This window comes from Acutalibacter intestini, from assembly GCF_034334985.1.
Classification (GTDB): domain Bacteria; phylum Bacillota; class Clostridia; order Oscillospirales; family Acutalibacteraceae; genus Acutalibacter; species Acutalibacter intestini.
Map to the genome: position 1 here is coordinate 1 of NZ_JAWXXL010000015.1, position 83,898 is coordinate 83,898.

Below are 83,898 nucleotides of genomic sequence, written 5' to 3' on the forward strand. Positions count from 1 at the left end.
CGTCTGGCGCCCCGCCACAACGTAGGTGCAGATTCCCTGTTCCGTACCCAGGATTATCTGGACCATTTTGGAGACCTTGTGCAGAACAGGCTGCTGATGGCGGGAATCGCCCTGGCGCTCATCCTACTCACAATTTTAATCTATGAAGCAAAGAGAAAGGGGAAATTTGGTGGAAATGCATTCTTCAAAAAAGCGGTTTCCAGTATTAGAGATCGCAAAAATCAATCTCAGGCATAACGCGCTTTTGTCCATTGCGGTGGCTGTCCTCTTGTGCCTTGTCACTCCGTTATTTATCGGCACAGCCAATCTGGATGGAAATTCCGCTGCCATGCCACTGGAGATGTTTGTCTCCCTGATTGGCATTGTGCTTCTGACGCCGGTATTTCAGCCGGAGCAGAACGAGGAAATTGACGACCTGGTATCTTCCAAGTATTGCAGCACAGCAAAGGTTCATCTGATACGAACGGTGTATTCGGTAGGGGTTGCCGCCCTGCTGATCTGTGCATTTACCGTATTTATGAAACAGCAAAGCTGCGATGTCACGCCGGTTCTGGCGCTTGGAACCATAGCAGACGCCCTGTTCTTAGGTTCCATGGGGATGCTGACCTCAGCAGTTACAGGAAACACAGTCATCGGATATATGCCGCCGCTGCTGTACTATGCGCTTAATATCGGTATGGGGCCAAAGCTGGGAAGCTTTTACCTGTTTTCTATGGTCACAGGCAGCTACACAGCAAAGCTGTGGCTGTTCCTGGTGGGAATTCTGATGATGGTAGCAGCTTTATTCTATCAAAGGCTCCGTAAACGGATGGCTTAATAACAAGGACATCAATACACAGTGTTCGCTGTGTGTTGGTGTCCTTTTGCTATATGTACTAATATTGAGATTGGACGGCAATTTGGCGAAAGTGGCGCTTTCCGGCAGGAGACCATAGAGGCATTCTCCATACCGGAATATCTTTCGGAGAGGCAGATTCGTATGTCGAATGGTCCGCTCCGGTATGTGCAGAGGTTTGTAATGCGGTATTTTGCCAAACGGCTAGGGTGCAGGACGAAGTTGGATGCAAAGCCGTTTTGTGAGAAAGAATTACAAGAAACGCAGGAGGAAACGATATGATACAAGTTCATGAGGTAATCAAAACCTTTGATGGAAAAGAAATATTACGGAATCTGAATTTGAACGTGGAACGTGGTACGATTTATGGGCTCCTCGGAGCCAACGGCGCCGGAAAGACCACCACATTTAAATTGATTTCCGGTTTGCTGCTGCCAACTGCCGGAAGCATTCATTTTAGCGGAGAAGTCATCCAGACCCAGAATAAAGAGTTCCTGAAAGAGATGGGCGTCTTAATTGAAACACCGGTATTTTATGAGCATTTATCAGCGGGAGAAAATCTGGAGATTCATTTAGCTTATATGGGTTGTGATACCGCAGACATTGATAACAGTTTGCAGGTGGTGGGACTTGCTGATACCGGGAAAAAGGCTGTTTCCAAGTTTTCTCTTGGTATGAAGCAGCGCTTGGCCATTGCAAGGGCAATCAGCCATACACCGAAGCTTTTGGTGCTGGATGAGCCGGTCAACGGTCTGGATCCTATTGGAATCCGGCAAATGCGGGAACTGTTCTTGTCGCTGGTCAAAGATCAAGACATGAAATCGGTTATGATAAAATTACATTGAAATTGCTCGCTGAACACTTAAACGTTCAGCCTCCGTCCCTTTATAATCATATTAAAGGGATAGAGGAACTGCAAAAGGAAATCATGCTCTTTGGCTGGAGGCAAATGGATCAAGCTATGACGGATGCGGCTGTATGTGTCAGCGGGTATGATGCGTTGGAGGCAATCTGCCGCGCGTTTTATAAGTACGCAACTGAAAATCCTGGCGTTTTCAATGCGATGCTTTGGTACAACAAATTTGAAAGTGAGGAAACGCAGAATGCCACGAAAGAGATGTTTTCCATAATATATAAAGCTTTCACCATGCTTAATATATCAAAGGAAAACAGCGAACACCTGATACGCACATATCGTGGATTCTTGGAAGGCTTCGCATTACTGGTAAATAACAATGCGTTTGGGAATCCGGTATCTATTGAGAAAAGTTTTGAAATTTCACTGCGGATTTTGATAGCAGGAACAAAGGCGCTGGAGGGACAAAAATAGGGGACGCAGAGAATAAATACAACATGGATTCTAAAATATTTGACAGACTTAAATGAGCATAACAACCGGGAATGGTTTAACGCGCATAAAGCGGAAACGAAAGCGGTAACGGAACAATTTGAAGAACTGGTTCAGGCGCTGATTCTGCGTATCGGAGAGTTTGACAGCAGCGTTTTACATATTCAACCCAAGGACACTGCCTTTACGTTGATTCGCTACCCCCGGTTCGGACAGGACAGGACCCCATATAATCCGGTATTTCGCGCCCATATTGCCTCTAAAGGGAAGCAGCCTGTTCCGGTGGGATATTATCTGATAATCAAGCCGGGGAACCAGTCCTATCTCGGTGGTGGCCTGTTTGCCAATTCATTTCGGAATGCAGCCAAAATGATCCGTGACTATATCACAGAGTTCGGTGAAGAATTTGACGAGATCATCCATACGCCGGAGTTTGAAAAATACTTTACGGTACAGGGGACATCGCTTTTGCGTATTCCCTCCGGATATGACAGGGAGCATCCCCAGGCGGAATACTTAAAGTTTAAAAGCTGGTATTTGAAGTATTCGGTAGCAGACGAAGTTATCGCTGATGCGGAGCAATTTGTGGAAGAGGTCGCAAAGCTGTTCCGCATTATGAAACCATTCAATGACTATCTGAACAAAGCCCTTGAAGGATTTCAGATGCCAACAAGATAAAGCATTAGTTTGGAATTTATTTATGAATATCTCTGTGAAGCAATGCCGGACCGGACAGCCGATTTGACAAACTCACACAGAAATAGTATAATAATTAAAAAGCAGGGGGACTACTGCGTAGTTGAGAAGGTAAAACCTGACCCTTTGAACCTGTTGGCCAATACCAACGTAGGGAGCTGAATGAATACGACGATTGTATTTTCAGGATGCTCCATGTGGGCGTCCTTTTGTTTTTCAATTTAATACTGATAATCTGTGTTTGCGAGGGAACTGAACAAGTTGAAAAAGGTTAAGACCTGACCTCTGGACCTGTCGGCTAATACCGGCGTAGGGAAGCAATTTCTTACGCCCGTACTGCGTCTGAAAGAGCTTCCGATTGATTTGGAAGCTCTCTTTTTTTACCCTCTGGGGCATGGAGAATCGGAACAGTCATAGGAGGAAACAAATTATGTCATTTATGAAAGAGGTACTGGAAAAGAATATCCCCATCTGGGACAAATGCATGGCTACGCCGTTTGTGCAGGAGATGAAAGAAGGAACGTTGCCCTTTGAATGCTTTAAAGATTATATGATTCAGGACAGCATTTACCTGAAGCATTATGCACGAGTTTACGGGAAAGAGATCTATCATGCCAAATCACTGCGGGAGATCCAGCTTTATTATTCCGTGTTGAGTTTCGTTAAGGATACGGAATCTGCGGTACGGCTGAAGTATCTGGAACGGTTCGGTATGACGGACGATGATATCGAGTCTATTGCTCCTCTGCCGGAAAATCAACGGTATATTGATTTTTTACTGGAAACTGCGGAACAGGGGGATGATAAGGAAATGCTGATGGCAGTCCTTCCCTGCATGATGAGTTACAGTTACATTTTCCGAAAGCTGGCGGGGGACCCTGCAAGCCGAAACTCAAGATACTGGGATTTTATTGAGGATTATGCGGACGATATCTATGCCAGGAGCTGTGAGGAATGGTCGCAGTTTGCAGATGAGAAATGCGAAGGTGTTTCCGATACCGAAAAAGAAAAGCTGAGCAAAATTTTTGAAACGGCAAGCATCCTGGAACTTGACTTTTGGAAAATGCCATACCGGAGGTAGAGATTTGAAGAAAGGGATTTGTTATATAGTCGGTGCGGGAGACTGGTTTGAGATGGATTTTCGACCGGCGGAAAATGATTTTGTGATAGCTGCAGACGCAGGGCTTCGGTATCTGGAACAGGTTGGAATCTCGGCAGATCTCGTTATTGGAGATTTTGATACCCTGGAAGAAATCCCAACAGGCGCAAATGTTGTCCGGCTGAACTGTGAGAAAGATGATACGGATATGCTTGCAGCAGTCCGCGAGGGGATAAAGGCCGGATATAAGGAGTTTCATATCTATGGCGGAACCGGCGGGAGAATCGATCATACATTGGCAAACCTGCAGGTGCTGGCATATCTTGCCGGGAACGGGATGCAAGGGTTTCTGCATTGCCCTCAGAATGAATTATTGCGTCCGGTAGATAAAAAGTTGAAAAATTGCGGGTATAATAAAATGCCCGAGAATACCCCAAAGCAGGAGAGCGTGATTACAGCAATTACGGATGGAGAATTATCCTTTTTACCGGTTCCTTACGGCTACATATCCGTATTCTCCTATTCCGAAAAAGCGGAAGGAGTTTATCTGCAAGGTTTAAAATATCCGCTGGAGAATGCAGTGCTTACCAATACCTTTCCTATTGGTACAAGCAATGAGTTTATCGGGAAGAAAAGCAGGATTGCCGTTAAAAGCGGCACACTGATGGTTGTCTTCCCCAAAGAAGCAAAGGAGAAAATGATATGTTGAAAAAAGTATTAACGATTGCTGGGTCCGATTGCAGCGGCGGCGCAGGTATACAAGCGGATCTAAAGACATTTACCGCCCATGGTGTATTCGGTATGAGCGTCATTGTTTCCGTTGTGGCAGAGAACACGAGCAGGGTAATCGACATTCAGGATATTACGCCGGATATGATTGGAAAACAGATTGACGCGGTATTTGAGGATATCGAAGTAGATGCAGTTAAGGTAGGAATGCTGTCAACACCGGAATGTATGGGAGCAGTTGCCGAAAAGCTGCGTCAGTATCAGCCAAAGCATGTGGTAATAGATCCGGTTATGTATGCGAAGAACGGATGCCCTCTCATGGAACCGTCTGCTGTGGATGCCTTGATTAAAACAATCCTGCCGCTGGCTGATGTGCTGACACCGAACATTCCGGAGGCTGAACGGATTACTGGATTACAGATTCAGTCTGTGAAGGATATGGAGAGAGCAGCTGAAAGGATTTACGCTATGGGAAGTAAGGCGGTAGTTATAAAAGGCGGTCATGCTGTTGGAAACGCATTGGATGTCCTTTTTGACGGAAATCAGATGTACCATTTTGAAACGGAGCGGATTGATACCAAGAACACACATGGCACAGGCTGCACTTTTTCCTCCGCTATTGCCTCACAATTGGCAAAAGGAGCAGATATTTATAAAGCAGTGGAGAGCGCAAAGGCTTATGTAACTACGGCGATTGCCCATTCCCTTGCTATCGGAAAAGGCTGCGGACCGACGCATCATTTTTATGACCTTTACAGGCACGGCTTACCGAAGCAGGAAAGTGAGGACATAGGATGAAAGTGGATTATACCTTATATCTTGTGACAGACCGGAGATTGATGCGTACCCAGACCTTGACCGAAGCAGTGAAACAGGCCATCCTCGGCGGCTGTACGATGGTACAGCTTCGGGAAAAAGACAGCTCTTCTAAGGTGTTTTTACAGCAGGCACAGGAAGTAAAGAGAATTACGGATCAGTATCAGGTGCCGCTGATCATTAACGACCGGCTGGATATTGCCTTGGCGGTCGGAGCTTTTGGCATACATATCGGGCAGAACGACCTGCCTGTTCCGGTTGTCAGGCAGATTATCGGTAAAGATATGCTTCTGGGTGTCTCCGTATCCTCGGTTGAGGAAGCAGGTCAGGCTATGGAAGACGGAGCCGACTATCTGGGAGTTGGTGCTATGTTTACGACTGGCACGAAAACGGATGCAGGTATGGTTTCAATGGAAGAACTCATCAGAATCCGGCGTATAACGAATCTGCCAATCGTTGTGATCGGCGGCATAAACAGAGAGAACGCAGGTGCGTTCCGCCCTATGGGAATTGACGGTCTGGCAGTGGTTTCCTCTATTATAGGTCAGTCGGATATCCGAAAGGCAGCAGGAGAAATAAAAAAGGCATTTTATTGGGAGGCAGACGATGAAGTTTAAAGCGGCGATATTTGATTTAGATGGTACACTTCTAAACTCCATGGATGTCTGGAAGCAGATAGATATCTCGTTTTTGCAGAAGAGGGGACTGCCGGTTCCCGCTGATTATGTGACGGAGATTTGTTCACGCAGCTTTGCAGAGGCGGCCCAGTATACGCTAGACCTATTTAAGCTTTCTGAAAAAGTGGAAGATATGGTCAAGGAGTGGGAAGAGATGGCTGTGTACGAGTACGCACACAATGTAGAACTGATGCCGCACACATTGGAATATATCCTGAAGCTCAAGGATATGGGTGTTAAGCTGGCAGTTGCTACTGGTCTTCCGGAGAAGCTATATCTTCCCTGTCTGGAAAATAACGGTGTACTGGAACTGTTTGATGTCTGCTGTTCCACGGATGAAGTAAAACGGGGCAAAGAGTATCCGGATATATTTGCATTTGCAGCACAAAAATTAGACGTCTGCCCGGAACAATGTCTGGTCTTTGATGATGTTCTTCCGGCAGTCAGAAGCGCAAAGCAGTCTGGTATGCTTGTCTGTGGCGTATATGATAAATACTCTGCGCACCACCGTACTGAGATGGAGCAGATTGCCGACGGATACCTGATAGACTTCAAGGATGCTCCCTTGCCGGATTGCGCGGGCTAACGATGCAGGAAATATGGGATTTGTATGATAGGGATGGAAAGAGAACCGAAAAAACAGTGCTGCGTGGTATGCCAATCCCGGAAGGCCTCTATCATCTTTCTGTGAGTGCATGGATATTGAACAGCAACGGACAGTATCTGCTCTCACAGCGCCATCCGGATAAACAGTACCCGTTGCGGTGGGAATGTACGGGCGGATGCGTTCTCGCCGGCGAAGACAGTCTCCAAGGGGTGCTCCGGGAAGTCAACGAAGAACTGGGAATATTATTAGAGCCTGATGGTGCGCAACTTCTTAGCCATACCAGACGGGACGAAACACAGGACTTCTATGATGTGTGGCAGTTTCAAACAGATATTGAACTATCGGAAATAAGGATGCAGGAGACCGAAATTGTGGCTGTCAAATTGGTAAACCGTGAGGAATTGCTTGCTATGTACCATCATGGAGAGTTACATCCGCTGCTCAAAATTGATTAAGTTGACAAAAAAAGTCGAGACAGTCTCTAAGCAGAAATATACAATGTAAAGTAAGTAATTTGTTCTTGCATCTCACATGATGTGAGGTACTATACGAACCTTACCTATGAAAAAGAACAAAGCATGTAAAAATTGAAAAGACTTTCGTATGGAATCTCTGAATCATTCTCAGGTGGTTCCTGCGAAAGAATATTTGCGCACGTAGGCTATCAATTTGTATAGCCTGAATGCGAGGAAACTTGTGAAAGGATAAGCTATAATGAAATGATAAAATAGCGGCAGATATATTATGGAATGGATGCAACGATTCAATCAGTCAATCGAATATATAGAAGAACATATCACGGAGGAACTGGATTATGAGAAGGTAGCGGAAGTGGCCGCCTGCCCACCCTACTATTTTCAGCAGATGTTCCTTTATATGACCAATATGACGCTGCGGGAATATATACGGAGGCGCCGGCTGTCTCTTGCGGCTGTCGAGCTGCAAAAGGATAGTGGGAGAGTGATTGATATTGCCGTAAAGTACCGCTATGAATCCCCAACAGCTTTTACCAGAGCATTTAAAGGCTTTCATGGTATCGTGCCTTCTGCTCTGAAGACAGAGAACAGTCCCATACAGGCATTTCCGCCAATTCGGTTTCATGTATCTGTGGATGGCGGGCAGCCATTGAAATTCAGAGTGGAGGAAAAAGCGGCTTTCCGTGTAGTGGGGATTTCCTGTCCGCTGGATAAGGAGCTTAATAAAAATTTTGAGGTGATTCCAACAGTATGGGATACGGCTCTTGCCGACGGGACACTTACAAAACTGAACGCCTTGCAGGAAAGTATACCACAGGGATTATTGGGCATCAGTATTCATCATACAGAGGATTGGAAGTATCTGATTGCAGTTCGCTCTGACAAGAAAGATGATACTTTTGAAGAATATTGGATTCCGGCATGTAAATGGGCGATTTTCAAGGGACATGGCACGAACCATTCCCTGCAGCAATTGGAAAAGCGTATCATTACGGAGTGGCTCCCTACATCTGGCTTTACATATGCGAATTCTCCGGATATAGAGGTATATATCAAAGCCGATCCACAGGAGGCGGTTTATGAATATTGGATTCCAATCATATAACTGGTCGTCTGGACTGATCTGCAGGAATAAGGATTAGCTTAGGCAGAACGGAGGATTATATGAATGAGATACTGAAAACTGAAAGGCTTACAAAGACTTACGGAAAGAGCATTGCTGTCAGTGTAGCCAGTTTGACGGTGAGGCAGGTGAATAGTGCGCAGCACTTTTATGAGAAAGAACGGCTTTGTGAGAAAAGGGATCTCAAGGAGTTTCTATTTGGAGAATGACTGAAGTGGCTAGGAGGAAAACATGAATTGTTCAGAGGTAATAGCAGAATTAAAGATACGGGCGTCTGAGAAATATAAAGCGAACGTGGTGCGTATGGGGATTCCGGAGCAATATAGTCTTGGTGTATCAACGGCAGAGATCAGAAGCCTTGCCAAAAAGATGCAGAAGTCAAATGAGCTGGCTCTTGGGCTGTGGGTAACGGGATATCATGAGGCGCGGCTGTTGGCTGTATTATTGATGGATCCGAAAGGAATGACAAAAGACGGTGTAGAACAACTGATAGGAGATGTTATATCCTGGGATTTGTGCGACCATTTGTGCAAAAATCTTTTGATTAAGATGGATTGCCGGAGCGCCCTGATAGAAGGGTGGGTCACTTCATCGCAGACGTACAGGAAACGGGCAGCATTTACCTTGATTGCATCGTCTGTAATCCATGACAAAAAGCTTACAGATGATATGTTGGACTATTATCTTGGATTGATAGCCAAGTATTCAGATGACGAGCGGGAGCATGTAAAAAAGGCAGCATCTTGGGCGTTACGTGAAATCGGAAAGAGAGATTTCAATTATAATGAAAAGGCGCTGCTGTTGGCGCATGAATTTGCGGAGAGTGACAGCAAGGCATTGAAGTGGATTGGAAAGGATGCCATTAGGGAATTGGAGACATTGGTCAAGGCAGAAGGACGCGGACGTTTGATTTCGTCGAAATCTCAAATGGGAAAAGAGGCTGCCGCGAGCGAAGCATAATAAGGGGGATGGATTTCATGCATAAAGATACAAAATGGGCAAATGGAGGAAATGGCATGACACCAAACGATATTCTTTCCTACTGCCAGTCTTATTTGAAAGATGTTGTATTAGTAGAAAGTTGGGGAGAACGAGGGATTTTTTATAATCCAAACGGAGTTTTGAAACGGGGAGTATATGTTTTAACTGTTAAAGAAAAAGACGGTGATAATGATAAAGGCTCTATGTTGAACCGTGATAATGTATATCGTGTGAATGTCGGATTAAGGAAACAGACCTTTATTAAAAAATTTGGGTATATTCCAGAGCGTCCGCCTGCTGGAAAAATCGTAACAATGGATTATGATTTTACCGTTTTAGATACCATTATTCCCCACCCTGTCTACGCATGGATGAGCTGGGTATGTGTTTTAAATCCCTCTGATAAGACCTTTGAGGATTTCAAGGCAATGATACAAGAATCCTATGATTTTGCAAAAGAAAAATTCAACAAAAGAAAAAAGTAAATAATGCAACAGAAGCGGCGACAGTTAATTGCTGCCGCCCCTCTGAATTATAAATGCAACCGTAAACCATGCACCACCCTATAGCTGCGCGAATTCGGAAAGAGAGATTTCAACTATAATGAAAAGGCGCTGTTACTGGCACATGAGTTTGCGGAGAGTGACAGCAAGGCATTGAATTGGATTGGGAAGGACACCATTAAGGAATTTGAGACATTGGTCAAGGCAGAAGGGTGCGGACGTTTGATTTCGTCGAAGTCTCAAATGGGAAAGGATATTGCCGGTTAAGAAAACATTCAATGAACTCAAAGTCCAGAGAATTCAAGTTTTTATATGGGTGAAAATATGGTTTGGAGGCGCGAGCTATGCAAAGGTCGATGATGCAAGTATTTGTTAAGGGGAGTATCGAGGCAGTAAAACTTTACAAAACAGCTTTTGATGCAGATATTCTGTGTACATATGCGGCTGAAAATGGCGGTTATATGCATTCTGAGTTAAATGCACATGGACAGATTATAGCGGTTTCGGAGATTGCGGAGGATATAATTGTTGGGAATACCATGATGTTTTGTTTTCAATTTGGCCCGGGTGGTGAAAGGAACGTCCGAAAGGCTTATGAGGTTCTGAAAGAGGGAGCGAGCAGTTGTACTCCTATAGGGCCGTGTGATTATAGCACCTGTCAATTTACGCTCACGGATAAGTTTGGTGTCTGCTGGTGCGTTTATGTCTGAAAAGTTTTTTGGAAAGGAAGCCGTCATACATAAAGAAACAAAATGGGCAAAGCAAATCATTTCTATGCAGAGGAGAGATGGCGCATGGGGCGATTTCCATACGCTTTCCGGCTCATCCAATTCCCCACTTACGACGGAGCGGGCGCTTCAGCGTCTGGAACGTCTGGGCTTTACAATCAAAGATGAATGTATAGAAAGAGCCATTTTCTATATGAGCGATTGTCTTTCCGGCAAAAGAGAAATCCCGGACCGGCGGGAAAAACTTGTAGACTGGGATGTGTTTACTTCTCTGATGCTGTCTACATGGATCAGACGGTTTACAAAAGATGTCCCGATAGCCAATCAGGTTGCTGATCAGTGGGCCGATGTGATTTCTCAAGCCTTTCATCACGGTGCATATGCTCATGAGGACTATATTGCCGCTTATCAGGAGGTTTTTGGAGGAAAGGCCAGAGGCACCAGACTGATAAAGTTTGTGAGCTTTTACACAGTATCGCTTATGCAGGGGTGCCTGGATAAAGGGACAGAGGAAGCCCTGACGGATTATGTGTTGAATAAAGATGACGGTATCTATTACATATATGAGGAGCGGCTTACAGTATTACCGCCGGTTTTCGCAAGTAAACAGACCAGCCACTACCTTGCGGCCATTGAACTGCTTACCAAATACAGACACGCAGCGTATAAACTTCAGTTTGTCGTGGACTGGTTAAACGGGCTGAAAAATGAAAACGGAAAGTGGGATATGGGAAAATCTGCGAATGATAAAGTGTATTTCCCGCTTTCTGATAATTGGAGAAAACAGGAAACTCGTGAGGCAGATTGTACGGAGCGGATCATGTACTTGCTTTCCGAATTATCCAGAGACGGATCAGCGTTAGAGAAGTACTATGGTAAAAGGAGAAGGACACCGTGAAAATAGAATGGATCCATTGCCCAGTTTGAGGAAACAAAACACGTACTAAGTTAAGGAAAGACACAATACTGAAAAGTTTTCCATTGTTTTGCCCGAAGTGTAAAAAGGAAAGTTTAATTGACGCAAGGGATTTGAAAATTGAAATAATTAAAGAGCCAGACGCATAGACGCAGAGCCGACAATCTTGTGAGATATTTCACAGACTGTCGGCTCGCGTTTTATTTAGAGGAAAGGAGGGGAGTGTAGGTAATGTTTTGACTCTGAAATACGATTGAAAATGGAGGGATGCTTATAGCAGAAATTTGAAAATCCTCTTCTCCTTATTGCATATCTGGACATCCCAAGTATGCAGTTTTTACAACTGAATAATTGGCAGCCTGTTCAGAAAGCTTGAATAATCATAAGCCGACGCTTGGTATCAAAATACCAAGCGTCGGCACCGTTCGTCATAATGCAGTTTCAAAAGAGAATGCCAGCCATTTGGAACCATAAGTATCCAGATAGAACCGATTGCCATACTCGTTCTGAACAAATCGGTCTTTTACCTGATACCATCCCCGCAGTTCCCTTCTTAAATCTGAGTCTGGGGAAATTGGCTCCAGCCAGATTTCTTTTTGCCTGCTGATTTCAGAACGGGACAGCGGCGGTTCTTTCGGTGGTTCTGCTTCGGAAAACGGAGGAGCGAATATAAACAATCCACCAATAATATCGGAAAACGGCAAGGTATGGCCGTCAGGAAAAGTCAGCAGTTTATCTGCGGCATTCACCAGCAGCCATCCATATGTGGCAGACCATACCGGTCTGCCATGAAAAGCCGGCAATGCCTGTAGTGAAATTGGTTGTTTAAAATCCTGAGTTTGTGTATCAGAGCGTCCCAACAAAAAATCAGTTGTGACACCATATAGGTCAGCCATATTTTCAAGCCCATCTATCGAGGGAGATTTCCGTTCGCCCTCCCATGCACTGAGTGTCGGTTGGGAAACGCCAAGTTTTTCAGCAGCCTCGATTACTTTTAATTTATTGATTTGTCTTGCTGTTTTGAATTGCCTTGGCATCCGTTGGCCTCCTTTACTTCCCATTTTTGATTTGCCAATGCCCTTTCGTATCAGATCCGACCCGTTGGAGGACACCTTAATCTTTAAGGGATTTAATTCTTGAAGAGATTGTTTTTCGGCTCACGCCCAGTTTTTCAGCCAGGACAGCATAGGTGTAGGCAGGATCTTCGAGCAGCAGCGATAAAAGCTTCTGTTCTGCCTCAGTCACCTTCTCGGTCACCTTATCAGTCACCCCTTCAGTCACCTTGTCGAGTGAAGTGCGCACAATTCGCTCCTCGGCGGCAATGAATTGTATCATAATATCGCCAGGATGAATTGTGTATTCCGGTAGTGGGGAGCCGTCTTCTTCACAAGCCTGACAAATTTTTTCGATACCGCGTCCCCAGCTTTCAATGAGGCCGGCCAAATAATATACATTAGCAATGGAAGGGTTATATGGACGGGACGCATGATTGATATTGGGCTGCCGTATCTTTCCCTGAACAGGGAGTCCGCAACCTTGTCCGGCGGCGAGGCACAGCGCCTCAAGCTGGTGCGTCATATGGGCAGCGCCCTGACCGGCATGACATATATCTTTGACGAACCAAGCACCGGGATGCATCCCCGCGACGTCCACCGCATGACCAAGCTGCTTTGCAGTCTGCGGGATAAAGGAAACACGGTTTTGGTGGTGGAACATGACAAGGACGTGATCTCCATTGCCGATGAAGTGATTGACATTGGACCGCTGGCACGCAGAAACGGCGGAGAGGTTCTTTACCAGGGCAGCTATGAAGGACTTTTGGGGTCCGGTACACTGGCCGGGAATGCCATGCAGCAGAAAACGCCGGTAAAAGCTGTGCCAAGAAAACCGAAAGAGTTCCTGCCGTTACGGAATGCAGCCATTCACAACCTGAAAAACATTACCGTTGACATTCCGCTGCATGTGCTGACCGCCGTGACCGGTGTGGCCGGTTCCGGGAAAAGCTCGTTAATCCGGGATGTTTTCGCTGAGAAGTACGCGGAACAGGTGATTTTAGTAGACCAGTCTCCGGTTACGGCTACAGGACGTTCCACACCGGCAACCTTTTTGGGATTCTTTGACGAGATACGCAAGCGGATGGGCAAGGAAAACGACGTCGGTGCGGCGTTATTCTCCTTTAACAGCAAAGGCGCTTGCCCGAATTGTAAAGGAAAGGGCATTATCACCACAGAGCTGGTCTTTATGGATCCGGTGACAACTACCTGTGAAGCCTGCGGCGGCAGCCGTTAAAGCGACGAAGCCTTGTCCTACACCTATCATGGAAAAAATATCGTAGAAATCCTGGATATGAACGCAGGGGAGGCGGAAACATTCTTCTCCGATTGCCCGAAGATCCGCAAGGCGCTTCATGCCATGGTGGAAGTAGGTTTATCCTATCTTTCTTTGGGACAACCCCTGTCTACCTTATCCGGCGGAGAGCGCCAGCGTGTGAAGCTGGCGAAATATCTGGATCAGAAGGGTAACATTTATGTGCTGGATGAGCCGACGACAGGCCTACATGCTTCCGATATTAAGAAAGTCATGGAGCTGCTGGACGGCTTTGTAAAGCGCGGCAATACCGTAATTGTAATCGAACACAATATGGATGTGGTAAAGCTTGCGGATTACGTGATTGATATCGGGCCGGACGGCGGCAGTATGGGCGGTGAAATTGTATTTACGGGTACACCGCAGGAAATGGCGGATCATGCAGATACCATTACCGCAAAATATCTGCGTAAGTCACTGGAAGGCTGAGACAGCAAAAAAAGTCGAGAGGCGTTCCAGTGTTCATGGTAAAATAAGAGATACGGATGGAGGTGAATGAAGTGCAGGAGCAGATGAAAGCGGTACAGCGGATGCAGGAATATATAGAAGAACATCTGGAAGAGGAGATTACACTGGCGAATCTTTCTGAAGTCTCGCTTTTTTCAAGTTGGCATTCCTACCGTGATTTGTACAGGTGTTGCAGTCAAATGCTTTAAGTGGGAATAGCAAAAAATAAAGAATGAATTTTACCGGAAAAAAGTAAATCATCCATATGTCTTGCATTTCAGTGACAAATCTGCTATACTATACATGTTAGTTTCAGTAATTGCTTTAAAGCGATTATAGTTTTCCGGTTACACAGCGTCTGAGAGTTTCTGCTTTCAGGCGCTTTTTTTGTTTCTTATGCTTCTTTATTAAGAGGCACAGATCTGGGAACGCAGGGGGAACACTTCCCTGCCATTCCATTCTGACAATTTCATATTGGCCCTTGGGCAACAAAAGCACTCAGAGAATTAATTGATTCTTTGGGTGCTTTTTTTATATAGATTCGGAGCCGAATGGTTCCCTTACTTTTTGTTCCGGGGGCCATTGGCTTAACCCGTATATATAAATATTTTACGCAGATATGCAGAAAGGAAATGATAGTATGATTCTTTATTTGAGTGCCAGTACCGATTTAGAAGATCTCGTGATTGATTATATTGAGGTTAAATTGGTTACTGGCGAAACAGTATCCCTGAACTGGGATGAAAGTGATATTGAACAGTTGGATACCGGTTTTCATGCCCGCTACAAAGGCGTCTATTTCGATGAGGAATACGCCAATGGTAAGCTGGACAGTCTTCGTGAGATGCAGATTGATAAGATTGGCATCTATGCGGAATCCGGAAGTTACTCAGATATCGTCATAAAGGAGATGATTTTTGAGGATGCCGGAGAGCAGTATGACTTGGAACATCTCCTTCCATATGTCACAAGCATGAAGGGGTGTGAGATGTCATGAAAAACAAATCTTTGGCAGAATCAGATTTTACGGTTGTCATGATTCCGTATTTTGCAGAGGTAATAGCATGTGATATTCCTGATTCTATCAGGGCTCTGCGCTTTGAGGCAATGAAACGGGTGCAAAATTATCTGCGCCATTATGAGAAGCTTAGCTATATGTCCAAGCTCTTATGTGCCATTGCGGAAAAGAAATGCGAACATATTATGGCAGTCACTACGAAAGCGGATGTGGAGCAGATTGTTAAGCCCTGCTGTCCACATTACGATGGCAGCAAGTTTATTCCGGGTCCATACAGCGTTCCTGAAGAGGAAATGATCTGCTGGAGCGAAGCATCTCTGAAGGCACCGTTAAATTCGGAAGCCTGTAAGCGGTATTTGGAACTCTTTCAGCAGGTCCTTCCTGAGGAGAGCAAGCTTTTGCCCTTCTGAAAGGAGTTGCGATATGAGTCTGACACAAAAACCAAAAATGAAAGGAAGACTTAAAAATGGGTTATTGCATTGAAATGAGGGGCAGTAAATTTTTTGTGCCGACACAGCATACCGGGCGCGTTTTTGCCATGACACAGCGGCAGCCTTATGATTTTAAGCTGGATACGGATGGGAACATTACGGAGCTGACATTTATAGGCGAAAAGCTTGGCAATGATTTTGAGATGTTTCAGTTGATTGCACCGTATGTGCAGGACGGCAGCTATATCTGGATGATGGGTGAGGACGGCAGCCAGTGGCGCTGGGTGTTCCAGTCGGGGGTATGCAAGGAAATTACAGCAAAAGTGGAATGGCCGGATGAATAGACGGCAGAAAATTTCAGGAAAGGAGCTTATGTATGAGTGTAAATGAGCAAAAAACGAAAATTGAACAAATGAAAGGATTGATTGCCAAACTCAAAGAGGCGGACATTGCCTATTATAGAGATGACCGTCCCATTATGTCAGATAGGGACTATGATGCAGCAATGGATCTTCTCAAGAAATTGGAACACGATACCGGTTTGACTCTTTCCGGTTCACCGACACAAACGGTATCCGGTGAAATTCTGGAAGAGCTGACACCGGTACGCCATACCAGACCGATGTTGTCTGCGGATAAAACGAAGTCCATTGATGATTTGGTCAAGTTTGCAGGTACACGGGATGTTGTGCTGTCCTGGAAACTGGACGGTCTGACGCTGGTGCTGCGCTATGATAACGGCAAACTGCAGCAGGCACTTACCCGCGGTCGGGAAGGAATTATCGGAGAGGATGTTACGCATACCGTCCGAACTTTTTGAATGTACCGCTGACAGTGCCCGTCAGAGAGCCGCTTGAGGTTCGTGGAGAAGGCGTCATTTCTTGGGCTAATTTTGAAAAAATCAACCTGAGTCTGGAGGAACCGTACAGTCATCCAAGGAATCTGGCGGCCGGCAGCGTGCGGAAGCTGGATGCAACTGAGTCTGGGAAAAGATTCCTGGAATTCTTCGCGTTCGACCTGGTAACAGACCTGAAGATACCAACGAAATGTCTGCAGATGGATTTCATGGAGTCAAATAGTTTCTCAGTCGTGCCACATGCAGAGCTGTCAGGTATGGATGCCTCTTATATCAAGGCAACGGTGGAACTGATGGATCCGAAGCACTATTCACAGATGTTTGATCTGGTCGGTTTACCTGACAGTGAACTGACAGAACTTGATGTATGCGGTACAGAAAACGAAGGAAGATGGCACGATATGGAGCCAACGCCGTTCATTGCAATTATAAAAGCGGAGACCGAAAATGAATCCCTATCCTCTTTGTGTTGGAAACGACACAGAAAAATGCAGGGATTGCTGCCTTTGGGCTGATTTACAGCCTGACATGGAGTAGGAGGATAATTGTATGAGTTATACATCTTGGCATACCTATGGTTATGGTATATGCGTTTCAGATATAACAGAACCCTCTGTAGAGCGTCTCCAAAAACTGCTGGCAATGGCACCGGTATTGCAGAAGAATATCCGGGAATGGCTGGATGAATGCGGCATTTCTGAGCCGGATTATGAGGACTATATGGAGTATGATCAGGATTTCAGGCTTGGATTGGCTACCATCCTGAAAGACGTTATTCTGGAGGCGGAAAATGTCCGGCTTGAGGCTTGTGACAGCTTTGAAGGAAAGGACTATTTGTTGTTCTGTCCGGATTATCCATGGAATCGGAACAATCAGAAGCAATTAATGACGGAAGAGGCTGTTGATGAACTTTTCCGAAAATACATTCCCGTTTTAACAGATATACCGATAGAGATAGATTATCAGTCTGTTGAAAACGGAGGATAAGGAGGTGGCATTATGCCTGAAAAGAGCGAATCAAGACCGCTTACCAGTATCGTGTCCTACCCGGAACGTGGGGAGGGCGGCAATAACCGCTACCGTGGGAATTGTTCCCCCAAGCTGGTTGAGGATCTGATTGGATTCTTCCGCCCGCAGGAAATCTGCGACTATATGTGTGGGAGCGGGACAACGAAAGCTGCGGCGGACAAGCTCGGTATCGGCTGCCATCTGTACGATCTGCACAGCGGATTTGACCTGATGAACTGCGAAATACCGGAGCGGCCGGAGTTTATCTTCTGGCATCCGCCATACTGGGATATTGTGACCTATTCAGATGTTATGTACAGTGCATCGGAGGTCCAGAGCCAGTATGGGTATGATCCAAAGCAATTTGATTTGTCCCGTATACCAGACTGGGAAAACTTTGCCCGCGCAATGAACTATGCAATGATGAAGCAGTACGCTTCACTGGAGAAAGGCGGACGGATGGCAGTCCTGATGGGTGACATCAAGAAAAAAGGCCGGCTTTACAGTATGCTGTCTGAGATAGTGAAACCAGGGACGCTGGAGAACATTATTATCAAGGCGCAGCACAATTGCTTTTCAGACAAAACCAGGTATAGCGGTTCCTTCATACCGATTCTACACGAATATGTGATGATAGTACGAAAAGACAATGCACTTCTCTGCCCGGTTTTGTTTTCAGAAAAAAAGCAGGTTGATATCCGCGACATTCCGGGAGCGACCTGGCGTGATGTGGTAGCAGCCGTTCTGGAGCAATGTAATGAGGCGGTTCCGCTGACTTATATATATGAGCAGATTGAATCACATCAGAGGGCGAAAACGCATAAGTGGTGGAAAGAAAAAATCCGCCAGACACTGCAGTACCATCCGGAACACTTTCTGCATGTAAGCAGAGGGCTCTGGAGTCTGCGAAAAAAAACAGCCTAAGGAGATGATGAGTATGGAGGTAAAGCGCGTTTATTTTAATGATGACGATATTCTTGTTCCCGGACATCTCATTAAGCGGAGATTCAGGAAACCTGTGTTTTATCCGTTTGAGAGAAGATGTGGCTTCGATTATGAAATCATAAGCAATAAAGAGCTGATTGTTGAATACAGCACAGAATCATATAGAAAATTTTATAAGGATACATATCCGGAAGGGACACGGATTGTGCTCGTTGAAATGAAAAACGATCCACGTCCGATTCCTGCCATGACGGAAGGAACAGTAGACACTGTTGATGATGCCCCAACAATCCATTGCAGGTTTGACAATGGAAGATATCTTGGAATCATTCCCGGCGTGGATGCGTTCCGAAAAATTTCAGAGGGTATTTGATTATCATAGTTTTAAGATAGGGGGGATGTCGCTTTTGCGGCATCCTTTTTGTCGTTGTGGAATAGAAACAATTGTATTTTTCTGTGAATGCGGACAGACTAATGCCAAAAGCTCTTTACATTCGTTCGTCAATAAGATATAATTGAAGAAGGAATGTAGAGTGCGTGGAGGTGATTTCTGTGGATGAGGTTTATAATAAGATTCAGGCGATGGCTGAAGACGGAAATGGATTTGTAAAAACATCGCAAATTGAAGCGGCGGGAATCAACAGGGCAGTCTTAAAGAAATATGTAGACAGTGGCTTGCTTGAAAGGATCCGGAAAGGGATTTATGCTCCTGCTGACTGTGATATTGATGAGTTTGCTTTGCTTCAGGTGCAATGCTCCAGCCTCATTTTTTCTTATGGGACAGCGCTGTATATCTGGGGACTGACGGACATCATACCACATACATTTGATATTTCAGTCCCTCATGGCGAAAATATTTCAAGACTGCTTCGAGATAATCAAAAAATCAGGGCTCATTATATTATGAAGGAATTCTATAGTCTTGGCATAACGGAAGCACGTTCGCCGCAGGGCGCTATGATTCGTTTATATGACAGAGAGAGATGTCTTTGTGATCTGATTAAAGATAAAGACCAGATAGAAAAGCAGCTGTATGTTCAGTCAATCAAGGATTATTTTAAAAACCGGCCGGATGTCCGCAAATTGCTGAAGTATGGAAAAGCCTTCGGAATTGAAGAAAAAATAAGGACTTACATGGAGGTATTGTAATGAAAACACCGGAACAGCTAAAGGGCGCGATCCGAAATTTTGCGTCAAAGAACAATCTGAGGGCTTTGGATGTGCAGCATATGTTTATGTTTGAACGCATTTTAGAGAGGCTTGCCGTATCGCTTTATGCAAAGAATTTTATCCTCAAAGGCGGTCTGCTGATTTCCTCAATGATTGGAATTGAAGCCAGAACTACAATGGACATGGACACTACCGTAAGAGGGATACAACTGGAGGAAGAGGAAATCGTCAAAATCTTTAAGGAGATTCTTGCGATTGATACAGACGATGGGATAACCTTTGAATATCAGCGTATAGAGCCAATCCGTGAAGAGGATGCCTATAATAATTTCCGCATTCATATAGCTGCAAAATATGGGAAGATAAACAGCCCGATGAAGGTGGATGTCACAACTGGAGATAAGATTACTCCGGCAGCCATCCAATATGATTATCCGTTCATATTTGAGGATAAAACAGTTCCGATTATGGCGTACACCATAGAGACGGTGCTGGCTGAAAAGTATGAAACCATTATTCGCCGGAACATAGGAAATGCAAGAGCCAGGGATTTTTAGGATCTGCATGTTCTCTATCATGAGCGTAAAGACAGCGTCAGACCGGATATCTTAAAAATGGCGATAGAGCATACTGCTGTCAAAAGAGAATCAATGGATATGCTGAAAGACTGGAAGGATATCATGAGGGATATGCGTGAGGAAACTGCACTTTACAGCCTGTGGCGGAATTACGCAGCGGAAAACAGTTATGCAGAAGGGCTGGAGTTCCATGTGCTTTTGGATACAGTCGAGGAGATTGCAAAACTGATTGATATAGAATAAAGGAGCGTATAATGAGTGATATTCTATAGTAGTGACTGAAGAACAGATTGCTCAGCTGTCTGCCCTGCTCAAAGAATATGAGCTTGCCAGCACTAATTTTGAGGCTATGTCCCCATCTGTAAAGAAAACCTACACGCGGGCATATTTGGATGCAAAGACAGATGACGGACGGGAAAAGCGGATTGCCTGGATGGTGGACAGGTTCAATAAAAATTTAAAACCGATGTAAGGGTCAGTGCCCATTGTTGGGATTACATCCAATTATAAATTGAGAAATAGCGTATGGAGGTATCATGAAAGGATTTAACCGACAAAATCAATTGTTTTCACTCTGTGGGCTGAATTGCGGTCTTTGCCCCATGTTTTTAAATAAATATTGCCCCGGCTGCGGTGGGGGAGAGGGCAATCAATCGTGCAGAATTGCAAAGTGCAGCATGGAACATGCCGACATAGAATACTGCTTTCAGTGCAGTGAATACCCATGCTCCAAATTTGAACATATTGACGATTTTGATTCCTTTATAACACATCTCCACAGAAGGGCTGATCTGGAGAAAGCCAAAGAGTCGGGAATTGAAGCCTACAATGCGGAACAGATAGAAAAGGCAGCAATCTTGAACATTCTCCTGTCGGAGTATAATGCCGGTCGCCAAAAGACCATGTTTTGTGTTGCGGTCAACCTGTTGGACATGCAGGAGCTTCGCGAAGTGATAAAGGAAATTAAAAAGAAGAAGGACGATATGGAAACATGGACGCTCAAAGAAAAAAGTGCTTTTGTAGTGGGATTGCTTCAGGAAGCAGCGGCAAAGAAAAACATTGATTTGAAGCTGCGTAAGAAAAAGAGAAGCTAAGAAAAGCTGGACGAGATAAGGGGTACTAAAAAGTTGGATAGGAGTAATGGTATGAAGTATGTATGTACAGTGATATCGGTAGCGGATATAAAAGCTGCAAGAAAGTTCTATGAAGATTTATTTAGCCTGGAGGTTTATCAGGATTACGGAAGAAACATTGCTTTTACCTGCGGCTTGGCATTGCAGCAGGATTTTGACTGGCTTGTGAATCTGCCGAAGGAAAAGATGCTAAAAAAATCCAACAATGCAGAAATTGTTTTTGAAGAACAGGATTTTGATGGTTTTCTGAGTAAGCTGAAAGAGTATTCAAACATTGAATGTTTGGGAGAAGTAATTGAGCATAGCTGGGGACAGAGGGTAATCCGGTTCTACGATTTGGACGGACATATCATTGAGGTTGGCGAGGATATGAAAATGGTGATAAAGCGTTTTCTTGCTACCGGCATGACGATGGAGGAAGTCTCTGTGAAGATGGATGCTTCCGTGGAGGACTTGACAAGTCTTTTGAATAGTTAATGTGCGGTAGGCGAATAAACAAATAGGGGGTTGTAGAAGGGAAATTACAGCATGGAAATAATAGCATATGAAATGAAATATGTAAAAGATGATATTGAAAAAAGCAATATCTTGTGTATTCCTTTTGAGCAAAAGTATTTTCAACAATACATGAAAATATATAATACTTGCTTTTATGAAATGCGAAAATCTCTTGCTATTGAGCCGTATAATTTTTTGAATGATTATAAACAAGTTCGTGAAAAAAGTAAGGATATTTTCTTGCTTGTAAGTGGGGAAGAAATGATTGGTTCTATTGCCTGTTATGGAAACGAAATAGACGATTTGATTGTCAATAAGGAATTTCAAAATAGGGGATATGGAAAACAACTTTTATTATGGGGAATGAACCATATTCGCCAAACCAGTAATGAGCCTATTTGGTTACATGTTGCTAAATGGAATGATAAAGCTTTCATACTGTACAAAAAAAAGGATTTGTTCTCACAAATACCGTGAAAGTACGTTAAATTACAGTTTGTGGAGGAGATAGTATGCTTGAAAATAAACCATCTCAATCAATTATGACTGAATTACTTGGACAATCCTTGTATGAAGTTTGGCAAGCATTATGTACGGCTATAAATAAAAAATATGATATGGAACAGTTATGCATGGTCCCAAAGGAGATATTCCCTACACAGTTGGTGGAAGTGATGTGGCGGCTATATTTGGTGTTTCCCCATGGACAACACCTATGGAACTATGGCTGATTAAGAAAGGCCGTATGAAACCGGCAGCCAAAAGTAATTCTAATCAGCTGATGATGGGCCATCTACTGGAGCCGATTGCCGCATACTGGTATGGGCAGAAAACAGGAAATACCGTGACAGAAGACACACATCTTTACCAACACGCAGATCATCCGTATGCACTTGCAAACTTTGACCGCAGGTTTACCCGAAAGTCAGATGTTGGCCGGGAATTTTGGAGTGCAAAAGCTGTACCTATCATAAGGCAGATGAATGGGCAGACGATGCGATTCCGCTGTATTATGAATTTCAGCTCCGTTTTTATCTCGCAGTGGCAGATGTCAATATCGGTGCTTTTTCAGCAGTCTGGGGCAATAACCCGGACAATGATTTGGCGATTCCGGATATTGTCCGCGACAAGGCGAAAGAGGATATGATCTTTGAACGCCTGGAGGAATGGATTTGGAGCCTGGAGCATGATAAGCCGCCTACCATGGCAGAAGTAGCGCTTAAACTTGCTCTGCAGTCACTTGCCCGAATCTATGGTTCAAGCAAAGTGGGATTACCGACAGTGGAATTCTCACATAAGTATGAGCCTGCGCTTCGTAAGATTGCGCAACTTCAGGGTAAAATTACAGACTGCAACAGAGAAATTGAAACATATGAAAAGGAGATTGAGGCACATAGTGTGCGAATTGCTGAAGTTATGAAGGAGCATGAGCATGGGGTTCTGGAAACTACCACGGATAAGCTCCTGATTGATTTTATCACAAAAACAACCCGCCGACCGGATTCAAAAGCCTTGAAGGAAAAATATCCGACAGTATATGCGGATGTCCTAAAGGCTTCGGAAAGCAGGAAAGTTAAAGTATCGGTACAGCCGATTTAATGGAGGAAATGCTTATGAATACTATTTTTACTGATAACTGGGAGCAGCGTTTGGAAATGCAGTTCTTGAAAAATGACAGATGCAAAAAGCGTGCCTATATCTGCTCTCCATTGAGTGCAGAAGACGATACGGATTTTCTTCGTAATATGCACGCAGCAAGAGCGTATATGTATTATGCCTCTGAAAAGATGGAGATGTATGCCAGGGCGCCGCATGCTTATCTGCCTATGTTGCTTTGTGACAAACTCCCTTCGGAGCGGGCGTTAGCGCTCAGCTTTGGCCTTTCCCTATTGGAAAACAGTGAGGTTATCCTTATCTGTGGAAACCGTCTCAGCAGTGGAATGAAGGGAGAAATCGCATATGCGGTCCTGTTCCAGATGCCAATGATGGTTTTTGACGAGGGACTGTATCATGAAGTGCAGAAGGAAATTACAAAACATGGCGGCAATAAACGCTTTGTGCAGCTTGACCGTGAAAACTTTGTCATGGGATTTTCTTCGCCGGCATCCTATCTGGAAAAGGCGGTGATGTTCCGTGATTAGCTTTTATCGAGAGGTAGATTTACGCTCCCGGTCAGCTATGACAGACTTTCTTACCCTGCATTTTCGCTATTTTACAATGAACTCCTGGAACCGTTCACAATCGTATGCCTGTAATCTCAAGCTTTATAACCTCGGTTTGAAGCAAGAGATAGAGAATAAACTGTACGATTTGATGGACACCCAGGAGTTTTTTTATGCCCGTAATGAATTGCTGGATGAGTTTGGACAGCGACACCAGTATCAGTGGCAGGCAGCTATGAATGGCCGAAGCGGCGGATATCTTGTGCTGTATCAGGGCGAGTTGAAACCCAGCGGCTATAAATCATACTGTATACATTGCGGTCAGAAAAATTATAGCTCTGTAAAAGAAACAGGAAATATCTGTGGAGTCTGCCAACTGAGTTGATTATTATTGATTTATATGGAGGAAGAGGTAAATGGGACATAAATGCCAGGACGTTGAGGCTACAAAAAGATACGTTAAAAAATTTGTACGATATAAAGAGGGCGCTGAAAAATATAGTCTCGGATTAACAAAATTTCAGGAATTGGCTAAAGAAGCGAAAGCTGTATATAAAATTGATGGCATAGCATTAGTTAACTGTGAGATTTTCGAGAAATTTTTAGAGACCTTTCGAGAATATTGAAGAGGTGAAAAGTTTATGAAACTTAGTTGGGACAGACGCTTGGGACTTGACTTTCTGTCTTACAATATGTATAATATTAAATATGTGGAGGTAACTATGTTATGAAAATGGGTAGACCGAAAGAGGATAGCGCAAAGCGGAAATCCATTACTATCCGGTTGTCAGATGACACCCACAGGAAGTTGACAGAGTATGCTGCTGAACACAAGATGACAATGACAGAAGTTGCCCTGCGAAGTTTGGAGGAGTATTTATCCAAACATAGTTGAGTGCTGTTAGTCCCTTCTTTCATTTTTTGAAGGAGGAAAGGATTATGGCTAAAGCACGAAAAGACGAGCGTGGCAGAGCGCTCAGGAAAGGAGAGGTACAGAGAGCGTCGGACAAGCGTTATATGTATACCTACATAGACCCACAAGGTCGGAGAAAATTTATATATGCGCAGGATTTAGCGACGTTAAGGGAAAAAGAAAAGCAGTTAATGAAGGATCAGTTGGATGGGCTGGATTTGTATGTTGCAGGGAAAGCCACACTGAACACCACATTTGACCGCTATATGTCTACAAAACATGATTTAAGAGCGACTACGAGAAGTAACTATGTTTATATGTATGATCGCTTTGTCAGAGAGACATTTGGCAAAAAGAAAATTGCAGACATTAAGTTTTCAGATGTACTTCAGTTTTATCTCTACTTGCTTGACGATGGAAGTTTGTCGATAAGTACTTTGGATTCTATTCACACATTGTTGCATCCGACATTTCAACTTGCGGTGAGAGATGAAATTATCCGCAACAATCCGTCGGATGGAGTTATAAAGGAAGTAAGCAAAGGTAAAACGAGGGGAATTCGACATGCATTGACACTTGAACAGCAGAGGGCCTTTATGGATTACATCGCCAATCATCCTGTGTATTATCATTGGTGGCCGTTATTTGCTGTGTTGCTTGGAACGGGATGCCGAATCGGAGAGGCACTTGGGATTCGATGGGAAGATTTGGATTTTGAAAATAGGATTATCAATGTGAACCATAGCATCGTTTATTATCCGATTGGAAAGTCAAGAACATCGGTTCAGAGGATTTCCAAGCCGAAAACGGAAGCTGGAATCAGAACGATTCCTATGCTTGATACTGTGTATGATGCTTTTCAAATGGAACGGGAGGAGCAGGCAGAGACAGGATTCAATGAAACTGAGATTGATGGGATGAAGGGATTTGTCTTTGTCACACGATTTGGTTCTGTTCCGAATCCACAATCCGTTAATCGTACAATCAAGCGGATTACTAGCAATTACAATGCAGAGGAAACTGTGAATGCAAAGAAAGAGCGGCGTGAACCGGTTATACTGCCGGATTTTTCCTGTCATCATTTAAGGCATACCTTCTGTACCAGGTTATGCGAAAATGAAACAAACTTGAAAGTGATTCAGGCGGTTATGGGACATCGGAACATTGAAACTACGATGGACATATATGCTGAAGCTACGGATCGCAAGAAGCAGGAATCTTTTGATAGACTGTCAAAATTGGATATCTTTTAAGAAGGGTTTTTGCGTAATAAAGCTGACAACAAAACCCCTGCGATGACAACAGTTTGACAACAAATTTGCGTTTTTTCTGATGTAATATGAAGTGATACAAATTAGTGAAAAACCAGTAAACGAAAGGATTTGAAGTAATATGAATAAGGTTGAATTTGGTGCGGAACTATTCCCGACGATGAAGCCCCTCTCGGACTGATAGACAGAAAATAACGAGGTTTTGACAGCTTTTGCCGGGTTTCGTTAATCCAAATTTACCCCGAAAAAAGGGGTTTACGACAAATTTACGACAAATGACTTCAAGGGCAAAGGTGGATTTTTACGACAAATCGCTGTCGTAAACACCGTGAATCGAAAATCGTTAATCCAGTGGCTACATTGGATTAATGGTAAAAAAGCCTTGTAGAATGGGCAGTTATAGCCGTTTACGACAGAAAAAACAGAGATATTTACGACAACGAAAACAGAGCTTCAATCTTATGGTTGAGGCTCTATTTTTTTGCCTATAAGCCGTATCCTTTTCTTTTTGCCCTTTTTCCGTATAATAAGGGTATCAGGAGGTGCAGCAGATGAAGCAAAAGAATTTCCATATATATTTAACCGAGCAGGAACGCACGCAGGTCATTAGCGCTTTGATTGAACTCCAAAACAGCCTTATAGCACAACGGTGTTGTTTACACCGTTGAAGGCAACTCCGGCGATAGCTGCCGAATCAATCAGTATTCCGTAGGAAATTATCAGATATTTGGGTTCGGTGTGCCACAGTATTAAGGCAACCCCGCACAATTCTAAGCACCGTCTTGCTTGCAGATTTTCCGTGATAGCGTACAGCTTTCGCTTGTCAATGGTGAGATTGACGGCGCTCAATCTGTACACTCTGAAGAAAAATCTGACTGCGCAATACGGTACTTAGAATTGTGCGGTATTGCCTTAAAAAATCAGCCGCCTGAAATGAAGGCGGCTGATACATAGAAATCACGAACAATTCAAATTCACACACTTGTATTCTTCGAGAAAACGAAATATAATATAGACATAAGTTTATTCGGAGGTGCGGCGTGGATTGTATGACCTTAAAGGAAGCCAGGGAAAAATGGAATATCTCTGCTCGTATGATTAACTATTACTGTGCGGCCGGTCGCATTCCCGGTGCAGAAAAGAAAGGTACAGTTTGGCTTATACCGATAAGTGCTAAGAAGCCCATTGATAGAAGACGAAAAAAAGAAATTAACATTCAATAAACATTCTGTTTGCTATACTGGTTGTGAATATCTATGAAATGGAGAAAAAATATGCGGTTGCTTATTATTGAAGATAATAAAAGTCTTGCCAATTCCATGAAAACAGGGTTGGAAAAGGCAGGGTTCTATGTTGATCTTTCATATACTGGAACTGAGGGTGAAGAACAAGCATTTGTAAATGGATATGATGCCATATTGCTTGATCTTAATCTGCCTGATAAAGATGGAATCGACATACTGAAATTTCTACGGTCGGAACATATAGAAACCCCGGTTATTATAGTAACTGCACGAGATGAAATAGAAGAGCGGGCATTAGGATTGGATTTAGGTGCAGATGATTATTTGACAAAGCCATTTCAGTTGCTGGAGCTGCGGGCACGAGTGTAGGCTGTTATTCGTAGATTTTATGGGCGTACAAATCCCATTATAGAAGTGGGAGCGTTGACAATTCACCCCGCTTCTCGAAAAGTCATGTGGAACAATAAGGAAATTTTACTTGCGACCAGGGAGTATGATATTTTGGAGTACATTGCTGAAAGGCACCCAGCTATTGTATCAAGTGAAGAAATTGTTGAGCATGTTTATGATGAAAGCTTCGACCCGTTCTCTGCGGTTTTGAGGGTACATTTAAGCAAATTGCGTAAAAAATTGACAATCGTGACAGGTAAGGACATTTTGATGAACACACGAGGAAAGGGGTATTCCTTATGGATAAACGAATGAGTGCCCGTATCAAAATCAGTGGTATTATTCTGTTATTTTCCGCTATGGTAACAGGTCTATTTATTCTTTCCTTGCTTTGGTTTGGAAAAACGGTTCAGAATATGAAGCCTTCTCAAAGCAGTATTTATCTTGTTACAACAGAGGACTATGTGAATATTTTGGAAGGGAACTACTTTATGCCCGCCGGTACAGGAAATATTATGGGGATAGAGGATTATAATAGCCGCCTGCAAAATGAAATTCTACAAAAACTGTTGCCTGTTGCGGGTGGTTTTCTGATATTGTTTGCGTTTCTTTCTCTTTGTCTTTGGAAAGTATTACAACGATTTCAAAACAAACAGATGTTAGATGTTGCAAAGTCTCTTGTTGCAGAAAAGAGCAATGATAAGGTTATAAGCAACACTGCTATTATGTCTGTATATCAGACTTTACAGCAACAATTTAACAATCTACTGGAGGACAACAAACGGCTCTATGCCTATTTATCTCATGAGCAGAAAAATGCTATTGCTGTCTTGCGTACCAATTTGGAACTCTCAGGTCAAAATGACTATTTAGAGGCGATGGATGAACTCTCTAATGGCATTGATGATATTCTTACCCTTAGTGAAACAGCATCCACTGCTATATTAGTTCCTATTGATGTTTCTCTTATTTGCGCAGAACTTTATGATCGTTACCAAAAGATTTACAGCAAGCTTACTTTTGATTTTGACGGTAATGAGGACACGGAAATCATGGCAAAAAGCCGCTGGATTTACCGTGCAGTTTCAAATTTACTGGATAATGCTATAAAGTATGGCTGCGGTAAACCAATTTCTCTTTCGGTTGAGGTAAGAAAAGGTAGCGTTATTGTAAAAGTACAGGATCAAGGGATCGGCATAGAAAAAAGTCATCTGGATAAAATTTTTCAGAACCGTTATCGCATAAATGAACTGAATAAAAATGGATATGGCATTGGACTTTCCTTGGTTTCCTATGTGTGTGATTTGTGCGGCGGCTTTATTATGGCAGAGAGTGAACCCGCACATGGAACAACATTTTATCTTTCTTTTCCGCAGGCAAGAAAGGATTAGCATTCAGTTAACATTTGATGTGTTATACTCGGAGTGTCAATCAAACAAAGGAAAGGAACAAACTATGTATATCATTTAAAATGCACTTAAAAATTTAGCAAGGAATAAAGGACGGAATCTGTTAGTAGGAATCATTACATTTTTCCTTATCTTATCCACCACGGTCGCTTTGACCATAAACTCAACCACTAATGAGATTATCCAAGATTACAAAACTCGTTTTGGATCAAAGATTTCGTTTCAAGTTGATTTTGATAAGCTGATGGCAGAAAATTCTAATAATCAAAATGGAAATATGAGCTTTCCCACAGCACCAAACATCACTTCTGAACAATATATCCAATTTGCGGATTCAGAATATCTGAAAACATATCAAATGGATATACTTGCCCGGATTGGCATCCCCAAACTTGAACCGATAGGCGGTCGCAAAGGTGGTGCAACATTTTATGGGGAACATGGCGAAGAACAGGCGGCCTTATCGTATGACGCAAAACTTTTGGCTTATTCTGATACAAACAGCCTTCCTGACTTTGCAGATGGGCTAAGAAAGATCATAGAAGGTAAAACGTTTGCAAAGGCTAATGAATGCCTTATTAGTACAGACTTTGCCAACTTAAATTCACTCACAGTTGGAGACTCTTTCTCTGTTACGGAAGTCATGGGTCGTCAAGAAGTAACATTAACTGTATCCGGTATTTATGCAGACGCTACACAGGCAACGCCTGAAGCAGTAGAAGGCGTGATTTCCTTAGATGGAGCTTCGGCAAACCGACGCAACGAAATATTAGCACACATGGACACGATGGAACAATGCTTTGATGTGAAAAATCTTGCAGTCCATGCAGAATATGAATTGAAGTCACCGGAATATCTGAGGGCTTTTACAAAAGAAGTAAGAGAAAAAGGACTTCCTGATGTATATACGGTCGTTACAGATGAAGAAAGCTACAATAAAATTGTTACTCCGGTAGAAGGTCTTGCAAAAATTACAATGACTTTTATAATTGTTGTCTTACTGATTGGTGGAGCAATTCTGTTGTTAGTCACTGCAATGGCAATTCGGGAACGCAAATATGAAATAGGCGTACTGCGTGCAATGGGGATGAAAAAGGCAAAGGCTGCACAAATGCTGGTGATTGAGATGGTGACAATTACAGCTATTTGTTTAGTCGTAGGGCTGGGAATCGGAAGCGTGCTTGCACAACCTGTTGCTGATGTGTTGATTGCCGGACAAGCAGAAACAGCTCAAAATTTGCAGGCGATTCAGGTTCATTTAATGCCCGCAACATCACTTCAGATTGCGTTGATTGCTTTGTTGCTGGCTTTGCTGTCTTCAATAGCTGGTGTGATTTTTATTACGAAATATGAGCCAATGAAAATTCTTTCGGAAAGGAACTAAGGTGAATTATCATGAGTATTTTAGCTTTAGATAAGGTATCTTATCAGTATGAAGGTGCCAAAAAGAATGTTTTGAAAAGTATTACAATGCAGTTTGAACATGGAAAATTATATGTAATCATGGGAAAATCTGGAGCCGGAAAAAGCACACTTCTTTCTCTTATATCCGGGCTTGATCTATCAACGAGCGGTGATGTTCTTTTTAATGAGAAGTGCCTTCGCCAAGTTGACCGTGATGATTACCGTGCAAAGAGTATTGGCGTTATTTTTCAAGGGTACAATTTACTTATAGATGCAACCGCATTAGAAAATATTATTCTTTCCATGAATATTAGTGGAAGTCATCTCAAAAATAAAAAGCAGTTTGCAATGAATCTTTTAGAGAAAGTCGGAATTGATGAAGAAACTGCAAATCGAAAAGTTTTGAAATTGTCCGGTGGTGAGCAGCAAAGAGTGGGGATTGCACGGGCGCTTTCACACGATCCGGAAATCGTGATTGCAGATGAACCAACCGGAAATTTGGATGGCGATACGGAAGAAAACATTATGTGTATCTTGCAAAGTTTGGCCCATAAAGAAAATAAGTGTGTGATTGTTGTTACTCATTCTAAGCAGGTTTCAAAATATGCAGATGAGCTTTGGGGGCTTAATCAGGGGAATTTGGTTTTTGTTAAATGAGTGATATAAAGAGAAAACAAAAATGGATTTTATGCCCTGTATGCGGCAGTAAAACTCGTGACAGAGTTAGAGAGGATACCGTATTGAAAGATTATCCTCTCTACGGTCCGAAGTGTAAACAGGAAACATAGATCGAAGTTAAGAATTCACAAATAACATTTATCAAAGAGCCGGACGCATAGACGCAGAGCCGATGAATGAGTGAGCAATCACCGTTTGTCGGCTCTGTTCTTCATATAGAGTAAAAAGCAGTCTTACGGCTACTTTTTAGGGCAGTATCAATTAAGGCTTTTGCAGTTGCTTTAACGATTTCCAACGACCGTTCATCGCAAGCTGAAAGCATACGGAGGAGATTTTCTACCTCGGAATCTTTGGACGGCTTCTCAGGGTAGAAAATCGAATCCGCAGAAATGTTCAATTCCCGGACGAGCTTATGTAAAACATGGAAACTCGTTTTTTGGCCCTCGTTTTCGATTCGGTATAGGTATCGCTCGGTAATATCTACTTTGTTTGCTAACGCTTCTATGGTGATCCCGGCGTTTTCACGAGCTGCCTTAATGATATGCCCAAGCATTTCAGGTTTATTATGAACTTACAGTCCACCTCCATATATAATTATACTGATTTATGCCATCTTTATAATGGCAAAGCAATTCAATTATAAGTAGACTGAAAGTTCGTAAATAACTGAACTATAAAGAAATATGAGCCCTGCCAAATAAAAAAAAGAGGTTTTGACAGGGCGATTCAATATGCCTACACCCTCCAATTCTGAGTTTTTTGATCGGAGGTTTTTTAATGCGCTGGATTATTCTGGCGTTTCGCTGCTTGTGATGAACAGCGAATATTGAACTGTTACAAAGGCATTATCAGAAAGCATTTCATTGAAAAAAGCATTTACCCCACAAAGGGGCAATGCGGCTCGCATACTGAACTGATATGTCATAAATATAATGAAACAGACGCACTTGCACGGCAAAATTTGTCGCTATGCAGGTGCGTTTTTATATTTTGTGATATTTTGAGCTTTTATAGCGTTGGTTGCCGTTCACCACCTTTCGGTCTAAATTTTTACATTTTTGAAAATTCAGACCGGAGGTAAAGAAAATGGCAAAAAGCCAATTAGATGTTCTGAAAGAGCATTTTCAGAGCGAGTGCAAGGTTATCAATTTGAAGTACGAGTATGAGGGATACACAGGCGAAGAACAATGGGCAATCATTACAGAACTGTCCGAAAAAGAACTGTTTGAAAAATACCCTGATATTATATCCCGTTAAATACCGTTTGTGCTGTTGTCTGTTGAACAGGGAAAATGCGATAAGTGCGACAATATGGGTTGGGACTATATCATTTATGAAAGACGCACTTCCACCGGAGACAAGGGGTATAGGAATAATGAATGATGATGATAAAAAGGCAAAGCAGCTCAAGTATGAAGTCCCGTTGTGGCATAAAGCGAATTTATCAATCGATGAAGCAGTTGCCTATTCCGGCATAGTCAGGGCAAAACTCTATGAAATGACGAATAGAGAGGATTGTCCATTTGTCTTGTGGATAGGAAACCGCAGAGACATTAAACGAAAGGCATTTAATGAGTATATTGAAAAAGCGTATTCCGTTTAGGAGGTATCAGAATGGATGATGAGGTAATCAGATATAAAAAAATATTGGAAGCAAGAAGCGCTGACAAACCGATATGGGAGAAAAAACGTCTTTCTATTGAGGAGGCGGCAGCGTATTCCGGTATCGGGATAACAAAGCTCAGGCAATTATCACGGCAAAAGAAATGCCCGTTTGTAATGCCGCTTGGCAATCAGGTCTTTATTGTTCGGGAAAAACTTGACAGATATATTAAGGACAGGGACAGAATTTAAGGAGGTTCAGTTATGGCGAAAGAAAAACGAAAAGACAAATCAAGAGTTAGCTTCATGTTGGAGAACTCCAGTGAAATGATGGCACTTATCAATATTCTTGGATGGACGCAGATCATAAACGGCGTTATGTATATGCAAGGTCTTTGGATGATCTTCGTGCTAAGGAGGCACAGATTGAAAAAGATAAAAGCGACGGCATTAAGACAGAAGCCCGGTACACCACAGTAAATGAACTTTATGAGCCATGGAAGGTTCTCAAGCGAGGTTTGAAGGCAATACCTTTGAAAACTATCAATATATGTATGATACCTTTGTTCGTCCCAAAATCGGGCAGCATCGCTTTTCCACCAGATATGAAAAACGCGCTTACTTATTTTTTGCTGTTGCTCTTCTTGCCTCCATCCTCCTTTGGGTTACTTGACACCCTCTCTAGGGCTTGTTTAAAACATTGAAAACGCCTTCTTTTTGCCCAAAAGAGGCCTCTTTCCGCGTGGAAGATCCTCGTCAACCGCTCGGTTGACTTGCGGGACTCTCCTTGAAATGAACCTCCCTTGGTCAAAATTCGTCTTTCGCTCTATGTTCAAACAAGCCCTAGTTACGGAATAATCGTACCATAGGCATCAGAATATGCCGCGCGATGCACAAGCCACTGAAACCGCCCGCTCTTATGGAAAATAAAGCGAAAGCTCACGGCACAGAATTCGGCAAAAAATCCCACTTGCAAATTGGGTGAAAACTGTGTATAATAGTAAAGAATACAAATGTATTCCTCAAAAGTGATCGTGAGCCCTTACCTCTTAAGCTGTGGCAGTGTTTATAAAGCCTCTTTCTGCGCAGGGAACAGATGATAGGAAGAGTGGTGTATATGATCACACCGCATCATAAGGCGGGCTCAACTTTCTATTGGGGGATGTAAAGGTTTCGACGGGGGAGGGGGACCCTGGTAAGCGGGCAGTGGAGCTGGACCACTATAAAACCGGCAACTTTTAAAATTAAACGACAACGACTTTGTTGCTGTTGCTGCTTAAATAAGCAGCCGTTCTTGCCTGGAATACCGCGGCCGGGACAGGAGCGTTGATGAGCGGTGAACGTGAGCCCGGGGGCCGCCTTTGACCCGAGCCATGACCTAGAGGGCTACTAAAAGCCGGAGCGTGCTTTTGCGCGTCGGCCGGAGGGAATGTAAAAACAAAAGCTACGCCCGTAGAAAGCCCCGGCGACTCTTTTTCGGACGCGGGTTCGAATCCCGCCATCTCCACCACACAGAAAAGCGCACTCCTAAGCGGAAAACCGCCGGAGGGCGCTTTTTTACTGGGTTTTTCAAACCATGATTCTATTTTGCCGATTAAGGTTTTCGAGTTTCAAACGCCCTTTTCAACTCAAAAGTGTTCAAGAAAGTGTTCAATTTTTCGGCTGGATTTCGCCCAGCATCCGACCAAAGAAATCCGTCACCTTCTGGCTCTCGGTATCCGTATAGTCGGCCTGGGCCTGCTGGTAGATCTTTGTCAGGGTGGACTTGTCGCTCCACCCGCCGTAGAGCATGATGTACTGGTCCGGCACGCCCAACAGGTGGGCCATGCTTGCGTAATAATGGCGGAGGTCGTGGAACCGGCAGCGCTCCATTCCGCACTGGCCCCGGAGGTTGGCGTAGTGTTTGTAAATCATAGCCGGGGTCATATCGCAGAGCCGGTCGCCCGATTCCTTGTCCTTGACCGCCTCCCGTATCTTGGCAATCACTTCTTTGGGCAAGGGCGCGACCCGCTCCCCAGCCTGGGTCTTTGGCGCCGGCTTGATTTCCCATTGCTCGTTCTGGTTCCGCACCATCGACTTGTTGACCCGCACCCCGCTGTCCAGAATATCCTCCACCAGCAGCGGCGCGATTTCTCCCTCCCGCAGGGAACCCATCGCCGCCAGGATAATGGGTATCTCCACGTCGGTGCCAGCGGCCAGGGCCAGCAGGTCCTTTATCTGTTTGTCTACCGGCACCACCGCCTCATATCGCTTTTTCTGGGGCAGGGTTGCCGCCGGGCGAAACTCCGGCAGGAACATCCCCAGCGCGGCGGTCAGCAGGCCGTAGATATTGGAAACCGTTTTCGGCTTGTGCCCCACCGTCTCCACATTGATTGCCCTCTGGATAACTTCGTTTGTCAGGTCGCACAGCCTGACCTTTTGCAGCTCGGTCAGACTGTTGCGGCAGATGGTCCGGTAGCTGCGGATGGTGGAGGGCGACAGCACGTTCTCTTTGCTGTCCGTGTAGCGTTTCAGGGCCTCCCCCACCGTCATGCGGTTCTCCTTGTGGGCGTCCTTTTGATTGGCCAGGAAATCCGCTGCCAGGAACTTCACCGTGTTCTTGTCCTCATGGGTGAATGACTTCCGGCAGCGCTTGCCGTTCTCGTCCATGTAGAACACCAGCGTTCGGTATTTGCCGGACTTCGTTTTCGTGATTTTCGCCATAGAAAAACCTCCTGGGTATGGGTTGCAAAGCCTACTCGGAGGTGGTATAATCTACTTGTTTCATAGCAGTTTATCCGCTTCGGGTAAGCCTGTTTCTTTGCCGCTCTCGGTGTCGACTTGGTGCCAGCCAAGTCGTGAGTACACGGGGGCGGCTTTTTATTGTCCAAAATAACTGTCAACATCCAAGTTCCCAAATTTGTACCAGCAAACAGCTTTTTTCATGAAATCCTCACTAACATCAAAATAATCAGCGAGTTCCCATAGCTCTGTAAATCCAGAGCTCACCGCATTGTCCAGCTCGTCCTTCGGGACGAGCATTTTTATTGCCTGTTTATCTGCATGGCGCTCATGCTTCCCACGGACATCAAGCCCGGAATGGATGTTATAGAAACTACCGGTTTCAATATGCCCCATTTCATGCGCAAGAAAAACTTTTTCCTCCTGAGAGTTTTTCATCTTGTCAACGTCCATAGCAATCAAGCCCTCGGGCAGTGAAAAAGAAACAACCTCTCGCATAGGGAAATAGTCAACGTCTACACCCTCCTGCTCTGCCCGCTGGTACAGGTCAAGCAGGGTCATTTGTCACCGCCGCCTCTCTGGCTTTTCTTAAATCTGATATAGTCGAGGATGTCCTGCTTTTCATTGTCGGTCAGGTCGTGGATTTCGCCGGAGAGGGCAAAGTCGATGCCGGAGAGCTGCTGGTCCAAGCTGGGTTCATCTTCATAGCTGTTGATGTCGCGGAGGATTTTATCGTTGTCTAAACGGAAGAAAGGATCGCTGACATTGCCTAAGAGATAATCTGTACTTACAGAAAAATAATCTGCGATAGCTTTCAAGTTCTTGGCCGATAGGGTTTTTGTTCTACCAGCCTTTAAGTCGCCCATATTTCCACGGCTAATTCCTAAGTCGTTACACATTCGACCTGGCTTTATCCCTTTTTCCGAACATAAAGAAGCGATTCTGTCATACAATTCTGCCATAATATAGCACTCCTTTTTGTGCATAACGCTAAAAGCACTAAATTTAGCGCAAACCGCTTGACTTGCACTTAGAAAAGTACTATAATGCAAACATGGCGAGCGCTGAATCAAGTACAATGATTAGTGGTACATTCATAATAGTACAAGAAAAAGTACTTGTCAACACTATTTTTATGGAAGGGAGGTGATTTGGTGAACTCGTCCAAATTTACCCCATTTGGTTTGTGCGTAAAGATAGAACTCGTGCAGCAAGGCAAAAGCCAAAAGTGGTTAGGGGATGAAATCAAAACACGGACGGGCTTATATGTTGACAGTGGGTATATGTATAAGGTACTCACTGGGCAGAGGCCAGCCCCAAAAATCGTTAAGGCGATTTGTGAGATTCTTGGTTTGCCCGAACAGAACATGAAATCTGCTTGAAAGGAGCAAAACATGACAGTCAAGAACATCCACGGCCGGCGGGCTATCGACAGCCGCGAAGTAGCGGAGATGGTGGAAAAGAACCACAAGGAGTTGCTTCGTGACATTCGCAAGTACGTTGAGATTATGGAAAAGTCCGCAGAAGTTTCGCAGCGCAAAATTGCGCCGTCAGATTTCTTCATTGAAAGCTCGTTTGAAAATCGTGGGAAAGAGTACCCCTGCTACCTCATCACCAAAAAAGGCTGCGACATGATTGCCAACAAACTCACCGGCGAGAAAGGCGTCCTCTTCACCGCCGCCTATGTGACGGCCTTTGAGGAGATGCAGGAGGCGCTTTCCGCAAGCCGCCGCCCGCCAGAAATTTCACCCGCAGCGCTGGCAAAGCTGATCACTGCTAACTCAAAGGCGCTTTATAACACCGGAGCAACGCCGTTCGAGGTGACGGAGATGATTTGCGACACCTATACCACCTGGAACGTCCCCGTTCCCCGTGTCTTGCGGAATAGAACATCTACGCAAATGTCTTTTGCCGATTTTCCATCACTACAACCAGGTGCAGAGAGGCCCTTGCCAGGCTGATAGCTAGGCAAGAGAAAGACAGCGCATAGCGCGGAAGGGAACAAACAAAATGAACGACATCATCACCATCAAAGGCGTCAGGGGGTACCTAGATGCCACCGGCACGGCCCCAGCTGAATCTGGAGGATGTTTCCAGGGGGCTGGGGTTCACGCAGGAAAAGAGCGGCATTGAGTATGTAAAGTGGGAACGCGTTGAAAGCTATTTAACGGAACTCGGTTTTCCCCACAAGTGGGGAAAGGGTGATTTTATTCCTGAGAACATCTTCTACCGCCTAGCCATGAAGGCCAAGAACGAGGCCGCGCAGGTATTCCAGGGCCTAATAGCCGATGAGATACTCCCCAGCATACGCAAGACCGGTGGGTACATAGCTGGTCAGCAAGATATGACCCCGGAAGAGTTGATGGCAAAGGCCATGAAAGTAGCTGATCAAATTCTAGCCGCACGAGATGCCCGGATTGCCAACTTGACAGTGCAAAACCAGATAATGGCTCCGAAAGCCGACTATTTCGATGAACTGGTGGAGCGCAACACCCTGACCAATTTCCGTGAGACCGCCAATCAACTGGGCGTTCCGCAAAAGAAGTTCATCGACTTCTTGTTAGAACGCAAGTATCTCTACCGGGACAAGCGGGGCAAGCTGATGCCTTACGCTGACAAAAACGACGGCCTGTTCGAGATGAAAGAGTGCTTTAACGATAAAACCAAGTGGGCAGGGACCCAGACACTGGTCACCCCGAAAGGCCGTGAGACGTTCCGGCTACTTTATCTTGGCGGGGGTAAGAAAGGAGTTACCGCATGAATAGTAGAAAATCTGAGATTGAGCACGAAAAGCACGTGGTCGGGGTAGCCAAGCTAATAGACGAATTGGGAAAGACAATGTTGGATGCAGGCCAACCGCCGAGAGTGATTGCCTTGCAGGCGCAGATCACTTGCAATCAATACGGCGTGTCTTTAGAGGAAGTCGCCAAAGCCCAGATCATTCCCTGGACATTGAACGCTCCCTCAGCTATGGACGACTTACAGAAACAAGACCCGCGCCTTTATGCCTACTGCCTCCAAAATAAATATGAGGTGCAGAAAACCAGACATGGGCTGTTTGTTACTGGTGGTCCTGACCCAAACGACCCTCTTGATTTTATGTCGCTTGACCTTTTCCGGGCCATTGTCTATGCAGTTTGGGAAGGGCGAGAAAGCTCTCTTGATGGCCCCGCATTACTTAGAGAGTTAGGAAAGAATCCCTTCGACGAAAAATAAAGCGCCCCAGTGAGTGCCGCAAACACTCACCAGGGCTTGCAGACCTACAACACTTAAACAGAAGCTAAGCCCGCAGGAATATTTTACCATACCTCCTGCTGGCTGGCAAGGAGGAAAACATGAAACAGGCAAAAATCATCAAAAAGCTATCCCTCGCCTACTGGGAGGTCTACTCCCGAAAGCTGAACCTTGTCGCCGCCGCCAAGGATTGGCGGGAAGCGGGCGGCAAGAAAGCTGCCCGGCCCATAGAGCGGCAGGTCAGGAAGGCAAAGCACACGCTGGACGGAATTGTGCTCTCTGCCCAAGCACTGGGTATCAGCTTGAACGAACTGCAAACCGCCAAGAACGAGACGAGCGAAAGGAGGTGACCCTAATGCCCCGAATCAAGCCCCTGACCCCAGAGGCCCGCATGGATCAGCAGCTGCTTGCCACCATCGACAAATACAAGCGCCTGGCCGGGATCCAGCGCTATGGCGACCTGGGGCCGCGCATGGGCCGCTGCGCCGCCACAGCGAACAGTCGGCTGAAAGCCCCCGGCACCTTTACCCTGGAAGAACTGCGGCGGCTGGTTCGTGCCCTGCACATTCCGCCGGATGACTTGCTGCTGGCATTCTACGAGAACCCGGAAAGGAAGTGACTCCAATGTACACCCCACAAGACTATCTCCTGTTCTTCCTGGCCATTGCCCTTTTTCTGGGCGGTCTGGCCCTGCTGGGAACCATCATTGAGTGGCGAGAGAACAGGAAAGCCCAACGGCGGGAACACCAGCTACATAATCTCAACCGCCGGGAGGAATTTCACCGCAGGCACGCCAGCTACCTGGCACAGATGCAGGAAGTGCTGGAGAGCGTGGAGGGGAGGAAAGGCGCGTGAAACACAACCTCACTCCTACCCTTTCCCGCCTGGGCGGCTACTTGGCCCAGCTGGAACAGCAGCACGCCCCCAGCGCCTATACCCAACCTTTTCGAGAGGCGCTGGGGGCATTGGAAAGGCTGCGGGCGCTCCAAGAGGAGACCCAAGCAAAGCAAAAGGCCCTATTCGCACACGCCGCCAAGCCAAGCGAATAGAGGCCGAAAACCACCCCGGAGGGCTACATCTAGTATAGCACATTCCTCCGGGAAACACAAGGAGGAATTTTCGTGAAAACACAGCTTCGCCCCCTGTCCCCGATTGAGCGGGAGGTGGCCGAGCAGAACGCCTACATGATTTCCCGGTTCCTTGCGGCCAACCGGCTCCCAGCAGATGACTGGTGGGACGTGGTAGTATTCCGCTACCTGCTGACCGTAAAAAACTGGTTTTCCCGCCCGGAGTTGTACAAGTACGAATTCAGCACACTTGCCTGGCAGGGAATGCGGTCGGCGGTAGATAATGAGCGGCGAAAGCAGAGCCGCCGCATTCAGACCATCAGCCTGGATGAAGTCATACCCGGTACAGAGGGCCTCACCTGGGCCGACATGGTGACAGAGGACAACTTGGACTACACCCCATACTTGGAGGTGAGCTGAGTGAAAACCAGTTTTGATGTGGAGTATCTGCCTGAGCGCCGTAAAAATGGGGCCAAAGAAGCGCCGGAAATTACGGAAATCAAAGGTTTCCTGGCTTGTAAGCACCAGAATATGCGCTTTGAATATGACGATGAACGGCAGGCATACAACCGCCTGAGAATCATTCAGCGTTTTCGCAGGAATAACGAACTGCGGGAGGTGTTCGACTGCTATCGGTCGGATAGGTGCGTGTACGTGATACGGACCAAGAAGAAAAGCCACCCGGAAAAAGGAAAGGAGACAGCTATATGCTGAAAATCAACCAGTTAGAGATAGAGAACGTCAAGCGCATCCGCGCGGTGAAGATTGAGCCCAACCAGAGCGGCCTGACCATCATCGGCGGGAACAACAACCAGGGCAAGACCTCGGTGCTGGACTCCATCGCCTGGGCCCTGGGCGGCGACCGCTACCGGCCCAGCGCGGCCACCCGGGATGGCTCCAACATCCCGCCCCGGCTGCATATCGTCATGAGCAACGGTCTGGTGGTGGAGCGCAAGGGCAAAAACAGCGACCTGAAGGTGACCGACCCGGCGGGTAACAAAGGCGGTCAGCAGCTTCTCAACGAGTTCGTCTCACAGCTGGCCCTGGACCTGCCCAGGTTCATGCAGGCCAGCGACAAGGAGAAGGGCGACACCCTCCTGCAGATCATCGGCGTGGGAGACAAGCTGGCGGAGCTGGAACGCCAGGAGAGCGACACCTACAACCGCCGCCGGGCTATCGGACAGATCGCGGACCAGAAAGCGAAGTTCGCCAAAGAGATGACCTACTACCCCGACGCGCCCAAAGAGCCGGTCTCCATCAGCGAACTGCTCAGCCAGCAGCAGGCCATCCTCGCCCAGAACGGCGAGAACCAGCGCAAGCGGCAGCTTGCCGCCCAGCTGGAACAGCAGAAACAGGCCCTGCGCCGCCAGCTTGATGAAATTCAAGAGCGGTACGACGCTGTGTGCAAGGACTGCGACATCGCCGCCCGGTCGGCCCAGGACGTGCAGGACCAGTCCACCGCTGAGCTGGAGCGGAACATCGCCGATATCGAGGCCATCAACGTGAAGGTCCGGGCCAACCTGGACAAGGAAAAGGCTGAAATGGATGCCAACGACTACAGCCAGCAGTACGCCGCCCTCACCGCCCAGCTGGACAAGACCCGGCAGGAAAAGGCCGACCTGCTGAACCACGCCGAGCTGCCCCTGCCCGGGCTCTCGGTGGAGGAGGGGGCCCTGACCTACAACGGCAAGCGCTGGGACAGCATGAGCGGCAGCGATCAGTTGAAGGTGAGCACGGCCATTGTGCGGAAGCTCAACCCTAACTGCGGGTTTGTGCTGCTGGACAAGCTGGAACAGATGGACCTTGCCACTTTGCGAGAGTTCGGGGCCTGGCTGGAGGGCGAGGGCTTGCAGGCCATCGCCACCCGGGTTTCTACTGGTAAGGAATGTTCGATAATTATCAGTAACGGATACTCCGAGCCCCAGAAAGAAGAACCATCTACCACATGGAAATCAGGTGAATTTTGATGCGAGAGAATTTGAAACAGGCTCGGAAAGAGGCAGGATTCTCTCAGCAGACTATGGCTGAAAAAATTGGGATTCATGAGCGCTACTACAAATCTTTGGAAAGCGGTGAACGCTTGGGCGCTATATGGATTTGGGATGTCATAGAAGATATTCTCGGCGTTAATCAGCGGTTTTTGCGAGAAATTCATCCCGACAAAGAAGATAATCTGTAGACACTTCAAGCCTATCAGCGATTTGTACTAAAACTTCAAGTGAAGGTTCTCTATTCCCGCTTTCGTAGTTACGATATGAGCGCAGACCGATTCCCAAATAATCAGCCATTTGTTGGGCGGTAATCCCACATTTCTTACGGGTTTCATTGAGCCGTTTACAGAACATATCTTGCACCCCCAAAATTTATACTTGACAATGTACAAATTGTACACTATAATATCAATGCGCGATAGTGCTCAATTTGAGCACTGAAGAGATTGCTTCGCTAGTGAAACATCAAAAAGGACAGGAAGTGCATAGATGGGAAAGTTTATCGACCTTACAGGTCAAAGGTTTGGGCGGCTGACTATCACGGGACAAGCCCCTCCCAAGTATGGACGTGTAGCATGGCGATGTATTTGTGAGTGTGGTAACACTGTAGTTTGTACATCAAATGACCTACGGCGCGGCTCCGTGAGTAGCTGTGGGTGTTTGAGAAAAGAGGTTGCCGCCGCTAAATCCCATACTGCGGGCTTGATACGAGGTACTCAGCTGGAAAAGCACGGCTTTTCCAGGACCAGGCTATATGGAGTATGGAAAAACATGCACCAACGCTGTACCAATCCAAATAACAAGTCCTATCCAGATTATGGTGGACGCGGAATCAGCGTTTGCCCAGAGTGGGACGATTTCAGCACGTTTCATAAATGGGCTATGGAAACCGGCTATGACCCTTATGCCCAATTCGGAGAGTGCACCATTGACCGCATTAATAATGATGATGGGTATAAGCCCCAGAATTGCCGCTGGGTAACTCTGAACACCCAAGCAAATAATCGAAGGAGAAGAAAAACTCATGCAAATCATTAGAGGAAAAATACAGAAAGCCCAGAAGTGCTGTCTGTATGGCCCCGAAGGCATCGGTAAATCTACCTTTGCCAGTCAGTTCCCCGACCCGCTGTTTGTTGACACGGAGGGGAGCACAAAACACCTGGACGTAGCCAGAATGCCTGCGCCTACCAGTTGGCAAATGATTCTGGACGAGGTCAAATATGTACGTGACACGCCCAATGTCTGCCGCACTCTAGTCATTGATACGCTGGACTGGGCCGAACGCCTCTGCATTGACAGCGTATGCGCGAAAGCCCAAAAGGATGGGCTGGAAAGTTTCGGGTATGGCCGCGGCTACGTCTACGTGGCCGAGGAGTTCGGCAAGCTGCTGAACCTGCTGGACGAGGTAATCGACCGGGGCATCAACGTGCTGGGCACCGCCCACGCCAAGATGCGCAAGTTCGAGCAGCCCGAGGAGACCGGGGCCTACGACCGCTGGGAGATGAAGATGAGCAAAAACGTGGCCCCCCTGGTGAAGGAATGGTCGGACGCGCTGCTTTTTGCCAACTACAAGATACTGACGGTGCGCTCCGGGGAGGACAAAAAGACCGTCAAGGCCCAGGGCGGGCGGCGGACTATGTACACGGCTCATCACCCTTGCTGGGACGCAAAGAACCGCTGGGGCCTGCCGGAGGAAGTGGAGTTCGATTACAGCGCCATTACACCCCACATCTACATAAACGGCGGGGCGGTGAGCACGACCGCACCTGCCCCGATACCTGCCCCGCCGCCGGTCAACACCCCCGCCGTGCCTGCCGCCGAACCTCCCGAGCCTGACCCGGCTCCGGCAAAGGCTGAGCCGACACCTGCCCCGGCAGATCATCAAGAGCAGTTGACTATTGATGTCAACCCCAACCTGCCAAAGGCCCTCCGCGATCTGATGGTACAGAACCAGGTTACAGAGGATGAGATTCGCCTGGCGGTGAGCCAGAAGGGCTACTACCCCGAGGATACCCCTATTGAGAATTATGACCCGGAGTTCATTCGCGGGGTGCTGGTGGGGGCATGGAACCAGGTGTTCGCTATGATTATGAGTAACCGCGATTTGCCGTTCTAAAGGCAGAAGGAGGAATTATCTATGGGAATTGTGGACTATGACCGCGAGCTGGACTGGGAGGACGTAATCGAGAACGACGGCCCGGAATTTACCCTGCTGCCCCCGGGGGACTACGACTTTACCGTTACCGATTTTGAACGGGAGCACTACTCTGGCGGGGCCAAACTACCCCCCTGCAACAAGGCCGTGCTCTCCATTACCATCGACGCGCCGGAGGGCCGGGCGGTGATCAAGCACAACCTGTTCCTGCACTCCAAGTGCGAGGGCCTGCTCTGCGCGTTCTTCAGCAGTATCGGCCAGCGCAAGCATGGGGAAAAGCTGAAAATGAACTGGAGTAAGGTGGTGGGCTCCAAAGGCCGGTGCAAGGTAGGCGTCCGGGAGTGGGTCAGCGACCGGGACGGGGAGAAAAAGCAGAGCAATGAAATCAAACGATTTTACGAGCCTGTGGAGAAACCCGCCCAGGGCTTTAAGGCGGGTGAGTTCTGATGGAACTGCGTCCATATCAGCAGGAGGCCCGGGCCGCCGTGGAAGGCCAATGGGACGAGGGAGTCCGGCGCACATTGCTGGTGCTGCCAACGGGGTGCGGCAAGACCATCGTCTTCGCCAAAATCACCGAGGACTGCGTAAAGGCCGGCCAGCGGGTGCTCATTCTGGCCCACCGGGGCGAGCTCTTAGACCAAGCGGCGGACAAAATCAAGAAGTCCACCGGCCTGGGCTGTGCGGTGGAAAAGGCCGAGCAAACCAGCCTGGACAGTTGGTTCCGGGTGACGGTGGGCTCCGTCCAGACCCTCATGCGGGAGAAGCGGCTGAGCCAGTTTGACCCCGGCCACTTCGGCACCATCATCATCGACGAGGCCCATCACTGCATTTCCGACAGCTACCAGCGGGTGCTCCAATATTTCGAGGACAGCAACGTGCTTGGCGTTACCGCCACCCCTGACCGGGGAGATATGCGAAACCTGGGCAGCTATTTCGAGAGCCTGGCCTACGAGTACACCTTGCCCAAAGCCATCCGGGAGGGCTACCTCAGCCCCATCAAGGCCCTGACCGTGCCCCTTAAGCTGGACCTGTCCGGGGTAGGGGTAAACGCCGGAGACTTCAAGGCGGGCGACCTGGGGGACGCCCTGGCCCCCTATCTGCACCAGATTGCGGAGGAGATGGGCAAGTACTGCCGGGACCGTAAGACGGTGGTGTTCCTGCCCCTGGTGAAGACCTCCCAGAAGTTCCGGGACATCCTCTGCGAAAAGGGTTTCCGGGCGGCGGAGGTCAACGGGGAGAGCCAGGACCGGGCACAGGTGCTGGCCGACTTCGACAGCGGTAAGTATAATGTGCTGTGCAACTCCATGCTGCTGACCGAGGGCTGGGACTGCCCCTCCGTGGACTGTGTGGTGGTGCTGCGGCCCACAAAGGTGCGGTCGCTCTATAGTCAGATGGTGGGGCGGGGTACGCGTTTATATCCCGGCAAAGACCACCTTTTACTGCTGGACTTCCTCTGGCATACCGAGCGCCACGAACTCTGTCACCCCGCCTCGCTTATCTGCGAGAACGAGGAAGTGGCCCGGAAGATGACCGAGAACATCGAGGAGGCAGGGGTGCCGGTTGATTTGGAGCAGGCCGAAAAGACCGCCAGTGAGGATGTGGTCGCTCAGCGAGAGGAGGCTCTGGCCAAGCAGCTGCGGGAGATGCGAAACCGCAAGCGCAAGCTGGTGGACCCCTTGCAGTTCGAGATGTCCATCCAGGCCGAGGACCTGACCGGCTACACGCCCTCCTTCGGCTGGGAGATGGCCCCGCCCTCTGAAAAGCAGGTGCGGGCCCTGGAAAAGCTGGGCATCTTCCCGGACCAGATCGACAACGCGGGCAAGGCGGCAAAGCTCCTGGACCGGCTGGACGCCCGGCGGCAGGAGGGGCTGACTACCCCTAAACAGATCCGCTTTTTGGAGCAGAAGGGTTTCCGGCACGTGGGCACCTGGGACTTCCAGGCGGCGCGGAACCTCATCGACCGAATCGCGGCCAACGGCTGGAGGGTTCCATACGGAATTACTCCATATGAATATAGAGGAGAGTAGACCATGAGGGAAAATCTCAAAAACGCCCGCAAGGCCGCTGGGCTAACTCAGCAGGCGATGGCGGAAAAGTTAGGTCTAACACTGCGCCACTACCAGAAAATCGAATATGAGGAAGTTAGCGGTTCATTCGAGGTTTGGGATGCCTTGGAGGACCTTCTGGGGGTACATCAACGAATACTTCGAGCTTCCTCAAATAATCATCTCGGCCCAAAAGGAAATCAGTAGGAACATCAAATAGATTTGCTAATTTTATAAGCATCTCAAAATCTGGTTCACTATCAGCGCTTTCGTATTTCTGGTATGAGCGAAGAGGAACACCTACTGCATCTGCTGTTCTTTGGAGGGTATATCCACGGAAAATGCGTGCTGCACGAAGCCGGTCATTGAACATTTTCGAACCTCCTAACAAAAAGCTCTTGACTTACGCCTTATTATGGCGTAATATAGAGAAAAAATAAACGCCATTTTCTGGCGTAAATTGGGAGGGGCAAATATGTCCATATTCGACATTATGGCTGAAATCGAACAGCAGCAGTACCAAATCGAACTATCTTGTGCGGTATTGGCAGAGGCAGAGCGGTATTTTGAATCCAAAGAGGATTCCAAATTCCTCCCCCACTACGCGGAGCACATTCTCAAACTGCTCTATGTGGCTACTAACATTCTGCACAATACGAAACCAGAACTTGAAAAAGCGACGGATGCACTGATGGACAAGTTCAAGGAGGAATGTCATGGGAAAAATGATTGATTTGACGGGGCAACGGTTTGGACGGCTAACGGTCATAAGGAGGTCTGATAAAAAGGCAAAGTCAGGGTCTATGTGGATTTGCAAGTGCGATTGCGGGAATTTTGTAACTGTAACACAGAGCAACTTAAAAAGCGGAAACACAAAGAGCTGTGGATGCCAGACTAATACTCTAAGTAAAGCGACTAGATACAAGAACGGGAAAGTCAAAGATTTAACAGGGCAAAAGTTTGGTTTTCTTGAAGTGGTGCGAAAATCCTCAAAGAGGAGTGGAACTAATCCTATGTGGGAGTGCTTATGCACTTGTGGAAATCGTACAACTGTTATTCAAGAAAATCTACTAAATGGTCATACGCGGTCTTGTGGATGTATGCGCTTTGATATAGGCTCACATTCATTAACACATGGATTATCAGATACACGTTTATATCATGTGTGGCGAGGTATGATTGCTCGATGTGAATACCCATCCCATGACAGCTACCCCTTTTACGGTGGACTTGGTATATCTGTTTGTAAAGAGTGGAGAGATAGCTTTATATCGTTTTACAACTGGGCAATGGAAAATAGGTATGACCCAGAAGCACCATTCGGAAAGTGTACGATTGATCGAATTGATGTAAATGGCAACTATGAGCCAGCCAATTGCCGGTGGGTAGATATGAAAATTCAGGCAAGAAACAAAAGGAAACGGTAAATGAACAAGGACTTAGATATAAAAGATTTGTTATACCATATCAATCCTACTACTCTTACATATTCTGAATGGCTCTCTGTTGGAATGGCATTGAAACAAGAAGGCTATTCAGTACGAGATTGGGATGAATGGAGTAGCAAAGACGTCGCACGGTATCATGGTGACAGAGGCGAGTGCGAGAGAAAGTGGGAGACGTTCAGCGGCTCGGCCAATCCAGTCACCGGCGGGACCATCGTGCAGATGGCCCTTGACCGGGGCTGGAGGCCCCCGGCCCGGGAGGGCCGCGAGCTGGCGTGGGACGACGTCATCAGCGCGGATGATGACCTGGTAGTGGTAAATCAGGACTGGGTAGAGGCTCGCGAGGTGGAAGAACCTCAAGTCTGGGACGCAGTCAAAGAGTTGATTTCCTACCTGGAGGTCTTGTTCGACGCGGATGACTGCGTGGGCTACGTGACCAAGAGCTACGAAAAGGACGGCAAGCACATCCCCTCCAAAGGCTGCTACGACCGCACGGCGGGCAAGCTCATTCAAGAGTTGAGCCGGTGCAATGGCGATATAGGCCGGGTGCTGGGGGACTACTCCCCCGAGGCCGGGGCCTGGATACGCTTCAATCCCCTGGACGGTAAAGGGGTCAAGAACGAGAACGTGACCGACTTCCGCTATGCTCTAGTGGAAAGCGACAGTATACCGGTGGAAAAGCAGAACGCCATCATCAGAGAACTGGAACTCCCGGTGGCCGCGCTGGTACATTCGGGCGGCAAGAGTATTCACGCTATCGTCCGCGTTGAGGCGGGCAGCTATGAGGAATACCGCACACGGGTAGACTACCTCTATGAGGTCTGCAAAAAGAACGGCCTGGAGCCCGACCGGCAGAATCGCAACCCCTCCCGGCTTAGCCGGATGCCTGGGGTGATGCGCAAGGAGAATAAGCAGTTCCTGGTGGCTACCAATATAGGCAAGGCCAGCTGGAACGAGTGGAAAGAATGGGTCGAGAGCGTCAACGATGACCTCCCCGACCTGGAGGAGGAGCTCTCAGACAACCTGCCCGAACTGGCCCCAGAGCTCATCGGAGGCATACTCCGGCAGGGACACAAGATGCTGCTGGCAGGCCCTAGTAAGGCCGGCAAGAGCTACGCGCTGATTGAGCTGGCGGTGTGTATCGCCGAGGGCAGACCCTGGCTGGGGTTTCCCTGCGCCCAGGGAAAGGTGATGTACGTGAACCTGGAACTGGACCGGGCCTCGTGCCTGCACCGGTTCTGGGACGTGCGGCAGGCCATGAAAATGCCCTTCTCTCACAGCGTGGACATCTGGAACCTGAGAGGGCACTCCATCCCCATGGACAAGCTGGCCCCCAAGCTCATCCGCCGGGCCGCGAAGAAGAATTACATCGCCATCATCATCGACCCCATCTACAAGGTCATCACCGGCGACGAGAACAGCGCCGACCAGATGGCCAACTTCTGCAACCAGTTCGACAAGGTGTGCACCGAGCTGGGTACGGCGGTGATCTACTGCCACCATCACAGCAAGGGGGCCCAGGGGGGCAAGCGGTCGATGGACAGGGCCTCTGGCTCGGGAGTGTTCGCCCGGGACCCGGACGCGCTCTTAGACCTGATCGAGCTGGATCTGACTGAGGAACTGCTCAAGCAGGAGGAAAACAAGGCCGTGTGCGCTGTGTGCCTGGACTGGCTGGAACGCTATGGATTTGCCGACGAGGCAAGCCAGGACGACGCCTGCAGCGCGGCTGTTATGCTGGAGATATGCAGAAGCAAATTGCAACTCAACTCTCAGGCGCACCTAATGGAGGACATTTCAGCCGCCAGAAAGGCCGTACAGAGCCGCACCGCCTGGCGTATCGAAGGCACCCTGCGTGAGTTCCCTAAGTTCCCGCCCGTGAACCTTTGGTTCGATTACCCCATTCACCGGCAGGATATGGTGGGGGTGCTCAAGGATATTGCGCTGGAGGTGGAAGTGCAAAGCCGCAAGCGCTGGCCCAAAAAGGGCGGCGGTTCAAAAGAGAAGACCCCGAAGGAACGAATCGATCAGCTGGGGAGCGCTTTTGAGTGGTGCGACGAGGCTGGCAGCGGCGAGGTCAGCATTGCAAAGCTGATGGAGCACACCAATAAAAGTCGTGGAACAATCAAAGGCTGGGTTGATAAGCACCCGGATTTTGAGCGGGAGAACGGCATGGTGCGCCGGGTGTCAAAGGTGTCAGAAGTGTCAAATTGATACCCTTTGATATGGGTGTCAAAGTATCAAAAAATGTATTTTTGACACCCTTGGCAGGGGTATCAAAGTGTCAAAAAGTAGTAAATTGACACCCTATCAAAACAGGACAGGGGGGTGTCAAAAAAGGGGGTGTCAAAAGCCCCCTCTATAGAGGGGGGCTTTTGACACACACCCCATTTTGACAGCCACCCCATAGCGCAAGCGAGCAAGCGAGCAAGCAGAGGGGTGTCAATACCAAAAGGAGGACTGACAGTTGGAAACCCAATTTTTTCTGGCTATAAATCCGCCCACCGTGACCCATCAGGAAAAGCGGGCGGGAGTGCGAAACGGCAAGCCCTTTTTCTACGAGGCCCCGGAGCTGAAAGCCGCCCGCGCCAAGCTGACCGCTCACCTGAGCCGCCACCGGCCCAAAAAGCCATACCGGGGCGGGGTACGGCTGGTGGTGAAGTGGTGCTTCCCCAGGGGGCGGCACCGGGACGGGGAATACCGCGTCACAAAGCCCGATACCGATAACCTGCAGAAGCTGCTCAAGGACTGCATGACCGCCACGGGGTTTTGGACAGACGATGCGCTGGTGGCCTCTGAAATCGTGGAGAAGTTCTGGGCCGAGAGGCCGGGGATCTTCATCCGCGTGGAGGAATTGTGATGGAGCCCCACGAGATCAAGCGGCACCTGAACAAGACCGTGACCGCCCCGGACGGCGTCAGGTACAAGCTCACGGGGGCCACGATACGCTTGAACGAGAACACCGGGGCTTGAACGAGAACACCGGGGAGTATTGGTATCAGGCTGAATTGCAGGACTTGACCGCGCTGCGGTCGGTGCGCATATGCAAGCTGGAGGACATAAAAATTTCTAAGGAGTAAAAACATGAACATAAATGCAATCACCACGACCCAAAAGGCCCAGAAGGGCTTCTACCCCACGCCGCCGGAGCTGGCGGAGCGGCTGCTGGCGGGCATCGACTGGCACTATGTCGCAACGGTGCTGGAGCCCTCCGCAGGGAAGGGCGACCTGGTAAAGGCTGTCGCGCAAAAGGCCCATAGCCTCCGATACGGCGAAACGCTGAGCGTGGACTGCGTGGAAATCGACCCCTACCTGCGCTCCATTTTGGAGTATGAGTTTGGGGGCAGACGGGAGGAGGAGATTTGGGAGCGCCGTAAGCAGCTGAACGACAAAGAGAGTTGGAACGCCGTGACCCGCACGAAAGGGGAATTGACCCCTATGGAGGCGGCAGAAAAGCGGCGCTTGGAGCGGGAGTACGACTGGCTGCACAAGCTCAGCGCCCCGGTTGTCCATGACGATTTCCTCACCTTCCAGAGCCGCAAGCATTATGACCTCATTGTGATGAACCCACCCTTTGCCGACGGGGATGCCCACCTGCTCAAGGCCATAGAGCTGCAAAGGCGCTGGGGCGGGCAGATTCGGTGCTTATTAAACGCTGATACCCTGCTGAATCCCTGCACCAACCGGCGCAAGGTCCTGGAAAGCCAACTCGCAGAGTTGGGGGCAGAGATGGAGTACATAGAGGGTGGTTTCGCCAACGGGGAGCGGGCCACGGGCGTGACCGTGGCGCTTATCAAAATCGCTATTCCCCAGGTGAATGAGGACAGCGACATCTTCCAGCGGCTCAGCGAGGCCGCCCACCTGGACGAAGAATCCGCCCGGGATGTTACCGATATGGCAGTGACGGACTTCATGGAGCAGATCGTCAGCCGGTTCAACGTGGAGGTTGACGCGGGCCTGGAGCTCATCCGGGAGTACCGCAATATGAGACCGTATTTGCTGGACAGCTTCGACAAGGAGGACAAGTTCGGGTTCACCACCCTGACCCTCTGCGCCGGGGATCCATCCAAATCAGGCGGGCGCGGAAGCGTGCCCAGCGTCAATAAATTTTTGGGGCTGGTGCGCAAGAAGTATTGGTCGGCGCTGTTCAGCAACAAGGAGTTCGTGGGCAAGCTGACCTCGAACCTCCGGGAGAAGTACCGGGGGATGGTGGACGAGATGGTGAAATATGACTTCACCCTGTTCAACATCCAGAAAATCGCGGCCCAGATGAATGCCGAGATGGGCAGGGGTATACAGGACACCATCGTGGAGCTTTTTGACAAGATGACCGAGAAGCACACCTGGTATCCCGAGATGGAGAGGAATATCCACTACTACAACGGCTGGAAAACTAACAAAGCCCATAAGCTGGGCATGAAGGTAATTTTGCCGGTCTACGGTATGTTTTCCTCATGGTCGCGCAAGGCTTTCGAGCTTTACGAGGCAGAGAAGACCATCTCCGATATCGAGAAAGTCTTTGATTACCTGGACGGAAATATGACCGCTCATGTTAACCTTCATGGCGTCCTGCAAACCGCCTGCAACGAGGGCCAGACCCGGAACATTCCCTGCAAGTTCTTTGACGTGACCTTGTACAAAAAGGGCACTATGCACATCAAGTTCCGCAACCCGGAGCTGGTGGACCGTTTTAACATTTACTGCTGCAAGCATAAGGGATGGTTACCGCCAAGTTACGGTAAGGCCCGGTACAGCAACATGCAGGCCGGGGAGAAGGCCGTGGTAGATTCCTTCCACGGGGACGGTAAGGAGGGCTCCGGCGAGAAGGGCTATAACCTGGTGATGGCCCGGGCGGATTATTTCCTCAGCGAGCCGGTCAATGGGGTGCCGCTGCTGATGGCTGGGGCGTGAGGAGGATATGAGCATGGAAAACATCGAAAACATCAAAGACCCCCAGGGGCCCGACTACCCGGCCCTGGCGGCGGAGAAGATAGCCGCCGAGCTAAAGAGCTTCACCGGCGGCAGCAAGGAGAAAGCGATCTCCAAGTTCGCGGCTGAGACCCTGACCCATTTTTGCGAGGAATCCCCGCAGTTCGCCCAGGTGGTCTACAAGACCCGGCGCACGCTCTCTGATTGCTGTGCAGAGGTGATGAAGGGCACGGGCAATTATGTGTCGGACATCGACGTGTACCGGGGTATCGTGCGGTCCTACTTCCCCAACGCGGACGTGAAGTTCTTGATGAACATCGAAATCAACGGCGCGGCCCCCTCCGAGGAGGAGATGGCAAAGCTCCCCGAGAAACCAAAGTCCAAGCCTAGACCGGCCCCCCAAAAGCCGGCTGAAAAAGCGGCGGCGGCTGCGAAACGGCTCGGAGTGCTTTGACGAGAGCTATGTGTATACCCCGAATCTCAGGGGCGTGTTCGGGGAGAAGTATTACAACGTGAACCTACAGGCTGGGCTTGAGGGGCTGCGCCGCCCCATCTCTTTCCGGAGGCTGCTGGATAACTTGAAGAACGTGCCTCAGGCTGAGTACCTGATGAAAGCCGGCCTGCCGGTGCTGGCGGCGAGCAATCTGCCTGACACCAACGCAAAGACATTGCCGGAGCTGACGGGGCTGGGAAAGCACTTCCTCCCCGCCATGCGGGAGAGCCAGGCCAGCTTTTGGGAGATACAGGCGGTCGCGGCACAGAAGAACCCAAAGCCCGAGGACCTACGCCAGCTATGTGCTCTGCGCCTGAACAGGTGGTGTCTGGAGTTACTGGAAGAGATTGCCCGCTATAGCCCCTTGGGGCGTGCTCTGGGGTATGTACGGGCCCAGCGAGAGTTATTCCCCTCACAGGCAAAACGCCGTAAATTATCCTATTTCTTGGGGCTCTACCGGGACTACCTTCATATGGCCCAAGACCTGAAAAGCGACATGAGCCAGCGGGCTATCTTGGAGCCCCGAGACCTCAAGGAGCGCCACGACCTGCTGGCGGCGAGGGTCAATGAGGTAAAGTCCGAGCGCGAAAACGCCCGGATGCAGAAAATGATCGAAAAGGGCCTGTACTGGTGGGCTCATGCGTACGCCAACGAGGATTTTTGCGTGGTCTACCCTCAGAAACACAGCGATTTTGTCACCGAGGGTCAACGGCTGAATCACTGCGTGGGCAGCGCCGGGTACTACGAGCGGCATATGGAGGGCAAGCGGATGGTGTTCTTTATCCGCAGGGCCAGCGAGCCGGAGAAAGCATATTTCACCGCTGAGATCGACATGAACGCGGGGCGCATTTTGCAGCTATACGGCTTTGGGGACTGCTCCGCGCCCAGAGAGGTCAGGACATTTACAGAGGGTTTTGCCAGAGCTGTTCTGCGCTGGCAGGACCAGGAGCAGGAAAGGAGGGCCAGTTGATGGAGCGCGGCTGTATCAACTTCAGGTGCGTAAGGCGGCGGGGGTATTTTTGCTGCGCGGACTGCCGGGAGCGGGAGCTATGCCCGGTTCCCTGCCAGAACAGCCCGGAACGGTGCGGGCTGGCAAGGGAGAACGTGCCAAAGAACAAGGAGGTCAAGGAGTATGCCGGGAGCAGGAAAGATGGCAGAACTTAAACCGTGCCCCTTTTGCGGGGGAAAAGTTGAGTTAAAGACACAGCCTGACGGGCGCTGGAGCTGGTATTTCGTCAAATGCCCTAATTGTCTTGTGGGAACAGAGAAATATAATTCGCGAGAGGCAGCAGCGCGGGTTTGGAACCGCCGGGCGGAGCCGCCCAACCCGCCGTTGACGGTGGAGGAATTGAGGACACTTCCAGCAAGGGAATGGGTGTGGATAGAAAGCACAGAACCCTCCCCATACACGAACGGCTCCGCGTATTACTGCAAAATTGACGCCATCAGACCGGAGGTCATGTTTGAATGTGGTTACCCTGGATGGGGCACGGCTTTCAGGTATGAAGCCTATGGTAAGACCTGGCGGGCATATCGCCGCAGGCCGGAGGAGGAGATAACGTGAAACCCAATAACGCCTACCTGGCACGCCAGCAGGCCAAAGAAAAGATCCTGCAGCAGGCCACGGCCGAGACCTACCAGCAGTTCATGGCCGACACCCTCATGCTCACTCTCAACGACCCGGACATCATGGGCAAGGACACCTTCGGCTATGAGCGGCTAAAAAAGATAGCTGGCGGGTGGAGCCGGTACATAGACCGTTTTCACCCCGCGCTGACCGGTTCGCCCGAGGCCGATTACCTGCAAATAAAGCTGGACGAGAAGATTCGCCGGATTATGGGCAAGAGCGAGGACTTTTCGCCCTTTGATGAGCGGTACGAGTGGATTGCTAAGGTCAAATATGGGAGGTGACAGCATTGACCAAAGAGCTATTGGAGGATTACCCCCATATTTGCGGGGAGTTGCGGGACCTAGACCGACTGGTAACAGATACGGTGTCAGGCAGTACGCCTGAGCCGCCCTTCATTCAGCACACGGTATCTGTACGAGGCATCCCTTATACGGAACGCCGCACCCGGCTAGAAAAGCAGAAAGCTGAGATTGAGGCCTTTGTAGAAAGCCTGCCAGAGGCGGGGCTACGGCGAATTATGACCTATCGGGCTATGGAAGGTTTACCCTGGGCCCAGGTGGCTGCAAAAATGGGAGGGCGTTGGTCAGAAGAAGCCGTAAAGAAACGCTACCAAAGATTTTTTCAAAAAAATTGAAAATGTCCCCAATGTCCCGAATGTCCTGATATAATGAATAATAGGCAAGCTAGGTAAAACAACGAGCTTGGGATTGTCCAATGTTTATACTCCTATTCGGGAATCGCGCCTCCTTTGCGGGGGCGCGGTTTTCGTCTGATTACACAAGGGAGGAGGCGGCAGGATGGAAAACAAAATGCAGATAGAATACCTCTCGCCGGGGGCTCTCATTCCCAGCCCGCATAACGCCCGGATTCACCCACCCGAGCAGATACAAGCTATTGCGGACAACATCCGGGAGAACGGTTTCCTGCGGCCTGTGCTCATTGACGGGGAGAACGGTATCATTGGTGGGCACGGCGGCGTGGAGGCTGCAAAGTTGCTGGAACTGCCGGAAATACCCTGTGTGCGGGCGGACCACCTGACTGAGGCACAGGTGCGGGCCTATATGCTGGCAGACAACCGGCTGGCGGAGATGTCCTACTACGACATGGAGGCGGTCAGCAAAGAGCTGGAGGCCCTTTCGGAGATGGGCTTTGACCTGGCCCTGACTGGCTTTGACCTCACCGAGGTACAGGAGGAGGCCGAGCGCCTGGAGCGGGTCTTCCTGTTGATGCGGACGGGGAGATGGTAGCAAGGGAAAGGAGGCCCGCAAGGTGTGGCGAAGGGAAAGCTTACGGAAAAGCAGAAGCGCTTTGTGCAGGAATATCTTGTGGACCTTAACGCCACGGCGGCGGCCCAGCGGGCGGGGTACAAGGACCCGAACATCGGGCGGCAGCTCATAACGAAAAATAACGTTTCCGCCGCCATCCAAGAGGCGATAGAAAAGCGCCAGAACCGGGTGGAAATCACCCAGGACCGGGTGCTGCAGGAGCTAGCCTCTATCGCCTTTGCGAAGGGCACGGACTACGCCAGCATCATCTCCGGGATCGTCATGATGAACGACACCGGGGAACTGACCGAAGAGCAAAAGGCCGCTATTGTCTCTATCAAGCAGACCAAAGAGGGGGTAGAGGTGAAGCTGGCTGACAAGATGAAGGCCCTGGAACTGCTGGCCAGGCACCTGGGGCTCCTGCAGGCCCAGGAGAAGCAGGAGGACGGGATGCTGCCAAAACTGATAGAGGGGTTGAAGGGATGATCTACACGCTAAAGCAAAGAGAACTGCTGCGGCTCTGGCAGAAGGGCGGGCTCCGGCGGATGAACCTCTTGGAGGGCTCGGTGTCCTCGGGCAAGACCTGGGTTTCCCTGGTGCTGTGGGCCTTTTGGGTGGCCTCCATGCCGGAGGACAAGCCCTACCTCATGTGCGGCAAGTCCCTGACCACCCTAAAGCGCAACTGCCTGGTCCTCTTGGAAGAGCTGGTGGGCAAAAGCCATTTCAGCTTCTCCCTGGCGGCGAAGGAGGGGCGGCTTTTCGGGCGGCGGATGTACCTGGAGGGGGCCAACGACGCCAGAAGCGAGAGCAAGATTCGGGGCATGACCTTGCAGGGGGCCTACTGCGACGAGCTGACCCAGTTCCCGGAGGACTTCTTTACCATGCTCCTCTCCCGCCTGCGGCTGCCGGAGGCCAAGCTGATGGCCACCACCAACCCCGACAACCCCCTGCACTGGCTAAAGACCCGCTACATCAACCGGGCGGGAGAGCTGGACTTCTTGGACGCGGTCTTCTCCATAGAGGACAACACCACCCTGCCCGAAGACTACGTGGAAAACCTCAAAAAGGAGTACACGGGGGTATTCTATGAGCGGTTCATCCTGGGCAAATGGGTGGCGGCCCAGGGGGCGGTGTACGATATGCTGGACCAAAGGGCCAACGTCTACCGGCCGGAGGACCGCCCGGTGGATATGGCCTGGAACGCTACCCGTACCATCGCGGTGGACTACGGCACCAGCAACCCCACGGTCTTTTTGGACGTGTACGACGATGGGCGGACCATCCGCTTTGACCGGGAATACCGCTGGGACAGCCAAGAGCAATACCGCCAGAAAACCGGCGGGGAGTACGCGGAGGATTTGGTGGCCTTTATGGGAGAATCCCCCTGCGCGGTGCTGGTGGACCCAGCGGCGGCCAGTTTTATTGTGGAGCTGCAGAGCCGGGGGGTGTATGTGATTCCGGCGGATAATGAGGTGCTGGACGGCATCCGAAAGGTGTCTACGCTGCTAAAGAACCGGGTGCTGCTGATCTGCTCGGACTGTGCGGGGCTTCTCACGGAGATGGCCGCGTACCGCTGGGACGAGAAGGCCGGGGCCCGGGGGGAGGAAAAGCCCCTAAAGCAGCAGGACCACGGCCCGGACGCGGTGCGGTACTATGTGAACTCTCTGCCGGACTGGCGGTTTCAGTAAGGAGGCGTGGCTATGGAAAAGGTCCGGGTAAAGGTAAAGCAGGGCGTCCCCACGGCGGACGCCTTTTCTAATCCCCTGTTCCGGCTGGGGTATGGGTCCCAGTCTCCCCTAGAGGCCACCCAGTACCCCCTCACCCGGATGACGGGCAACTACCAGCTGCTCAGCTCCCTATATAGGGGCAACTGGATTGTGGGCCACCTGACGGAGATTGTGCCGGACGATATGACCCGGGAGTGGTTCCAGGCCACGGGGGCCACGCCCAAAGCCCTGGAAGAGCTGGACCAGGTGCAGCGGGCGGTGCGGCTGCGGGAGAAGGTGAGCGAGGGCCTTAAGTGGGGGCGGCTGTACGGGGGCGCGGTGGGGCTCATTCTGCTGCGGGGGCAGGAGGGGGTCCTGGACCAGCCCTTGGACCTGGAAAGCGTGCTGCCCGGGGCCTTTGCGGGGCTGTACGTGCTGGACCGCTGGAGCGGCGTAGAGCCCGAGGCGGGCCTGGTGGGAGACATGAGCGACCCGGACTTTGGCCTGCCGGAGTACTACAGCATTCAGGGGCCGGAGGGGGGCCTGGCGGCCCGGGTGCACCACTCCCGAGTGGTGCGCTTTACCGGGCGGGAGCTGCCCCTTTTGGAGCGCCAGGCGGAGCTCTACTGGGGCGGGTCGGAGATCGAGGCCATCTACCAGGACGTGGTGAAGCACGACAACGTGGCCCACAATATGGCGGCCCTGACCTTTCGGGCCAACGTGGACGTGATGGAGGTGCAGAACCTGGACCAGCTGTTCTCCCTCTCGGCGGTGGAGCAGCAGCGGCGGTTCTGGAACACCATGCAGGCCCAAAGCGTGATGAAGTCCAACTTCGGCACCCAGCTGGTGAACAAGGGCGACCAGGTGAAGAACACCCAGTACGCCTTTACCGGGCTGCAGGAGGTGTACGATAGCATGTGCCAGGACCTTTCGGGGGCTTCCCGCATCCCCATGACAAAGCTCTTTGGCCGGTCCCCGGCGGGGATGAACGCCACGGGGGAGAGCGACCTGCAAAACTACTACGATTTCATCGACACCCTGCGGGAGAGCAAGTTGCGCCCTGTGCTGGAAAAGCTGCTGCCTGTCATGGCCATGTCCACCTGGGGAGCCGTGCCAAAGGGGCTGGGGGTCAGCTTCCCGCCCCTGTGGACGCCTACGGCGGCGGAGCTGGCGGACATCGCTCTAAAGAAGGCCCAGGCGGTGCGGGAGAGCTTCCAGGCGGGGCTGCTGCGGGCGGACACCGCCCAGCGGGAGCTAAAGAAGCTGGCGGTGGAGACGGGGATGTTCGACAGCATTACCGATGAGGAGATCGCCGCCAATGAGGGGAAGACCTTCCAGGACCTCACCGCCCTGCGGGACCCGCTGATGGGGCTGGGGGGCGGCGGGGAGGAATCCGATGAAGAGGAGGCGTAGGCCCCATGCCAAGCCTTGCGCGCGCCCCCAGGCGGGAGGAGCTGGAGCGGCTTATCCGGCTGTTTTTGCAGGCGGAGACAGATATCGTCAACGAGATTGGGCGGCTGCGGTCTCTTGGGCTGGCGGACTACCATGCGGCTGCTGCCCTGGACCGGGTACAGCGCATCCTCCGGCAGCTGGAGAGCGATTGCTGGCAGTACGTGCCCAAAATGGTAGAGCGGGAGTTTTACCTACATAAGCCGGAGGCCAGAAAAAAACCAGAGCCGGCGGAAAAGCACCGGGCCGCTTACCAGAACGCTGCCGCGCTGACCGCAGAGCAGGCGGACATCGCCCAGCGGCTGGTGGTGAACCTGATGGGGGAGCTCACAGAGGCTACGAGAACGGTGGGCTCTATTTTAGAGGCGCAGTTTTTGGGGCGGCTGGAAGGGGATCTGTTCCGGCGGATTGGCTTGGCCCAGGCGGCGGCGATGGAGGCGGCGGGGCGAGGGCCCTACCGGCAGCTGAACCGTTTTGTCGGGGAACTGGCCCAAAATGGTGTTACGGCCTTTGTGGACAAGGCGGGGCGGCGCTGGAGCCTGCACAGCTACGGGGCTATGGCCCTGCGCACCACCAGCCGCCAGGCGGAGGTACTCTCCCTCTTGACTGAGGACCCGGAGCAAGACCTGTATCAAATCAGCAGTCACGGGACCGTCTGCGCCCTGTGCGCCCCCTACGAGGGCCGGGTGTACAGCCGCAGCGGCAAAGACCCGGACTTTCCGCCACTGGCGGACGCCTTTGGGCGTATCGACCCCAAGGGCGGGGACGGCCTGAGCAACACTTACCTAAACATTCACCCCTGCTGCCTGCACGTGCTGCTGCCCTGGACCCCCTACGGACTGAGCCCGGAGGAGCTGCAAAAGATCAAGGACTTTTCCAGCCCGGAAAAGAACCCGTATACCGTCGACCCCCGTACCCAGGCCCAGCGGGAGGCCTACCGCAAAAAGGAGGCGGGGCGGCGCAGGTGGCTGGCGGACTACCGGCAGTGGGAGCGCTACCGGGCGCTGCTGGGAGAGGGGTGCCCCAAGACCTTTCAGACCTTCCAGAAGCATAAGCTGGCGGGGGACGAGAAGTATAAGCTGTGGCGGCTGGACTACCGGCGGAGGAATGAGCTTTTGCTCCACCCAGAGCGGGCTCTTCCCGGGGCAGCCCAGGCCCAGGTGGCTGAGGCGAAGTTTACCAGGTACTTTTTTAACCCGGAGAGCAAAGATGGATTTCCTAAGGGGGTGGCGTTTAACTCTCGTTTGGGGTATAATATAGACAACTGGGAGAAAATGCAGACGGAAATCCTTAATGCGGCCAGAAAATATCCAGCAACCTTTAAGTCAGAAATCCCCTACGGGAAAAAATATGAGCAAATGGTTGTGCTGCAAGGGGTGAAGCAGAAACCCGCAAACGTGCTGCTTGCCTGGTTAGTTCACCCCGATGGGACCGCGCATTTTGTTACAGCACATATGGAGGAGTTGAAACGAGATGTATGAAGAGTTTGAATGCGTCCTTTTGAAGGACGGTCGCTATGCCACGTTGGACAACATAGACGGCCCGGGGTGGTATAGCGCTACTGTAGGAGACGGGCCCAGAGATTGGAAAGTAATTACGGTACGGGATAAAGACATTGAGCGCCGGCTTTCAGAAGAGGAAAGAAAAAAGTGGTTTCAAAAGGGCTATAAGCAATTAAGAGAGTGCGGAATTATGTAGACGAGGAGCAATTTAAAAAGCAGCTGCCAGCGGGCGGCTGCTTTTCTTTTGCCCAAAGGAGGGGGTCTGTTTGCTTGCGTATTACGGGCACAGGATCAGCCCGAACCAGATAGAGACCAGCGAGGGGTATCTGGTCTGCCGCAACGTGCCCATCGCCCGCACCGGGGAGCAGCTTTACCTGGCAGGGGAGCTGGGGCTTGCGGGGGACCCGGACCGGCTGGTGCGGGTGTACAGGCCGCCGGAGGAGGTGTTCGCCCCCCAGGCCGTGGCCTCCTTCGAGGGCAAGCCGGTAACGGACGGGCATCCGCCAGAGGAGGTGGGGCCGGAGAACTATGGGGCCTACGCCCGGGGGCACCTGCAAAACGTCCGCCGGGAGGGGGCGCTGCTGGTGGCGGACCTGTACATCACCGACCCCGCGCTGGCCAGCGACATCCGCCACAAGGTGAAGCGGGAGATTTCCTGCGGCTACACCTGTACCTACCAGGCGGAAGGGGAGGGCTTTTGGCAGAGGGACATCCGAGGCAATCACGCGGCGGTGGTGCCAAAGGGCCGCGCCGGACGCGAGGTAGCGATAAAAGACGCCGCCCAGGAGGCGGAGAAAGGAACGCTTATGAGCAAATTTGTGAAGAACATCCTGACGGTATTCGGCAGGGCGGCCAAGGACGCGGCCCCGGAGGAGCTGGGAGAGCTGGTAGACACCGCCGCCACCGCCCTAGAGGCGGAGCCCCCGGCCCCATCCCCCGGGGAGAGGGAGGAGGCTAAGACCCTGGACGCCCTGGGGGAAAAGCTGGACCAGCTGCTGGAGCTGCTAAAGGCCAAGGACCAGCAGCCGGAGCTCCCTGCCGAAGAGGAGCCCCAGGGGCTGGCGGCCCTGGACCAGCTGGCGGGAGAGCTAGAAGAGAAGGACGGGGAAGAGCCCCAGGAGGAAGCGGAGGACCAGCCCCCCTGCAGCCCGGAGACCCGGGACGCGGCCCTGCGCATCATCAAGCGGCTGCGCCCGGCTGTGGCGGCCCTCTCGGACCAGGAGGAGCGGGAGAGGGTGGCAAACGCCCTTATCGGGGCCGTAGGGGAGCCGGACGCCATGACCGGCGTCCTCCACGCCGCCAGAGACAGCGCCCGGGCCCGGGCCGGGGAGAAACCCAGCTTTGAGGAGACCTGCGCCCGGCAGGAGGCGGCCTACGCCGCCCGCAACCCTCACATCAGCCAGAAGGAGGACAAGTAATATGGGACTTCATCCACAGAACATCGGCAAAACCATGACCCACGGCTTCGCCGGGTGCTACGCCCGCCAGCCGGACATGATCGTCAACACCCGCCCCGCCGGGGGCGGCGCGGCCTTTCCGTTCGGCACGGCCCTGGGGTATGACGCCCAGGGGGCGGTGGTCCCTATGGGGGCTGGCTCTACGGCGGAGCAGTTTGTGGGCGTGGCGGGGTTTGAGATCAAAAGCAGCTTGAGCTACCTAGACCAGTCCCGGGGCGAGTACAGCCCGGGGGACGCGGTGAGCGTGTTCCAGCGGGGGGGCATTAACGTGGTCTGCCAAAAAGGGACCCCCGCCCTGGGCAAGCCCGTATATCTGCGGGTAGCCCAGAACGCCGCCGCGCCCAGCGCCGCCCTTGGGGGCTTTGAGGCCGAGGCGGACGGCGAAAACACCGTACAGCTTGCCAACTGCCAGTGGGCGGGCCCGGCGGACCCCAACGGGGTGGCGGAGCTGCGCATTCTGTCCATGATTAACGCGTAAGGAGGGAGAACTATGCCAATCAAAAATATGGGCACTACCAACGCCGGGGTCTTTTCCCCGGCTTTTTCCAGCACGCCGGGGGCGGCGGGGGTTCCCACCCTGGACCAGGCCGCTGTGGCCTCTGGCCAGGCTTTTCTTGTCTCCGAGCTGGAGAAGCGGGACAACCTGCTGCGCCAGCCCCTGACCAGCTTTACCTACCCCCGGGACATCGTGATTCAGACCGGCGGGGGCTGGGTAGACTACGTCTCCGCCATGAGCGTGGCCTACGGCATCACCGGCGGGTCGGGGGGCGGCCTGGTGGGCAGCGCCGGGGCCAACGGCCTGCCCATCGTACAGGCCAGCTTGGACAAGGGCCTGTACAAGGCCCACGTGTTCGCGGCGGCCCTGCGGGTGATGTTCCTGGATATGCAGCGCTCGGCCCAGCTGGGGCGCTCTTTGGACCAGCTGCTGCAAAACGGCATCCGCCTGGCCTATGACAAGCACGTAGACCAGCACGTCTACCTGGGCCTGGAGGAGTACGGTACCACAGGCATCCTCAACTGCCCCGACGCCACCGAGACCACCGTGCCCGCCAGCGGGGCCTCCGGCTCCACCAAGTGGAAGGACAAGACCCCCCGGCAGATTTTGGAGGACGTAAACCAGGCGATCCTGGCGGTGTGGGAGGCTGGCGAACACGACGAGAGCGCCATGCCCAACCACATTCTGTTGCCCTATGAGCAGTACACCTACCTCTTGAACACGATGGTCACGGACCTGGCCACAGAGACCATCCTGGACTACCTGCAAAAGAACAACGTAGCCGCCAAGAACGGCAAGAACCTGTTCATTGGGGCCACCCGCTGGTGCAAGGGGGCCGGTACCGGCGGCAGCGACCGCATGGCGGTGTACATCAACGACGCCAGGTTCCTAAAAATGGACGAGCTGGTGCCCATGAGCCGGATCATGAGCGGCCCTAACGCCGCCAACGCCTGCTATGACACCGCCTACATGGCCAACATCACCGAGCCCCAGGTGTTCTACCCCCAGTGTATGGCCTACTTTGACGGGATATAGGAGGGAATGCAATGTTTATCACAGCTAACAGAAATATCGTCCTGCCCAGTGCGGACGGGACCCGGCGCTTTAAGGTAGAGCGGGTCTTTGTGGGCAATATCCCGGACTGGGCCGCGAAGACGGCCTACTTCGCGGCTCTGGTGAAGGACGGCAAGATCATCGCGCCCAAGTCCAAAAAAGACAAGGACCTGGAGGGCGCGAAAAAGCCAAAATCCCCCGCGAAACCGGGAGACCTCAAAGAAACTGAGGCAAAAGAAGGGCCAAAGGAAGAGGCCGGGGTCCCGCCCCCGGAGGAAGAGCCTCCCGCCCCGGAGGAGCCCTAGCCATGCCGGGGAGGGGACAGCAGTTCGCCGGGGTGCGGGAGACTGCCGCCAACCTGGGCAGAGAGCCGGGGGAGTACACGCCGGAGATGTTCCTGGAGGATTTCCCCCAGTTTTACGGGGCGGGGCAGGGGTCTTGGGTGCCCTACCACATTCTGGAGGACTTTGCCCGGCAGGCGGGGGCGGTGATTCAGCGGGATAAGTGGCTCACCGGCTGGCGGTACGCGGCGGGGCTGTACGTGGCCCACAACGCCACCCTGTACCTGCGGGCCTACGCCCCCTCCACCGAGAGCCAGGCCCAGGCGGCGTCCACGGGGGCGCTGGTGGGGGTGGTGAAGTCCGCCTCCCTGGGGGATGGGGCTGTCACCTACGACACCGGGGCGCTGACCCAGGCCACGGAGGGCTGGGGAGACCTAAACGCCACCCAGTACGGCCAGCTGCTGGCCACCCGGGCCCGGCTGGCGGGGATGGGAGGAGCGTATGTACTATGAACTTTGAGGATTGGTACACAGACCGCATGGACGTCTACCGTGCGGTGGACGTAAGAGAGGGCTCCCTGACCCGAAAAGAGCGGCGGCGGGTGCTGGTGGGCGTGCCCTGCCGGGTCTACCGGCCTGGGGCCCCGGCTCCCGGCATGAGCCAGACGGCGGCAAGCCTTGTGGGAGAGAGCAAGCTGGCCTGCGCCCTTGGGGTAGACCTGCGGGCGGGGGACGAGCTGCTCATCACCCGGGGCGGGGGGCTTGGCCAAAAGGGCCCGGCCCTGCGGTTCTTCGCCGGGCGGCCGGAGAAGTACTACGAGCCCTTCGGCGCGGTGACGCCGGGGCTTGCCCACCAGGAGGCAGCCTTGCGGGAGGAGGAGAGAATCAAATGACCCTGGAGGAGCGGGCAAAAGAGCTAAAGGCCAAGCAGAAAGCCATCGACAAGGCCCTTCGCCAGGCGGCCCGGGAGGCCACCATCCGGGCCATCGACGCGGCGGCGGAGCGCACGCCCCCCAGCGGGGGCCTGGCCGGCACCCACACCCGCACGGGAGAGCTACAGCAGCACTGGGCAAAGGACAGCCGCAAAAGGCCCAAAAAGCAGGGGGAAGAGTACATCACTCTTTTGGCCAACAGCAAAGAGTATGCCTCCTATGTGAACAACGGCCACGATATGGACCGGCACTTTGTGCCCGGGCTCTATGTGAACCCCTCCTCCGGCCTGCTGGAATACGACCCGGAGAGGAGAAAAGAGGTGGGCCTTATGGTGGGCACAAGGACCCAGTATGTGTCCGGCCTGTACATGACGGACGCGGCCAAGGACGCCTACGAGGAGGCCCTAAGCGGCCTGCCCCAGCGCCTAAAGGAGCTGATAGAATGACCTTTACCCTAACAGAGCTGGCCAAGTCCCTGGCGGACTACCTGGCCCCCTACTTTCCCCAGACGGCCTTTTATGAGGACCCGTCCCAGCAGGGCGGCGCTTTTCCCTGCGCGTTTTTGCAGCAGCGCTCCGGGGGCGTCCAGGGGCGGCTCAACGGCTGCCGCCAGCGGCGGGTCAGGCTGGACCTGGTGTACCTGGAGGACTACAACCTGCCGGACCTGCACCGGCGGTATCTCTCCGCCGCCGAAAGGCTGGACGGGCTGATGGACAAAATCCCCTACATTAGCGGCGGAGAGACCGCCCTGCTGCACACCTATGAGCGGGAGTGGAGCGTTGACGCGGACGCCCTGCACTACAAGTTCGAGCTGCGCCCCCGGGACGTGGCGGCTGGCGGGGGAACGCCCATGATGAAAATGAACATGGAGGAGCGGATAAAGGATGGAGAAGGAAAAGGCGAAAAGCCGGACTGAGCCCAAGCGGTACACCCGGGAGGCCCTGCTGGAGAGCAAGGCCTTCTCCCAGTACCAGAGGGACTTTTTAGCGGCGCTGCTCACAGAGGAGAGCTACACCCTGGAGGAAGCGCGAGGCATTGTGGACGGGTTCTTCGGGCCCGAGAAGAAAGGAGCGTGACAGTATGGCAGGAGGCACTTGGGAGACGCAGAACAAGCCCCTTCCCGGGGTATACCTGCGCTTTCGCACAAAGGCGGGGCTGGGCCTTTCCGTGGGCCAGCGGGGCGCCGTTACCATCTGTAAGGCCATGAGCTGGGGCCCCGTAGGGGTGATGGAGGAGGTGGAGCCCTCCACCGACCCCACCCCCTTCTGCGGGTACGGGGCGGGCCGCCCGGAGGCCAGGTTTATCCGGGAGATCTTCAAGGGCAGCAGCCGCACCCCCGCCCCCAGAAAGCTGCTCTTATACCGGCCCCCCGCCGCCGGGTCCGCCCCGGCCAGCGCCAAACTGGCCGGGCTGACCGTCACCGCCCGGTATCCGGGGGAGCGGGGCAACGACATCACCATCGCCATTGCGGAGAGCCCGGACCAGGAGGGCCTCTGCACGGTGACCACCCTGGTGGACGGAGAACTACAGGACCGCCAGCAGGGCAGGACCCCGGAGGACCTAAAGGAGAACGGCTGGGTGAGGTTTACAGGAACCGGGGCCCTGGCCTCCACCACGGGGACCCAGCTCACTGGGGGGCTGAACGGGGAGATAGCGGCCTCCGCCTACGCCGGGTACTTGACCCAGGTGGAGAAGAGCGGGGCCAGCGTGATGATCTACGACGGAGAGGACCCGGTGGTGAAGTCCGCCATGCGGGCCTTTGTGGTCCGTATGGCCCAGGAGGCCGGCCGGTACTGCCAGCTGGTGGCCAGCGGCATGGAACAGCCGGACAGCCAGTTTGTCATTAACGTGGCCAGCGGGGTGGTCCTGGAGGACGGAACCCGGCTGACTCCCGCCGAGACCTGCTGGTGGGTGGGCGGGGCCCAGGCCGGGGCCTCCTTTCACCAGGCCCTCACCTACGCCAGCTACCCCGGGGCCCTGGCGGCGGAAACCCCCGAAACGGTGAAGCTGGACCAGGGGGCCCGGGGGCGGTTCATCCTCTTCAACGAGGACGGGGCGGTAAAGGTGCTGCAGGACGTAAACAGCCTGGTGAGCTTTACCCCAAATAACGGCCGGGCCTTCTGCAAAAACCGCACCATGCGGCTGTGCGCGGCCATAGCCAGCGACGTATACGCCCAGTTTTCCCAGCACTACCTGGGAGTGGTGGACAACGACGCTCAGGGCCGCAAGCTGTTCCAGGGGGCGGTGGTCAGCTATATGCTGTCTCTGGAGCGCCAGCACGGGGTAAAGGACTTCCAGCCCGAGGACGCGCAGGTGCTGGCGGGGGAGGAAAGCGACGCCATTGTGGTGCTGCTGGGCTTTACGCCGGTGGACTCGGTGGAGAAAATCTATGTGGCCGTGGAAGTGGCTTAAGGAGGGAAGGACATGGCATATTTGCTGGCGAAGGACACGGTAAACGGCGCGGAGGGCTCCGTTGTCATCACCGTGGACGGAAAAAACCAGGTGATCGCCGGGATGAAGAAGATACAGACCACCGCCGGGCTGCAGAGCCAGGACATGCGCTGCGTGGGCACCCGCAAGATACAGCAGAAGCCCAGCGGCGTAAAGCAGACCGGCAAGGGGACCCTGTACTATGGGTCCAACGTGTTTACGGATATGGTGCTGGAGTACATCAACACCGGCAAGGTGAGGTACTTCGACATCCAGATCACCAACAACGACCCCACCACCTCCATCGGCCAGCAGGTGGTGGCCTACTACGGCTGCGCCCTGACCGGGGATATCCCCATCTCCATCCTGGACGACGAGGAGGCCATGCTGAACTATGAGTTCGAGTTCAGCTACACGGACGTGAAGAGGCTGGAGGCTTTTCGGGAACCGGACCAGCTGGGAAATTAACGAGAGGGAGGAATCAGCATGAACGCGTTAGCGGCATTTTTAAAGCCCACGGTAAGCAACCTGGAGAAGGAGGTGGTGGTCTCTCAGCGCTTTGTGGACGAGGCGGGCAGGCCCGTGCCCTTTAGGATTAAGGCCCTGACCCAGGAGGAGAACGAGGCCCTCTTGAAAAAGGCCAAGCGCCAGAAGAAGGTGAACGGCCAGATACAGGAGACCCACGACAACGTGGCCTACTCCCGCAGCCTGGTGCTGGCGGCCACCCTCTCGCCGGACTTCTCCAACCGGGAGCTGTGCGAGGCCTACGGGGTGGTGGACCCCAGCCTGCTGCCGGGGAAGATGCTCTTTACCGGCGAGTACGCCGCGCTGGTGCAGGCCATTCAAGAGCTCTCGGGCTTTCAGGATGAGGACCTGGAGGGCGAGGCAAAAAACTGCTAGAGGGCGACCCGGAGACCCTGGTCGCCTACTATTGCTTTGTAAATTTTGGCTGGCCGCCCTCCCAGTATCTGGAGCTGCCCCTGCGGGAGCGGGTGCTGGTGGCGGAGATGGTCTCTAAGGAGATTCGCTCCCGGCCAAAAAGTTAAGGAAGGAGGGGGAGAGCCGTGGCCGCTATTCGGGAGACCTTGACCCTGGAGGACAAGTTTTCTAAGACGTTTCTCAGCTTTATCACCCTGGCGGAGCGTTCCAGCCAAGGGGTGCGGGGGATGGAGCAGGCCAACCTCTCTGCCCAAGAGAGCGCCGCCGGGTACGCCCAGACCACCCAGGCGGCCGGGGAAGCCCTGGGCCAGCAGGCGGTCCACGCGGACCGGGCCAAGGAGGGCACCCGGGCCCTGGACCAGGCGGCCCGCTCCGGCGGACAGGCCCTAAAGGGGCTGGGAAATGAGGCGGCCCGGCAGGGGCGGCAGGCGGGGGCGGCGGCGCAGAAGTCCCAGCGCCACGCCAGGGCCATGAAGGAGGCCTCCCGGGCGGCGGACCAGCTCTCGGGCAAGCTGCGGTCTCTGGTGGGGGCCTACCTGGGCCTGCGGGGGCTAAAGGGAGTACTGGAGCTCTCCGACACCCTCTCCCAGACCGACGCCAGGCTGAACATGATGAACGACGGCCTGCAGACCACCGCCCAGCTGAACGACATGATCTACCGCTCGGCCCAGCGGGCCCGGGGCTCTTACCTGGCCACCGCCGACCTGGTGGGGAAGCTGGGCAACCTGGCCGGGGAGGCCTTTGGCTCCACCCGGGAGATTGTGGCCTTTGCCGAGCAGATCAACAAGCAGATCGCCCTCTCCGGGGCCTCGGCGGCGGGGGCCCAGGGGGCCCTTTTGCAGCTGACCCAGGCCCTCTCCTCCGGCGTGCTGCGAGGGGAGGAGCTCAACTCCATCCTGGAGCAGACCCCCACTATCGCCAAGACCATCGCGGACTACCTAGGCCTCTCCACGGGAGAGATGCGGGAGCTGGCCTCAGAGGGAGCCATTACCGCCCAGGTGGTGAAGGACGCCATGTTCGCGGCGGCGGAGGAGACCGACCGGAAGTTCGCCCAAATGCCCATGACCTGGAGCCAAATTTGGACCCAGTTCCAGAATATGGCCATACAGGCGTTCCGGCCGGTGACGGACAGCATATTGCCGGCTTTGGACCGGTTGAACCAAAAGCTCAACAGCCCCGTAGGTCTAAAATTTATGGCGGGCATTGCGCAGGTCGCTTCTGTGGTGGGCGCTTCTATTGGGTATGTGATCGACGCAATGGGGATGCTGATAGGGTTTATCGGAAATAATTTTGCAACGGTGATGTCAGTAGCGGGGGTTTTGCTGGGCATTTACGCGGCAAAAATGCTTTTGGCCGCCGTCGCGACACTGATGGCGCATTGGCCCCTTTTGCTGCTGGTTGCCGTTATCGCGGTGGTAATTACGGCTCTTGTGGCGTGTGGAGCTACAGCGGAGGACATTTTCGGCGCTATTGGAGAGGCGGCGGCTTGGCTATACGTTTTGGTCTATAATTTGGTCGCGGATGTTTGGAATATTATAGCGGCATTTGCTGAGTTTTTTGCCAATGTCTTTGATGACCCGGTGGGAGCTGTGGCCCGTCTGTTTTTCTCGGTGTTCGACTCCATCATGGGGATCGTGGAAAATGTGGCGGGAGCCATTGACGCGCTGCTCCATACGAATATGGCGGGCGCTGTCGCGGGATTCCGCTCCAGTATGCAGTCTTGGGTAGACAGCACCTTTGGGGAGAATAAGATTAAGGTGGCGCGGATGGAGCATATCTCTTATAGCGATACAATGGCACAATGGGGCCAGGCAGGCCGGGAATTTGGCAAGGGCCTGGAGGACTTTAATTTAGATCAATTTGGCAGCGGACTTACCGGCGGAGGAAACGAATTTTCAAACATCTACCAAGCCGCGAACCTGGGCGGCCTGGGCGGTACTGTAGGGGACATCGGCGACTCCGTAGGCGGGGGGCTGGGGTCCGACGTGGCGGACATCAAGAAAGAGGTGAGCCTGGCCCAGGAGGACCTGAAATCCCTGGTGGATATGGCCGCCCGGCGGTATGTGAACAACGTAAACCTGACGGTGCAGAGCCCGGTTATCCAGGTGGCCGGGCAGAACACCGGTGACACAGAGCTGGACCGGCAGGCCCTGGCCAACGCCATGCGGGACATTATCGTGGAGCAGGCGGCCTCGGCCTCTCTGCGGAGCACGGCCCAGGTGAGATAAGGAGGACGCTATGCCCAACGACTACGGCCTGTTTTTCACCCGGGACAACACGGTGCTCCGGCTGCCGGTGAACCCGGAGAAATTCCCCATCGAGCGGGAAAACGCCAACACGGAGTATAACGTTTTGGGCTTGGGGCCCATCACGATTCCCCGCACCCCCAAGCAGAAGCAGGTGAAGATATCCAGCTTCTTCCCCGGCCGGGCGGCTCCCTACGTGCTCACCGGCGGGGACTTTAAGGAGCCGGAGTTCTACATCGACTTCTTCGAGGCCGCTATGGGGGACAAGGTCCCCATCCTGTTCACCCCGGTCCGCTGCTACGAGGACGGGGAGAAGTTCATGACCGCCGACCCGGGGTTCCGGGTGCTGGTGACCAGCTTTAAGACCGAGGAGAAGGCCAGCGAGACCGGGGACTTCTACTACGACCTGACCCTGCAGGAGTACAGGGACTACTCCCCCATGTCCGTGCGGGTGGAGAAGCCCAAGACCCCCCAGCAGGAGCCCAAAGCCAAGCCGGAGCCCACCCGGGAGATCCCTCCCGCCCAGCTGTACGTGGGGGCGGTTGTAATCGCCAACGGGCCCTATTACTATTCCAGCTACGGGGACGAGCCCCACGGCACGGCCAGCGGCAGGCGCTGCAAGGTCTCCCATATGGTGGCCTCAGACCCCACCAGGGCCTACCCCATCCACTTGGCGGACGAAAATGGGGGCTGGCTGGGCTGGACCAAGAGAGAATCCCTGCAAGTGGTAAAATGAGGAGGCTCTATGAAAGTAGAACTGCTAATCGCCAACAACGCCACCGGGGCGGTGGTGGACGCCGCCCCCTGTGTGCAGTCGGCCACCTACACCACCAACCGCACCGGCAGCCCCGGGACCTTGGAGTTTACCCTAAATAAGGCGGGGAATATCTCCTTTGTGGAGGGGGACACCGTGCGCTTTACGGTGGACGGGACCCTGGTCTTTTACGGCTGGGTGTTCACCAAGTCCAAGGACCGCTGGGGGGTGGTGAGCGTCACCTGCTACGACCGGCTGCGGTATCTAAAGGCCAGCGCTTCCTACGCCTTTTACGGGCGGACCGCCGGGGAGATCATCCGGGAGATCGCCGGGGACTTTCAGCTGGACCTGGGGGAAATCGCGGACACCGGCTACCGGCTGCCCTCTCTTATAGAGGAGGAGCAGACCTGTCTGGACATTATCGACGGGGCCATTCAGCAGACTTTACTGAACACCGGCGCTGTCTACGTGTTTTTCGACAACGGCCGGGGGCTCTCCCTAAAAAAGGCGGGGGACATGAAAGCGGAGGTGATGGTGGGGGACCGCTCCCTGCTGACCAACTACACCTACAAGACGGACATTGACAGCCAGACCTACAACAGCGTCAAGCTGGCGCGGCCCAACGAGAAAACTGGCCGGGCAGACGTGTTCATCGCCCAGGATTCGGCTCATATCGGGCGCTGGGGGCTTTTGCAGCTATACCAGTCCATTGATGGAGACCTAAACGACGCCCAAGCAAAAGCCCAGGCGGCGGCCACCCTGGGGTACTACAACCAGCGGATGCGCACCCTCTCGGTAAGCTCCTTGGGGGTGCTGGGGCTTCGGGCGGGAATGATGCTGTACATGCGGGTAAAGGGTCTGGGGGATATCAACCTGGACCAGTATGTGCTGCTGGAGAAGGTGACTCACACCTTTAAGAACGACGAACACACCATGGATTTTGACACCCTGGCCCTATAGGAGGCGGCAATGGAGCTGATAGACGTTTTACATCAGGTAGCCCAGCAGAGCCAGCAGGCCAGCGCCCCCACGGACCTGACCACCGGCACGGTGGTAGGGACGGACCCGCTGGAAATCTCCATCAACCCTCAAATGCGGCCCATCCGGCGGCAGCTGTTGTATCTGACCAGCGCCGTGATCGAGAAGAAACTGCCTCTCTTGGAACACACCCACCCGGCCCCCGGCGGAACCACCGGCCCCGCCCAGGACCATAGCCACACTCTGGAGGACGGCGGCTCCACCAAGCCGGCCGGGGGGCACAGCCATTCCGTCTCAGGGGGAGAGACGGGTCCCGCGCTGAGGGGATGGGCCTGTGTGGAGGACGGAAAGGAGCTTCCCATCGAGGACGGCTACCTTATCCTAAACCGTGGGCTGCGAGAAGGAGACAAGGTGCTTTTGCTGCGGGTACGGCACGGACAGCGGTTTGTGGTGCTGTCCAGAATTTATGAGGAATAGGCGGGTGATTGTATGGCGGTAACGCCGGAAACAAGCTTCGACCTGGCAGGGCTGGGGTGGGAGGAGCAGCCCTCCCTCACCTTTTGGCGCAACCCGAACACCAGGCGTATAGAGGGCACGGCGGACGGACGAAAGGCCGTGGCCCAGGCCGTAGAAGCGGCGCTCTCTATCGAGCGGTTCCGCTGGCCCATTACGGGCCCCTACTACGGCATGGAGTGGAGCGGTCTCATAGGCCAGGACCCGGGCTATGTGGCGGCGGAGCTGCTGCGGCGGGTGCGGGAGGCCCTCTCGGCAGACAGCCGGGTCAAGGCGGTGGACCAGTTCACCTGCACTGCCAGCGGCGAGAGCCTAACGGCCTCTCTGCGGGTGCGCACGGTGTTCGGAGACCTGTACCGGCGGGAGGAGGTGCGCTTAGCATGATGGACTTTACCGGCAACAGCTACCAGAATCTGCTGCGCTCTATGCTGGACCGGGTGCCGGATACCTACGACAAACGAGACGGCAGCTTCTTCCAGATAGCCCTGGGGGCGGCCGCCTACGCCTTGGAGGAGTTCTACATCGGGCTCTCCCAGGTGCAGGAGATGGCCTTTATCCAGACGGCGGTGGGCCAGGCCCTGGACTACCTGGCGGTGATCGGGGGCGTCCGCCGCAAGCGGGCCACCCCGGCGGTGCGGCTGGGGGAGTTCGACGCGCCGGTCCCCTTGGGGGCGCGGTTTTCCACTATAGGGGATGGTCTGAACTTCACCGTCACCGCCGCTGGCGGCCAGCCCGGAGAGTACCAGCTCACCGCCGAGACCCCCGGATCGGTGGGGAACCAGTACAGCGGCGCGGTTTTGCCCATCACCTTTATTGAGGGCTTGAGTTCCGCCCGGCTTACGGACATTCTGGTACCCGGGGACGACGCGGAAACGGATGAGGAGCTGCGCCAGCGGCTGATCGCCGCCATGACGGACCGGCCCTTTGGGGGGAATATCGCGGCGTACCGGGAGAGTATTCTGGCAGTGGACGGGGTGGGGCAGGTGCAGGTTTATCCTACCTGGAACGGCGGGGGGACCGTGAAGTGTTCCATCCTGGGAGCGGACCTGCTGCCCGCCTCCGCCACCCTGGTGGAGAATGTGCAGGCCATGATCGACCCGCCTCTGGGCAGCGGCCAGGGCCTGGGAATGGCTCCCATTGGGGCGAAGGTGACCATCACCTCCCCCCAGACCGTGACAGTGAACATGCGGGCGGGAGTCACCCTGCGCCCCGGCATGACCCTGGGGCAGGTCCGGCCCCTGGTCCAGGCGGCGGTGGAGGGTTACCTGACCGATATCCGCAAAAACTGGGGCAAGCCCGTGGCGGGCACATCCCAGGAGTACGCCTGTACCGTATACGCCTCCCGGGTGCTGGCGGCCATTCTCAGCTGCCAGGGCCTGGTGAACGCCTCTGGGGTGCTGCTCAACGAGAACCCGGCGGATATCCTCCTGGAGGAGAGCGGCCAGCTCCAGCAGATCCCCGTGGCCGGGGAGGTGACGCTGTATGAGGTTTGATACGGATCTGCTGGCCCTGCTCCCGGACTGGTACAAGGAGATTCTGGACTACCAGGAGCTCTGCCTGACCGAGGAGGAGCGCTTTGAGGCCTTAGCCCGGGAGATCAACGGGGTAGCGGACAACTTTTTCTTTCAGACCATGGACCAGGCCACGGCGGCCCAGTGGGAGGCGCTTTTCGGCATCATCCCGGACCCCGGGGCGGAGTCCCTGGAGTTTCGCCGCAGCCGGCTGATCAACCGGGTCTCCAGCAAGCCCCCCTACACCCTGGGCTTTCTCTATGAAAAGCTGGACGAGCTTATCGGTCCGGGCAAGTGGACGGCCCACATGGACTATCCCCACTACACCCTGACCATCGAGGCCTCCTCCCAGGACCAGGCCTACGCCGGGGAGGTGGCCTTTACCATTGGCCGCATAAAGCCTGCCCATGTGGCCTACATCAACTCCCCGTTTTTGCACACCGGCCTGCAAATGGGAGAGACCGTAGCTCTGGGTCAAGCCCAGTACCATTACCGGCTGGGGTTCTGGGCCCTGGGGGCCAAGCCCTTTGCGGAGGAAACAGAAAAGGAAGTGGTGAAGATGGCGGCCTCGCCCTCGATTCAAGAAAAATTCCTGGCGGCCACGGCCCGGCTGGCGGCGGAAAGCATCGCGGCGGCCCGGGTTAACGGCAGCTATGTGGTGGAGGGCCTGGTGAAATCCTACAGCGGGAACACCGCCACGGTTCGCTATCCCCTGCCGGAGGAGGCCGGTCCGGCGGCGGTGAAACTGGAGCTGCTGGACAGCGCCGGGGAGGTGCTGACTAGCTCGGCGGTGTACATCCCTATCACGGGGAACGTGCAGATTAAGCACAGCATCCCCATCACGGAGGCGGTTTAAATGGCGGAAAAATTCACGCCCCTACCGGCGGACCTCCCCACCGACTGGCAGGACGGGCAGACCGTGGCCCCCACCGGCCGGGAGGTGGGGCTTACCGAGCAGCACGGCTACAACTACTTAATGGAGCAGGTCAACAGGGCCCAGCGAGCTCTCAATGCCGCTATGGCCGCCCTGGAGGCCCACTTTTCCGGGGAGAATCCCCACAGGCTGACAGCGGCGGACGTGGGAGCCAGGCCCGATAACTGGACCCCTACGGCGGCGGACGTGGGAGCGATGCCCGCCGGGGAGGCGGCTGCAGCGGCAGAGAAGCTCAGCACCCCCCGGAGCATCCAAACGGACCTGGCCAGCGCCAACGGGGCCAGCTTTGACGGCACGGAGGATATCACCCCGGGGGTGACGGGTGTCCTGCCCATCGCCAACGGGGGAACCGGCGCGGCCACCGCCGCCCAGGCCCTGCAGAAGCTGGGAATCACCTTCGGCACGGCGGACCTGACGGCGGGGACCTCGCCCCTGGCCACGGGGGCGCTGTATTTTGTGTATAAGTAGGGGGGCGGGGGTATAAGCACGCGGTATGTTTGGGAGAAGTTCGGCACGGCAAAAAGCTATCAGGAGACGCAAAAAACCGTGACCAGCGTGGAGGGCAGCCGCGCCGACGGGGATACCTACTGGGCCGCGGTGGGCAACGAGTACAGCTTTGACAAAAACCGGGGCGTTTTCAAATTGGAGGGGGAGCTTCGTTGGCTAAACTATGTCTATGACAAGACGGCCGGCGCCTATCAGAATCTGTATCTTTTGATCAGGAACTCCGCCTCCCAAACCGCCACGCCTGAGTCGGGGACTATTTTAGAGTACACAGGCTGGGACAACGACGATTTGTGGTATCTAAAGCCCCGCACGGCCACCCAGGGCCGGGTGCCCTATACCATCACCGTGACTCCCTCCGGCACCTGGGACGGCTCGGCCAACCGCAGCTTTGTGGAGCACGGCTACCAGGCGGTCTATCTCTCCAACGGGGTAAGCCAGGGCAAGGCCTCCGCCGCCAGCGCGGGCTCTTACCCCCAGAACAGCGCCAACGCAGCGGGCACGGTCTGGTACGGCTACCTGGGCTCGGACAGCATCGACCCTCTGGGCCTGTCCTGCTCCGCCCAGGAACTTCGCCCCGGCGATACCCTTACCGTCTCGGTGGAAGCGGCCACCCCCGCCTTTGGGGGCGAGATATACTACCAATACTCCTACCGGGTGAACGGCGGCTCCTGGGTGAACCTGGGAGTCAAGACCACCAGTGCTTCCAAGATCCTGACGGTGCCAGCCAACGCGGAGAGCATCCAGGTCCGGGTGCTGACCTCTGATGGGTGGGGATTTACCTCGGCGGATTATGTGCAGGGCCCGGTCTTGAAGGTGGTGAAAATGGCGGCATACGCCGGGGTATCGGGCAAGGCCCGGGCCCTGGGAAAGCTGTATGTGGGCGTAAACGGCAAGGCACGGGAGATCACCGCGGCATACGTGGGCGTGGGCGGTAAGGCCCGAAAAATCCTTTAGGGGGCGAGGTTGTGTTTCTATTAAAAGTGCGTAAAAACCAGCTGCTCTTAATCGACCGGGAGCCAATTACCAGCGGGTCCCTCCATGTAAACCAGGTGTGTTTTCAGTTTTCCTCCCATTGGGACGGGCTGGAAAAAACCGCTATGTTCCGGGCGGGAGAGCGGGTGGTCTCCCTGCTGCTGGATGAGTCCGACAGCTGCTTCATCCCCTGGGAAGTCTTAGAAAACGCCGGGGGTTCCCTGGGTGTTGGGGTCTGCGGCAGGCTGGGGGAAGAGGTCGTTCTGCCCACCGTGTGGTGCAGCCTGGGGCCGGTCTGGGAGGGAGCCGCCCCGGGAGAAACTGCCCGGCCTCCCACCCCCGACCTGTGGCGGCAGGAGCTGGCCCGGCGGGCTAACCGTATGGCTTACACCCCGAAGGGGGAGCTGGGCCTGTACGCGGACCACACCCTGCTAGCCTCCGTCCCCCTCACCGGCGGCGGGGGCGGCCAGGGGCCGGACTACGTGTTCGGCCACGGGTTTTTGGTCAAAGGCGGCGTGGTTACTGTGCACACCGCCCAGGACTTCGCCGGGGACAATACCTTACCCATCACGGCGGCGGCGGTAGAGTCCACCCTGGGCAACATCGCCGCCTTACTGGAAACCATCTGACAGAGGAGGTCATCAGCATGAATATCGCGGAGCAGATCGCCCGCATTACCACCGACAAGAACACCATCCGGGCTAAGGCCACCGAGCTGGGTTTGGCCCAGAGCACCGCCAACTTAGACCAGCTGGCCGCCGCCATTGAAGGCATCGAGAACCAGGGGGCCGTGTCCGCCACGGTCCAGGAGGGGGACACCTACACCATCCCCAAGGGCTACCACAACGGCAGCGGCACGGTCTCCGGGGTGGCGGGAGGCGGCAACTACAGCCTGCAGTCTAAAAGCGTTACGCCTACCAAGCTTCAGCAGAACGTGACCCCGGATTCCGGCTACTACGGCCTTTCCGACGTGACGGTGGCCCCCATCCCGGAGGTGTACCAGAACGTCAGCGCCGTGACGGCGGGGCCGGGGGACGTGTTGACGGGCAAGGTGCTTGTGGATTCCACCGGCAAGGTGGCGGCGGGAACCATGCCGAACCACGGCGCCGCCGCCAAGACCCTGACGGCGGAGACCCCCAGCTTCGCCATTCCGGAGGGCTATCACAACGGCCAGGGGCTGGTGAAGCTCGTTCCCGAGAACAAGAGCGCGGTCCCGGCCAAAGCGGCCCAGGTGGTGCAGGCCACGGAGGGGAAGGTTCTTGGCACGGTGACAGTGGAGAGCATTCCCAAGGAGTACGCGGACACGGCGGACGCCACGGCCCTGGCGGGGCACATTCTGGCGGAAAGGACCGCCTACGCGGGCGGAGAGAAGCTCACCGGGACCATGCCCGACAACGGCGACGCCACCGCCAGCCTGGACGGCCTGACGGTGACCAGCGTGGTTATCCCAGCGGGGTACACCCGGGGCGGCACGGTGAGCCTGACGGATGATATCGCAAAAGCCCTGGCGGCGGTGTGAGGCAGCGGCATGAGCATCCAGTCGGAGATCGGGCGAATCACGGCGAACATTGCCAGGGCCTACGCGGCCTGCGGGGAGCTGGGGGCCCAGCTGCCGGAGCTGCGGGACTCGGCGCATTTGGAAGAGGCCATTCGGGCGATTAAGACGGGCGGGGAGTTTGCGGTGCCGCTGAGGGTGACAGCCGATGTTGGCGCAACCATTACCGCCACTCTCGGTGACGAGACGATAAGCGGCCTTGTTAGCGACACGGGGAACGTGGTTTTGACGCTTCCAAGTCCGGGAATTTGGACCATCAGTGGCACGCTGAATGGGGTGGAAAAGAGCTCTGAATTGGAGGTGATTACGGGGTATGAAAAGGCGTTTAGCCTCACTTCCCGAGTGCCCGAGGAATATGTTGAATTGGAATATGTGGAGCTGTCAAAAACCACAACCGGCATTACTGGCATCAGCGCAACAACAGGAGCCACACGAGTTGTAATGGAAATGATGCCCCTTGAAAAAGGGTCCCAAACCACATATATGATTTTTCAAGGTCATGTCAAAAACGCGACAGGTTATTCTTTTGAAGTGCAGTTGCGGCAGTTTTTCAATTCCAGCCAATTCAACACAATCGGGCTATGGTGGCGCTCGGGAAGGACAAGCGGAGACAGTGCTGCTTCCAACAAATTTGCATACACATTTGAGGCAAACAAGAAAGTTCAGATCGATTTTGCGCCGCAAAACGGAAAAATCATTGTGGGAGACACGGTGGTTGACACATCATCCTACAGCACGGGATATAGCCAAAACGTCATGTTATATATTGGCGAATATGTGAATCATTCATCGGGTTATTACACCTATCCCATGCGGCTATACTCCATGCAAATCTATGTGAAGGACGAATTGAAGGGTGATTTTATCCCGTGCAAACGGCTGGCAGATAACAAAATTGGGCTATTTAATACGGTGAATCACCAGTTTGTATCCGCGATTTATGGAACATATATCGCCGGGCCAGAAGTATAGCCACAAAAGAACAAATCCCTCCAATTTCTTGATTCAAAAGAATTGACAAATTTCCCCAGAATGGTATAATAAAAGCGCCCCCAGCCGGGGGCGGAGGACGTTGTCGCATAAAAGGCGGTTAGCTCATCCCCGATAGAGAGGGGGTGATACACTTTCCCGACTTTCACAAGGAGGGAGGTGGCGCTTTATGGGAAGAATACGCTGGACGCGAGTCCTGCGGTTCGTGCTGATACTGTTAGCGGTAGCAATACTGCTCTCGTACTTAGCACCTATGAAAGCGTGTTAGCCGCCCGGTTCACCCCCGGACGGCTAACTTTTTAGCTAGAAGGTAAGGGTTGACCGCCATGTGGCAGAGCCCTCTTTATGCTTATTATACCACAAGCTCCAGCGTTGTCAAGAGGCAAGGCTGGGGTTTTATTTTTTGCAAAGGCGGTGTTTTTATGAATGACGCGGTTCTTGTGGCGCTGATTGGCCTGTTGGGGTCCGGCGTCGGCTCTCTTTGCGGCGTGCTGGCCTCTTCCCGGCTGACGCAGTACCGCTTGGAGCAGCTGGAAAAGAAGGTCCAGGCCCACAATAACCTGATCGAACGCACCTATCAGCTGGAAGAACGCACAGAATTACAGGAGGAAAAAATCCGGGTTGCCAACCATCGCATCGACGATTTGGAGGATTTTCACAAGGGAGGAAAGTAGGATGAGCAACAGCAATCTCAGCTGTATGAGGCTGATTAGCCCCAATCGCAACAGTCCCAGGAACCACAAAATCGACACAATTACCATCCATTGTGTGGTCGGTCAGATGGGCGTGGAAGCACTTTGCAATGAGTTCAGCAGGGAGTCCAAGGGCGCAAGCTGCAACTACGGCATCGGCTTTGATGGGCGCATTTGCACCGTTGTTGACGAGGCTGACCGCTCCTGGTGCAGCTCCAGCTGGGAGAACGATAACCGTGCAATTACCATAGAGTGTGCCAGTGATGGGTTTTATCCTTACGCCATTAACGCCAACGTTTGGAAGTCTTTAATTGCGCTGTGTGCGGACATTTGCAGGCGCAATGGCATTCAAAAACTGGTGTGGTCCACGGACAAAATCACCCGCGTGAACCATCTGAACGGCTGCAATTTGACGGTGCATAGGGACTACGAAAACAAGTCCTGTCCCGGCGATTATATCTATAACCGGCTGGGGCAGATCGCCAAAGAGGTGAACCAGAAACTCAGCGGCGCTCCCGCAGGGCCCTTCAAGGCATATCAGGGGCAGGTCAATGCCGATGTTGGCCTCAACTGCCGCACGGCCCCGGTTAGCGGCTCGGTAATTAAGGCTTTTGAGGACGGCACGGTGCTGACTATCACCAAAGAAGATGGAAACTGGGGCTACTGCGGCGAGGGCTGGGTGTGCCTCGACTACATCAATAAAATTGCGTCGGCGAAAGACCCGGCGGCAAAGGAGGAAAGCATCATGACCGGCAAAGAATTTAAGAAGATGTACGATGAGATAAACCCCACCTACAACACCATCGAAGAAGTACCCTCCTACTGGCGTGAGGACATCCGCGAGTTGGTGGAAAAGGGTGTCATTAACGGTACGGGAGACGGCAAATTGAGCCTCACAAAAAGCGAATGTAAGGCCGCTGTGATGGTCAAGCGGGCTATGGGAAAACTGTGAAATGGCCGCGCATATGAGGGCAAAAGTTGTAAAAATAAAGTCCCGCCCGGACTTTTCTAAGCAGCTGATTTCCGATATTCGCTGGCTGCTTTGGGCCGTGACAATTGGCGGATTATTGCTGGCGGCCTACTGCATCCACAACGGCTATGTGGGCTCTTTACCGTGGCTTTCCGCTATGGTTGGCCTGCCGTGGACGGCCCACGGCGTGGTGTGCAGTTTCTATCTTAATATGGCGAAATCTGACCATAAAGAGGGCGGGATTACCTTTGAAAGCGCGAAATCAAACGGGTTTTTGGCCGATGAAAACGGCGGCCCGATGGGCTAAAACTTGACATGAAAAACATTAAAATAACTGTAAACGATGAAGAATTAATGAGGATAGCCTGCGAACTTGCGGAGGAAATGGGCATCCCTTTGTCGGATGAACCGGACTCTTTCTGCGGTAAACCAGTCTTTCCAGAACTCAAGGAGGAAGCATAATGAATGAATTTTTGACCACTTTATTGCAAGCCGTTCTGGTGGCCGCCGTGCCTGTTTTGGCGGCTTTTGTTGGCAAAGGCATCAAAGCTTTGAGCAATTATTTGGGCCAGAAGTCCGAAAACGAGACGGCGAAAAAGGTCCTGGAGGCCGTGGCTGATGCGGTGGCTAACGCCGTGACTTTCACCAGTCAAAAGTACGTGGACGAGCTGAAAAAGTCCGGGCAATTCACAAAAGAGAACCAGGAATGGGCTCTCAAAGTGGCCATTGCCCAGGCAAAGGTTCTGCTGACTCAGGAAGCTAAGGACTTTTTAGAGGCCGCTTATGGGCCATTAGACCGCTATTTGGAGGGTTTGATTGAGGCCGAAGTTCGCAACCAGAAGATGGGTGTGGGCACCTTGACACTGAGCGCATAATCAAACACAAAAGCCCCTGGCTTTCCCCAATTGGGAGGGCCGGGGGCTTTTTTTATTTAAGAGACATGATATTAGGCAATGACTCTTTTGCATGGAAAAATCCCGATGGCAAAAAACATATTTCTTCTAAATCCGGCTCAGACCACCCGGAACGATTTGAAATATCATACTAAGATTTCACACAACATTCTATTATGTTTGGTTTTGTGCCTCGCAACGCCGTGTTAATATTATACGAAAAAGGCCAAGATTTGTCAACAGAAAATTTTCCCCTAACGCTCTCTTTGATTTTGTGTTCCCGGATGGCAAGGAAATATAGGCAAAAAGAAAAGGCCCTGACGCTATGCGCCGGGGCCTCATCACGGTAAAAGTGTTCAATAAAGTGTTCAATCAATCCAAAGAACCGCATAAATACTGGGGTTTTGGCTGATTGAAAAGGGGGTTCGAATCCCGCCATCTCCACCAAACGCTAGGTATACGAACACCACGTCAAGGATTAGTTTGGCGGTGTATCGTAACGTGTTCGCCCTTATAGTCGAGATAGACGGCTATGAGGGCGAAACGCGTTTACAGACGAAACGCGCCACCTACAAGGACATCCAGGCATGGGTCAAGGAGCGGTATGGCATCCATGTCAGCAATCTTGCCATATCCCAGACCAAGGAACTCTGCGGCCTTGCCAAGACGAAGTATAAGGGGTATGGAGATGCCGAAGGGCAGCCTGCCCCAAAGCTGGCCCCAAAGAAAGAGGCGGCTATCCGCGAGGCGTTCATTTGGTTCGGGTTGATAGAAAAGGAATAGTGGAAAGAGGCCATCCTGGACTTGCTGCCGGGGTGGCTTTTTTGCATCTCCCGATGCCAAGGGTGGCGGGAAATGCCGCTGGCCCCGGCCAGCGAAAGGAGATGAGCAGCATGTTCTACCAGAAAGTCAACCGACGCAGCCGGGCAGCCATGACCGGATTCCTGACCCAGCATTACCGCTACAACACCATGAACTCCTGGAACCGCTCCACGTCCTATGCCAACGACGTCAAGGTGCCGAACCTGGATATCCCCAGCGAGCTGCAAGACCTGGCCTATGACGTGGCTAGCGGCGAGGTGGAGGCTCCCGATTGGGACATATTCTTTGCCCGTACTGTCTCGGACTTTTACCAGCGCACCGGCTACCATATCGGCTTCAACGGTCGCAGCAGCGGCTACCTGGTGCTGTACGAGGCGGAGGCAAACGAGGACGGCACTTACTCACTTTATCCCGGCCGCTCCATCGACATGTACGAGGACTTTGCCGGCTGGGATATGCAGGACCTGCGCGGCCGGGTGGAGCTGGTCCAGGATTTTGACAAGACCTGCGACCGGCTGCGGGAGGGCTTTGTCTTCATGCTGGAGCACTATGCCCCCGGCCAGTACACGGAAGTGAAGAAGATACCCCACCGCGTTATGGAGCCAGCGGGCAAGGGCCTGCTGGCCTGATGAAAGGAGGAAAATCTTTGCAACCTACCCCACAGATTATCGTCCGCAACTTCGAGCAGTGTGAGCGCATACTTTGTACTGAGACCGGAACCCTGGACAATTTAAACCTGTCCAACATTATCACGCGTCTTATCCAAGACGTGGGCCGCTTCTGTGAGCGCTTCGCCAGCGATTTCATTATCAGCTGGGATATGGTTCGCAAGCAGCTGGAACCCCGTCCTGTCACAGAGCCTTACTATACCGTGGAGATTTTCGGCATCCGCCGCGCTGGGGTGGACCACAATAACTTCTTCCTGTCCCACTTGAGAAACGACAGCCGGGGCAGATACTTCTGCTGTGAGAATGTCTACCGAAAGGTGCTGGCGCTGGGCATTGAAATCCTGCCCGCCGAGTCTCCAGAGAGGTGCCCCCGCGTGGCCTGCACGCTGAAAGACCTAACAGACGAGCTTTGGCGTGTTGAGCCCGGCGACCTGGAGGAAAATGCAGCCTGATACAGCCAAAGCCCTTGCAAATCCCTGAAAAAAAGAATATACTATTTGTAAAGACCTGCTAATAAAAGTCAAGAGCCAAATTGAAGGTAAGCGGGATTTTATAGTCGCCGCAAAAAGGGTACAGAAAACCAAGCCACCGCCATTGAAAAATTTTGGCGCTGGCCTGT

The 83,898-nt window shown here is 52.3% G+C and carries 122 protein-coding genes, 1 other RNA gene, 6 pseudogenes and 1 riboswitch; of the genes and pseudogenes, 121 read left to right on the top strand and 8 right to left on the bottom strand.

The annotated features are described in order from the left end of the window. The 18 genes and pseudogenes from U8U68_RS11640 to U8U68_RS11725 form a co-directional block, all read left to right on the top strand. Positions 1-237, top strand: a pseudogene (locus tag U8U68_RS11640) (hypothetical protein); the annotation flags it as partial. Then, positions 176-817 (top strand): hypothetical protein, encoded by a 642-nt coding sequence (locus U8U68_RS11645; protein WP_322200963.1) that lies wholly within the window; start codon positions 176-178, stop codon positions 815-817. The pseudogene U8U68_RS11640 and the gene U8U68_RS11645, both read left to right, overlap by 62 nt. 296 nt (positions 818-1,113) lie before the next feature. Then, positions 1,114-1,680 carry an ABC transporter ATP-binding protein gene (locus U8U68_RS11650; protein ID WP_322200964.1) on the top strand — a complete coding sequence of 189 codons (567 nt, stop codon included), beginning with the start codon at positions 1,114-1,116 and terminating at the stop codon, positions 1,678-1,680. Continuing rightward, a complete protein-coding gene (locus U8U68_RS11655; RefSeq protein WP_322200966.1) occupies positions 1,677-2,165 on the top strand; it encodes a TetR-like C-terminal domain-containing protein in 489 nt (162 codons plus the stop codon). Before U8U68_RS11650 ends, U8U68_RS11655 begins: the two co-directional genes overlap by 4 nt. A gap of 27 nt (positions 2,166-2,192) precedes the next feature. Continuing rightward, a complete protein-coding gene (locus U8U68_RS11660) occupies positions 2,193-2,861 on the top strand; it encodes a DUF2461 domain-containing protein (RefSeq protein ID WP_322201187.1) in 669 nt (222 codons plus the stop codon). Positions 2,862-2,954: 93 nt separating this feature from the next. Next, positions 2,955-3,053, top strand: a riboswitch (TPP riboswitch). Between the two features lie 256 nt (positions 3,054-3,309). Next, on the top strand, positions 3,310-3,960 hold the full coding sequence (tenA, locus tag U8U68_RS11665; RefSeq protein ID WP_322200968.1) for a thiaminase II: 651 nt from the start codon (positions 3,310-3,312) through the stop codon (positions 3,958-3,960). Between the two features lie 4 nt (positions 3,961-3,964). Continuing rightward, complete coding sequence (locus U8U68_RS11670; protein ID WP_322200970.1) at positions 3,965-4,687, top strand: thiamine diphosphokinase; 723 nt, start codon at positions 3,965-3,967, stop codon at positions 4,685-4,687. Next, on the top strand, positions 4,684-5,505 hold the full coding sequence (gene thiD / locus U8U68_RS11675; protein ID WP_322201189.1) for a bifunctional hydroxymethylpyrimidine kinase/phosphomethylpyrimidine kinase: 822 nt from the start codon (positions 4,684-4,686) through the stop codon (positions 5,503-5,505). The genes U8U68_RS11670 and thiD overlap by 4 nt, the downstream gene beginning before the upstream one ends. Further along, positions 5,502-6,140, top strand: a complete 639-nt coding sequence (gene thiE / locus U8U68_RS11680) for a thiamine phosphate synthase (protein WP_322200972.1) — start codon at positions 5,502-5,504, stop codon at positions 6,138-6,140. Before thiD ends, thiE begins: the two co-directional genes overlap by 4 nt. Continuing rightward, a complete protein-coding gene (locus U8U68_RS11685; protein ID WP_322200974.1) occupies positions 6,130-6,786 on the top strand; it encodes an HAD family hydrolase in 657 nt (218 codons plus the stop codon). The genes thiE and U8U68_RS11685 overlap by 11 nt, the downstream gene beginning before the upstream one ends. Before the next feature lie 20 nt (positions 6,787-6,806). Then, positions 6,807-7,262 (top strand): NUDIX hydrolase, encoded by a 456-nt coding sequence (locus U8U68_RS11690; RefSeq protein WP_322200976.1) that lies wholly within the window; start codon positions 6,807-6,809, stop codon positions 7,260-7,262. A 289-nt stretch (positions 7,263-7,551) separates the two neighbouring features. Beyond that, on the top strand, positions 7,552-8,388 hold the full coding sequence (locus U8U68_RS11695) for an AraC family transcriptional regulator (RefSeq protein ID WP_322200978.1): 837 nt from the start codon (positions 7,552-7,554) through the stop codon (positions 8,386-8,388). 59 nt (positions 8,389-8,447) lie between these two features. Continuing rightward, on the top strand, positions 8,448-8,615 hold the full coding sequence (locus tag U8U68_RS11700; RefSeq protein WP_322200980.1) for a hypothetical protein: 168 nt from the start codon (positions 8,448-8,450) through the stop codon (positions 8,613-8,615). Positions 8,616-8,637: 22 nt separating this feature from the next. Continuing rightward, positions 8,638-9,366 carry a DNA alkylation repair protein gene (locus U8U68_RS11705; RefSeq protein ID WP_322200982.1) on the top strand — a complete coding sequence of 243 codons (729 nt, stop codon included), beginning with the start codon at positions 8,638-8,640 and terminating at the stop codon, positions 9,364-9,366. 17 nt (positions 9,367-9,383) lie between these two features. Beyond that, positions 9,384-9,872, top strand: coding sequence for a DUF6194 family protein (locus tag U8U68_RS11710; RefSeq protein ID WP_367575815.1), 489 nt, complete (start codon positions 9,384-9,386; stop codon positions 9,870-9,872). Positions 9,873-10,234: 362 nt separating this feature from the next. Continuing rightward, positions 10,235-10,600: a VOC family protein gene (locus U8U68_RS11715; RefSeq protein WP_322200984.1), complete on the top strand. Its 366-nt coding sequence runs from the start codon at positions 10,235-10,237 to the stop codon at positions 10,598-10,600. Then, complete coding sequence (locus tag U8U68_RS11720; RefSeq protein WP_322200986.1) at positions 10,593-11,516, top strand: prenyltransferase/squalene oxidase repeat-containing protein; 924 nt, start codon at positions 10,593-10,595, stop codon at positions 11,514-11,516. The genes U8U68_RS11715 and U8U68_RS11720 overlap by 8 nt, the downstream gene beginning before the upstream one ends. After that, positions 11,513-11,683 (top strand): annotated as a pseudogene (locus tag U8U68_RS11725) (cysteine-rich KTR domain-containing protein). The gene U8U68_RS11720 and the pseudogene U8U68_RS11725 overlap by 4 nt, the downstream one beginning before the upstream one ends. Positions 11,684-11,962: 279 nt before the next feature. Here the strand turns inward: U8U68_RS11725 and U8U68_RS11730 are convergent. Both U8U68_RS11730 and U8U68_RS11735 read right to left on the bottom strand, forming a co-directional pair. Next, on the bottom strand, positions 11,963-12,571 hold the full coding sequence (locus U8U68_RS11730; RefSeq protein ID WP_322200988.1) for a helix-turn-helix domain-containing protein: 609 nt from the start codon (positions 12,569-12,571) through the stop codon (positions 11,963-11,965). A gap of 76 nt (positions 12,572-12,647) precedes the next feature. Next, positions 12,648-13,112, bottom strand: a complete 465-nt coding sequence (locus tag U8U68_RS11735; RefSeq protein WP_322200990.1) for an ATP-binding protein — start codon at positions 13,110-13,112, stop codon at positions 12,648-12,650. On the opposite strand from U8U68_RS11735, the gene U8U68_RS22390 reads away from it, so the two are divergent. The 34 genes and pseudogenes from U8U68_RS22390 to U8U68_RS11900 all read left to right on the top strand — a co-directional run. Further along, the gene (locus U8U68_RS22390; RefSeq protein ID WP_367575816.1) at positions 13,113-13,823 is read left to right on the top strand and encodes an excinuclease ABC subunit UvrA; all 711 of its coding nucleotides are present in this window, start codon (positions 13,113-13,115) and stop codon (positions 13,821-13,823) included. A gap of 12 nt (positions 13,824-13,835) precedes the next feature. Continuing rightward, positions 13,836-14,330 (top strand): ATP-binding cassette domain-containing protein, encoded by a 495-nt coding sequence (locus tag U8U68_RS22395; RefSeq protein WP_367575817.1) that lies wholly within the window; start codon positions 13,836-13,838, stop codon positions 14,328-14,330. A gap of 56 nt (positions 14,331-14,386) precedes the next feature. Further along, positions 14,387-14,557, top strand: coding sequence for a hypothetical protein (locus U8U68_RS11745; protein WP_367575818.1), 171 nt, complete (start codon positions 14,387-14,389; stop codon positions 14,555-14,557). Positions 14,558-14,988: 431 nt separating this feature from the next. Beyond that, complete coding sequence (locus tag U8U68_RS11750; protein ID WP_322200992.1) at positions 14,989-15,345, top strand: hypothetical protein; 357 nt, start codon at positions 14,989-14,991, stop codon at positions 15,343-15,345. Further along, entirely contained in the window at positions 15,342-15,776 is a 435-nt protein-coding gene (locus U8U68_RS11755; RefSeq protein WP_322200994.1) for a hypothetical protein, read from the top strand. Before U8U68_RS11750 ends, U8U68_RS11755 begins: the two co-directional genes overlap by 4 nt. Positions 15,777-15,832: 56 nt before the next feature. Then, on the top strand, positions 15,833-16,141 hold the full coding sequence (locus U8U68_RS11760; protein ID WP_322200996.1) for a hypothetical protein: 309 nt from the start codon (positions 15,833-15,835) through the stop codon (positions 16,139-16,141). A gap of 32 nt (positions 16,142-16,173) precedes the next feature. Then, positions 16,174-16,617, top strand: coding sequence for a DNA ligase LigA-related protein (locus U8U68_RS11765; protein ID WP_322200998.1), 444 nt, complete (start codon positions 16,174-16,176; stop codon positions 16,615-16,617). After that, entirely contained in the window at positions 16,614-17,168 is a 555-nt protein-coding gene (locus tag U8U68_RS11770; protein ID WP_437124427.1) for a hypothetical protein, read from the top strand. The genes U8U68_RS11765 and U8U68_RS11770 overlap by 4 nt, the downstream gene beginning before the upstream one ends. A 34-nt stretch (positions 17,169-17,202) precedes the next feature. Then, complete coding sequence (locus U8U68_RS11775; protein WP_322201001.1) at positions 17,203-17,640, top strand: hypothetical protein; 438 nt, start codon at positions 17,203-17,205, stop codon at positions 17,638-17,640. Positions 17,641-17,652: 12 nt separating this feature from the next. Beyond that, positions 17,653-18,585, top strand: coding sequence for a hypothetical protein (locus U8U68_RS11780; protein WP_322201003.1), 933 nt, complete (start codon positions 17,653-17,655; stop codon positions 18,583-18,585). A 13-nt stretch (positions 18,586-18,598) separates the two neighbouring features. Further along, on the top strand, positions 18,599-18,979 hold the full coding sequence (locus U8U68_RS11785) for a DUF4314 domain-containing protein (protein WP_160644385.1): 381 nt from the start codon (positions 18,599-18,601) through the stop codon (positions 18,977-18,979). 179 nt (positions 18,980-19,158) lie between these two features. Beyond that, positions 19,159-19,755, top strand: a complete 597-nt coding sequence (locus U8U68_RS11790; RefSeq protein ID WP_322201006.1) for a type IV toxin-antitoxin system AbiEi family antitoxin domain-containing protein — start codon at positions 19,159-19,161, stop codon at positions 19,753-19,755. Continuing rightward, positions 19,755-20,333: a nucleotidyl transferase AbiEii/AbiGii toxin family protein gene (locus U8U68_RS11795; RefSeq protein ID WP_322201008.1), complete on the top strand. Its 579-nt coding sequence runs from the start codon at positions 19,755-19,757 to the stop codon at positions 20,331-20,333. Before U8U68_RS11790 ends, U8U68_RS11795 begins: the two co-directional genes overlap by 1 nt. A 99-nt stretch (positions 20,334-20,432) precedes the next feature. Continuing rightward, positions 20,433-20,597: a hypothetical protein gene (locus U8U68_RS11800; protein WP_322201010.1), complete on the top strand. Its 165-nt coding sequence runs from the start codon at positions 20,433-20,435 to the stop codon at positions 20,595-20,597. Between the two features lie 31 nt (positions 20,598-20,628). Continuing rightward, positions 20,629-20,826: a YdeI/OmpD-associated family protein gene (locus tag U8U68_RS11805; RefSeq protein WP_367575819.1), complete on the top strand. Its 198-nt coding sequence runs from the start codon at positions 20,629-20,631 to the stop codon at positions 20,824-20,826. 64 nt (positions 20,827-20,890) lie between these two features. Further along, a complete protein-coding gene (locus U8U68_RS11810; RefSeq protein ID WP_322201012.1) occupies positions 20,891-21,448 on the top strand; it encodes a DUF3795 domain-containing protein in 558 nt (185 codons plus the stop codon). A gap of 51 nt (positions 21,449-21,499) precedes the next feature. Continuing rightward, positions 21,500-21,964: a VOC family protein gene (locus U8U68_RS11815; RefSeq protein WP_322201014.1), complete on the top strand. Its 465-nt coding sequence runs from the start codon at positions 21,500-21,502 to the stop codon at positions 21,962-21,964. Between the two features lie 51 nt (positions 21,965-22,015). Continuing rightward, entirely contained in the window at positions 22,016-22,462 is a 447-nt protein-coding gene (locus U8U68_RS11820; RefSeq protein WP_322201016.1) for a GNAT family N-acetyltransferase, read from the top strand. A 35-nt stretch (positions 22,463-22,497) separates the two neighbouring features. Further along, the gene (locus U8U68_RS11825) at positions 22,498-22,716 is read left to right on the top strand and encodes a DUF3788 family protein (protein WP_322201195.1); all 219 of its coding nucleotides are present in this window, start codon (positions 22,498-22,500) and stop codon (positions 22,714-22,716) included. Beyond that, positions 22,701-22,859: pseudogene (locus tag U8U68_RS11830) on the top strand (YqaJ viral recombinase family protein); the annotation flags it as partial. The gene U8U68_RS11825 and the pseudogene U8U68_RS11830, both read left to right, overlap by 16 nt. A gap of 71 nt (positions 22,860-22,930) precedes the next feature. After that, positions 22,931-23,584: a hypothetical protein gene (locus tag U8U68_RS11835; protein ID WP_322201197.1), complete on the top strand. Its 654-nt coding sequence runs from the start codon at positions 22,931-22,933 to the stop codon at positions 23,582-23,584. 14 nt (positions 23,585-23,598) lie between these two features. Continuing rightward, a complete protein-coding gene (locus U8U68_RS11840; RefSeq protein WP_322201018.1) occupies positions 23,599-24,126 on the top strand; it encodes a DUF7768 domain-containing protein in 528 nt (175 codons plus the stop codon). Then, complete coding sequence (locus U8U68_RS11845) at positions 24,119-24,532, top strand: hypothetical protein (RefSeq protein WP_322201020.1); 414 nt, start codon at positions 24,119-24,121, stop codon at positions 24,530-24,532. The genes U8U68_RS11840 and U8U68_RS11845 overlap by 8 nt, the downstream gene beginning before the upstream one ends. Before the next feature lie 31 nt (positions 24,533-24,563). Then, positions 24,564-24,773 carry a DUF6462 family protein gene (locus tag U8U68_RS11850; protein WP_322201022.1) on the top strand — a complete coding sequence of 70 codons (210 nt, stop codon included), beginning with the start codon at positions 24,564-24,566 and terminating at the stop codon, positions 24,771-24,773. A gap of 101 nt (positions 24,774-24,874) precedes the next feature. Next, the gene (locus tag U8U68_RS11855; protein ID WP_322201024.1) at positions 24,875-25,042 is read left to right on the top strand and encodes a hypothetical protein; all 168 of its coding nucleotides are present in this window, start codon (positions 24,875-24,877) and stop codon (positions 25,040-25,042) included. 44 nt (positions 25,043-25,086) lie between these two features. Further along, complete coding sequence (locus tag U8U68_RS11860; protein ID WP_322201026.1) at positions 25,087-26,313, top strand: site-specific integrase; 1,227 nt, start codon at positions 25,087-25,089, stop codon at positions 26,311-26,313. A gap of 663 nt (positions 26,314-26,976) precedes the next feature. Beyond that, positions 26,977-27,084 (top strand): annotated as a pseudogene (locus tag U8U68_RS11865) (CHAP domain-containing protein); the annotation flags it as partial. A 296-nt stretch (positions 27,085-27,380) separates the two neighbouring features. Continuing rightward, positions 27,381-27,554 (top strand): helix-turn-helix domain-containing protein, encoded by a 174-nt coding sequence (locus U8U68_RS11870; RefSeq protein WP_437124429.1) that lies wholly within the window; start codon positions 27,381-27,383, stop codon positions 27,552-27,554. A 33-nt stretch (positions 27,555-27,587) separates the two neighbouring features. Further along, the gene (locus tag U8U68_RS11875; protein ID WP_322201030.1) at positions 27,588-27,944 is read left to right on the top strand and encodes a response regulator; all 357 of its coding nucleotides are present in this window, start codon (positions 27,588-27,590) and stop codon (positions 27,942-27,944) included. Positions 27,945-27,998: 54 nt separating this feature from the next. Beyond that, positions 27,999-28,280: a winged helix-turn-helix domain-containing protein gene (locus U8U68_RS11880; protein WP_322201032.1), complete on the top strand. Its 282-nt coding sequence runs from the start codon at positions 27,999-28,001 to the stop codon at positions 28,278-28,280. Further along, on the top strand, positions 28,265-29,356 hold the full coding sequence (locus tag U8U68_RS11885; RefSeq protein ID WP_322201034.1) for a sensor histidine kinase: 1,092 nt from the start codon (positions 28,265-28,267) through the stop codon (positions 29,354-29,356). The genes U8U68_RS11880 and U8U68_RS11885 overlap by 16 nt, the downstream gene beginning before the upstream one ends. A gap of 169 nt (positions 29,357-29,525) precedes the next feature. Next, entirely contained in the window at positions 29,526-30,758 is a 1,233-nt protein-coding gene (locus tag U8U68_RS11890) for an ABC transporter permease (RefSeq protein ID WP_322201036.1), read from the top strand. A gap of 11 nt (positions 30,759-30,769) precedes the next feature. Beyond that, entirely contained in the window at positions 30,770-31,435 is a 666-nt protein-coding gene (locus U8U68_RS11895; RefSeq protein WP_322201038.1) for an ABC transporter ATP-binding protein, read from the top strand. Beyond that, positions 31,432-31,563, top strand: a pseudogene (locus U8U68_RS11900) (cysteine-rich KTR domain-containing protein); the annotation flags it as partial. The gene U8U68_RS11895 and the pseudogene U8U68_RS11900, both read left to right, overlap by 4 nt. A 104-nt stretch (positions 31,564-31,667) precedes the next feature. Here U8U68_RS11900 and U8U68_RS11905 read toward each other — a convergent pair. Then, positions 31,668-32,009 (bottom strand): helix-turn-helix transcriptional regulator, encoded by a 342-nt coding sequence (locus U8U68_RS11905; protein ID WP_322201042.1) that lies wholly within the window; start codon positions 32,007-32,009, stop codon positions 31,668-31,670. 533 nt (positions 32,010-32,542) lie between these two features. Here U8U68_RS11905 and U8U68_RS11910 point away from each other — a divergent pair. From U8U68_RS11910 to ssrA, 5 genes are all read left to right on the top strand, one after another. Further along, the gene (locus U8U68_RS11910) at positions 32,543-32,713 is read left to right on the top strand and encodes a hypothetical protein (protein WP_322201044.1); all 171 of its coding nucleotides are present in this window, start codon (positions 32,543-32,545) and stop codon (positions 32,711-32,713) included. Between the two features lie 76 nt (positions 32,714-32,789). Beyond that, positions 32,790-33,059 (top strand): excisionase, encoded by a 270-nt coding sequence (locus tag U8U68_RS11915; protein WP_437124428.1) that lies wholly within the window; start codon positions 32,790-32,792, stop codon positions 33,057-33,059. A gap of 11 nt (positions 33,060-33,070) precedes the next feature. After that, a complete protein-coding gene (locus U8U68_RS11920; protein WP_322201046.1) occupies positions 33,071-33,310 on the top strand; it encodes an excisionase in 240 nt (79 codons plus the stop codon). A gap of 12 nt (positions 33,311-33,322) precedes the next feature. Beyond that, the gene (locus U8U68_RS22790) at positions 33,323-33,538 is read left to right on the top strand and encodes a hypothetical protein (protein WP_496196379.1); all 216 of its coding nucleotides are present in this window, start codon (positions 33,323-33,325) and stop codon (positions 33,536-33,538) included. A gap of 678 nt (positions 33,539-34,216) precedes the next feature. Beyond that, positions 34,217-34,568: a transfer-messenger RNA gene (ssrA, locus tag U8U68_RS11930) on the top strand. Between the two features lie 140 nt (positions 34,569-34,708). Here the strand turns inward: ssrA and U8U68_RS11935 are convergent. From U8U68_RS11935 to U8U68_RS11945, 3 genes are all read right to left on the bottom strand, one after another. Continuing rightward, the gene (locus U8U68_RS11935) at positions 34,709-35,761 is read right to left on the bottom strand and encodes a site-specific integrase (protein WP_322201051.1); all 1,053 of its coding nucleotides are present in this window, start codon (positions 35,759-35,761) and stop codon (positions 34,709-34,711) included. Between the two features lie 156 nt (positions 35,762-35,917). After that, positions 35,918-36,340 carry an ImmA/IrrE family metallo-endopeptidase gene (locus tag U8U68_RS11940; RefSeq protein WP_322201053.1) on the bottom strand — a complete coding sequence of 141 codons (423 nt, stop codon included), beginning with the start codon at positions 36,338-36,340 and terminating at the stop codon, positions 35,918-35,920. Next, positions 36,337-36,741, bottom strand: coding sequence for a helix-turn-helix domain-containing protein (locus tag U8U68_RS11945; protein WP_322201055.1), 405 nt, complete (start codon positions 36,739-36,741; stop codon positions 36,337-36,339). Before U8U68_RS11945 ends, U8U68_RS11940 begins: the two co-directional genes overlap by 4 nt. 432 nt (positions 36,742-37,173) lie before the next feature. On the opposite strand from U8U68_RS11945, the gene U8U68_RS11950 reads away from it, so the two are divergent. From U8U68_RS11950 to U8U68_RS12000, 11 genes are all read left to right on the top strand, one after another. Further along, positions 37,174-37,740 carry a Rha family transcriptional regulator gene (locus U8U68_RS11950; RefSeq protein WP_322201057.1) on the top strand — a complete coding sequence of 189 codons (567 nt, stop codon included), beginning with the start codon at positions 37,174-37,176 and terminating at the stop codon, positions 37,738-37,740. 92 nt (positions 37,741-37,832) lie between these two features. Continuing rightward, positions 37,833-38,540, top strand: a complete 708-nt coding sequence (locus U8U68_RS11955; protein WP_322201059.1) for a phage antirepressor KilAC domain-containing protein — start codon at positions 37,833-37,835, stop codon at positions 38,538-38,540. Then, positions 38,537-38,995 (top strand): hypothetical protein, encoded by a 459-nt coding sequence (locus U8U68_RS11960; protein WP_322201061.1) that lies wholly within the window; start codon positions 38,537-38,539, stop codon positions 38,993-38,995. The genes U8U68_RS11955 and U8U68_RS11960 overlap by 4 nt, the downstream gene beginning before the upstream one ends. Before the next feature lie 119 nt (positions 38,996-39,114). After that, entirely contained in the window at positions 39,115-39,363 is a 249-nt protein-coding gene (locus tag U8U68_RS11965) for a hypothetical protein (protein ID WP_322201063.1), read from the top strand. Positions 39,364-39,368: 5 nt separating this feature from the next. After that, complete coding sequence (locus tag U8U68_RS11970) at positions 39,369-39,632, top strand: hypothetical protein (protein WP_322201065.1); 264 nt, start codon at positions 39,369-39,371, stop codon at positions 39,630-39,632. A gap of 5 nt (positions 39,633-39,637) precedes the next feature. Continuing rightward, positions 39,638-39,868, top strand: coding sequence for a hypothetical protein (locus tag U8U68_RS11975; protein ID WP_322201067.1), 231 nt, complete (start codon positions 39,638-39,640; stop codon positions 39,866-39,868). After that, complete coding sequence (locus U8U68_RS11980) at positions 39,865-40,062, top strand: hypothetical protein (protein WP_322201069.1); 198 nt, start codon at positions 39,865-39,867, stop codon at positions 40,060-40,062. Before U8U68_RS11975 ends, U8U68_RS11980 begins: the two co-directional genes overlap by 4 nt. Positions 40,063-40,134: 72 nt before the next feature. Beyond that, complete coding sequence (locus U8U68_RS11985) at positions 40,135-40,500, top strand: hypothetical protein (RefSeq protein ID WP_322201071.1); 366 nt, start codon at positions 40,135-40,137, stop codon at positions 40,498-40,500. After that, entirely contained in the window at positions 40,501-40,794 is a 294-nt protein-coding gene (locus U8U68_RS11990) for a hypothetical protein (RefSeq protein WP_322201073.1), read from the top strand. Then, the gene (locus tag U8U68_RS11995; protein WP_322201075.1) at positions 40,788-42,047 is read left to right on the top strand and encodes an ATP-binding protein; all 1,260 of its coding nucleotides are present in this window, start codon (positions 40,788-40,790) and stop codon (positions 42,045-42,047) included. Before U8U68_RS11990 ends, U8U68_RS11995 begins: the two co-directional genes overlap by 7 nt. Further along, a complete protein-coding gene (locus tag U8U68_RS12000; RefSeq protein WP_322201077.1) occupies positions 42,047-42,259 on the top strand; it encodes a helix-turn-helix transcriptional regulator in 213 nt (70 codons plus the stop codon). The genes U8U68_RS11995 and U8U68_RS12000 overlap by 1 nt, the downstream gene beginning before the upstream one ends. Here U8U68_RS12000 and U8U68_RS12005 read toward each other — a convergent pair. Beyond that, complete coding sequence (locus U8U68_RS12005; RefSeq protein ID WP_322201079.1) at positions 42,207-42,425, bottom strand: helix-turn-helix domain-containing protein; 219 nt, start codon at positions 42,423-42,425, stop codon at positions 42,207-42,209. The genes U8U68_RS12000 and U8U68_RS12005 overlap by 53 nt on opposite strands. 670 nt (positions 42,426-43,095) lie before the next feature. Between U8U68_RS12005 and U8U68_RS12010 the strand changes: the two genes are divergently transcribed. From U8U68_RS12010 to U8U68_RS22400, 4 genes and pseudogenes are all read left to right on the top strand, one after another. Next, entirely contained in the window at positions 43,096-44,187 is a 1,092-nt protein-coding gene (locus U8U68_RS12010) for an ATP-binding protein (protein WP_322201081.1), read from the top strand. A 21-nt stretch (positions 44,188-44,208) separates the two neighbouring features. Next, on the top strand, positions 44,209-44,673 hold the full coding sequence (locus U8U68_RS12015) for a DUF669 domain-containing protein (RefSeq protein ID WP_322201083.1): 465 nt from the start codon (positions 44,209-44,211) through the stop codon (positions 44,671-44,673). Then, positions 44,673-46,253 (top strand): DEAD/DEAH box helicase, encoded by a 1,581-nt coding sequence (locus U8U68_RS12020; protein ID WP_322201085.1) that lies wholly within the window; start codon positions 44,673-44,675, stop codon positions 46,251-46,253. The genes U8U68_RS12015 and U8U68_RS12020 overlap by 1 nt, the downstream gene beginning before the upstream one ends. 57 nt (positions 46,254-46,310) lie before the next feature. Continuing rightward, positions 46,311-46,367, top strand: a pseudogene (locus U8U68_RS22400) (hypothetical protein); the annotation flags it as partial. Position 46,368: 1 nt separating this feature from the next. On the opposite strand, the gene U8U68_RS12025 reads toward U8U68_RS22400, so the two are convergent. Then, positions 46,369-46,644 carry a helix-turn-helix domain-containing protein gene (locus U8U68_RS12025; protein ID WP_166544090.1) on the bottom strand — a complete coding sequence of 92 codons (276 nt, stop codon included), beginning with the start codon at positions 46,642-46,644 and terminating at the stop codon, positions 46,369-46,371. 102 nt (positions 46,645-46,746) lie between these two features. Here U8U68_RS12025 and U8U68_RS12030 point away from each other — a divergent pair, with 102 nt between their 5' ends. From U8U68_RS12030 to U8U68_RS12270, 49 genes are all read left to right on the top strand, one after another. Next, positions 46,747-47,004, top strand: coding sequence for a hypothetical protein (locus tag U8U68_RS12030; RefSeq protein ID WP_322201088.1), 258 nt, complete (start codon positions 46,747-46,749; stop codon positions 47,002-47,004). Further along, complete coding sequence (locus U8U68_RS12035; RefSeq protein ID WP_322201090.1) at positions 46,988-47,698, top strand: hypothetical protein; 711 nt, start codon at positions 46,988-46,990, stop codon at positions 47,696-47,698. Before U8U68_RS12030 ends, U8U68_RS12035 begins: the two co-directional genes overlap by 17 nt. Further along, the gene (locus U8U68_RS12040; protein ID WP_322201092.1) at positions 47,699-49,927 is read left to right on the top strand and encodes an AAA family ATPase; all 2,229 of its coding nucleotides are present in this window, start codon (positions 47,699-47,701) and stop codon (positions 49,925-49,927) included. 253 nt (positions 49,928-50,180) lie between these two features. Next, on the top strand, positions 50,181-50,573 hold the full coding sequence (locus tag U8U68_RS12045; protein WP_322201094.1) for a RusA family crossover junction endodeoxyribonuclease: 393 nt from the start codon (positions 50,181-50,183) through the stop codon (positions 50,571-50,573). 224 nt (positions 50,574-50,797) lie between these two features. Beyond that, positions 50,798-52,624 (top strand): DUF4942 domain-containing protein, encoded by a 1,827-nt coding sequence (locus tag U8U68_RS12050; RefSeq protein ID WP_322201096.1) that lies wholly within the window; start codon positions 50,798-50,800, stop codon positions 52,622-52,624. A gap of 13 nt (positions 52,625-52,637) precedes the next feature. Then, positions 52,638-53,096, top strand: coding sequence for a Cas9 inhibitor AcrIIA9 family protein (locus U8U68_RS12055; RefSeq protein WP_322201098.1), 459 nt, complete (start codon positions 52,638-52,640; stop codon positions 53,094-53,096). A gap of 10 nt (positions 53,097-53,106) precedes the next feature. Next, positions 53,107-54,105: a PcfJ domain-containing protein gene (locus tag U8U68_RS12060; protein ID WP_322201100.1), complete on the top strand. Its 999-nt coding sequence runs from the start codon at positions 53,107-53,109 to the stop codon at positions 54,103-54,105. Beyond that, complete coding sequence (locus U8U68_RS12065) at positions 54,105-54,299, top strand: hypothetical protein (protein WP_322201102.1); 195 nt, start codon at positions 54,105-54,107, stop codon at positions 54,297-54,299. The genes U8U68_RS12060 and U8U68_RS12065 overlap by 1 nt, the downstream gene beginning before the upstream one ends. Further along, a complete protein-coding gene (locus U8U68_RS12070) occupies positions 54,286-54,699 on the top strand; it encodes a Lar family restriction alleviation protein (RefSeq protein ID WP_322201104.1) in 414 nt (137 codons plus the stop codon). Before U8U68_RS12065 ends, U8U68_RS12070 begins: the two co-directional genes overlap by 14 nt. After that, the gene (locus U8U68_RS12075) at positions 54,696-55,046 is read left to right on the top strand and encodes a hypothetical protein (protein ID WP_322201106.1); all 351 of its coding nucleotides are present in this window, start codon (positions 54,696-54,698) and stop codon (positions 55,044-55,046) included. Before U8U68_RS12070 ends, U8U68_RS12075 begins: the two co-directional genes overlap by 4 nt. 5 nt (positions 55,047-55,051) lie before the next feature. After that, the gene (locus U8U68_RS12080) at positions 55,052-55,399 is read left to right on the top strand and encodes an RNA polymerase sigma factor sigma-70 region 4 domain-containing protein (RefSeq protein ID WP_322201108.1); all 348 of its coding nucleotides are present in this window, start codon (positions 55,052-55,054) and stop codon (positions 55,397-55,399) included. A 163-nt stretch (positions 55,400-55,562) separates the two neighbouring features. Next, on the top strand, positions 55,563-56,012 hold the full coding sequence (locus U8U68_RS12085; RefSeq protein WP_322201110.1) for a ParB/Srx family N-terminal domain-containing protein: 450 nt from the start codon (positions 55,563-55,565) through the stop codon (positions 56,010-56,012). A gap of 24 nt (positions 56,013-56,036) precedes the next feature. Beyond that, positions 56,037-56,516, top strand: a complete 480-nt coding sequence (locus U8U68_RS12090; protein ID WP_322201112.1) for a terminase small subunit — start codon at positions 56,037-56,039, stop codon at positions 56,514-56,516. Continuing rightward, the gene (locus U8U68_RS12095; RefSeq protein WP_322201114.1) at positions 56,513-57,718 is read left to right on the top strand and encodes a PBSX family phage terminase large subunit; all 1,206 of its coding nucleotides are present in this window, start codon (positions 56,513-56,515) and stop codon (positions 57,716-57,718) included. The genes U8U68_RS12090 and U8U68_RS12095 overlap by 4 nt, the downstream gene beginning before the upstream one ends. A 12-nt stretch (positions 57,719-57,730) precedes the next feature. Further along, positions 57,731-59,149 (top strand): phage portal protein, encoded by a 1,419-nt coding sequence (locus U8U68_RS12100; protein WP_322201116.1) that lies wholly within the window; start codon positions 57,731-57,733, stop codon positions 59,147-59,149. A 5-nt stretch (positions 59,150-59,154) separates the two neighbouring features. Next, positions 59,155-60,666: a phage minor capsid protein gene (locus U8U68_RS12105; protein ID WP_322201118.1), complete on the top strand. Its 1,512-nt coding sequence runs from the start codon at positions 59,155-59,157 to the stop codon at positions 60,664-60,666. Next, on the top strand, positions 60,659-60,883 hold the full coding sequence (locus U8U68_RS12110; RefSeq protein WP_322201120.1) for a hypothetical protein: 225 nt from the start codon (positions 60,659-60,661) through the stop codon (positions 60,881-60,883). The genes U8U68_RS12105 and U8U68_RS12110 overlap by 8 nt, the downstream gene beginning before the upstream one ends. A 70-nt stretch (positions 60,884-60,953) precedes the next feature. Then, entirely contained in the window at positions 60,954-62,105 is a 1,152-nt protein-coding gene (locus U8U68_RS12115) for a DUF2213 domain-containing protein (RefSeq protein WP_322201122.1), read from the top strand. A 1-nt stretch (position 62,106) separates the two neighbouring features. Continuing rightward, complete coding sequence (locus U8U68_RS12120; protein ID WP_322201124.1) at positions 62,107-62,622, top strand: structural cement protein Gp24; 516 nt, start codon at positions 62,107-62,109, stop codon at positions 62,620-62,622. 12 nt (positions 62,623-62,634) lie between these two features. Beyond that, positions 62,635-63,675 (top strand): DUF2184 domain-containing protein, encoded by a 1,041-nt coding sequence (locus U8U68_RS12125; protein WP_322201126.1) that lies wholly within the window; start codon positions 62,635-62,637, stop codon positions 63,673-63,675. 11 nt (positions 63,676-63,686) lie between these two features. Continuing rightward, on the top strand, positions 63,687-63,998 hold the full coding sequence (locus U8U68_RS12130; RefSeq protein WP_322201128.1) for a hypothetical protein: 312 nt from the start codon (positions 63,687-63,689) through the stop codon (positions 63,996-63,998). Positions 63,999-64,000: 2 nt separating this feature from the next. Continuing rightward, entirely contained in the window at positions 64,001-64,486 is a 486-nt protein-coding gene (locus tag U8U68_RS12135) for a DUF4054 domain-containing protein (RefSeq protein ID WP_322201130.1), read from the top strand. Further along, positions 64,483-64,866, top strand: coding sequence for a hypothetical protein (locus tag U8U68_RS12140; RefSeq protein WP_322201132.1), 384 nt, complete (start codon positions 64,483-64,485; stop codon positions 64,864-64,866). The genes U8U68_RS12135 and U8U68_RS12140 overlap by 4 nt, the downstream gene beginning before the upstream one ends. Next, positions 64,863-65,351, top strand: coding sequence for an HK97 gp10 family phage protein (locus U8U68_RS12145; protein WP_322201134.1), 489 nt, complete (start codon positions 64,863-64,865; stop codon positions 65,349-65,351). The genes U8U68_RS12140 and U8U68_RS12145 overlap by 4 nt, the downstream gene beginning before the upstream one ends. Continuing rightward, the gene (locus U8U68_RS12150) at positions 65,348-65,821 is read left to right on the top strand and encodes a phage tail terminator family protein (protein ID WP_322201136.1); all 474 of its coding nucleotides are present in this window, start codon (positions 65,348-65,350) and stop codon (positions 65,819-65,821) included. The genes U8U68_RS12145 and U8U68_RS12150 overlap by 4 nt, the downstream gene beginning before the upstream one ends. Further along, positions 65,790-65,981, top strand: a complete 192-nt coding sequence (locus U8U68_RS12155; RefSeq protein WP_322201139.1) for a hypothetical protein — start codon at positions 65,790-65,792, stop codon at positions 65,979-65,981. Before U8U68_RS12150 ends, U8U68_RS12155 begins: the two co-directional genes overlap by 32 nt. 4 nt (positions 65,982-65,985) lie before the next feature. Then, positions 65,986-67,317 (top strand): phage tail sheath C-terminal domain-containing protein, encoded by a 1,332-nt coding sequence (locus U8U68_RS12160; RefSeq protein WP_322201141.1) that lies wholly within the window; start codon positions 65,986-65,988, stop codon positions 67,315-67,317. Positions 67,318-67,329: 12 nt separating this feature from the next. Then, positions 67,330-67,803: a phage tail tube protein gene (locus U8U68_RS12165; RefSeq protein WP_322201142.1), complete on the top strand. Its 474-nt coding sequence runs from the start codon at positions 67,330-67,332 to the stop codon at positions 67,801-67,803. 18 nt (positions 67,804-67,821) lie between these two features. Next, on the top strand, positions 67,822-68,235 hold the full coding sequence (locus tag U8U68_RS12170) for a phage tail assembly chaperone (RefSeq protein ID WP_322201144.1): 414 nt from the start codon (positions 67,822-67,824) through the stop codon (positions 68,233-68,235). A 164-nt stretch (positions 68,236-68,399) separates the two neighbouring features. Then, the gene (locus tag U8U68_RS12175) at positions 68,400-70,502 is read left to right on the top strand and encodes a tape measure protein (RefSeq protein WP_322201146.1); all 2,103 of its coding nucleotides are present in this window, start codon (positions 68,400-68,402) and stop codon (positions 70,500-70,502) included. 10 nt (positions 70,503-70,512) lie between these two features. Further along, positions 70,513-71,256, top strand: a complete 744-nt coding sequence (locus U8U68_RS12180) for a hypothetical protein (RefSeq protein ID WP_322201148.1) — start codon at positions 70,513-70,515, stop codon at positions 71,254-71,256. A gap of 9 nt (positions 71,257-71,265) precedes the next feature. Continuing rightward, entirely contained in the window at positions 71,266-72,234 is a 969-nt protein-coding gene (locus U8U68_RS12185; protein WP_322201150.1) for an XkdQ/YqbQ family protein, read from the top strand. A 9-nt stretch (positions 72,235-72,243) separates the two neighbouring features. Beyond that, positions 72,244-72,729: a DUF2577 family protein gene (locus U8U68_RS12190; RefSeq protein WP_322201152.1), complete on the top strand. Its 486-nt coding sequence runs from the start codon at positions 72,244-72,246 to the stop codon at positions 72,727-72,729. A gap of 12 nt (positions 72,730-72,741) precedes the next feature. Further along, entirely contained in the window at positions 72,742-73,149 is a 408-nt protein-coding gene (locus tag U8U68_RS12195) for a DUF2634 domain-containing protein (protein WP_322201154.1), read from the top strand. After that, positions 73,146-74,258 carry a baseplate J/gp47 family protein gene (locus tag U8U68_RS12200; protein WP_322201156.1) on the top strand — a complete coding sequence of 371 codons (1,113 nt, stop codon included), beginning with the start codon at positions 73,146-73,148 and terminating at the stop codon, positions 74,256-74,258. Before U8U68_RS12195 ends, U8U68_RS12200 begins: the two co-directional genes overlap by 4 nt. Next, positions 74,248-75,132: a putative phage tail protein gene (locus tag U8U68_RS12205; RefSeq protein ID WP_322201159.1), complete on the top strand. Its 885-nt coding sequence runs from the start codon at positions 74,248-74,250 to the stop codon at positions 75,130-75,132. The genes U8U68_RS12200 and U8U68_RS12205 overlap by 11 nt, the downstream gene beginning before the upstream one ends. Continuing rightward, positions 75,133-75,678: a hypothetical protein gene (locus U8U68_RS12210; RefSeq protein WP_322201161.1), complete on the top strand. Its 546-nt coding sequence runs from the start codon at positions 75,133-75,135 to the stop codon at positions 75,676-75,678. 78 nt (positions 75,679-75,756) lie between these two features. Continuing rightward, positions 75,757-76,671 carry a hypothetical protein gene (locus U8U68_RS12215; protein WP_322201163.1) on the top strand — a complete coding sequence of 305 codons (915 nt, stop codon included), beginning with the start codon at positions 75,757-75,759 and terminating at the stop codon, positions 76,669-76,671. An 11-nt stretch (positions 76,672-76,682) separates the two neighbouring features. After that, on the top strand, positions 76,683-77,318 hold the full coding sequence (locus U8U68_RS12220; protein ID WP_322201165.1) for a hypothetical protein: 636 nt from the start codon (positions 76,683-76,685) through the stop codon (positions 77,316-77,318). A 17-nt stretch (positions 77,319-77,335) separates the two neighbouring features. Then, on the top strand, positions 77,336-78,208 hold the full coding sequence (locus U8U68_RS12225; RefSeq protein ID WP_322201167.1) for a hypothetical protein: 873 nt from the start codon (positions 77,336-77,338) through the stop codon (positions 78,206-78,208). Positions 78,209-78,217: 9 nt separating this feature from the next. Continuing rightward, on the top strand, positions 78,218-79,216 hold the full coding sequence (locus U8U68_RS12230; protein ID WP_322201169.1) for a hypothetical protein: 999 nt from the start codon (positions 78,218-78,220) through the stop codon (positions 79,214-79,216). 440 nt (positions 79,217-79,656) lie between these two features. Continuing rightward, positions 79,657-79,908, top strand: coding sequence for a hypothetical protein (locus tag U8U68_RS12235; protein ID WP_322201171.1), 252 nt, complete (start codon positions 79,657-79,659; stop codon positions 79,906-79,908). Between the two features lies 1 nt (position 79,909). After that, positions 79,910-80,878, top strand: coding sequence for an N-acetylmuramoyl-L-alanine amidase (locus U8U68_RS12240; protein WP_322201173.1), 969 nt, complete (start codon positions 79,910-79,912; stop codon positions 80,876-80,878). Between the two features lie 13 nt (positions 80,879-80,891). After that, positions 80,892-81,203, top strand: a complete 312-nt coding sequence (locus U8U68_RS12245) for a hypothetical protein (protein WP_322201175.1) — start codon at positions 80,892-80,894, stop codon at positions 81,201-81,203. A gap of 8 nt (positions 81,204-81,211) precedes the next feature. After that, positions 81,212-81,358, top strand: coding sequence for a hypothetical protein (locus U8U68_RS12250; protein ID WP_322201177.1), 147 nt, complete (start codon positions 81,212-81,214; stop codon positions 81,356-81,358). Continuing rightward, positions 81,358-81,771 (top strand): hypothetical protein, encoded by a 414-nt coding sequence (locus U8U68_RS12255; protein ID WP_322201179.1) that lies wholly within the window; start codon positions 81,358-81,360, stop codon positions 81,769-81,771. Before U8U68_RS12250 ends, U8U68_RS12255 begins: the two co-directional genes overlap by 1 nt. Positions 81,772-82,278: 507 nt before the next feature. Next, positions 82,279-82,572, top strand: a complete 294-nt coding sequence (locus U8U68_RS12260; protein ID WP_322201181.1) for a 23S rRNA methyltransferase — start codon at positions 82,279-82,281, stop codon at positions 82,570-82,572. Between the two features lie 110 nt (positions 82,573-82,682). After that, positions 82,683-83,240, top strand: a complete 558-nt coding sequence (locus U8U68_RS12265; protein ID WP_322201183.1) for a hypothetical protein — start codon at positions 82,683-82,685, stop codon at positions 83,238-83,240. A gap of 17 nt (positions 83,241-83,257) precedes the next feature. Continuing rightward, positions 83,258-83,731, top strand: coding sequence for a hypothetical protein (locus U8U68_RS12270; protein ID WP_322201185.1), 474 nt, complete (start codon positions 83,258-83,260; stop codon positions 83,729-83,731). Positions 83,732-83,898: the final 167 nt, after the last annotated feature.

What these genes read in the sequence shown, in the direction of transcription:
- U8U68_RS11645 (WP_322200963.1), top strand. Translation starts at nt 176, where the DNA reads ATGCATTCTTCAAAAAAGCGGTTTCCAGTATTAGAGATCGCAAAAATC.
- U8U68_RS11650 (WP_322200964.1), top strand. Translation starts at nt 1,114, where the DNA reads ATGATACAAGTTCATGAGGTAATCAAAACCTTTGATGGAAAAGAAATA.
- tenA (WP_322200968.1), top strand. Translation starts at nt 3,310, where the DNA reads ATGTCATTTATGAAAGAGGTACTGGAAAAGAATATCCCCATCTGGGAC.
- thiE (WP_322200972.1), top strand. Translation starts at nt 5,502, where the DNA reads ATGAAAGTGGATTATACCTTATATCTTGTGACAGACCGGAGATTGATG.
- U8U68_RS11685 (WP_322200974.1), top strand. Translation starts at nt 6,130, where the DNA reads ATGAAGTTTAAAGCGGCGATATTTGATTTAGATGGTACACTTCTAAAC.
- U8U68_RS11695 (WP_322200978.1), top strand. Translation starts at nt 7,552, where the DNA reads ATGGAATGGATGCAACGATTCAATCAGTCAATCGAATATATAGAAGAA.
- U8U68_RS11700 (WP_322200980.1), top strand. Translation starts at nt 8,448, where the DNA reads ATGAATGAGATACTGAAAACTGAAAGGCTTACAAAGACTTACGGAAAG.
- U8U68_RS11705 (WP_322200982.1), top strand. Translation starts at nt 8,638, where the DNA reads ATGAATTGTTCAGAGGTAATAGCAGAATTAAAGATACGGGCGTCTGAG.
- U8U68_RS11710 (WP_367575815.1), top strand. Translation starts at nt 9,384, where the DNA reads ATGCATAAAGATACAAAATGGGCAAATGGAGGAAATGGCATGACACCA.
- U8U68_RS11715 (WP_322200984.1), top strand. Translation starts at nt 10,235, where the DNA reads ATGCAAAGGTCGATGATGCAAGTATTTGTTAAGGGGAGTATCGAGGCA.
- U8U68_RS11720 (WP_322200986.1), top strand. Translation starts at nt 10,593, where the DNA reads ATGTCTGAAAAGTTTTTTGGAAAGGAAGCCGTCATACATAAAGAAACA.
- U8U68_RS11730 (WP_322200988.1), bottom strand. Translation starts at nt 12,571, where the DNA reads ATGCCAAGGCAATTCAAAACAGCAAGACAAATCAATAAATTAAAAGTA.
- U8U68_RS11735 (WP_322200990.1), bottom strand. Translation starts at nt 13,112, where the DNA reads ATGACGCACCAGCTTGAGGCGCTGTGCCTCGCCGCCGGACAAGGTTGC.
- U8U68_RS22390 (WP_367575816.1), top strand. Translation starts at nt 13,113, where the DNA reads ATGGGCAGCGCCCTGACCGGCATGACATATATCTTTGACGAACCAAGC.
- U8U68_RS11745 (WP_367575818.1), top strand. Translation starts at nt 14,387, where the DNA reads ATGGAGGTGAATGAAGTGCAGGAGCAGATGAAAGCGGTACAGCGGATG.
- U8U68_RS11750 (WP_322200992.1), top strand. Translation starts at nt 14,989, where the DNA reads ATGATTCTTTATTTGAGTGCCAGTACCGATTTAGAAGATCTCGTGATT.
- U8U68_RS11755 (WP_322200994.1), top strand. Translation starts at nt 15,342, where the DNA reads ATGAAAAACAAATCTTTGGCAGAATCAGATTTTACGGTTGTCATGATT.
- U8U68_RS11760 (WP_322200996.1), top strand. Translation starts at nt 15,833, where the DNA reads ATGGGTTATTGCATTGAAATGAGGGGCAGTAAATTTTTTGTGCCGACA.
- U8U68_RS11765 (WP_322200998.1), top strand. Translation starts at nt 16,174, where the DNA reads ATGAGTGTAAATGAGCAAAAAACGAAAATTGAACAAATGAAAGGATTG.
- U8U68_RS11775 (WP_322201001.1), top strand. Translation starts at nt 17,203, where the DNA reads ATGAGTTATACATCTTGGCATACCTATGGTTATGGTATATGCGTTTCA.
- U8U68_RS11780 (WP_322201003.1), top strand. Translation starts at nt 17,653, where the DNA reads ATGCCTGAAAAGAGCGAATCAAGACCGCTTACCAGTATCGTGTCCTAC.
- U8U68_RS11785 (WP_160644385.1), top strand. Translation starts at nt 18,599, where the DNA reads ATGGAGGTAAAGCGCGTTTATTTTAATGATGACGATATTCTTGTTCCC.
- U8U68_RS11795 (WP_322201008.1), top strand. Translation starts at nt 19,755, where the DNA reads ATGAAAACACCGGAACAGCTAAAGGGCGCGATCCGAAATTTTGCGTCA.
- U8U68_RS11800 (WP_322201010.1), top strand. Translation starts at nt 20,433, where the DNA reads ATGCTGAAAGACTGGAAGGATATCATGAGGGATATGCGTGAGGAAACT.
- U8U68_RS11810 (WP_322201012.1), top strand. Translation starts at nt 20,891, where the DNA reads ATGAAAGGATTTAACCGACAAAATCAATTGTTTTCACTCTGTGGGCTG.
- U8U68_RS11815 (WP_322201014.1), top strand. Translation starts at nt 21,500, where the DNA reads ATGAAGTATGTATGTACAGTGATATCGGTAGCGGATATAAAAGCTGCA.
- U8U68_RS11820 (WP_322201016.1), top strand. Translation starts at nt 22,016, where the DNA reads ATGGAAATAATAGCATATGAAATGAAATATGTAAAAGATGATATTGAA.
- U8U68_RS11825 (WP_322201195.1), top strand. Translation starts at nt 22,498, where the DNA reads ATGCTTGAAAATAAACCATCTCAATCAATTATGACTGAATTACTTGGA.
- U8U68_RS11840 (WP_322201018.1), top strand. Translation starts at nt 23,599, where the DNA reads ATGAATACTATTTTTACTGATAACTGGGAGCAGCGTTTGGAAATGCAG.
- U8U68_RS11850 (WP_322201022.1), top strand. Translation starts at nt 24,564, where the DNA reads ATGGGACATAAATGCCAGGACGTTGAGGCTACAAAAAGATACGTTAAA.
- U8U68_RS11855 (WP_322201024.1), top strand. Translation starts at nt 24,875, where the DNA reads ATGAAAATGGGTAGACCGAAAGAGGATAGCGCAAAGCGGAAATCCATT.
- U8U68_RS11860 (WP_322201026.1), top strand. Translation starts at nt 25,087, where the DNA reads ATGGCTAAAGCACGAAAAGACGAGCGTGGCAGAGCGCTCAGGAAAGGA.
- U8U68_RS11870 (WP_437124429.1), top strand. Translation starts at nt 27,381, where the DNA reads ATGACCTTAAAGGAAGCCAGGGAAAAATGGAATATCTCTGCTCGTATG.
- U8U68_RS11875 (WP_322201030.1), top strand. Translation starts at nt 27,588, where the DNA reads ATGAAATGGAGAAAAAATATGCGGTTGCTTATTATTGAAGATAATAAA.
- U8U68_RS11885 (WP_322201034.1), top strand. Translation starts at nt 28,265, where the DNA reads ATGGATAAACGAATGAGTGCCCGTATCAAAATCAGTGGTATTATTCTG.
- U8U68_RS11895 (WP_322201038.1), top strand. Translation starts at nt 30,770, where the DNA reads ATGAGTATTTTAGCTTTAGATAAGGTATCTTATCAGTATGAAGGTGCC.
- U8U68_RS11905 (WP_322201042.1), bottom strand. Translation starts at nt 32,009, where the DNA reads ATGCTTGGGCATATCATTAAGGCAGCTCGTGAAAACGCCGGGATCACC.
- U8U68_RS11910 (WP_322201044.1), top strand. Translation starts at nt 32,543, where the DNA reads ATGGCAAAAAGCCAATTAGATGTTCTGAAAGAGCATTTTCAGAGCGAG.
- U8U68_RS11915 (WP_437124428.1), top strand. Translation starts at nt 32,790, where the DNA reads ATGAAAGACGCACTTCCACCGGAGACAAGGGGTATAGGAATAATGAAT.
- U8U68_RS11920 (WP_322201046.1), top strand. Translation starts at nt 33,071, where the DNA reads ATGGATGATGAGGTAATCAGATATAAAAAAATATTGGAAGCAAGAAGC.
- U8U68_RS22790 (WP_496196379.1), top strand. Translation starts at nt 33,323, where the DNA reads ATGGCGAAAGAAAAACGAAAAGACAAATCAAGAGTTAGCTTCATGTTG.
- U8U68_RS11935 (WP_322201051.1), bottom strand. Translation starts at nt 35,761, where the DNA reads ATGGCGAAAATCACGAAAACGAAGTCCGGCAAATACCGAACGCTGGTG.
- U8U68_RS11940 (WP_322201053.1), bottom strand. Translation starts at nt 36,340, where the DNA reads ATGACCCTGCTTGACCTGTACCAGCGGGCAGAGCAGGAGGGTGTAGAC.
- U8U68_RS11945 (WP_322201055.1), bottom strand. Translation starts at nt 36,741, where the DNA reads ATGGCAGAATTGTATGACAGAATCGCTTCTTTATGTTCGGAAAAAGGG.
- U8U68_RS11950 (WP_322201057.1), top strand. Translation starts at nt 37,174, where the DNA reads ATGACAGTCAAGAACATCCACGGCCGGCGGGCTATCGACAGCCGCGAA.
- U8U68_RS11955 (WP_322201059.1), top strand. Translation starts at nt 37,833, where the DNA reads ATGCCACCGGCACGGCCCCAGCTGAATCTGGAGGATGTTTCCAGGGGG.
- U8U68_RS11960 (WP_322201061.1), top strand. Translation starts at nt 38,537, where the DNA reads ATGAATAGTAGAAAATCTGAGATTGAGCACGAAAAGCACGTGGTCGGG.
- U8U68_RS11965 (WP_322201063.1), top strand. Translation starts at nt 39,115, where the DNA reads ATGAAACAGGCAAAAATCATCAAAAAGCTATCCCTCGCCTACTGGGAG.
- U8U68_RS11970 (WP_322201065.1), top strand. Translation starts at nt 39,369, where the DNA reads ATGCCCCGAATCAAGCCCCTGACCCCAGAGGCCCGCATGGATCAGCAG.
- U8U68_RS11975 (WP_322201067.1), top strand. Translation starts at nt 39,638, where the DNA reads ATGTACACCCCACAAGACTATCTCCTGTTCTTCCTGGCCATTGCCCTT.
- U8U68_RS11995 (WP_322201075.1), top strand. Translation starts at nt 40,788, where the DNA reads ATGCTGAAAATCAACCAGTTAGAGATAGAGAACGTCAAGCGCATCCGC.
- U8U68_RS12000 (WP_322201077.1), top strand. Translation starts at nt 42,047, where the DNA reads ATGCGAGAGAATTTGAAACAGGCTCGGAAAGAGGCAGGATTCTCTCAG.
- U8U68_RS12005 (WP_322201079.1), bottom strand. Translation starts at nt 42,425, where the DNA reads ATGTTCTGTAAACGGCTCAATGAAACCCGTAAGAAATGTGGGATTACC.
- U8U68_RS12010 (WP_322201081.1), top strand. Translation starts at nt 43,096, where the DNA reads ATGCAAATCATTAGAGGAAAAATACAGAAAGCCCAGAAGTGCTGTCTG.
- U8U68_RS12015 (WP_322201083.1), top strand. Translation starts at nt 44,209, where the DNA reads ATGGGAATTGTGGACTATGACCGCGAGCTGGACTGGGAGGACGTAATC.
- U8U68_RS12020 (WP_322201085.1), top strand. Translation starts at nt 44,673, where the DNA reads ATGGAACTGCGTCCATATCAGCAGGAGGCCCGGGCCGCCGTGGAAGGC.
- U8U68_RS12025 (WP_166544090.1), bottom strand. Translation starts at nt 46,644, where the DNA reads ATGTTCAATGACCGGCTTCGTGCAGCACGCATTTTCCGTGGATATACC.
- U8U68_RS12030 (WP_322201088.1), top strand. Translation starts at nt 46,747, where the DNA reads ATGTCCATATTCGACATTATGGCTGAAATCGAACAGCAGCAGTACCAA.
- U8U68_RS12035 (WP_322201090.1), top strand. Translation starts at nt 46,988, where the DNA reads ATGGGAAAAATGATTGATTTGACGGGGCAACGGTTTGGACGGCTAACG.
- U8U68_RS12040 (WP_322201092.1), top strand. Translation starts at nt 47,699, where the DNA reads ATGAACAAGGACTTAGATATAAAAGATTTGTTATACCATATCAATCCT.
- U8U68_RS12050 (WP_322201096.1), top strand. Translation starts at nt 50,798, where the DNA reads ATGAACATAAATGCAATCACCACGACCCAAAAGGCCCAGAAGGGCTTC.
- U8U68_RS12055 (WP_322201098.1), top strand. Translation starts at nt 52,638, where the DNA reads ATGGAAAACATCGAAAACATCAAAGACCCCCAGGGGCCCGACTACCCG.
- U8U68_RS12065 (WP_322201102.1), top strand. Translation starts at nt 54,105, where the DNA reads ATGGAGCGCGGCTGTATCAACTTCAGGTGCGTAAGGCGGCGGGGGTAT.
- U8U68_RS12070 (WP_322201104.1), top strand. Translation starts at nt 54,286, where the DNA reads ATGGCAGAACTTAAACCGTGCCCCTTTTGCGGGGGAAAAGTTGAGTTA.
- U8U68_RS12085 (WP_322201110.1), top strand. Translation starts at nt 55,563, where the DNA reads ATGGAAAACAAAATGCAGATAGAATACCTCTCGCCGGGGGCTCTCATT.
- U8U68_RS12095 (WP_322201114.1), top strand. Translation starts at nt 56,513, where the DNA reads ATGATCTACACGCTAAAGCAAAGAGAACTGCTGCGGCTCTGGCAGAAG.
- U8U68_RS12100 (WP_322201116.1), top strand. Translation starts at nt 57,731, where the DNA reads ATGGAAAAGGTCCGGGTAAAGGTAAAGCAGGGCGTCCCCACGGCGGAC.
- U8U68_RS12105 (WP_322201118.1), top strand. Translation starts at nt 59,155, where the DNA reads ATGCCAAGCCTTGCGCGCGCCCCCAGGCGGGAGGAGCTGGAGCGGCTT.
- U8U68_RS12110 (WP_322201120.1), top strand. Translation starts at nt 60,659, where the DNA reads ATGTATGAAGAGTTTGAATGCGTCCTTTTGAAGGACGGTCGCTATGCC.
- U8U68_RS12120 (WP_322201124.1), top strand. Translation starts at nt 62,107, where the DNA reads ATGGGACTTCATCCACAGAACATCGGCAAAACCATGACCCACGGCTTC.
- U8U68_RS12125 (WP_322201126.1), top strand. Translation starts at nt 62,635, where the DNA reads ATGCCAATCAAAAATATGGGCACTACCAACGCCGGGGTCTTTTCCCCG.
- U8U68_RS12130 (WP_322201128.1), top strand. Translation starts at nt 63,687, where the DNA reads ATGTTTATCACAGCTAACAGAAATATCGTCCTGCCCAGTGCGGACGGG.
- U8U68_RS12135 (WP_322201130.1), top strand. Translation starts at nt 64,001, where the DNA reads ATGCCGGGGAGGGGACAGCAGTTCGCCGGGGTGCGGGAGACTGCCGCC.
- U8U68_RS12140 (WP_322201132.1), top strand. Translation starts at nt 64,483, where the DNA reads ATGAACTTTGAGGATTGGTACACAGACCGCATGGACGTCTACCGTGCG.
- U8U68_RS12145 (WP_322201134.1), top strand. Translation starts at nt 64,863, where the DNA reads ATGACCCTGGAGGAGCGGGCAAAAGAGCTAAAGGCCAAGCAGAAAGCC.
- U8U68_RS12150 (WP_322201136.1), top strand. Translation starts at nt 65,348, where the DNA reads ATGACCTTTACCCTAACAGAGCTGGCCAAGTCCCTGGCGGACTACCTG.
- U8U68_RS12155 (WP_322201139.1), top strand. Translation starts at nt 65,790, where the DNA reads ATGGAGAAGGAAAAGGCGAAAAGCCGGACTGAGCCCAAGCGGTACACC.
- U8U68_RS12160 (WP_322201141.1), top strand. Translation starts at nt 65,986, where the DNA reads ATGGCAGGAGGCACTTGGGAGACGCAGAACAAGCCCCTTCCCGGGGTA.
- U8U68_RS12165 (WP_322201142.1), top strand. Translation starts at nt 67,330, where the DNA reads ATGGCATATTTGCTGGCGAAGGACACGGTAAACGGCGCGGAGGGCTCC.
- U8U68_RS12170 (WP_322201144.1), top strand. Translation starts at nt 67,822, where the DNA reads ATGAACGCGTTAGCGGCATTTTTAAAGCCCACGGTAAGCAACCTGGAG.
- U8U68_RS12180 (WP_322201148.1), top strand. Translation starts at nt 70,513, where the DNA reads ATGCCCAACGACTACGGCCTGTTTTTCACCCGGGACAACACGGTGCTC.
- U8U68_RS12185 (WP_322201150.1), top strand. Translation starts at nt 71,266, where the DNA reads ATGAAAGTAGAACTGCTAATCGCCAACAACGCCACCGGGGCGGTGGTG.
- U8U68_RS12190 (WP_322201152.1), top strand. Translation starts at nt 72,244, where the DNA reads ATGGAGCTGATAGACGTTTTACATCAGGTAGCCCAGCAGAGCCAGCAG.
- U8U68_RS12195 (WP_322201154.1), top strand. Translation starts at nt 72,742, where the DNA reads ATGGCGGTAACGCCGGAAACAAGCTTCGACCTGGCAGGGCTGGGGTGG.
- U8U68_RS12200 (WP_322201156.1), top strand. Translation starts at nt 73,146, where the DNA reads ATGATGGACTTTACCGGCAACAGCTACCAGAATCTGCTGCGCTCTATG.
- U8U68_RS12205 (WP_322201159.1), top strand. Translation starts at nt 74,248, where the DNA reads ATGAGGTTTGATACGGATCTGCTGGCCCTGCTCCCGGACTGGTACAAG.
- U8U68_RS12210 (WP_322201161.1), top strand. Translation starts at nt 75,133, where the DNA reads ATGGCGGAAAAATTCACGCCCCTACCGGCGGACCTCCCCACCGACTGG.
- U8U68_RS12225 (WP_322201167.1), top strand. Translation starts at nt 77,336, where the DNA reads ATGAATATCGCGGAGCAGATCGCCCGCATTACCACCGACAAGAACACC.
- U8U68_RS12230 (WP_322201169.1), top strand. Translation starts at nt 78,218, where the DNA reads ATGAGCATCCAGTCGGAGATCGGGCGAATCACGGCGAACATTGCCAGG.
- U8U68_RS12235 (WP_322201171.1), top strand. Translation starts at nt 79,657, where the DNA reads ATGAATGACGCGGTTCTTGTGGCGCTGATTGGCCTGTTGGGGTCCGGC.
- U8U68_RS12240 (WP_322201173.1), top strand. Translation starts at nt 79,910, where the DNA reads ATGAGCAACAGCAATCTCAGCTGTATGAGGCTGATTAGCCCCAATCGC.
- U8U68_RS12245 (WP_322201175.1), top strand. Translation starts at nt 80,892, where the DNA reads ATGAGGGCAAAAGTTGTAAAAATAAAGTCCCGCCCGGACTTTTCTAAG.
- U8U68_RS12250 (WP_322201177.1), top strand. Translation starts at nt 81,212, where the DNA reads ATGAAAAACATTAAAATAACTGTAAACGATGAAGAATTAATGAGGATA.
- U8U68_RS12255 (WP_322201179.1), top strand. Translation starts at nt 81,358, where the DNA reads ATGAATGAATTTTTGACCACTTTATTGCAAGCCGTTCTGGTGGCCGCC.
- U8U68_RS12265 (WP_322201183.1), top strand. Translation starts at nt 82,683, where the DNA reads ATGTTCTACCAGAAAGTCAACCGACGCAGCCGGGCAGCCATGACCGGA.